Annotated in this window: 96 protein-coding genes, 2 tRNA genes and 1 other RNA gene (2 of these 99 cut by a window edge); 72 read left to right on the top strand and 27 right to left on the bottom strand. The window is 44.2% G+C overall.

Annotated features, from left to right (window positions below):
- Together AAFX28_RS21440 and AAFX28_RS21435 are read right to left on the bottom strand one after the other, a co-directional pair.
- On the bottom strand, positions 1-600 hold the 5' portion of the coding sequence (locus AAFX28_RS21440) for a peptidase U32 family protein (protein ID WP_408690577.1). Its footprint begins 414 nt before the window's first position; only the first 600 of its 1014 coding nucleotides appear in the window; its start codon is at positions 598-600; its stop codon lies off the left edge, out of view.
- A gap of 117 nt (positions 601-717) precedes the next feature.
- On the bottom strand, positions 718-2757 hold the full coding sequence (locus tag AAFX28_RS21435) for an EAL domain-containing protein (protein WP_408690576.1): 2040 nt from the start codon (positions 2755-2757) through the stop codon (positions 718-720).
- A gap of 196 nt (positions 2758-2953) precedes the next feature.
- Here AAFX28_RS21435 and AAFX28_RS21430 point away from each other — a divergent pair, with 196 nt between their 5' ends.
- The 10 genes from AAFX28_RS21430 (at position 2954) to truB (ending at position 11138) form a co-directional block, all read left to right on the top strand.
- Complete coding sequence (locus tag AAFX28_RS21430; RefSeq protein WP_408690575.1) at positions 2954-3481, top strand: SCP2 domain-containing protein; 528 nt, start codon at positions 2954-2956, stop codon at positions 3479-3481.
- Complete coding sequence (locus tag AAFX28_RS21425; protein WP_408690574.1) at positions 3465-3968, top strand: GNAT family N-acetyltransferase; 504 nt, start codon at positions 3465-3467, stop codon at positions 3966-3968. The genes AAFX28_RS21430 and AAFX28_RS21425 overlap by 17 nt, the downstream gene beginning before the upstream one ends.
- Positions 3969-4191: 223 nt before the next feature.
- Positions 4192-4524 carry a preprotein translocase subunit SecG gene (secG, locus tag AAFX28_RS21420; protein ID WP_049842940.1) on the top strand — a complete coding sequence of 111 codons (333 nt, stop codon included), beginning with the start codon at positions 4192-4194 and terminating at the stop codon, positions 4522-4524.
- A 32-nt stretch (positions 4525-4556) separates the two neighbouring features.
- Positions 4557-4640: transfer RNA gene (locus tag AAFX28_RS21415), tRNA-Leu, on the top strand.
- 56 nt (positions 4641-4696) lie between these two features.
- Positions 4697-4773, top strand: a tRNA-Met gene (locus AAFX28_RS21410).
- Between the two features lie 224 nt (positions 4774-4997).
- Positions 4998-5453: a ribosome maturation factor RimP gene (rimP, locus tag AAFX28_RS21405; protein WP_408690573.1), complete on the top strand. Its 456-nt coding sequence runs from the start codon at positions 4998-5000 to the stop codon at positions 5451-5453.
- Positions 5454-5477: 24 nt separating this feature from the next.
- On the top strand, positions 5478-6965 hold the full coding sequence (nusA, locus tag AAFX28_RS21400) for a transcription termination factor NusA (RefSeq protein ID WP_408690572.1): 1488 nt from the start codon (positions 5478-5480) through the stop codon (positions 6963-6965).
- Positions 6966-6987: 22 nt separating this feature from the next.
- Positions 6988-9672 (top strand): translation initiation factor IF-2, encoded by a 2685-nt coding sequence (gene infB, locus AAFX28_RS21395; RefSeq protein ID WP_408690571.1) that lies wholly within the window; start codon positions 6988-6990, stop codon positions 9670-9672.
- 114 nt (positions 9673-9786) lie between these two features.
- Positions 9787-10194: a 30S ribosome-binding factor RbfA gene (rbfA, locus tag AAFX28_RS21390; RefSeq protein WP_408690570.1), complete on the top strand. Its 408-nt coding sequence runs from the start codon at positions 9787-9789 to the stop codon at positions 10192-10194.
- The gene (gene truB / locus AAFX28_RS21385) at positions 10194-11138 is read left to right on the top strand and encodes a tRNA pseudouridine(55) synthase TruB (protein WP_408690569.1); all 945 of its coding nucleotides are present in this window, start codon (positions 10194-10196) and stop codon (positions 11136-11138) included. Before rbfA ends, truB begins: the two co-directional genes overlap by 1 nt.
- A 301-nt stretch (positions 11139-11439) precedes the next feature.
- On the opposite strand, the gene AAFX28_RS21380 is transcribed toward truB, so the two are convergent.
- From AAFX28_RS21380 to gltB (AAFX28_RS21360), 5 genes are all read right to left on the bottom strand, one after another.
- On the bottom strand, positions 11440-11868 hold the full coding sequence (locus AAFX28_RS21380) for a DUF1499 domain-containing protein (protein WP_408690568.1): 429 nt from the start codon (positions 11866-11868) through the stop codon (positions 11440-11442).
- A 103-nt stretch (positions 11869-11971) separates the two neighbouring features.
- Positions 11972-13384 carry an FAD-dependent oxidoreductase gene (locus AAFX28_RS21375; protein WP_408690567.1) on the bottom strand — a complete coding sequence of 471 codons (1413 nt, stop codon included), beginning with the start codon at positions 13382-13384 and terminating at the stop codon, positions 11972-11974.
- Positions 13385-13405: 21 nt separating this feature from the next.
- Positions 13406-17869, bottom strand: coding sequence for a glutamate synthase large subunit (gene gltB, locus AAFX28_RS21370; protein WP_408690566.1), 4464 nt, complete (start codon positions 17867-17869; stop codon positions 13406-13408).
- 431 nt (positions 17870-18300) lie between these two features.
- Complete coding sequence (locus tag AAFX28_RS21365; protein ID WP_408690565.1) at positions 18301-19770, bottom strand: glutamate synthase subunit beta; 1470 nt, start codon at positions 19768-19770, stop codon at positions 18301-18303.
- Complete coding sequence (gene gltB, locus AAFX28_RS21360; RefSeq protein WP_408690564.1) at positions 19770-24317, bottom strand: glutamate synthase large subunit; 4548 nt, start codon at positions 24315-24317, stop codon at positions 19770-19772. The genes AAFX28_RS21365 and gltB (AAFX28_RS21360) overlap by 1 nt, the downstream gene beginning before the upstream one ends.
- A gap of 536 nt (positions 24318-24853) precedes the next feature.
- Between gltB (AAFX28_RS21360) and AAFX28_RS21355 the strand changes: the two genes are divergently transcribed.
- The 4 genes from AAFX28_RS21355 to AAFX28_RS21340 all read left to right on the top strand — a co-directional run bounded on the left by AAFX28_RS21355 (position 24854) and on the right by AAFX28_RS21340 (position 30533).
- On the top strand, positions 24854-25801 hold the full coding sequence (locus tag AAFX28_RS21355; RefSeq protein ID WP_408690563.1) for a TIGR01212 family radical SAM protein: 948 nt from the start codon (positions 24854-24856) through the stop codon (positions 25799-25801).
- A gap of 62 nt (positions 25802-25863) precedes the next feature.
- Complete coding sequence (locus AAFX28_RS21350; protein ID WP_408690562.1) at positions 25864-27612, top strand: diguanylate cyclase domain-containing protein; 1749 nt, start codon at positions 25864-25866, stop codon at positions 27610-27612.
- Between the two features lie 121 nt (positions 27613-27733).
- Positions 27734-30085, top strand: a complete 2352-nt coding sequence (gene arcB, locus AAFX28_RS21345) for an aerobic respiration two-component sensor histidine kinase ArcB (protein WP_408690561.1) — start codon at positions 27734-27736, stop codon at positions 30083-30085.
- 1 nt (position 30086) lies between these two features.
- Positions 30087-30533: a hypothetical protein gene (locus tag AAFX28_RS21340; protein ID WP_408690560.1), complete on the top strand. Its 447-nt coding sequence runs from the start codon at positions 30087-30089 to the stop codon at positions 30531-30533.
- 74 nt (positions 30534-30607) lie between these two features.
- Here the strand turns inward: AAFX28_RS21340 and tolC are convergent, their stop codons facing one another.
- On the bottom strand, positions 30608-31918 hold the full coding sequence (tolC, locus tag AAFX28_RS21335) for an outer membrane channel protein TolC (protein ID WP_408690559.1): 1311 nt from the start codon (positions 31916-31918) through the stop codon (positions 30608-30610).
- A gap of 232 nt (positions 31919-32150) precedes the next feature.
- Here tolC and nudF point away from each other — a divergent pair, with 232 nt between their 5' ends.
- The 6 genes from nudF (at position 32151) to parC (ending at position 38990) form a co-directional block, all read left to right on the top strand.
- The gene (gene nudF, locus AAFX28_RS21330) at positions 32151-32786 is read left to right on the top strand and encodes an ADP-ribose diphosphatase (RefSeq protein ID WP_408690558.1); all 636 of its coding nucleotides are present in this window, start codon (positions 32151-32153) and stop codon (positions 32784-32786) included.
- Positions 32768-33208: a DUF1249 family protein gene (locus AAFX28_RS21325; protein ID WP_408690557.1), complete on the top strand. Its 441-nt coding sequence runs from the start codon at positions 32768-32770 to the stop codon at positions 33206-33208. The genes nudF and AAFX28_RS21325 overlap by 19 nt, the downstream gene beginning before the upstream one ends.
- 8 nt (positions 33209-33216) lie before the next feature.
- Positions 33217-34038, top strand: coding sequence for a 3',5'-cyclic-AMP phosphodiesterase (cpdA, locus tag AAFX28_RS21320; protein WP_408690556.1), 822 nt, complete (start codon positions 33217-33219; stop codon positions 34036-34038).
- A complete protein-coding gene (gene yqiA, locus AAFX28_RS21315) occupies positions 34038-34619 on the top strand; it encodes an esterase YqiA (protein WP_408690555.1) in 582 nt (193 codons plus the stop codon). Before cpdA ends, yqiA begins: the two co-directional genes overlap by 1 nt.
- A gap of 210 nt (positions 34620-34829) precedes the next feature.
- Positions 34830-36710 carry a DNA topoisomerase IV subunit B gene (parE, locus tag AAFX28_RS21310; protein ID WP_408690554.1) on the top strand — a complete coding sequence of 627 codons (1881 nt, stop codon included), beginning with the start codon at positions 34830-34832 and terminating at the stop codon, positions 36708-36710.
- A gap of 3 nt (positions 36711-36713) precedes the next feature.
- Entirely contained in the window at positions 36714-38990 is a 2277-nt protein-coding gene (gene parC, locus AAFX28_RS21305) for a DNA topoisomerase IV subunit A (RefSeq protein WP_408690553.1), read from the top strand.
- A 54-nt stretch (positions 38991-39044) separates the two neighbouring features.
- Here the strand turns inward: parC and degS are convergent, their stop codons facing one another.
- The 3 genes from degS to zapG form a co-directional block, all read right to left on the bottom strand.
- On the bottom strand, positions 39045-40109 hold the full coding sequence (gene degS, locus AAFX28_RS21300) for an outer membrane-stress sensor serine endopeptidase DegS (protein ID WP_408690552.1): 1065 nt from the start codon (positions 40107-40109) through the stop codon (positions 39045-39047).
- 131 nt (positions 40110-40240) lie between these two features.
- The gene (locus tag AAFX28_RS21295; protein WP_408690551.1) at positions 40241-41608 is read right to left on the bottom strand and encodes a DegQ family serine endoprotease; all 1368 of its coding nucleotides are present in this window, start codon (positions 41606-41608) and stop codon (positions 40241-40243) included.
- A 118-nt stretch (positions 41609-41726) separates the two neighbouring features.
- Positions 41727-42194, bottom strand: a complete 468-nt coding sequence (gene zapG / locus AAFX28_RS21290) for a Z-ring associated protein ZapG (protein ID WP_408690550.1) — start codon at positions 42192-42194, stop codon at positions 41727-41729.
- A gap of 152 nt (positions 42195-42346) precedes the next feature.
- Here zapG and zapE point away from each other — a divergent pair, with 152 nt between their 5' ends.
- The 8 genes from zapE (at position 42347) to sspB (ending at position 48699) form a co-directional block, all read left to right on the top strand.
- The gene (gene zapE, locus AAFX28_RS21285) at positions 42347-43453 is read left to right on the top strand and encodes a cell division protein ZapE (protein ID WP_408690921.1); all 1107 of its coding nucleotides are present in this window, start codon (positions 42347-42349) and stop codon (positions 43451-43453) included.
- Between the two features lie 245 nt (positions 43454-43698).
- On the top strand, positions 43699-44127 hold the full coding sequence (gene rplM / locus AAFX28_RS21280) for a 50S ribosomal protein L13 (RefSeq protein WP_004744972.1): 429 nt from the start codon (positions 43699-43701) through the stop codon (positions 44125-44127).
- Between the two features lie 15 nt (positions 44128-44142).
- Positions 44143-44535, top strand: coding sequence for a 30S ribosomal protein S9 (gene rpsI, locus AAFX28_RS21275; protein ID WP_004415472.1), 393 nt, complete (start codon positions 44143-44145; stop codon positions 44533-44535).
- Between the two features lie 326 nt (positions 44536-44861).
- Positions 44862-45455: a ubiquinol-cytochrome c reductase iron-sulfur subunit gene (gene petA / locus AAFX28_RS21270; RefSeq protein ID WP_408690549.1), complete on the top strand. Its 594-nt coding sequence runs from the start codon at positions 44862-44864 to the stop codon at positions 45453-45455.
- A complete protein-coding gene (locus AAFX28_RS21265) occupies positions 45455-46720 on the top strand; it encodes a cytochrome bc complex cytochrome b subunit (protein WP_069667137.1) in 1266 nt (421 codons plus the stop codon). The genes petA and AAFX28_RS21265 overlap by 1 nt, the downstream gene beginning before the upstream one ends.
- Positions 46717-47454, top strand: a complete 738-nt coding sequence (locus AAFX28_RS21260) for a cytochrome c1 (protein ID WP_408690548.1) — start codon at positions 46717-46719, stop codon at positions 47452-47454. Before AAFX28_RS21265 ends, AAFX28_RS21260 begins: the two co-directional genes overlap by 4 nt.
- A 97-nt stretch (positions 47455-47551) precedes the next feature.
- A complete protein-coding gene (gene sspA / locus AAFX28_RS21255; RefSeq protein WP_053440147.1) occupies positions 47552-48187 on the top strand; it encodes a stringent starvation protein SspA in 636 nt (211 codons plus the stop codon).
- A gap of 11 nt (positions 48188-48198) precedes the next feature.
- Positions 48199-48699, top strand: a complete 501-nt coding sequence (sspB, locus tag AAFX28_RS21250) for a ClpXP protease specificity-enhancing factor (protein ID WP_408690547.1) — start codon at positions 48199-48201, stop codon at positions 48697-48699.
- Between the two features lie 48 nt (positions 48700-48747).
- On the opposite strand, the gene AAFX28_RS21245 is transcribed toward sspB, so the two are convergent.
- From AAFX28_RS21245 to AAFX28_RS21230, 4 genes are read right to left on the bottom strand one after another with little or no spacing between them, the layout of a single operon-like run.
- Positions 48748-49326 carry a BON domain-containing protein gene (locus AAFX28_RS21245; protein ID WP_408690546.1) on the bottom strand — a complete coding sequence of 193 codons (579 nt, stop codon included), beginning with the start codon at positions 49324-49326 and terminating at the stop codon, positions 48748-48750.
- 3 nt (positions 49327-49329) lie between these two features.
- The gene (locus AAFX28_RS21240) at positions 49330-49920 is read right to left on the bottom strand and encodes a phosphoheptose isomerase (protein ID WP_004415461.1); all 591 of its coding nucleotides are present in this window, start codon (positions 49918-49920) and stop codon (positions 49330-49332) included.
- A 3-nt stretch (positions 49921-49923) separates the two neighbouring features.
- Positions 49924-50289 carry a YraN family protein gene (locus tag AAFX28_RS21235; protein WP_408690545.1) on the bottom strand — a complete coding sequence of 122 codons (366 nt, stop codon included), beginning with the start codon at positions 50287-50289 and terminating at the stop codon, positions 49924-49926.
- Positions 50276-52090 carry a penicillin-binding protein activator gene (locus tag AAFX28_RS21230; RefSeq protein WP_408690544.1) on the bottom strand — a complete coding sequence of 605 codons (1815 nt, stop codon included), beginning with the start codon at positions 52088-52090 and terminating at the stop codon, positions 50276-50278. The genes AAFX28_RS21235 and AAFX28_RS21230 overlap by 14 nt, the downstream gene beginning before the upstream one ends.
- 63 nt (positions 52091-52153) lie before the next feature.
- Between AAFX28_RS21230 and rsmI the strand changes: the two genes are divergently transcribed.
- The 16 genes from rsmI (at position 52154) to lpxC (ending at position 70270) form a co-directional block, all read left to right on the top strand.
- A complete protein-coding gene (gene rsmI / locus AAFX28_RS21225) occupies positions 52154-53017 on the top strand; it encodes a 16S rRNA (cytidine(1402)-2'-O)-methyltransferase (protein ID WP_408690543.1) in 864 nt (287 codons plus the stop codon).
- A gap of 146 nt (positions 53018-53163) precedes the next feature.
- Positions 53164-53595, top strand: an RNA gene (gene rnpB / locus AAFX28_RS21220) — RNase P RNA component class A.
- Between the two features lie 186 nt (positions 53596-53781).
- On the top strand, positions 53782-54732 hold the full coding sequence (gene rsmH, locus AAFX28_RS21215) for a 16S rRNA (cytosine(1402)-N(4))-methyltransferase RsmH (protein ID WP_408690542.1): 951 nt from the start codon (positions 53782-53784) through the stop codon (positions 54730-54732).
- A gap of 6 nt (positions 54733-54738) precedes the next feature.
- Positions 54739-55056, top strand: a complete 318-nt coding sequence (gene ftsL, locus AAFX28_RS21210) for a cell division protein FtsL (RefSeq protein WP_408690541.1) — start codon at positions 54739-54741, stop codon at positions 55054-55056.
- Positions 55053-56777 (top strand): penicillin-binding transpeptidase domain-containing protein, encoded by a 1725-nt coding sequence (locus AAFX28_RS21205; protein ID WP_408690540.1) that lies wholly within the window; start codon positions 55053-55055, stop codon positions 56775-56777. The genes ftsL and AAFX28_RS21205 overlap by 4 nt, the downstream gene beginning before the upstream one ends.
- Before the next feature lie 11 nt (positions 56778-56788).
- Positions 56789-58273 carry a UDP-N-acetylmuramoyl-L-alanyl-D-glutamate--2,6-diaminopimelate ligase gene (gene murE, locus AAFX28_RS21200; RefSeq protein WP_408690539.1) on the top strand — a complete coding sequence of 495 codons (1485 nt, stop codon included), beginning with the start codon at positions 56789-56791 and terminating at the stop codon, positions 58271-58273.
- The gene (gene murF / locus AAFX28_RS21195) at positions 58270-59628 is read left to right on the top strand and encodes a UDP-N-acetylmuramoyl-tripeptide--D-alanyl-D-alanine ligase (protein WP_408690538.1); all 1359 of its coding nucleotides are present in this window, start codon (positions 58270-58272) and stop codon (positions 59626-59628) included. The genes murE and murF overlap by 4 nt, the downstream gene beginning before the upstream one ends.
- The gene (mraY, locus tag AAFX28_RS21190; protein ID WP_408690537.1) at positions 59625-60707 is read left to right on the top strand and encodes a phospho-N-acetylmuramoyl-pentapeptide-transferase; all 1083 of its coding nucleotides are present in this window, start codon (positions 59625-59627) and stop codon (positions 60705-60707) included. The genes murF and mraY overlap by 4 nt, the downstream gene beginning before the upstream one ends.
- Positions 60708-60720: 13 nt before the next feature.
- A complete protein-coding gene (gene murD, locus AAFX28_RS21185; protein WP_408690536.1) occupies positions 60721-62043 on the top strand; it encodes a UDP-N-acetylmuramoyl-L-alanine--D-glutamate ligase in 1323 nt (440 codons plus the stop codon).
- Positions 62044-62056: 13 nt separating this feature from the next.
- A complete protein-coding gene (gene ftsW / locus AAFX28_RS21180) occupies positions 62057-63256 on the top strand; it encodes a cell division protein FtsW (protein WP_408690535.1) in 1200 nt (399 codons plus the stop codon).
- Complete coding sequence (gene murG, locus AAFX28_RS21175) at positions 63243-64304, top strand: undecaprenyldiphospho-muramoylpentapeptide beta-N-acetylglucosaminyltransferase (RefSeq protein ID WP_408690920.1); 1062 nt, start codon at positions 63243-63245, stop codon at positions 64302-64304. Before ftsW ends, murG begins: the two co-directional genes overlap by 14 nt.
- An 11-nt stretch (positions 64305-64315) precedes the next feature.
- Complete coding sequence (gene murC / locus AAFX28_RS21170) at positions 64316-65776, top strand: UDP-N-acetylmuramate--L-alanine ligase (protein WP_408690534.1); 1461 nt, start codon at positions 64316-64318, stop codon at positions 65774-65776.
- Between the two features lie 184 nt (positions 65777-65960).
- The gene (locus tag AAFX28_RS21165; protein WP_408690533.1) at positions 65961-66743 is read left to right on the top strand and encodes a cell division protein FtsQ/DivIB; all 783 of its coding nucleotides are present in this window, start codon (positions 65961-65963) and stop codon (positions 66741-66743) included.
- Positions 66736-67998, top strand: a complete 1263-nt coding sequence (gene ftsA, locus AAFX28_RS21160) for a cell division protein FtsA (RefSeq protein ID WP_408690532.1) — start codon at positions 66736-66738, stop codon at positions 67996-67998. Before AAFX28_RS21165 ends, ftsA begins: the two co-directional genes overlap by 8 nt.
- 30 nt (positions 67999-68028) lie before the next feature.
- Positions 68029-69255 carry a cell division protein FtsZ gene (gene ftsZ / locus AAFX28_RS21155; protein ID WP_394127525.1) on the top strand — a complete coding sequence of 409 codons (1227 nt, stop codon included), beginning with the start codon at positions 68029-68031 and terminating at the stop codon, positions 69253-69255.
- A gap of 97 nt (positions 69256-69352) precedes the next feature.
- Positions 69353-70270 carry a UDP-3-O-acyl-N-acetylglucosamine deacetylase gene (gene lpxC, locus AAFX28_RS21150; RefSeq protein WP_408690531.1) on the top strand — a complete coding sequence of 306 codons (918 nt, stop codon included), beginning with the start codon at positions 69353-69355 and terminating at the stop codon, positions 70268-70270.
- Between the two features lie 57 nt (positions 70271-70327).
- On the opposite strand, the gene AAFX28_RS21145 is transcribed toward lpxC, so the two are convergent.
- On the bottom strand, positions 70328-70783 hold the full coding sequence (locus AAFX28_RS21145) for a DUF721 domain-containing protein (RefSeq protein WP_408690530.1): 456 nt from the start codon (positions 70781-70783) through the stop codon (positions 70328-70330).
- Between the two features lie 349 nt (positions 70784-71132).
- On the opposite strand from AAFX28_RS21145, the gene secA reads away from it, so the two are divergent.
- The 6 genes from secA to AAFX28_RS21115 all read left to right on the top strand — a co-directional run bounded on the left by secA (position 71133) and on the right by AAFX28_RS21115 (position 81177).
- Positions 71133-73856, top strand: coding sequence for a preprotein translocase subunit SecA (secA, locus tag AAFX28_RS21140; RefSeq protein ID WP_408690529.1), 2724 nt, complete (start codon positions 71133-71135; stop codon positions 73854-73856).
- A 137-nt stretch (positions 73857-73993) separates the two neighbouring features.
- Positions 73994-74392, top strand: coding sequence for an 8-oxo-dGTP diphosphatase MutT (gene mutT / locus AAFX28_RS21135; RefSeq protein ID WP_408690528.1), 399 nt, complete (start codon positions 73994-73996; stop codon positions 74390-74392).
- 78 nt (positions 74393-74470) lie between these two features.
- On the top strand, positions 74471-75295 hold the full coding sequence (gene dapB / locus AAFX28_RS21130; RefSeq protein WP_408690527.1) for a 4-hydroxy-tetrahydrodipicolinate reductase: 825 nt from the start codon (positions 74471-74473) through the stop codon (positions 75293-75295).
- Positions 75296-75830: 535 nt separating this feature from the next.
- Positions 75831-76970 carry a glutamine-hydrolyzing carbamoyl-phosphate synthase small subunit gene (carA, locus tag AAFX28_RS21125; RefSeq protein WP_004744942.1) on the top strand — a complete coding sequence of 380 codons (1140 nt, stop codon included), beginning with the start codon at positions 75831-75833 and terminating at the stop codon, positions 76968-76970.
- A 16-nt stretch (positions 76971-76986) separates the two neighbouring features.
- A complete protein-coding gene (carB, locus tag AAFX28_RS21120; protein ID WP_408690526.1) occupies positions 76987-80217 on the top strand; it encodes a carbamoyl-phosphate synthase large subunit in 3231 nt (1076 codons plus the stop codon).
- A 180-nt stretch (positions 80218-80397) separates the two neighbouring features.
- Positions 80398-81177, top strand: coding sequence for a TSUP family transporter (locus tag AAFX28_RS21115; protein WP_408690525.1), 780 nt, complete (start codon positions 80398-80400; stop codon positions 81175-81177).
- Here AAFX28_RS21115 and AAFX28_RS21110 read toward each other — a convergent pair.
- Both AAFX28_RS21110 and grcA read right to left on the bottom strand, forming a co-directional pair.
- Positions 81113-81973: a LysR family transcriptional regulator gene (locus tag AAFX28_RS21110; protein WP_408690524.1), complete on the bottom strand. Its 861-nt coding sequence runs from the start codon at positions 81971-81973 to the stop codon at positions 81113-81115. The genes AAFX28_RS21115 and AAFX28_RS21110 overlap by 65 nt on opposite strands.
- 119 nt (positions 81974-82092) lie before the next feature.
- Complete coding sequence (gene grcA / locus AAFX28_RS21105; protein ID WP_053440121.1) at positions 82093-82470, bottom strand: autonomous glycyl radical cofactor GrcA; 378 nt, start codon at positions 82468-82470, stop codon at positions 82093-82095.
- 329 nt (positions 82471-82799) lie between these two features.
- Between grcA and nfo the strand changes: the two genes are divergently transcribed.
- From nfo to AAFX28_RS21090, 3 genes are all read left to right on the top strand, one after another.
- Positions 82800-83687, top strand: a complete 888-nt coding sequence (gene nfo, locus AAFX28_RS21100) for a deoxyribonuclease IV (protein ID WP_408690523.1) — start codon at positions 82800-82802, stop codon at positions 83685-83687.
- A gap of 229 nt (positions 83688-83916) precedes the next feature.
- Positions 83917-84603 carry a uracil-DNA glycosylase gene (ung, locus tag AAFX28_RS21095; RefSeq protein ID WP_408690522.1) on the top strand — a complete coding sequence of 229 codons (687 nt, stop codon included), beginning with the start codon at positions 83917-83919 and terminating at the stop codon, positions 84601-84603.
- A gap of 100 nt (positions 84604-84703) precedes the next feature.
- Complete coding sequence (locus AAFX28_RS21090; RefSeq protein WP_408690521.1) at positions 84704-85255, top strand: hemerythrin domain-containing protein; 552 nt, start codon at positions 84704-84706, stop codon at positions 85253-85255.
- Positions 85256-85290: 35 nt separating this feature from the next.
- Here the strand turns inward: AAFX28_RS21090 and AAFX28_RS21085 are convergent, their stop codons facing one another.
- Positions 85291-85473: a DUF3545 family protein gene (locus AAFX28_RS21085; RefSeq protein WP_408690520.1), complete on the bottom strand. Its 183-nt coding sequence runs from the start codon at positions 85471-85473 to the stop codon at positions 85291-85293.
- Positions 85474-86182: 709 nt separating this feature from the next.
- Between AAFX28_RS21085 and AAFX28_RS21080 the strand changes: the two genes are divergently transcribed.
- From AAFX28_RS21080 to AAFX28_RS21055, 6 genes are all read left to right on the top strand, one after another.
- A complete protein-coding gene (locus AAFX28_RS21080) occupies positions 86183-87613 on the top strand; it encodes an alanine/glycine:cation symporter family protein (protein ID WP_408690519.1) in 1431 nt (476 codons plus the stop codon).
- A gap of 924 nt (positions 87614-88537) precedes the next feature.
- The gene (locus tag AAFX28_RS21075; RefSeq protein ID WP_408690518.1) at positions 88538-89935 is read left to right on the top strand and encodes a cbb3-type cytochrome c oxidase subunit I; all 1398 of its coding nucleotides are present in this window, start codon (positions 88538-88540) and stop codon (positions 89933-89935) included.
- Positions 89936-89939: 4 nt separating this feature from the next.
- Entirely contained in the window at positions 89940-90557 is a 618-nt protein-coding gene (locus AAFX28_RS21070; RefSeq protein WP_408690517.1) for a cbb3-type cytochrome c oxidase subunit II, read from the top strand.
- Positions 90557-92023: a c-type cytochrome gene (locus AAFX28_RS21065; RefSeq protein ID WP_408690516.1), complete on the top strand. Its 1467-nt coding sequence runs from the start codon at positions 90557-90559 to the stop codon at positions 92021-92023. The genes AAFX28_RS21070 and AAFX28_RS21065 overlap by 1 nt, the downstream gene beginning before the upstream one ends.
- A 32-nt stretch (positions 92024-92055) precedes the next feature.
- Complete coding sequence (locus AAFX28_RS21060) at positions 92056-93309, top strand: molybdopterin-dependent oxidoreductase (protein ID WP_408690515.1); 1254 nt, start codon at positions 92056-92058, stop codon at positions 93307-93309.
- A 1-nt stretch (position 93310) separates the two neighbouring features.
- Positions 93311-93901, top strand: a complete 591-nt coding sequence (locus AAFX28_RS21055; protein ID WP_408690514.1) for a hypothetical protein — start codon at positions 93311-93313, stop codon at positions 93899-93901.
- 28 nt (positions 93902-93929) lie between these two features.
- Here AAFX28_RS21055 and AAFX28_RS21050 read toward each other — a convergent pair whose 3' ends face one another.
- Positions 93930-94061, bottom strand: a complete 132-nt coding sequence (locus AAFX28_RS21050; protein ID WP_408690513.1) for a hypothetical protein — start codon at positions 94059-94061, stop codon at positions 93930-93932.
- Between the two features lie 103 nt (positions 94062-94164).
- Here AAFX28_RS21050 and yaaA point away from each other — a divergent pair, with 103 nt between their 5' ends.
- The 8 genes from yaaA (at position 94165) to deoD (ending at position 102531) form a co-directional block, all read left to right on the top strand.
- Positions 94165-94938: a peroxide stress protein YaaA gene (gene yaaA / locus AAFX28_RS21045; RefSeq protein ID WP_408690512.1), complete on the top strand. Its 774-nt coding sequence runs from the start codon at positions 94165-94167 to the stop codon at positions 94936-94938.
- 18 nt (positions 94939-94956) lie between these two features.
- The gene (locus AAFX28_RS21040; protein WP_408690511.1) at positions 94957-95103 is read left to right on the top strand and encodes a DUF5363 family protein; all 147 of its coding nucleotides are present in this window, start codon (positions 94957-94959) and stop codon (positions 95101-95103) included.
- Complete coding sequence (locus tag AAFX28_RS21035) at positions 95103-95876, top strand: TatD family hydrolase (RefSeq protein WP_408690510.1); 774 nt, start codon at positions 95103-95105, stop codon at positions 95874-95876. Before AAFX28_RS21040 ends, AAFX28_RS21035 begins: the two co-directional genes overlap by 1 nt.
- 204 nt (positions 95877-96080) lie before the next feature.
- Positions 96081-97343 carry a NupC/NupG family nucleoside CNT transporter gene (locus AAFX28_RS21030; RefSeq protein ID WP_408690509.1) on the top strand — a complete coding sequence of 421 codons (1263 nt, stop codon included), beginning with the start codon at positions 96081-96083 and terminating at the stop codon, positions 97341-97343.
- A gap of 736 nt (positions 97344-98079) precedes the next feature.
- Positions 98080-98856: a deoxyribose-phosphate aldolase gene (gene deoC / locus AAFX28_RS21025; RefSeq protein WP_408690508.1), complete on the top strand. Its 777-nt coding sequence runs from the start codon at positions 98080-98082 to the stop codon at positions 98854-98856.
- A gap of 112 nt (positions 98857-98968) precedes the next feature.
- Entirely contained in the window at positions 98969-100297 is a 1329-nt protein-coding gene (gene deoA, locus AAFX28_RS21020; protein ID WP_408690507.1) for a thymidine phosphorylase, read from the top strand.
- Between the two features lie 204 nt (positions 100298-100501).
- Positions 100502-101722, top strand: coding sequence for a phosphopentomutase (locus AAFX28_RS21015; protein ID WP_408690506.1), 1221 nt, complete (start codon positions 100502-100504; stop codon positions 101720-101722).
- A gap of 89 nt (positions 101723-101811) precedes the next feature.
- Positions 101812-102531 carry a purine-nucleoside phosphorylase gene (gene deoD / locus AAFX28_RS21010; RefSeq protein WP_408690505.1) on the top strand — a complete coding sequence of 240 codons (720 nt, stop codon included), beginning with the start codon at positions 101812-101814 and terminating at the stop codon, positions 102529-102531.
- A 77-nt stretch (positions 102532-102608) separates the two neighbouring features.
- Here the strand turns inward: deoD and AAFX28_RS21005 are convergent, their stop codons facing one another.
- On the bottom strand, positions 102609-103217 hold the full coding sequence (locus AAFX28_RS21005) for a YtjB family periplasmic protein (RefSeq protein ID WP_408690504.1): 609 nt from the start codon (positions 103215-103217) through the stop codon (positions 102609-102611).
- Between the two features lie 104 nt (positions 103218-103321).
- Between AAFX28_RS21005 and serB the strand changes: the two genes are divergently transcribed.
- Entirely contained in the window at positions 103322-104302 is a 981-nt protein-coding gene (gene serB, locus AAFX28_RS21000) for a phosphoserine phosphatase (protein ID WP_408690503.1), read from the top strand.
- 56 nt (positions 104303-104358) lie between these two features.
- On the opposite strand, the gene AAFX28_RS20995 is transcribed toward serB, so the two are convergent.
- A complete protein-coding gene (locus AAFX28_RS20995; protein ID WP_408690502.1) occupies positions 104359-106704 on the bottom strand; it encodes a PilZ domain-containing protein in 2346 nt (781 codons plus the stop codon).
- Positions 106705-106854: 150 nt separating this feature from the next.
- Between AAFX28_RS20995 and radA the strand changes: the two genes are divergently transcribed.
- Positions 106855-108234, top strand: coding sequence for a DNA repair protein RadA (gene radA, locus AAFX28_RS20990; RefSeq protein WP_408690501.1), 1380 nt, complete (start codon positions 106855-106857; stop codon positions 108232-108234).
- A gap of 43 nt (positions 108235-108277) precedes the next feature.
- Here the strand turns inward: radA and csdA are convergent, their stop codons facing one another.
- From csdA to AAFX28_RS20970, 4 genes are all read right to left on the bottom strand, one after another.
- Positions 108278-109489 (bottom strand): cysteine desulfurase CsdA, encoded by a 1212-nt coding sequence (gene csdA, locus AAFX28_RS20985; protein WP_408690500.1) that lies wholly within the window; start codon positions 109487-109489, stop codon positions 108278-108280.
- Complete coding sequence (locus AAFX28_RS20980) at positions 109489-110088, bottom strand: DJ-1 family glyoxalase III (RefSeq protein ID WP_408690499.1); 600 nt, start codon at positions 110086-110088, stop codon at positions 109489-109491. The genes csdA and AAFX28_RS20980 overlap by 1 nt, the downstream gene beginning before the upstream one ends.
- A 2-nt stretch (positions 110089-110090) precedes the next feature.
- Complete coding sequence (panE, locus tag AAFX28_RS20975) at positions 110091-110975, bottom strand: 2-dehydropantoate 2-reductase (RefSeq protein WP_408690498.1); 885 nt, start codon at positions 110973-110975, stop codon at positions 110091-110093.
- 110 nt (positions 110976-111085) lie between these two features.
- Positions 111086-111967 carry an outer membrane protein OmpK gene (locus AAFX28_RS20970; protein WP_408690497.1) on the bottom strand — a complete coding sequence of 294 codons (882 nt, stop codon included), beginning with the start codon at positions 111965-111967 and terminating at the stop codon, positions 111086-111088.
- Between the two features lie 340 nt (positions 111968-112307).
- On the opposite strand from AAFX28_RS20970, the gene AAFX28_RS20965 reads away from it, so the two are divergent.
- The 3 genes from AAFX28_RS20965 (at position 112308) to AAFX28_RS20955 (ending at position 114181) form a co-directional block, all read left to right on the top strand.
- Positions 112308-112871: an LON peptidase substrate-binding domain-containing protein gene (locus tag AAFX28_RS20965; RefSeq protein ID WP_408690496.1), complete on the top strand. Its 564-nt coding sequence runs from the start codon at positions 112308-112310 to the stop codon at positions 112869-112871.
- A 66-nt stretch (positions 112872-112937) separates the two neighbouring features.
- A complete protein-coding gene (locus AAFX28_RS20960) occupies positions 112938-113522 on the top strand; it encodes a sigma-70 family RNA polymerase sigma factor (RefSeq protein WP_408690495.1) in 585 nt (194 codons plus the stop codon).
- Positions 113519-114181, top strand: coding sequence for a ChrR family anti-sigma-E factor (locus AAFX28_RS20955; RefSeq protein ID WP_408690494.1), 663 nt, complete (start codon positions 113519-113521; stop codon positions 114179-114181). Before AAFX28_RS20960 ends, AAFX28_RS20955 begins: the two co-directional genes overlap by 4 nt.
- A 52-nt stretch (positions 114182-114233) precedes the next feature.
- Here AAFX28_RS20955 and AAFX28_RS20950 read toward each other — a convergent pair whose 3' ends face one another.
- Positions 114234-115343, bottom strand: the 3' portion of a protein-coding gene (locus AAFX28_RS20950) for an AmpG family muropeptide MFS transporter (RefSeq protein WP_408690493.1). It continues 282 nt past the right edge of the window; only the last 1110 of its 1392 coding nucleotides appear in the window; its start codon lies beyond the right edge, outside the window; its stop codon occupies positions 114234-114236.

Below are 115343 nucleotides of genomic sequence, written 5' to 3'. Positions count from 1 at the left end.
ATATTTAGCTGGAGAACAAGCACCAACGGTATTTGGTGATTCTCCCGTCATGTATGAAGAAAGGTAGCAGCGACCTTCAGACATAATACACAGACTGCCAAACGCGAACACTTCAAGCTCAACATCACTGGTGATATTACGTGAGAGTTGTTTTACTTGATGAATAGACAATACACGTGGCAAAACAACACGTTTTACATTGAAGTTATTCTTATAAAAGTCGATCGCTGCGACATTGGTTGCAGAAGCTTGAACAGATAGGTGAAGCTCTAGTTCAGGATACTTGCGAGCGGCGTATTCAAGCACGGCTATGTCAGCAACAATCAGAGCATCTACACCGCTATGTGCTGCACGATCAACCGCTTCGGTCCAGCGTTCAAACCCATTTGGATGAGCAAAAGTATTCAATGCAACGTGAATTTTCTTGTTGTTGTCATGAACGTACTGAACGGCTTTTTCAAGCTTCTTACCAGTAAAGTTTAAACCAGCAAAGTGTCGTGCATTGGTGTCATCTTTAAAACCGATGTACACCGCATCTGCACCACAATCAATTGCAGTTTTTAAGGCAGGTAGGTTACCTGCAGGGCATAGGAGTTCCATTGCTCTACCAAGACTGTCTTCTTCTAAAATTGCTGAGCATTTTATGAAGAATTATGAATGGCAAATTTGATGTAAGGCAGGTTTGAGTGAGTTTCTAAGTTAAATACTCACTTGGAGTTAGTTTTTGTGGCGACGATTTTGTGCAAACAGCTCTTCAACCTCTTGTCGCGGCTGAGGGCGATAGAAGTGGAAGCCTTGAATTGAGTTACAGTTGAGGTTTGAAAGTAGAGTCGCTTGCTGTTGAGTCTCGACACCTTCCGCAACAACGGTCAGGTTAAGAGACTTACCAAGGTTGATGATGTTCTCGATAACCGTGATTTGCTTAGGCAGCGTATCAATGTCTGAAATGAATGCACGGTCTATCTTAAGCTCATCAATAGGGAATCTAGCTAAGTAGGAGAGTGACGAGTAGCCTGTACCAAAGTCATCAATCGACAAAGCAAAGCCGAGCTTTTTAATTGCGTTGAGCATTTGCAGAGTGTGCTCACTATCACTCATGACTGCACTTTCTGTTAGCTCGAATGTGATACAACTAGGGTCAAGCTCTGTCGTTCGAAGGAGCTTCTCCATGTAATCGATCAGTTTCGGGTTACCAAATTGTTCTGGTGACAAGTTGATCGCTACGCGGCCAGGTAAGATGCCTTGAAGCTTCCAGCGTTTTACCGTCGAAAAGACATCACGCATGACTACTCGACCTAGGTGTTCAATTAGGCCGGCCCGCTCTGCGACAGGAATGAATGCCCCTGGGCTGATGTAACCCTCAACTGGGTGCTTCCAACGGATCAGAGCTTCAGCGCCGTTAATACTGAAATCACGAGCGTTAACTTTAGGTTGATACCAAACTTCTAAACCATTTTGCTGCAGCGCTTTTTGCAGTTCAATCTCAAGCCAAAGACGCATACGCGCTTCTTTGTTCATCTGATCATTAAACTTAATCAGACGGTTACGGCCGCGATCTTTTGCTTCATACATTGCAGTGTCGGCATTTTGCAGCAGAATACGTGCATCATTGCCATCACCAGGGTAGGCGACACTACCGATTGAACAAGCAAGGCGCTTACTAAAATGGTGGAGGTCAAAAGGTTGGTTGATAAGAGAGATAATCCGCTCTGACAACATTTCTACCATTCGGTTGTTATCAGGTTCAGGCAGGATGATACCAAACTCATCTCCTCCTAAATGCCCTAGTACCGCATGTTGAGGTAAAAGGCGCTTAAGACGAGAAGAGACTTCTTTAATGACTTTGTCACCAATATGATGACCTAAAGAATCGTTAATGTTTTTAAAGTTATCGATATCGAGATAAAGCATGATGAGCGGTGTTTCATTGTGAATCAGTTGCTCAAGGCGCTTAGTAAAACCAAAACGATTATAAAGCCCAGTTAATGAATCTAGGTGTGCGTCTTCATGCTGCGTTGTCGACAAAGTAGTTTGGCCAGATTCAGCATCTTGAATCAAAACCAATTGAGAGTCGCTGCCTAGCACCATTGTTGAGTCAGCAAGCAATTGAACTTTACGTTCAAAGCCACATCTTGGTCCGGTTAGACAGGTTAAAGGTGTTTCACTTAGTTGCTCAACAAAAGAACTAGAAAAAACCGTTTTAGTTTTCTCATCGACAAACAGCCTAGATAAACTCTCACCCAGAATATCTTGCATGGACTCAAAACCGAGTAAACGCAGTGCGGCTGGGTTTGCTGAAATGATGCAATCATCTTCGAGAAGAAAAATGCCTTCAGGAAGGAGAGAAGTTAGGGTCGAGAACTTACCTTCTGACTCTTCTAGAGAGCGAACAAGGATCTGCTTTTCTGACGTATCGAGTGCGTGGAAAATGACGTGTTCGACCTTGCCATCATTATCGATCGGAGAGATATTGAAATGAAGGCTAGTCTCAAGACCAAGATCGCCCATGGTCATTTCAGCTTCAATAGACTCGCCCTTAAATGCTCGTTCGTAATAAGACTTAAGGTGATCATAGAACTGTTGCCCCATGATTTGGGTGTCGTTCATACCGATTAATTCGGTGGATGTTAAACCTGCGATATCACAATAGCGTCCGTTAACCATGGCATAGTTATGCTGGTTATCCAAGATGGCGAAAAAAAACGGACTATTGGCCGTTATTTTTGTAAACCAGTGCTGTAATTGTTGCGATAGCATCAAGTTTGTTCCGACTCTCCGACGAGTTACATATTCACAGTATAAGTGAATTTAAGCGATGTAATTACTATAACTGTCCTAGCTTCCAGTTTAAAGAGTTAAACCAGAGCGTCTATTTTTTGATAAATGACAGTAATTGGCAGTAAAACATACTCTATGATGGGGGACTTAGCTAACAAAGTAACGGATAATTCGCGTGATTAACAAGATTCGCACCCAACTAGTTCAAAATGCCGCATCAATTTTGCGATCTCCAGTCCACTTATTGCCTCAAACTGTACAAAAAAAAGCCTTGCTTGAAGGGCTAAAAACCGTTTTCAAAGAAGCACTTGAAGATGGAGATTTTGAGTTTTTAGAAGGTAAGTGGCTAAAAGTAGAAGTAAAAGATATGCAGCTCAGTTGGTTAATTAGCTACGAAAATGAGCAAATTATCGTAGCGGATCACGAAGTCAAAGAAGACGTGCTATTTAGCGGAAATCTAAATGACCTTGTCTTGATTGCGGGAAGAAAAGAAGATCCTGATACATTATTCTTCCAACGCCGCCTACGTATTGAAGGTGACACTGAGCTTGGACTTGAAGTGAAAAACCTCATGGACAGTGTTGACCTCGAATCTTTACCAAAAGCATTACAAACTCTTCTAAATCAACTAGCCGAATTTGTGCAAAAGGGCTTACAATCGCCTACGACACAAAAAGAGGTTGTAAATGCTTATTCGAACTGAAGCGCCAGCAGATATTCTGGCCATCGATAGATTACTCAAGTCTACCTTTGAGACAGAGGCAGAAGCGAACTTAGTCATGAAGCTAAGAGAGAATGGTCGTCGTACACTATCTCTTGTTGCATGTAATGATGAAGGGGAAGTTGTGGGCTATGTTTTGTTTAGTCCAGTGACCATCGAAAATAATGATCTTAATTGGCAAGGTTTGGCACCGTTGGCGGTACATGAAGATTATCGCAATCAAGGTATTGCCGCTGAACTTGTAAAAGAAGGCTTCTCTTCATTATTAGAGTTTGGCTACCCAGCTTGTGTGGTATTAGGCGATCCTGCTTATTATGGTCGCTTTGGTTTTGAGAGCAGCGCCAAGTTCAATATGCATTGCCAGTGGGAGGTGCCTGAAGGTGCATTCCAAGTTGTGGCACTTGCTGATGGTGAACTAGATGGTCACTCTGGCTTGATTGAGTATAGTCCTGAATTCTTAGAAATTTAGAGCCAATAAAAAGAGGGATGAAAGAAAAGTTATACTTTTGTCCTTTTTTTGACCGCTTAAGTCTAAGTGCGTGCTTTTTTGAAAAAATCTACTTGTCAGCGTAATCGTGTTTCGCTAGTATTGCTCGGCCTTCGATAAGGAGGTCGCTAGCCTTGTTCAAAAACACGATAAAAAGCGTTTTCGAGCGGCGCTGGCTCAACAATTTGGAACATAGGTGGAAATCATGTTTACAGTTCTACTTGTGATTTACCTGTTGGCAGCGGTTGGTGTAATCGGCCTAGTGTTGATTCAACAAGGTAAAGGCGCAGATATGGGAGCCTCATTCGGTGCAGGCGCATCAAACACAGTGTTTGGCGCAAGCGGCTCAGGTAACTTCCTAACCCGAATGACTGCAATTTTTGCAACAGTATTTTTCATCCTTAGCTTAGTGCTAGGCAATATGTCTACACACAAGACTGAATCTCAGTGGGTTGACCCTTCTCAAGGTCAAGTCATTCAGCAAGCTGACGATGCGAGCGAAATTCCAGCCCCTCAAGGCGACGAAATTCCTCAATAAGCTATTTTCTAGCTGAGAATATAGAATTAGCTGCCGAGATGGTGAAATTGGTAGACACGCTAGCATGAGGTGCTAGTGCCTTAGGTGTGAGGGTTCGAGTCCCTCTCTCGGCACCATTGATTTACAAACTTGTAAAACACCTTGGAGAGCGTATAATGCTCGACAAGTCGGACGCGGGGTGGAGCAGCTTGGTAGCTCGTCGGGCTCATAACCCGAAGGTCGTCGGTTCAAATCCGGCCCCCGCAACCAAATCCCTTTTCTTTTATAGATAGTGGATTCGGACAAGTTTGCGTAGTAGCAATACTACGAGTTAAGCGGCATAGATATCGTTTAACGTATCAGGGTCCAGCAACAAAAAACCCCGACTTTTCGGGGTTTTTTGTTATCTAAATTTCCTTAATTGGATTTTTGGAGCTTTGCTTGGAATTTAAATTGGGCTCTGAGCCCTTTTTTTGTTTCTGGAGTGGTTAAAAATGACTGGTTTAGAAAGACAACTTACTGAAATGCTTGAAGCTCCTGTAGCGGCATCAGGTTATGAGTTAGTTGGATTAGAATTTATTCGCGCAGGCGAGCATTCAACGTTACGTATCTTCATCGATCACGAGAACGGCATTAATGTCGAAGATTGTGCTGAAGTTAGCCGCCAAGTAAGTGCGGTTATGGACGTTGAAGATCCAATCACAGTGGCTTACAACCTTGAAGTGTCTTCACCAGGTTTAGAAAGACCACTTTTCAAAGCTGCACACTATGAACAGTTTATTGGTCACGAGGTAAGCATCGTTTTGAAGATGGCTGTTGGTAACCGTCGTAAGTGGAAAGGTGTTATCCACGCAGTCGATGGTGAGACAATCTCAGTTACTGTAGAAGGTAACACAGAAGAGTTTGTACTTAGCAACATCTCAAAAGCTAACCTGATCCCTAAATTTTAATTAAAGTCTTAGAGGCTATTTAAAATGAGTAAAGAAATTTTAGCGGTAGTAGAAGCGGTATCGAACGAAAAAGCGGTACCTCGTGAACGCATCTTTGAAGCCCTTGAAATTGCTCTAGCGACTTCTACAAAGAAGAAGCACGAAATGGAAATCGACGTACGCGTTGAAATCGACCGTAAAACAGGTGAGTTCGAAACTTTCCGTCGTTGGTTGATCGTTGAAGACGTTGAAAACCCAACTAAAGAGATCTCTCTTGAAGCAGCACAGTTTGAAGACGAAGCTCTTCAACTAGGTGATTTCGTTGAAGATGATATCGAATCAGTAACGTTTGACCGTATTACGACTCAAACAGCTAAGCAAGTAATCGTACAAAAAGTACGTGAAGCAGAGCGTGCTCAAATCGTAGAGCAGTTCATCGATAACGAAGGTGAGCTAGTTACTGGTGTTGTTAAGAAAGTAAACCGTGAGACGGTTGTTCTTGATCTAGGTAACAACGCTGAAGCAGTTATCCTACGTGATGACCAGCTTCCACGTGAAAACTTCCGTCCAGGTGACCGTGTTCGTGGTCTTCTGTACAAAGTTGCTCCTGAAGCTCGTGGTTTCCAACTATTCATCACTCGCTCTAAGCCAGAAATGTTAGCTGAGCTATTCCGTGTTGAAGTACCAGAAATCGCAGAAGAGATCATTGAGCTGAAAGGCGCTGCTCGCGATCCTGGTTCTCGCGCTAAAATCGCAGTGAAAACTAACGATAAACGTATCGACCCTGTTGGTGCGTGTGTTGGTATGCGTGGTGCACGTGTACAAGCAGTATCTGGTGAGCTTGGTGGCGAGCGTATCGATATCGTGCTTTGGGATGACAACCCAGCACAATTCGTAATTAACGCTATGGCGCCTGCAGACGTGGCTTCTATCATTGTTGATGAAGACGCAAATGCAATGGATATCGCTGTTGAAGCTGACAACCTAGCGCAAGCTATCGGCCGTAACGGTCAAAACGTACGCCTAGCGTCTCAACTAACTGGTTGGGAACTAAACGTAATGACAGTTGAAGATCTTCACAAGAAACACGCTGAAGAATCTCAAGCTGCAATTGAAAACTTCATGAAGCACCTAGACATCGAAGAAGACTTTGCTCAACTACTTGTTGAAGAAGGCTTCTCTACTCTAGAAGAAGTTGCTTACGTTCCTGTAAACGAGCTTCTTGAAGTTGATGGTCTAGATGAAGACCTAGTAGAAGAACTACGTAGTCGTGCTAAGAATGCACTAACAACTCTTGCGCTTGCACAAGAAGAGTCTTTCGAAGGTGTTGAACCTGCAGAAGACCTACTAGGCCTAGAAGGTCTAGAGCGTGAGATGGCATTCAAACTGGCAGCAAAAGGTGTGGCAACACTAGAAGACCTTGCTGATCAGGGTATTGACGATATTGAAGGTATCGAAGGTCTGACCGAAGAACGTGCGGGTGAGCTAATCATGGCTGCTCGTAACATTTGTTGGTTCGGCGAAGACGCATAATTTTCAGCAAGGAGGAAGCGGCATGACACAAATTACTGTTAAAGCACTGAGTGAAGAAATTGGAACTCCAGTGGACCGCTTATTAGAACAACTTGCTGACGCTGGTATGAAGAAAGCGAGTAGTGATCAAGTTTCTGACGATGAGAAGCAGAAGCTTTTGACTCACCTTAAGAAAGAGCACGGTGACACTTCAGGTGAGACTGAGCCAACTCGCTTAACTCTACAGCGTAAAACTCGCAGCACACTAAGCGTGAATGCAGGTGGCGGCAAGAGTAAGGATGTTCAAGTAGAAGTACGTAAGAAGCGAACTTATGTGAAGCGCAGCACTATCGAAGACGAAGCAAAACGTGAAGCTGAGGAAGCAGCAAAACGTGAAGCCGAAGAGCTTGCGAAACGTGAAGCTGAAGAGCAAGCGAAACGTGAAGCTGCAGAGAAAGCACAACGCGATGCCGAAGAGAAAGCGAAGCGAGAAGCGGATGCAAAACGCGAAGCTGAAGAAAAGGCAAAACGCGCACAAGCTGATAAGGCTAAGAAAGACATGAATGCAAAAAATGCAGAAGTGAATACTCAAGCGAAGAAAGAAGCTGACGAACTGAAACGTCGTCAGGAAGAAGAAGCACAGCGTAAAGCAGAGCAAGAAGCTGCGAAGCTTGTTGAAGAAGCTCGTAAACTTGCAGAAGAGAACGAAGCGCGCTGGACTGAAGCTGAGAAGAAAAAGAAAGAGTTAGAGAACTCTGACTACCACGTAACAACATCGACTTACGCTCGTGAAGCGGAAGATGCAGCTGACCGTAAAGAAGAAGGCGGCCGTCGTAAGAAGAAGAAAAAAGCTTCTAACGATGATCAGAACCGTGGTGGCCGTAACCAACGTGGTGGCAAAGGCCGCAACAAAGGTAAACTGGCTAAACCTACTTCAATGCAACAAGGCTTCGATAAGACTGCAACTGTAGCGAAAGCAGACGTTGTAATCGGTGAAACGATTGTTGTTTCAGAGCTTGCTAGCAAGATGTCTGTTAAAGGCACAGAAGTTATCAAAGTAATGATGAAGATGGGCGCAATGGCGACTATCAACCAAGTGATCGACCAAGAAACAGCGACTCTTGTTGCTGAAGAAATGGGTCACAAGGTTATCCTACGTAAAGAGAACGAGCTAGAAGAAGCGGTACTATCAGATCGTGATAACAACGCTGAAGCTGTTCCTCGTGCTCCAGTTGTTACTATCATGGGTCACGTTGACCATGGTAAGACATCGACTCTTGACTACATCCGTAAAGCACACGTTGCTTCAGGTGAAGCGGGCGGTATCACACAGCACATTGGTGCATACCACGTTGAAACTGAAAACGGCATGATCACTTTCCTTGATACTCCTGGACACGCAGCGTTTACTGCAATGCGTGCTCGTGGTGCTCAAGCGACAGATATCGTAGTTCTAGTTGTAGCAGCAGACGATGGCGTAATGCCACAAACAATCGAAGCAATCCAGCACGCGAAAGCGGCAGGTGTTCCTCTGATTGTTGCTGTAAACAAGATCGATAAAGAAGACGCGAACCCAGATAACGTTAAGAACGAACTAGCTCAGTACGACGTTATTCCTGAGGAGTGGGGCGGTGAGAACATGTTCGTTCACATCTCTGCGAAACAGGGTACAAACATCGAAGGTCTTCTAGAAACTATCCTTCTACAATCTGAAGTTCTTGAACTTACAGCTGTAGAAGAAGGCATGGCTTCTGGTGTTGTTGTTGAATCTCGCCTAGATAAAGGCCGTGGTCCAGTTGCAACTGTACTAGTTCAGTCTGGTACTCTAAACAAAGGCGATATCGTTCTTTGTGGTCAAGAGTACGGCCGTGTTCGTGCAATGCGCGACGAGAACGGTAAAGAAGTGACAACTGCAGGCCCATCTATCCCAGTTGAGATCCTAGGTCTTTCTGGCGTACCTGCTTCAGGTGATGAAGCAACAGTTGTACGTGATGAGCGTAAAGCACGTGAAGTAGCGAACTACCGTCAAGGTAAATTCCGTGAAGTGAAACTTGCACGTCAACAGAAAGCGAAACTTGAGAACATGTTCTCTAACATGGCTGCTGGTGAAGTTGCTGAGCTTAACGTTGTTCTTAAGGCTGACGTTCAAGGTTCTGTAGAGGCTATCGCAGACTCTCTACTTAAACTTTCAACTGACGAAGTTAAAGTGAACATCGTAGGTTCTGGTGTTGGTGGTATTACTGAAACTGATGCGGTACTAGCAGCAGCTTCTAACGCTATCATGCTTGGCTTTAACGTTCGTGCTGATGCGACTGCTCGTCGTACAGTTGAGAACGAAAACCTAGACCTACGCTACTACTCAATCATTTACCAATTGATTGACGAAGTTAAACAAGCAATGGGCGGTATGCTAGCTCCTGAATTCAAGCAAGAGATCATTGGTCTTGCTGAAGTACGTGACGTATTTAAGTCACCTAAGCTAGGCGCAATCGCTGGTTGTATGGTAACTGAAGGTCTAATCAAGCGTAACAACCCTATCCGTGTTCTACGTGATAACGTTGTTATTTACGAAGGTGAACTAGAGTCACTTCGTCGCTTTAAAGATGACGTTCAAGAAGTTAAGAACGGCTACGAATGTGGTATCGGCGTTAAGAACTACAATGATGTTCGCGTTGGTGACCAAATCGAAGTATTCGAAATCGTAGAAGTTAAACGTACTCTTGACTAATTGACTGTGATTGCTCGCTTAGTCATTGATGAATAAGCAGTAATTGGTTGTTGAATACGCCATGGGGGGCTGGAATTTATCCATCCCCCCATTCTTTCTAATAAGAGAAAAGATATGTCAAAAGAATTTAGCCGCACGCAGCGTGTTGCACAGCAGCTGCAAAAAGAACTTGCGATGATCCTTCAACGTGAAGTTCGTGATTCTCGCCTAGGTATGGTGACCATTTCAGATGTAGAAGTGTCACGAGATCTAGCTTACGCAAAAGTATTTGTGACTTTCCTATGCGTTGGTGAGCAAACGCCAGAATCTTGCCTAGAAGCATTACGTGAGCACGAAGTTCACATCCGTATGATGCTAGGTAAGCGTATTCGTCTTCGTCTAACACCTGAAGTTCGTTTCTACTACGACAATACTCTAGTTGAGGGTATGCGTATGTCGAACCTAGTTTCTGAAGTTGTAAGTGAAGATAAGCGTAAACTAAAAGATTCAGGTCGCGAAGAAGATCAGGCAGGTGAAGAGTAATGGCTCGTCGTCGTAAAGGTCGTCCAATTAATGGTGTTATCCTTTTGGATAAACCAACAGGCATTTCATCCAATGATGCACTGCAAAAAGTTAAACGTATCTATTTTGCAGAAAAAGCAGGTCATACCGGTGCTCTGGATCCCCTAGCGACGGGTATGCTGCCGATTTGTCTTGGTGAAGCAACGAAGTTTTCTCAATTTCTATTAGATTCAGACAAGCGTTACCGAGTAATCGCTAAGCTGGGTGAGCGTACCGATACATCAGATTCTGATGGTGAAGTGGTAGAGACTCGTCCGGTTGATGTGAATCTAGAGAAGCTTGAAGCTTGTATCGACAAATTTCGCGGTGAGTCAGACCAAGTACCTTCAATGTTTTCTGCATTGAAGTATCAAGGTAAGCCTCTTTACGAATACGCTCGCCAAGGTATCGAAGTACCACGTGAGTCTCGCAAGATTACTGTCTACGAAATCGTTCTTCACCGTTTTGAAGGCGATGAAGTTGAGATGGAAGTACATTGTTCAAAAGGTACTTACATCCGTACTATTGTTGATGATCTTGGTGAAATGCTAGGTTGTGGCGCACACGTGACGATGCTTCGTCGTACAGGTGTTGCAAAGTACCCATACGAGAAGATGGTGACGCTTGAACAGTTAAATGAACTGCTAGAGCAAGCACACCGTGATGAAGTGGCACCAAAAGAGCTACTTGATCCACTATTGCTACCAATGGATACCGCTGTAGAAGATTTACCTGAGGTGAATCTAAACGCTGAACTAACAAACTTAGTTCAACATGGTATGCCGGTACGGGTACTTGGTGCTCCGGAAGGAACTTTGCGTATGACTTCTGGCGAAGAAAAGCTGTTTATCGGTGTTGCTGAGCTCAACGATGACGGTAAAGTTGCTCCTAAACGCTTAGTGGTGTTCCGCGAAGAGACTGAATAAGCACTCAAAGAGTTGTTGACTATGAAATTTCGCCCTAGGCTCATAGGGTTTAAATTTTTGTCGCCTAGCGGGTACTCTAATTATTTTGAGTATATGCATTGAATAAAAAAACCGAAGCCAAGTGCTTCGGTTTTTTTATTTCTTCCAATTCTCAGCCAACGGAATAACCTGTACAGCTATTGCGTTCCAAGTCGCTTGAGGATAGCGTCGTCGTTGAAATTAGCGCTGAGCTATTTCTGCGCATACTTGACACAATAGCAGCACAGCCCATTCCATTTAAAGTAGCACTTTGAGTTACTAGTTACTTGATCAAGTTCGCTTCAGTGAGAGCTGTTCGTAGGGCGTCGGCACGTTTACGATTCACACCAAAGTCAGAGTAGCCGACTCTAGATTCCGATCGAACCAATAATTTATCCCCTTCGATTTTTAGTTCCAGATCATCGGTGAAACGCATTATCTTAGACGTACATTCAATACGTAAGTAACCTTCCTCTTTAACGGCTGTTTTCGCGCCTGGTAGTGTTAGTGCAGCAGCTTCAATCGAGTCAATATTTGCGTCTGTTGTGATAATAAACGGTGCAAGTTGGTACTTTTCACGATCATCTTGAGTGGAAACACAGTTAGGTTTATCACCACAAGGTGAGGCAGTACGATCTGTCATGGTTTGAACTCCTTGGCTACAGGCGGTTAAACCCAACATTGCGATGGAAAGGAGAGCGACTTTCTTCATGTTGAATCCCTATTTTTTATTGTGAGGTAATTATATGTAGAGAAAGAAAAAAGGATCCATAAATAGGACCCTTTTGTGATATTGATTGAGCATTAAGGCTGGATTACACCTCTAGGAAATCAAGGATTCCTTCTGCCGCTTTACGTCCTTCGTCGATTGCAGTAACGACAAGGTCTGAACCTCGAACTGCATCTCCACCAGCAAAGATTTTTTTATTACTGGTCTGGAACATAAATTCTTGATCGGAAGGTGCTTTAATTCGTCCCCATTGATCAAGTTCTACACCATATGGTTCTAGCCAAGCCATTTGATGAGGCTGGAAACCAAATGCCATGATTACCGTGTCGGCTTCAAGTACGTGCTCGCTACCTTGAACCGGTTCTGGGCGACGACGGCCAGCTTCATCTGGTTCACCAAGTGCTGTCTTAACCACCTTAACACCAGAGACATTACCAGAACTATCAACCTCAAGACCAAGGGGTTGTAGGTTGAACATAAAGTTAACCCCTTCTTCTTTGGCATTTTTTACTTCACGGCGGGAGCCAGGCATGTTGGCTTCATCACGGCGGTAGGCACAAATCACCTTATCTGCATTTTGGCGAATCGAAGTACGAACACAGTCCATAGCGGTATCACCACCACCTAGAACCACTACTTTTTTACCTTCCATATTGATGAATGGTTTGTCATCCTCTAGATCCATAACTTTGTAGGTATTGGAAATGAGGAAAGGTAGGGCGTCATAAACACCAGGGGCGTCTTCGTTCTCTAGCCCTGCGCGCATATTTTTGTAGGTACCAACACCAAGGAAAACAGCGTCATACTCATCAACAAGTTGCTGCATTTGTATGTCTTTACCTACTTCCGTATTGAGGCGGAATTCAACCCCCATTTCACTAAAGACTTTACGGCGATTTTCCATCACGCCTTTTTCTAATTTGAATGATGGAATACCGAAAGTGAGTAGCCCGCCAACTTCAGGGTAGCGATCAAACACCACAGGCTTAACGCCATTTCTGACGAGAATATCTGCTGCAGCTAAACCTGCTGGGCCTGCGCCAATAATGGCAACTTTTTTATCGGTCCATTCGACTTTCGACATGTCTGGTTTCCAACCCATTTCGAAAGCTTTGTCGGTAATATACTTTTCAATGTTACCAATAGTGACAGCGCCAAAGTCATCGTTCAGAGTACAAGAACCTTCACATAGGCGATCTTGTGGACAGACGCGACCACAGACTTCAGGAAGACTGTTGGTTTGGTGAGAAAGCTCGACTGCTTCGATAATACGTCCCTCATTGGCAAGCTTAAGCCATTGAGGAATATAGTTGTGTACTGGACACTTCCATTCACAGTATGGGTTACCACAATCTAAGCAACGATCAGCCTGAGCGGTTGCTTGTTGTTTAGTAAAGGGTTCATAAATTTCAACGAACTCGATCTTACGGATTTTAATGGGTTTCTTCGCAGGATCTACACGTTGTACGTCGATAAATTGATATACGTTCTGGCTCATGATCTATACATCCTCCATGACTTACTGGGCTTGAACGCGCAGTTCTGCAGCGCTGCGACTTTGGTGACCAAGAAGCGTGTTCAAATCGGCCGCTTTTGGTTTCACCAAGTAGAACTTTGGAATCCATTCATCAAAGTTCGCCAAAATATCTTCAGCGTGTACGGAGCCTGTTTCTTCTAAGTGCTCTGCAATTAAGCCTCGTAAATGTTCTTGGTGAATGTTCAAGTCGGATAGAGCAACGGCTTCTACAGATTCTTGATTCACTCGACCTTGGAAGTCATCATTTTTGTCTAACACATAAGCAAAGCCGCCAGTCATACCTGCACCGAAGTTAACTCCTGTTGCACCTAGGATTGCCACAATACCGCCAGTCATATACTCACATGCATTATCTCCAGCGCCTTCAATGACTGAAATCGTGCCAGAGTTACGCACTCCAAAACGCTCGCCTGCAGTACCTGCTGCGAAGAGCTTACCTCCGGTTGCACCGTATAGACATGTGTTACCAATAATAGTGGCTTCATTACACTTAAAGGCTGTACCTTGGTGAGGTTTAATGACGAGCTTGCCGCCAGCCATACCTTTACCTACATAGTCATTGGCATCACCGGTTAGATAAAGCTCAACACCTCCAGCGTTCCAAACACCGAATGACTGACCAGCAGTACCGTCTAAGTGCAATTTAATTGGGTTAGCTGCCATGCCTTGGTTGCCATAGCGTTGAGCAATCTCACCGGATAGGCGAGCACCAATAGAGCGGTCGGTATTAATAACGTTGTAGAAGAAGTCTGCAGACTGATTTGCTTCAACTGCTGCCAATGCGTCATCAATAATTTGCTGGTTCAACTCGGCTTTATCAAACGGAGCGTTAGGCTCTGTCCAATAAAGTGGGTGATCTTGTGGCGATACTGGAGCCTCTAAGATGTTAGAGAGATCGATTTTGCTTTGTTTGGCTGTCATGCCCTCTACGGTTTCTAACAGATCGGTTCGGCCAATCAGATCGGTTAGTTTCTCAACACCAAGCTCTGCAAGTAGCTCACGTACTTCATCGGCTAGACCAATAAAGTAGTTCATCACCATTTCTGGTAGACCTTTAAAGTACTCTTTACGTAGTGTGTCATCTTGTGTTGCAACGCCAGTCGCACAGTTATTTAAGTGACAGATACGTAGGAACTTACAGCCCATTGCCACCATAGGAGCAGTACCAAAGCCAAAGCTTTCAGCACCTAAGATAGCCGCTTTCACTACATCAAGACCTGTTTTGAGACCGCCATCAACTTGCAGGCGGATCTTATGGCGCAGGCCATTCGCGACTAGTGCTTGCTGAGTTTCAGCTAGACCTAGTTCCCAAGGGCTACCCGCATATTTTACCGAGGTTAATGGGCTAGCCGCGGTACCGCCATCATAGCCAGAGATAGTGATTAAGTCGGCATAAGCCTTTGCTACACCTGTCGCGATGGTGCCGACACCAGGTTCAGATACTAGCTTAACGGAGACAAGCGCCTTAGGGTTAACCTGTTTAAGATCGAAAATAAGTTGAGCCAAATCTTCGATTGAGTAAATATCGTGGTGCGGAGGTGGAGAAATCAGGGTAACCCCTTGTACGGAGTAGCGCAGTTTGGCGATTTCAGCGGTTACTTTGTGTCCAGGAAGCTGACCACCTTCACCCGGTTTTGCACCTTGAGCAACTTTTATCTGCAGCACATCGGCGTTAGTTAAGTAATGAGGCGTTACCCCAAAGCGACCGGATGCAATTTGCTTGATTCGTGAGTTACGTTCAGTGCCAAAACGACGTGGGTCTTCACCACCCTCACCTGAGTTTGAGTAACCACCTAAACGGTTCATCGCTGTTGCTAGAGCTTCATGCGCTTCAGGGCTTAATGCACCGATAGACATTGCGGCTGAATCAAAGCGTTTAAATAGCTCTGTACTCGGTTCAATCTTTTCAAGAGGTAGGGGAGAGTTTGACTTTTTCAGCTTCATTAAGTCACGCAACATCGCAGTAGGACGTTCATTTACCTGCTTAGCAAAGCTCTTATAGTCTGAAGAATCACCAGACTTCACGGCTTGTTGTAATGTACCTACGACATCTGGGTTATAGGCATGATACTCCCCACCATGAACGTATTTCAGTAGGCCACCATGTTCAATCGGTTTGCGTTTTGCCCAAGCCTTACGTGAAAGGTTATAAATATCTTGCTCGAAGTCTTCAAAGTTGGCGCCTTGGATACGAGTCGTTACGCCTTTAAAGCAAAGCTCGACAACATCTTGGCTAAGACCAACGGCTTCAAAAAGCTGAGAACAACGGTACGAGGCGACTGTCGAGATACCCATCTTCGACATGATCTTATAGAGGCCTTTGTTGATGCCATATTGGTAGTTTTGCATCACTTCACGATAGGTCTTTTCGATCGCACCATCATCAATGACTTTACCTAGTGCCTCGTAAGCAAGGTACGGATAAACCGCTGTGGCACCAAAGCCAAGTAGTACTGCAAATTGGTGAGGGTCACGAACTGTACCTGTTTCAGCAATGATGTTTGCGTCACAACGAAGATTCGCATCAATTAAGCGACTCTGAACCGCGCCCACTGCCATTGCAGCAGGAATAGGAAGCAGACCTTTTTTCAAATTTCGATCAGACAGAACGACTAAAACAGTACCACTTTGAACTACTTCTACTGCTTGTTCGCACAGATCTTGGATTGCTTTCTCAAGATCTTTTTCTTCAGGATCGTAGTTAATATCGATCACTGTACTGCGATAGTGTTCATCATTGAGCTGAAGTAGCTGCTGCATATCTGAATAAAGCAGAACCGGAGAGCCAAACGTCACACGGTGAGCATGTCCATCGGTCTCGCAAAAGACATTCATCTCTTGACCGATACTGGTTGCCAAAGACATAACATGTTTTTCGCGCAACGGGTCGATGGGTGGGTTGGTGACCTGAGCGAACTTCTGGCGGAAGTAATCAGTCACTAAACGTTCTTTAGAAGAAAGCACCGCCATTGGGGTATCGTCACCCATAGAACCGACAGCTTCTTGTCCCATATCACCAAGCACTCGTAGCACTTGATCGACCTCTTCGTTGCTCATCGCAAACTGCTTTTGGTAGGTCTTCAGTTGGTCGTCATCGAAACTGCGCTCACCAACTTTATCGTCGGGTAGTTCAGCAAACGGGGTTAGCTTGTGGACATTGTTTTCCATCCACTCACGATATGGATGACGGCCTTTTAGGTCATTATCGATTTCACTTGATTGCCAAAGTTTTCCGCGACGAGTATCGACAACGAGAAGCTCTCCGGGACCAACTCGGCCCTTTTCTGCCACTTCATCAGGTGCGTAATCCCAGATTCCGACTTCAGATGCAAGGGTGATAAGTTTATCTTTTGTGATGACATAACGTGCTGGACGCAGACCATTACGGTCAAGGTTACAAGCAGCGTAACGACCATCAGATAAAACGATACCGGCAGGGCCATCCCACGGTTCCATGTGTTTAGAGTTAAAGTCGTAGAAGGCACGCAGATCTGGATCCATATCTGGATGGTTCTGCCATGCTGGTGGTACAAGCATACGCATTGCTCTAAACACATCCATTCCGCCTGCTAGGAAGAGATCGAGCATATTATCTAAGCTGGAGGAATCTGAGCCAGTCTCATTCACGAATGGAGCTGCCGTTTTCAGATCGGGTAATAATGGCGAGGCAAACTTGTACGCGCGCGCTCTTGCCCACTGGCGGTTACCTTCAATGGTGTTGATCTCACCGTTATGTGCCAAATAGCGGAATGGTTGAGCTAATGGCCAACGGGGTTGCGTGTTAGTTGAGAAACGTTGGTGGAATAGACAGATCGCCGACTCCATACGCAGATCAGCAAGATCTAAGTAGAATCGAGGTAGATCTGCAGGCATACACAGGCCTTTATAAACCATTACCTGAGTCGACAGACTACAAATATAAAAGTCACTGTCGTCAGTGATTTGTTTTTCAATTCTACGACGAGCGATATATAGGCGTCGTTCAATATCGCGTTCACGCCAACCCGCAGGAGCTGAGATGAACACCTGTTGAATATTGGGTAGAGAGTCCGCTGCAATCGGGCCAAGAACTGCCGAGTTTGTTGGTACTTCACGCCAACCCGATACGGTTAAGGTTTCTTGTGCAAGTTCTTGGTTTATAACATCTTTAGCTTGCTTGGCTTTGATTGGATCTTGGTTAAAGAAAATCATACCAATGGCATATTGCTTGCCAAGGTTGAAGCCATTTTCTTCGGCTATTAAGCGTAGATATGAATCTGGTTTTTGCAGCAATAAGCCACAGCCATCACCGGTTTTTCCATCTGCTGCAATGCCGCCTCGATGGGTCATGCGGTCAAGTGCAGAAATAGCGGTACGTACCAATTTGTGGCTTGGTTCACCTTCCATGTGTGCAATCAAGCCAAATCCACAGTTGTCTTTTTCAAGACTAGGATCATATAGAGCCATTGCAATTCTCCCTTTGCTTCACCTGTCTTCCCGACAGAACTACCAACATTTAAAGGGTTGGTATATATGACTAACTATTCGTTCTAATTGTTATTATTTGTATAAATATGCACTAATTTCCGTTAGAACTATTAACAAATATTGAGAAAATAATTTTCATCGACTTCACAACGTATAGGTTATTATGAAAAAGGTCAAGTTCTTGGTGGAAAATCATGCCAATGTGCGATTTACCACTTAATACGCTGTAATTGTCTATATAATTCAGAAGCTTAAGGTTTCTAATGTTACAATTTTGCAACATTAAGTATTTTGAGAAAATAAAAAAGACCAGCACAATGTACTGGTCAAATGGAAAAGTTTGGAAGGAATGATTATGTAATCATTGCCACCCAGAATCTACTATATGAAGTAGTTAGGGTGGCTAGGTATTATGCAGATAGCATTAATGAGTCTGCTTTAGCTTCTAGGTTTGAGTTACCCATTAGGTAATCATCGATAGCGATTGCACATTCACGGCCTTCGTTAATACAACGAACAACCAATGATTGACCAGTACGCATATCACCCGCAGCAAATACACCTTTTTGGTTGGTAGCAAAACCTTCAGTTGCTACGTTACCACGCTCATCAAGTTTGATATCTAACTGAGCAAGTACGCCAGTTGGCTCTGGGTGCAGGAAACCCATTGCAAGAAATGCCATGTCACATGGGATTACTCGCTCCGAGTTTGCAACTTCTTCAAAGCCCGGACGTTCACCAGGTTTCGCATCTTGCCAAACGATATCAGCAATACGTAAACCAGTGACTTCACCTTTATCGTTACCGATGAACTCTTTAGTCAGGATGTTCCAATGACGATCACAACCTTCTTCGTGAGAAGTTGTTGTCTTCATGATCATTGGGTACTGAGGCCAAGGCATGTTTGCTGGGCGCTTCTCTGGTGGGATCGGCATGATCTCTACTTGAGTAACACTTGCTGCTTTATGACGGTTGGACGTACCAACACAGTCAGATCCAGTATCACCACCACCGATAACCACAACATGCTTGTCTTTCGCGTGAATCTCTTCACCCTTAAGATCCATGTCGTTTGCACGGCGGTTGTTTTGACCTAGGAATTCCATTGCGAAGTGAACGCCTTTCAGCTCACGACCTGGAACTGGTAGGTCACGTGGAACCGTTGACCCGCCAGTTAGCAGTACAACATCAAACTCTTGACGAAGCTGTTGTGCATTCACGTCAACACCAATGTGTTGGTTTACTTTGAACTCAACGCCCGCTTCAGCCATTAGGTTAATCTTACGATCAATCACGTCCATACCCAGTTTGAAATCTGGGATGCCGAAGCGCAGTAGACCGCCAACTTTCTCATCACGCTCAAATACCGTCACTGAGTGACCTGCACTATTTAGCTGTTCTGCCGCTGCAAGACCTGCAGGGCCCGAACCGATGATCGCAATAGTTTTACCTGTGCGAGAACGAGGTGTTTTTGGTTTTGCGTACCCTTCACGGTACGCAGTTTCTACAATCGTCTTCTCGATATTACAGATAGTGATTGGGTCTTGGTTGATACCCAGTACACATGCACTCTCACAAGGAGAAGGACATACTCGGCCTGTAAACTCTGGGAAGTTATTGGTTGAACTTAGAATGTTCCACGCTTCTTCCCAGCTATCGCGATAAACTGCATCGTTAAACTCAGGGATGATGTTACCAATCGGACAACCGCTGTGACAGAAAGGAACACCACAGTCCATACAACGAGAAGCCTGAGTATTGATCTTGTCACCAAACTCTTCGTTTAGAACGAATTCTTTGTTGTCTTCAATACGAACCGAAGGGTCGAGCTTCTTTGGAAGCTCGCGACCATGTTCTAAAAATCCAGTAGGCTTACCCATTATACTGCCTCCACTTCTTCCGTTTGTGCTTGCTCTGCTTCAGCCTTGCGCTTTTGAAGTACCGCTTTGTAATCACGCGGCATTACCTTAACCATGGTTTCTAGGCTTGCTTCAAAGTTGTCTAGGAAAGACTGAGCAACTTCACTTCCTGTGAATTGAACTTGCTTAGTTAGCATCTCTTTTAGTAGTTCGCGATCTTCTGCTTCGATTGGATCTAGGTCTACTAATTCAGGGTTTAGCTTGGTTTCGAAGTCGCCTGACTTATCCCAAACGTAAGCCACACCGCCACTCATACCAGCTGCAAAGTTGCGACCTGTTGAGCCAAGGATTACTGCGACACCGCCTGTCATGTATTCACAACCGTGGTCACCAACACCTTCTACGACTACTTTCGCGCCTGAGTTACGTACACAGAAACGCTCACCAGCCATACCGCGGATGTATGATTCACCTGAGGTTGCACCGTAGAAACATACGTTACCAACAACGATATTATCTTCAGCGACAATTGAAGATTTTGCGTCTGGGTAAAGTACTAGCGTACCGCCAGATAAACCTTTACCCCAGTAATCGTTCGCATCGCCTTCTACTTCGAACTTCACGCCCTTAGCTAGGAATGCACCGAATGATTGACCTGCTGAGCCGTTGAACTTCACGTTCATTGGTTGTGGTAGACCCGCGTCTTTGTAAACCTTAGAGATTTCGTTCGACAGCATGGTACCTGCAGAGCGGTCCGTATTGATGATAGGGAACTCAGCGTCAACTGCTTCACCTTTCTCAAGTGCTGGGATAGCCGCTTGAATCAACTTACGGTCTAGAACTTCTTCTAGGTTGTGGTTTTGCTGTGTTTGGTTGTAAACGCCATCTTCTTCACGAGCTTGCTCGATATGAAGAACAGGAGACAGATCTAGGTTTTTGTACTTCCAGTGGCCAATGTCATCACGAACTTTTAGTTTGTGTGATTGACCAACCATCTCATCGATAGTGCGGTAACCAAGCTCAGCCATCACTTCACGTAGGCCTTCAGCCATGTATTGGAAGAATGTCACTACGTCTTCTACGCGGCCATCGAAGCGCTCACGCAGAGTCTTGTTCTGAGTTGCGATACCGACAGGACAGGTGTTCTTATGACACTTACGCATCATGATACAACCTTCAACAACTAGCGCTGCTGTTGCTACACCCCATTCCTCAGCACCAAGTAGTGTTGCTACTGCAAGGTCGCGAGGCGTTTTCATCTGACCATCAGACTGAACAACGATACGGTTACGTAAACCATTTTTCAGAAGCGTTTGGTGCGTTTCCGCTAGACCAAGCTCCCAAGGCAGACCTGTGTGACGGATAGATGACATCGGAGATGCACCTGTACCACCATCGAAACCTGCAATTAGGACAACGTCAGCTTTCGCTTTCGCAACACCTGACGCGATCGTACCTACACCGGCTTCCGATACTAGCTTCACGTTGACGCGACCAGCACGGTTTGCGTTCTTCAAGTCGTAGATTAGCTGAGCTAAATCTTCGATTGAGTAGATATCGTGGTGTGGTGGTGGCGAGATTAGACCTACGCCTGGAGTCGAGTGGCGTGTTGCACCGATCCAGTCATCAACCTTATCACCTGGTAGCTGACCACCTTCACCTGGTTTTGCACCCTGAGCCATTTTGATCTGTAGCTCATCTGCGTTAGTTAGGTAGTAAGACGTTACACCGAAGCGGCCTGAAGCAACCTGTTTGATTGCAGAGCGTTCCCAATCGCCGTTTTCTTTACGCTCGAAACGAGTTGGATCTTCACCACCTTCACCAGAGTTTGATTTCGCGCCAATGCGGTTCATCGCAACAGCTAGTGTAGAGTGAGCCTCGTACGAGATAGAACCAAATGACATTGCACCTGTCGCGAAACGCTTGAGGATGTTTTCGATTGGTTCTACTTCTTCTAATGGGATCGAACCTGCTGGGTTCTTAACAAAGTCTAGCTGGCTACGTAGCGTTGCTGCGTTATCGCCTTGGTCGTCCACCGCTTTCGCGTATTTCTTGAACTGAGCGTAGTCTTTGTTACGAGTAGATTCTTGCAGTAGTGAAATAGTCTCAGGGTTAAACAGGTGTTTTTCACCACGCTGTTTCCACTGGTAAACGCCGCCTACATCAAGAACTTGTACTGGGATTTCACGAGTTGGGTAACCAATACGGTGACGCACAAGCACTTCTTTCGCGATATCGTCGATAGTTAGACCTTGGATACGTGAAACCGTACCAGTGAAGTACTTATCAACTACAGATTTGCTGATACCCAATGCTTCAAAGATCTGTGCGCCGTGGTAGGACTGCAGTGTTGAGATTCCCATCTTCGAGAAGATCTTCAGTAGACCACCGTTGATAGACTTACGGTAGTTCTCGAATAGCTCACGAATATCTGTGTTTGGATCCAGCTTCTTCGTACGCTGTAGCTCAACCATAGTTTCGATAACTAGGTATGGGTTAACTGCGTTTGCACCGTAACCAACTAATGTTGCAAAGTGGTGCGTTTCACGTGCGTCACCAGTTTCAACCACGATGTCACACTTCGCACGTAGACCTTTACGGATTAGGTGGTGGTGAACGGCGCCAACTGCAAGCATTGCTGGGATAGCTGCATGGTTAGAGTTAACAGCACGGTCAGTTAGAAGGATGATTGAGTAACCGTCGATTACTGCATCTTCTGCATACTGACAGATACGCTTAAGTGCACGCTCTAGCTTGCCTTCGTCTTCGCTTGCTTGGAATACGATGTCTAGCGTCTTCGCTTGAAGGTGCTCATTGTCGATAGCACGCAGTTTTTCTAGCTCAGAGTTAGAAAGAACTGGCGACTCAAGCTCTACTTTTTGACAGTGCTCTGGAGACTCAGCAAGTAGGTTCTGATCCTTACCTAGATAAGTGTTCAGAGACATAACCATGCGCTCACGAATTGGGTCGATTGGCGGGTTAGTTACCTGAGCAAATAGCTGTTTAAAGTAGTTTGATAGATGTTGTGACTGGTGCGACAGAATCGCTAGTGGCCAGTCGGCACCCATTGCAGAAAGTGGCTCTTTACCATCTTTCGCCATTGGTACAATGATTTCGTTTACTTCTTCTGAGCTCACACCGAATGCTTGCTGCTTGTGCAGTAGCTTCTCTGGTGAAGGCTGGCTGAATTCATTGCTCGCATCTGGCAGTTTTTTCAAGCTCAGTAGGTTTTCTTCAACCCACTTCTCGTAAGGTTGTGCTGATGCAATGCCATCTTTCACTTCTTCATCAGAGATGATGCGACCTTCTTCTAGATCTGCAACGAAGATACGGCCCGGTTGTAGACGACCGCGGAACTCAACGTTCTCTGGGGCAATTTCAACTACACCAGACTCAGAAGCCATCACTAGGAAATCATCTTTAGTCACTGTGTAGCGAGAAGGGCGGAGGCCGTTACGGTCAAGGGTTGCGCCAACTTGAACACCGTCTGTGAAACATACTGATGCAGGGCCATCCCACGGTTCCATAACGTTCGCGTGGTACTGGTAGAACGCGCGACGAGTTGGATCCATGTTTTTGTTTTCTTGCCATGCTTCAGGGAGCATCATCATCAATGCATGTGGCAGGCTGCGACCAGAAAGAACTAGGAGCTCAAGTGCCATATCGAAGTTAGATGAATCTGAGCTGCCTTCCTGACAAATCGGTAGAAGCATATCGATCTCTGCTTGAGTAAACAGGTCAGATTCGATGATTGCTTCACGGGCTTTCATCCAGTTCAGGTTACCACGAACTGTGTTGATTTCGCCGTTGTGAGCGATGTAACGGAAAGGCTGAGCTAGACGCCAGCGCGGGAATGTATTGGTAGAAAAACGAGAGTGAACAAGCGCAAGTGCACTCACCATCGTTGGATTCTGTAGATCTAGGAAGTATTGAGGTACTTGCTCTGTCGTTAGCTGACCTTTGTACACCACAGTCTTGTAAGACATAGAGTTGATGTAGAAGTCATCGCCAATGTTTGACACGCTTTCAAGACATACACGAACCGTGTAGTTACGTAGTACGTATAGTTTACGCTCTAGCTCTTCAGGTGTAGTACCAGGACCACCAGAGATAAATACATGCTCAAATTGAGGTTCAGTGCTTAGTGGGTCTGCACCAATCATTGAGTTATCGGTCGGAAGAACGCGATAGCCAATTACGTCTAGTTCAAGGCGCTTAGCATTGCGCTCAAGAATATCGCGACATTGAGCGCGTTTGTGCTCATCTTTAGGGAAAAGTACAACACCAACACCGTACTTTTCAAAAGAAGGCAGCTTGATACCAAGCTGAACAGCTTCTTCTAAAAGAAATTCGTGTGGTTTTTGCAGCAAGATACCGGCACCGTCACCCGAGCAAGGGTCACACCCTTGACCGCCACGGTGTTCCATGCGAGCAAGCATATCAAGTGCTTGCGTAATTACTTCGTGCGATTTGCGGTTTTTTAGGTGAGCAACAAAACCGATACCACAAGCGTCATGCTCCAACTCTGGAGTATATAGACCTTGTGAACTTTGCTCTCTATCTACCATGGATACATCCTTCCAGTTCAAATAGGCGCAATGAGGCTAGTCGGAAACTAGTTCTACGTCCTGTCCTTTATTTTTATGATTCGAAGTCGCCTAGGTTGGTGACTTTGATTCCATTCCGTATCTCGCAGGAAAAATATTGCGAGAAAAACAATCCTTGGTGTAATCCATTTTTTTTGTATCACAATCTAGTGATTTATATAGGTAGGAGTTGGAAAACACCGATGTTTTGCTGAGTTTCCATGTAATTGAAAATACAAAAAACAGCAAAATCTGTAAGTATCCTACAATTTAGTTAGGCGGAAATGCAATCAAAACTCGACCCTGTTGCCCACTTTTTTCGTAGTTTAAATGAATAATATGTTTAACTTTTGCTTAACATATCGCCTGTGACACGTTATTTCTGCATGTTTATTGACTTTGCTTAACTTATCGCCTGTTTGAAATCGTTACATTCCATGCTCGAAAATTTTTCAAAACTGTAATTTAATTACATTAATCTTAATGATATTCATTTCGATCTAGAAGAAAGAGTAAATATGCAACTTCACGAACTCGTCAACACCATCGGCCAAGACTTACAACGTCGGTACGGAGAAAAAGTCCATAAACTGACTCTGCACGGTGGTTTCAGTTGTCCAAACCGTGATGGAACAATAGGGCGGGGTGGATGTACGTTCTGTAATGTTGCGTCGTTTGCGGATGAAGAAGCGCAGATAAAAAGCATTCACGATCAATTGAAAGATCGCGCGGGAGAGATCGATCGCGCAAAGAGATACCTTGCATACTTTCAAGCTTACACCAGTACTTATGCTGAGGTACAAGTGTTGAAGAACATGTATGAAGAAGCATTAAAAGCGGCAGATATTGTCGGCTTATGCGTCGGTACTCGACCAGACTGTGTCCCTGATGCGGTGCTAGATCTATTATCCAGCTATGTTGAGCAAGGATATGAAATTTGGTTGGAGTTAGGGTTACAGACAGCAAACAACCAAACGCTCAAGCGCATTAACCGTGGTCATGACTTTGAATGCTATGCTGAGATCACTAAGCGAGCGCGCGCTTTGGGCATAAAAGTTTGTACTCATTTAATAGTCGGCTTACCTAAAGAGACGAGAGAAGACAACATTGCCACGATGCAACAGGTGCTGGAAGTCGGTACTGATGGTATTAAGTTGCATGGACTTCATATCGTTGAAGGCAGCACTATGGCTAAAGCTTGGAAAGCGGGCAAGCTAGAAGCACCTGAACTTGACGAGTATGTATCAACGGCAAGTGAACTCATTCGGATGACACCTCCTGAGGTGGTTTATCACCGAGTATCATCCGCTGCGAGAAGGCCGACACTTCTTGCCCCATTATGGTGTGAGAATAGGTGGTTAGCGATGACAGAAATCGGTCGAGCTTTGGACCGTGATGGAGCACAAGGCACGCTAATAAATCAACCGTTTATATATACAAAACCAATATTAAAGGCTGAATATTAAGCAATAAACTGATATCTTTTGTACCCTTACAATAGATATGTATTAAGAGTTTGAGTATTGGGATGGAACAAGTACTAGTTTGGTTGTGGGACACGACTCACGGGCATGGTTTTGATCTTGTTGTTATCTTACTCGCTATTGTTGCCACTGTTGCAATCTATGCTCGTAACCAGGCTCATCTGGCCGAGTTAGTGACGACAACCCCCAATGCTTTACTCTTAATTGATAGTAAAACTGGCGAGTTACTGCTTGCTAACTCAGTTGCTAGCCAAGTCTTAGGAGTACGCAGAGTAGGTAAGAACTACATGCTACCGGATTTGGTAACTGCTCAATTTCTTCTTACTACTGTCTCGCCTTTTTCTGGGCAAAGTTTTTCTTCTCATAAACTCAGTTGGCCTCTCTCTAAAACTCGTCGTATTGAGTTGGATGTTACTGGACGCAAGACTATTTATCGTCGTCGAACGGCTTGGCTTCTTTATTTTTCTGCTCATCAAGAAACCGATGAAGAGTTAAAGAAAGAAGTTGATTCATTAATGATGGTGAAAAGTGCTTTCGATAATTTATCTGAGCTTGTTTTTATCAAAGATAAAGAGGGGCAACTCATCTCTAGCAACCGAGCATTCCAGCGCTTTTGGCATAATCGTGAAGAGGAGGGGACTGCTGATATTCAGGGAGTGATTAAAGGTCGAGCGAGCAAAAGGCGATGGACGGTAACACCAGATGGCAGAAGCTGTTTACTGGAAAGCTATCAGAGTGTATTGCTCTCTTCTAGTGGTGAAAGAATCGGTACTTTGGGTATCAGTCATGATGTCACTGATTGGCACGATATGCAGAAAAGCCTACGTGATGAGATGGATAAACGTAAAGACACCGAGGTAGCGCTGGCTCAGCGTGATACGATTCTGCAGAACATTTTGGAGTCGAGCCCAGATTCAATCGGTATCTTTAACGAAAACATGGTCTATCAAGCGTGTAACCCGCCGTTTGTAAAAGCCCTTGGCATATCTGAGGTCGATGATCTTATCGGTAAGCGTCTGCAAGATGTAATTCCAAATGAATCGTATAGCCGCTTATCAGAGACGGACAACAAAGTGCTGCATGAGGGGAAATCTCTGCGCTATATCGATCGCGTCGTAAACAGCAATGGTCAGTTTATTTGGTATGACGTGGTGAAATCACCGTTTAGAGATCCCGCTTCTGGCACCAACGGTGTTCTTGTTATGGCGCGTGATGTTTCGGAGCGCTATTTAGCAGAGCAAAAACTGGAAGAGGCGAATCAAGAACTCGAAAGACTGAGCTTTATCGATAGCCTGACTCAAATTTCCAACCGTCGTCGTTTTGATGAACAGCTTGATACTTTGTGGCATGTCCACTCCCGAGAGCAACAGCCAATGACTGTGATGCTGTGTGATATTGACTTCTTCAAAGGCTTCAATGATTTTTATGGTCATCAACGCGGTGATGAAGCACTGATTAAAGTTGCAGAAGTATTTAAGCAAGTACTGCCTCGCTCAAGTGATTGTGTGGCTCGTTATGGTGGTGAAGAGTTTGCGTTTATTTTGCCTAATACAACGTCAGACGGTGCAATGAAAGTGGCTGAGCGTATCCATCAGGGGGTTGAAGAATTAGCGCTAGAGCATCAAACATCAGGGGTATCTAATGTTGTCACTGCCAGTATTGGTCTTGTTTCCTTGATCCCTCAACCGTTAGATACCAGTGAATCGATTGTCGCACTGGCTGATAGCGCCCTATACCAAGCTAAAGCGAATGGGCGTAACCAGACCTGTGTGCATCACACATCAGAAAATTAACCCGCTCCTAATTTGGATTCTTTTCGCCGTGACTGGTGAAAACAGGTAGTATGAGTGATAGTTGTCTAGGCAAGCCCTTGTTTAGATTACGATTGCTTTATACTACCTTTCGGAGCTCTTGATGAAGCCGATAAAAAACCTTGCCCAGTATTATGTCGACTTGCTAGTAAAGCTTGGCATCCTACGATTTTCTATTCTTCTCGCCCTTGCCCTTGTCGCCCTTGCCGTTGTGGTTCAGGTTGGCATTACTTTAGTGTTAAGTGGGCATGTGGATGATATTGATATTGTCCGTTCTGTCTTCTTTGGTTTGTTAATCACTCCATGGGCCGTTTACTTTCTTTCAGTTGTTGTTGATCAGCTAGAAGAATCACGCCAGCGCCTTTCCAAGCTGGTTTCGAAATTGAAGGACATGCGCTCGCGAGATCAAGAGCTCAACAACAAACTTCAACAGAATATTTCTAAGCTAAATCAAGAGATTGAAGAACGTATTAAAGCGGAAGAAGCCCGTGAAGAAGCGATGAAAGATCTTGAGAATGAGGTCTATCAGCGTGAAAAAACACAGGTTGAGTTGGCGGAACGTACCGCGTTGCTACGCTCTTTCATTGATGCTTCTCCTGACCTGATCTACTACCGCAATGCTGAAGGGGTATTCTCTGGCTGTAACCGTGCGATGGAAGAGTTGACCGGTAAGAAGGAAAGCCAATTAGTCGGCTTAACCCCATGGGATGTGTACAGCAAAGAAGTGGCTCAGCAAATAGTTGATACCGACCAAAAAGTATTCTCTGACAATCAGGCACTCACTTATGAACAGTGGTTAGAGTATCCGGATGGTCGTCGTAATTACTTTGAATTACGTAAGGTTCCTTTTTACAGCAAAGATGGTCGACACCTTGGGCTGGTCGGTTTTGGCCGTGATATTACTGAACGTAAACGCCATGAAGAATCGTTAGAAAAAGCGAGCAGGGATAAAACCACCTTTATCTCTACAATCAGTCATGAACTTCGCACACCACTCAATGGTATCGTGGGCTTAAGCCGAATGCTGCTTGATACGCAAATGACGCAAGAGCAGCGTAGCCACATGCAAACGATCAATGTTAGCGCGATTACACTTGGTAATATCTTCAACGATATCATTGATATGGATAAGTTTGATCGCCGCAAACTGGAGTTGTTCCCATCGCCATTGAACTTTGAAGAGTTTGTGGCTGAGATGGAAAGCATCTCGGCTCTTATGGCTTCGCAGAAAGGGCTACGTTTTGATCTTGAACGCTTGAGCGATTTGCCTACCGCGATTGAAGTTGATGCGACCCGTTTACGTCAGGTGCTTTGGAACCTTATCAGCAATGCGATGAAGTTTACTAAAGAGGGTGGTGTGGTGATGAGTGTGAGCTCTGAAGTGGATGAAGAATTTGCTCATATCACCATGGAGATTGAAGATAGTGGCATCGGTATTCCGGAAGCGGAACTAGAGAAGATCTTTGCCATGTATTACCAAGTTAAGTCAGGTAAAGATAACCTGCATGCTGTAGGTACCGGTATCGGTCTCGCAGTATCGAAGCAACTTATTAATATGATGGATGGGGATATCACGGTATCTAGTGAAGAAGGCTTTGGCAGTACGTTCACGGTTACAATACGCGTACCGCTTGCTGAAGTTGAAGTACCTCAAGCCGTAGCATCGGTGAAGTCTCAGGAGCTGAATATTTTCATGGTAGAAGATATCGAGCTAAATATTACCGTTGCTCGTTCTTTACTAGAAAGCATGGGCCATGAAGTGTCAGTTGCCATGAATGGTGCTGAAGCTATGGAGATGTTTGACCCTGAAATTTACGATCTGGTGTTCCTAGATATTCAGCTGCCAGATATGACAGGGTTTGATATAGCAGAGTATTTCCGCAGGACTTACTCTGATCTACCACCGCTGGTGGCATTAACAGCCAATGTATTGAAGAACAAGCAAGAGTATCTTGAAAAAGGTATGGATGATGCCATCAGCAAGCCACTTTCAGTGACAGCGGTGCAGGATGTATTAGCTAAGTTCACTCAAGGTGAGCGAGAAGACGTAGTTCCTCAACAAGAACATGTTGAAGTGATCCCTGAAGGGGGAGAAATATATTCAACGCTACTCGATCTAGAAATGCTGGAGTCGTATGTCAGCATTGTTGGTCCTCAGCCAGTGTTAGATAGCATTCAAATGTTTGAAGACATGATGCCTGATTACCTGCAGGTGTTGGATTCCAATATGGTTGCAAGGCACCAAGAAGGCATTGTTTCTGAAGCCCATAAGATCAAAGGTGCTGCGGGGTCAATTGGCTTGAAACATATTCAAAGTGTAGCCCAGAAAGCTCAATCACCAGATTTACCCGCTTGGTGGGAAAATATTGATGATTGGGTTGAAGAAATGAAAAATGAGTATGAAAATGATATTCAAATACTCAAAGAATGGCTAAATAACAACAAAGGTAAATAAGATGAAAAAAGTAGCATTAGTTTCGCTCGGTGTCGCTTTGTTGGCTGGTTGTGCAACTCAGCAAGTTGGTTGGGACCAAGATAATCAGGCAGTGATTGCAGAAACAGAAGTGACGCTAAAGAGTAACCTTTGGTTGAACAAAATGCCGACTATTGGTGAAGTGCAAGACAACACTTTACATGGTGCTCTATATATTGAATCAGAATCAACGCTGCCAGCCGAGTTGGACGTAGAAAGTATCTCAATTCAGCAGGGTGACGAAACATGGATGATTGATGGCGATCTATTAGAGCTACGTACTCATAGTCCGAATCAGTGGGAAGTCGTATTTGTGTGGCAGTTCCCAGTTGACCCAAATCAGCCTGTCAATGTGGCTCTATTACTCAACAGTAATGATAAGGTTGATTGGTTAGTTGAGAAAAATGTGAAGATTGATACTGTTTACTGATATTCATACCAATGACTTGATACAAAAAAGGCTGACTCCAATGGGGTCAGCCTTTTTCTTATAGAACAATCGGATTACTTACTTGCCGTTTTTAGGCCTGCGTTAATATCCAAAATATCTTGCTCGCTTAGCGTACCGACTGCTTGACGAAGCTGAAGTACACTTAGGATGTAATCGTAACGTGCGTTAGATAGGCTCTTGTTCGCATCATATAGACGACGAGTCGAGTCTAGTACGTCAACGATAGTACGAGTACCTACATCAAAACCAGCTTCTGTTGCTTCAAGTGCAGATTGTGCTGAAACTACAGTCTGTTCGTAAGCGCGTAATGCACCGATAGAAGCACTGATGTTGTTATTGAATGCACGAACGTCTTTTACAACGCTGCGGTAGGTTGCTTCTAGATCTTGGCTCGCTGCAACGTAGTTGAACTCAGCTTGCTTCGTTAGCGAGGTAGTTGCACCACCAGTGTAGAGTGGAACATCAAGTTGGATTCCAACGTTAAAATTATCGGTTTCAACATCACCAGAATCAGCACTAGTGTCTGTGAGATTGTACCCACCTTTTAAGTTCAGCGTTGGTAGGTGGCCAGAACTAGCATTAGAAATATCGTCTTTAGCGATATCTTGTTTGATTCGAGCAGCAAGTAGGCTTAGGTTTTTCTGTTGTGCTTCTTCCACTAACGCATCAATAGCAGTTGATGTTTTACTTGCAGAGAAACGATCAGTGTCTAGAACGTCTAGGTTAGAGTGCTCTTGGCCTGTGATCTCACGTAGGCCTTCGTAGCTATTGACCAGGCTGTTTTGTGCTAGTACTTCATCTGCTAGTACTGCATCGTATTGAGCTTGTGCATCATGTACGTCAGTAATCGCTGATAGACCTACTTCAAAACGCTGCTTTGTCTGCTCTAGCTGACGGCCAACAGCGGCTTTCTCTGCTTGAACAAATTCAAGGTTGTCTTGGGCACGCAATACATCAAAGTATGCTGTTGAAACACGTAAAATCAGCGCTTGTTGCGTCGCAGCAAATGATGCGTCTGATTGGCGCGCAGTTTTTTCAGATGTATCTAGAGTAATCCAGCTAGAGCGGTCATATAGCTCTTGTGTGAAATTAATACCTGCATTCCACCCATCGCTATCGTTGCTTACGCTGTTTCTGTCCCCGCGATTGATATCGTAACCTGCAGTCAATCCAATTGTTGGAAGTAAAGATGCTCTACTTGATGTCACTGCTTCAAATGCGGCATCACGCTGAGCAGCTGCGCTTAGAAGCGTCGGGTCGTTTTCTTTCGCCTGGTTATAAATGTCTGCCAGTGTATCGGCGAAAGCGTTTGTGCTTAGGCCGCCAAGTGCTGCACTGATAAATAGTGGAAGCAGTTTTTTCATAGGTCCTATTCCTGCCAAAATATGAAAAAGTTTTCTCATCAAGAGTTTAACTCAATTGATGGTAAATCACTCGAAACTTTGCAAAGTTTTACACTTAACTATCCACTTGTGCAATAAAAATAATTCATCAATTTAACTAGAACTATAAAAATTGTATAAAAAGTTGAGCCATGCCCTTGGAAGTTAAGCTTTTGTCTGAGTAAACTATAAGATTCACTCAGAGAGGTGCCAAATGCAACAGTCTGACAATCAACATCAACAGTTTACTCCCGAAGATGTGGAAATTATCTCAAAAGAAACACTGTTTCAGGGTTTTTTTAGAATGATTAAGTATCGCTTTAGACATAAATTGTTTGAAGGCGGTTGGAGTGAGCCCATTGAACGCGAAATGTTTGAGCGTGGTCATGCTGCTGCAATGCTCCCTTATGACCCTATTACTGATCAAGTTGTCATTATTGAACAAATCCGAGTTGGGGCGTTAGAACATGAAAAACCATGGCAGCTTGAAATTGTTGCAGGCATGATTGACCGTGATGAAGTCGTAGAAGATGTCGTGCGCCGAGAAGCGGTCGAAGAAGCAGGAATCGAAGTTGGACAACTTGAGAAAGTAACCTCTTATTATCCTTCTTCAGGTGGGTGCTCGGAAAAGCTAGATGTTTATGTTGGCCAAGTCGATGCAAGCACAGCGCATGGCGTTCATGGTTTAGACTATGAAGGGGAGGATATTCGTGTCCACGTTATGTCTCGCCAACAAGCCTATCAGTGGGTTGTAGATGGAAAATTTGAAAATGGTGCCTCTATTATTGCTTTGCAATGGTTAGAGCTTAATCATCAACGTTTGAAAGAAGAATGGAACAAGTCGCTTTAAAGAAACCGTATCATGTTGATTTATCAGATTTGATGCGGACATACGAAACAAATTATGCCAAGTTAAACGCTTTGTTGCCTAATCAGCCGAGTGTCGATGACGTACGCTGCTATCAAGCTGCAAATATGACGTACCAAATCCAAGTGGTTGAAGTCACAAAGTACACAACTTTGGTCGATATTTGTCAAAGTGATGACGTTCCAGTATTTCCATTGCCGACGATGTCTGTCAGGCTTTATCACGATGCTCGTGTAGCAGAAGTGTGTAGCTGCGACCATCTGAAACGAGTCAATGCCCGATACGATTATCCAAACGAAAAAATGCTACAGCAAGATGAAAAGGTCCAGCTCAACCGCTTTCTAGGTGATTGGCTTTCATTTTGTTTAAGACAGGGTATTAGTCGCACCCCATTGAATATTTAGGTTTTGTTTTGAAAGTAACATCTATTTCATCAGGTCAAGACAGCATTAAGCTGCTGCAAATCACTGACACTCATTTGTTTGAGCCAGTGGATGGCAGCTTGCTAAGTGTCAAAACATTAGACAGTTTTCATGCTGTTGTTGACGCTATTGCTGATAGTGGTGCGAGTTATGACGCTATGTTATCGACTGGTGATATATCCCAAGACCATAGCGCTGTTTCTTACCAACACTTCGAGAAAGGCATAGAGAAGTTAGAATTGTCATGCTTTTGGCTTCCAGGAAACCATGATTTCAAGCCAAGCATGCACTCAGTGCTGCCATCTACTCAAATTCAGCAAGTTGAACACGTGTTACTTGGTGACCATTGGCAAATGGTGCTGCTAGATTCACAAGTTGTTGGTGTACCGCATGGTTTTTTAAGCGACGATCAACTTGCTATGCTGGACGAAAAGCTTACCGCATACCCAGAACGCAATACATTAGTCTTGCTTCACCATCACCCTATACTGGTTGGCAGTCGCTGGTTGGATCAACACACGCTGAAAGAAGCGGATAACTTTTGGAACCTAGTCGCTAAACATAACAATGTCAAAGCGGTTGTATGTGGTCATGTTCACCAAGACATGAACGTGATGCACAACGGAGTCCAAGTGATGGCTACACCATCGACCTGTGTTCAGTTTAAGCCAAATTCGGATGACTTTGCGCTCGACACATTGTCTCCAGGCTGGCGAGAGTTGGAGCTACACAACGATGGTTCAGTTTCCACACAGGTGAAGCGCTTAAAACCAGGCAGTTTTCAACCAGACTTTAATTCAGCAGGCTATTAATGAAACCGTCACTACTTCTTTATATCCACGGCTTTAACAGCTCACCTTTGTCGCATAAGGCTAACGTAATGAAAGCCTACTGTGAGTCACAGAGACCTGATATAAAGGTGGTGATTCCTCGTTTACCCTGTTTCCCTCAACAAGCCGCAGATTTGCTTTTAGATATCGTCAATCAATATAAAGATGACTACCAAATAGGGTTAGTAGGCAGCTCCCTTGGTGGGTATATGTCGATGTGGTTGAATGCTCAGTTTGGGTATAAAGCGGTTGTTGTTAACCCAGCAGTAAAGCCTTATGAATTGTTAGTCGATTTTCTTGGTGAGCAGGAGAATCCGTACACCAATGAAAAGTATCTGTTGGAAGCCAAACATATCGATGAACTAAAAGCGATAGATACGCCTTCAATCAAATCTCCGAGTGACTTTTGGTTGTTGCAACAAGTTGAAGATGAAGTTCTCGATTACCGTCAAGCCGTGACACATTTTTCCGGTGCTAGACAATCAGTAGAAGAAGGGGGTGATCATAGCTTTGTTGACTTCGAACGTTACCCTGCACAAATCATCGAATTCTTACAACTCTGACTCTCATTGAGGGAAGAGTCATAATTTTACTTGTTACTTACTTATCTCTCTTGACATAATTAGGTCTGTTCCAGACTATGTTTCTCCTGTGCTAAGCAGGATATAAAGCGATTAGGAATTAGTCGCACTCTCGATGTACATAATCATTGAGCATGTTTTCACCTACCTGTTTAGCTACTCCATTTATTCTTTATAAAGATATTCCGTATTATGACTGAACAATATAATGCGAAAGACCTTTCGGTTCTTGAAGGTCTTGACCCAGTACGACATCGTCCTGGCATGTATACCGAGACAGAGCGTCCAAACCATCTTGCACAAGAGGTTATTGATAACTCGGTCGATGAAGCACTTGCTGGGCATGCAAAAAAGATCAAAGTCATTCTCCATGCTGACCAATCACTAGAAGTGATCGATGATGGTCGAGGCATGCCGGTTGATATTCACCCTGAGAAAGGTATCTCAGGTGTCGAACTTATTATGACCAAGCTACACGCTGGTGGTAAGTTCTCGAACGACAACTATAAGTTTTCTGGCGGTCTACACGGCGTAGGTATTTCAGTAGTAAATGCGCTCTCAAAGCGTGTTGAAGTGACGGTAAGACGTGGCGGCGAAATACATGAGATTGCTTTTGAAAACGGCAATGCAGTCACACAGCTTACGGTGACTGGTACATGTGGTCACCGCAATACAGGTACTTCTGTACATTTCTGGCCAGACGCAAAATACTTCGATAGCTACAAATTCTCTGCATTGCGTTTGGTGAACAACCTGCGCGCAAAAGCCGTTCTTTGTCCTGGTTTAGAGATTACCTTCAGCGACAAAGTGAACAACGAAGAACATAAATGGTTCTACGAAGATGGCCTAAAAGATTACCTTTCTGAAGGTGTTAAAGGCTACGAAGTTCTTCCAGCAGAACCTTATATTGGTGAATTTACCGCTGATACAGAAATGGCAACATGGGCCGTGATTTGGCAGCCAGAAGGCGGCGAAATGATCACAGAAAGTTACGTCAACTTAGTACCAACTAAGCAAGGTGGTACACACGTTAACGGTCTGCGCCAAGGTTTGCTTGATGCAATGCGTGAGTTCTGTGAATTCCGTAACTTGCTTCCGCGTGGCGTTAAGTTAACTGGCGACGATATCTTTGACCGCTGTTCTTATGTTCTATCAGTGAAGATGCAAGACCCTCAGTTTGCAGGTCAAACGAAAGAACGTCTTTCATCGCGTCAAACTGCGGCATTTGTATCAGGTGTTGTAAAAGATGCCTTCAGCCTATGGTTGAATGAAAAACCTCAGCTTGCAGAACAACTGGCTGAAGTTTGTATTGCCAATGCTCACCGTCGTATGCGCGCAAGTAAGAAAGTTGTACGTAAGAAGGTTGCATCAGGCCCTGCATTACCAGGTAAGTTGACCGATTGTTCAGTTCAAGACCTAAATCGAACAGAAATCTTCTTTGTCGAGGGTGACTCGGCAGGCGGCTCAGCAAAACAAGCTCGTGATCGTGAGTTCCAAGCGGTAATGCCACTGCGCGGTAAGATCTTGAACACGTGGGAAGTGTCTGCTGACCAAGTACTTGCCTCTCAAGAAGTGCATGATATCTCCGTTGCACTTGGTATTGACCCTGACAATGACAATCTAGAAGGTCTTCGCTACGGTAAAATTTGTATTCTTGCCGATGCGGACTCGGATGGTCTTCATATTGCGACTCTACTTTGTGCATTATTTACTCGTCATTTCCGCGCGTTAGTGGAAGCGGGTCATATCTATGTTGCAATGCCGCCTCTCTATCGTATCGACTGTGGCAAAGAAGTGTTCTATGCCTTAGATGATGATGAGAAAGAGGGCATCTTAGAGCGTCTATCGAAGAAAAAAGCCAAAATCAACGTGCAGCGATTCAAAGGTTTGGGTGAGATGAACCCACTTCAGCTGCGTGAAACAACCATGGATCCAAATACTCGTCGTCTGGTTCAGCTAACCATTGATGATAATGAGCAGACCATGGAAATGATGGATATGTTGCTAGGTAAGAAGCGTGCGGATGACCGCCGTCACTGGCTGCAATCTAACGGTGATATGGCAGAGGTTTAATGAATGTCTACTGAGATTACATACGATGGCGTTGAACAATTGCCGATGCGCAAGTTCACCGAGGACGCTTATCTAAATTACTCAATGTACGTAATTATGGACCGTGCGTTGCCATACATTGGCGATGGTTTGAAGCCGGTTCAACGACGTATTATTTACGCAATGTCGGAGCTTGGTCTCTCGGCAGCAGCAAAATATAAGAAATCAGCGCGTACCGTTGGTGACGTGTTAGGTAAATACCATCCACACGGCGATTCAGCGTGTTATGAAGCGATGGTATTAATGGCTCAACCATTCTCTTACCGTTACCCACTAGTGGACGGTCAAGGTAACTGGGGTGCGCCAGACGATCCTAAATCTTTCGCTGCGATGCGTTATACCGAAGCAAAACTTTCTAAGTTTGCCGAGGTTCTGCTTGGTGAACTTGGCCAAGGTACGGTTGAATGGCAACCTAACTTTGATGGCACAATGAAAGAGCCGCAAATGTTACCAGCGCGTCTACCACATATTCTTCTGAATGGTGTGACAGGTATCGCTGTTGGTATGGCTACGGATATTCCGCCTCACAATGTACGTGAAGTTGCTGATGCAGCGATTCACTTAATCGATCATCCAAAAGCAGAGCTGCCGGATGTGATGAACTTTGTGCAAGGTCCAGATTACCCGACTGAAGCAGAAATTATCTCTCCGAAAGCGGATCTTGAGAAGATCTATCGTACTGGTCGCGGCAGTATCAAGATGCGTGCGGTATGGCATAAAGAAGGCTCAGATATTGTTATCACTTCTTTGCCACATCAAGTTTCTGGTGCGAAATTGCTAGAACAGATAGCCAACCAAATGCGAGCGAAAAAGCTGCCGATGGTTGATGATCTTCGTGATGAATCGGATCACGAGAACCCAACACGTATCGTTGTAGTCCCTCGTTCAAATCGAATCGACTGTGATCAATTGATGAACCACCTGTTCGCGTCAACGGATTTAGAGAAAAACTTCCGTGTAAACCTGAATATGATTGGTCTCGATAACCGTCCACAAGTGAAAGGCTTAGTACAGATTCTTTCGGAGTGGATTGAGTTCCGTCGCACTACAGTTCGCCGTCGTTTACAACACCGCCTTGATAAAGTGATGGCGCGTTTGCACATCCTTGAAGGTTTGTTAGTTGCATATCTCAACCTTGATGAAGTAATTGACATTATCCGTACCGAAGACGATCCTAAATCCGTCCTGATGGAACGCTTTGGTATCACTGAAATTCAAGCTGATGCAATTCTAGATACCAAACTTCGTCACCTAGCGAAGCTAGAAGAGATGAAGATCCGTGGCGAGCAAGATGAGCTTGAGAAAGAGCGTGAAAAGCTAGAGAAGCTTCTTGGCTCTGAGCGTCGTATGAACACCTTGCTGAAGAAAGAGATCCAAGCCGATGCAGACAAGTATGGTGATGATCGTCGTTCTCCACTCGTTGAACGTGCAGAAGCAAAAGCGCTGACTGAGCGTGACCTAGTACCAAGTGAACCAATCACAGTTGTACTTTCTGAAAAAGGCTGGATTCGTCATGCGAAAGGGCATGATGTTGACGCAGAAGGCTTGAACTACAAGTCGGGTGATAAATTCCTTGCTTGTGCACGTGGTAAGAGTAACCAACAGGCTGTGTTCTTGGGGAATGATGGTCGAAGTTACTCACTAGAGTCGCATTCGTTACCATCGGCACGTAGCCAAGGTGAGCCAATTACTGGCCGCTTGAACATCAACGCAGGGACGAACATTCGTCATGTTGTGATGGGTGAAGAAGAACAACTATGGCTTGTAGGTTCAGATGCTGGTTATGGCTTTGTTTGTAAGGGCAGCGATTTACTGTCTAAGAACAAGAGCGGTAAGGCGTTGGTAACACTACCTGCAAACTCAGAAGTGATTTCACCGCAGACTATTAGTAACTTGGATACTGATGAAATTCTAACGATTACTAACCAAGGTCGAATGCTGCTGTTCCCAATTAAGGATCTGCCGCAACTTGGTAAGGGTAAAGGTAACAAGATCATCAATATTCCAGCTGCAAAAGCTAAAGAGCGTGAAGAATATGTTTCTCACCTAATCTCTTTGCCGCAGGGAAGCTCAGTCACCCTATATGCGGGTAAGCGTAAGCTAGGCTTGAAAACGTCAGACCTAGAGAACTTCCGCGGCGAACGTGGACGTCGTGGTGGTTTACTACCAAGAGGTCTTCAGCGAGTCACACGTATTGAGATAGAGTCAGGGGAAAGCTCAGACTCAGATGCTCAAGAGTAACAATGAAAAAACCCATGCTAAGGCATGGGTTTTTACTTTTATATTGGGAGAGATTTATTCTCGGGTGTCTTCTTCAATAGTGACAGGTATAGTTATCTCTTTACCCTTACGCAGAACCAACACATCGACGACAGTTCCTGGGCGTAGCTCGGTGACAATATCCATAACGCTTTGGCGTCCATTAATTTTCTGACCATCAATTTTTAAGATAATGTCTTGAGCTTCAAAACCAGCGTCAGCAGCCGGACCATTGGGATCTACCCCTAACACCACAATTCCACCTAGATGTTCGTTGCCGAGTAATCTGGAAGTAACAGAATTGATATCTTGTCCATCGATACCAATGTACCCACGAATGACACGACCATCAGCAATAATTTTCTGCATGATTTTGTTAGCAAGAGCATAAGGAATCGCAAAAGAAATTCCATAAGTCTCAAGCTCGGTTGCTTGCTGGAAAGAGGCAGTATTGATACCGACCAGCTCACCACGAGTGTTAACCAGTGCACCGCCAGAGTTACCTTCGTTGATAGCTGCGTCAGTTTGAATGAACGCTTGATGGCCATCTGCACTGATCGAGGAGCGTCCTGTTGCGGAAATAATGCCAAATGTGGTGGTTTGACCTAAGTTGTATGGGTTACCAATCGCTAGAACGACATCACCCACTTTCGGAGAATAACTAGGATTAAGTGGGATAACTGGTAGGTTATCTCCATCTACACGCAATACCGCAATATCTGTACGACGGTCTTTACCGACCAACTGTGCAGCAGCAACTCGGCCATCTTGCAGCGCCACGATAATCTGATCTGCTTGAGCTACTACATGATAATTCGTGATGATGTAGCCTTTTTCACTGACGATAACTCCTGAGCCTAGCCCTTGAGTCAGAAGTTTAGAGCGGTCATTCTCAGTGTATTTGCGGCTGTAGATATTAACCACTGCTGGTGCAGCTTTTCTGACGGCTTGATTAAATGAAATTTGAGATAAGCTATCGACGCTGCGATCTTCAGGAACAGTTTGGGGAAGAATATTCGTGCGTAGAGATGGAACGGCGATCAGCAACAGAGCAGCTGTCGCCAGGCCTAAACCAACAGAACGCAACATAAATTGCAGCATGCTTTCCTCGTCAACGGTTAGAAAATAGATAAGTTGGTGAAGAATAGCACTAGATGAGAAAATAATAAAAGGACAGCAGCTTATGCTACTGTCCTTTCAAGTCTATCTCGCATTTTGTATCGGTATAAACGTTAGCGAATGACTAGGTAAATGCTGCGATCATCACGTTGAATGTTCAGTGCGAGTACACCCGACTGCTTTTCGACGATTTTTCTGAAATCAGCAAGATTTTTTACTCTTTGGCGATTGACGCCAATGATGATGTCACCTTTTTGTAGCTGATAAGCTTCAGCGCTTGAGCCCGCTTCTATCGATGAGACTTTAACACCTTGCACTTTATCCGCTGCATTCGTATTGGTTAGCTGGGCGCCTGATAATCCCTCATGCAGTTTATCAGCCGTCGTTTTCACATCAGCTTGCTCACCTAATGTGACGTCGTAAGACTTCTCTTTACCATCACGAATAATACCTAAGGTGACCTTTTTACCTGCACCTAGCGTGGCCACTTTAGCGCGTAGTTCACTAAATGAGTTAATCGCTTTGCCGTTGACCGAGACGATAACGTCACCTGCCTCTAAGCCGGCTTTGTCTGCGGCACTATCAGGAACAACTTGGCTGACGAACGCCCCTTTGCTTGATTCATAGCCTAATGCTTCTGCAAGCTCAGAGGTGATTTCTCCACCCTGGACGCCAAGCATACCGCGCTTAACTTCACCAAACTCAAGAATTTGGTCAGTTAAGTTAGTCATCATATTGGATGGGATAGCAAAGCCGATACCTACGTTACCGCCATTCGGACCCAAAATCGCAGTGTTGATACCAATCAACTCGCCATTTAAGTTCACCAGTGCACCACCAGAGTTACCGCTGTTGATTGCTGCATCGGTTTGAATGAAGTTCTCGAAGTTTTCTAGGTTTAGTCCGCTACGTCCCAACGCTGAAACGATACCAGAAGTCACTGTTTGACCAAGACCGAATGGGTTACCAATGGCAACGGTGAAATCACCCACACGTAATTTGTCCGAATCGGCGATTTTAATCTCAGTCAGATTCTTCGCTTTTTCCAGTTTTAGTAGCGCAACGTCAGACATTTGGTCGCCACCTACCAACTCTGCGCTGTATTCGCGACCATCATGCAGTTTTACACGGATCTTTTCTGCGCCATTGATAACGTGGTAGTTGGTGACGATATGACCTTTTTTAGCGTCAATGATCACGCCTGAACCCAGTCCTCTGAATGGACGTTCCTGCAATTGCTCTGCAGGGAAATCTGGGCCAAAAAAGAAGCGGAACTGTTCTGGGATATGCTGTTTAGATACTTGAGTCCCTTCAACTGAAATACTGACAACCGCTGGGGTAACTCGTTCGAGCATCGGCGCTAAGCTCGGCAACTGCTCGCCATCAACCGAGAAAGGTAGTGCAGCGGTCGCTTGAATGGGGGTGATGACTGAACTTAGGCTTAAGGATAGGACTGTTAATGCAAGCAAAGGTTTTTTCATCGAATACTCCTAGTTGATTCAGGGCATAACTCTTAAATTTGTACAAAAAATAAGAAATCAATGGCCGCTTCTAGGAGTATGACTCAAAAACCTTTGTAAAGTTCATCAGAGAAAACAGTTAAGACGCTTTTGCTGATACCACGTCTTGTGAATCTAAGATCTCTTTCTTCTCTTCTTTTAGTAAGCCAGTAGAGCCTGAAGCGTAGTCTTTTGGTGCTTCATTTATCGACTGGATATCAGCTGATGTTTCAGAACCATCACTGTTAGAGTTCGTTTCTGCTTGCTGGCTAATTTTCTTAACGAACGGATTGTCTTGCTCTGGAATGTTAGGCAACAGCTCCGTAGACGTTTTCGCCATGTGTTGGTAAAGCTTAGTGTATTCTTTACCTAATGAGTCCAGCATTTCTGCAGACTGAGCAAAGTGATCCGCAAGATCTTGTTTCTGTTGCTCTAATTCAAACTTTGCGCTTTCTAAATCTTTTTGGACACTTTTTTGTTTCTTATATCCAGGTGTAGTCAAACGAGAAATCAAAACACCTAAAACCGTACCGACAAGCAAACCAACGAGGGCGTACATCCAAGGCATAATAGCTCCTTATCATTGTTATTTAACATGTTTTTTACTGGTTAGTTACACATGTTCTACTCACATGGTACTATGAGAACCTTAGCCAATAAAGAAAAATGCATGTGCTCTACATAGCAGTTTCACAGTCTTCTTCATTAGGTAGCGAAGCGATGACGCCATTAGAAATTTATAACAAAGACATAAAAGAACATGGTTTTCAAAAAGATGCTGCTCAATTAACAGCAGTCTCTGCTCTGGATAAGCTTTATCACGAATTTCTCGAATACTTAAATACGCCCTTAGAAAAACCGACTGGCTGGAGAAGCTGGTTTGGAAAACAATCGCCAGTGTTACCTACTGCGCCTCAAGGTTTGTATTTTTGGGGAGGAGTCGGGCGAGGAAAAACCTATTTGGTTGATACCTTTTTTGACGCCTTGCCAACAGAAAAGAAAATGCGGGTTCACTTTCACCGCTTTATGTACCGAGTCCACGATGAGTTAAATGCGCTCGGTGACGTAAATGATCCCCTAGAGTTGGTTGCTGATAAATTTAAATCAGAAACGGAGATTATCTGTTTTGATGAATTTTTCGTTTCGGATATTACTGATGCGATGATTTTAGGCACCTTGTTCCAAGCGTTATTCAAGCGGGGGGTGATTTTGGTTGCCACTTCCAATATTCCACCGGAAGACTTGTATCGCAATGGATTGCAGCGAGCACGCTTCCTACCTGCTATCGCTTTGATTCAAGAAAACTGTCATGTGTTGAATGTTGATAGTGGCATCGACTACCGACTAAGAACATTAGAACAAGCTGAGATTTATCATTACCCGCTTGATGAGCAGGCGAGTAAAAACTTAGCGCATTATTACGAGCAGTTGGTTGGAGAGGGTAAACGCGGAGCTGACAGCATTGATATCAATCATCGTCAAATTGAAGTGATTCAAGCATCTGAAGATGTATTGCATGCTACGTTTGAACAATTGTGTCAGTCTGCGCGTAGCCAAAATGACTATATCGAGATGTCACGCCTTTACCACACAGTATTGCTTGCAGATGTAAAACAAATGCACAGCACTATTGACGATGCAGCACGACGTTTTATTGCATTAGTGGATGAATTTTATGAGCGTAATGTAAAACTGATTATTTCATCGGAAGTGGCATTAGAAGACCTCTATGCTGGTGGTCAACTCGATTTTGAGTTTAAGCGTTGTCAGTCTCGATTAATTGAAATGCAAAGTCATGATTATTTAGCGAAAGAGCATTTGGCGTAAATATCTCGCCAAGCCAGAGCAGGATTGAAAAAAAATGAATTTTTTCTGTGAAAAGAGGTGATTTTTTCTACTGACTTCTCTATAATCCTGCGACCCACCGTTACTGCAGACCTTATTATCGAAGGTATTTCGACATAACGGGTCGAGAGTGCCAACCACTCGAAGGGGTGTTGACTGGACTCTTAGTCAGTGGGAGCGAAAGCTCCTTAAGTGTAAATTTAATTATTGAACGGGTTATTATTAGCATGAAAACTTTCGTTGCTAAACCAGAAACTGTAAAACGCGACTGGTACGTTGTAGACGCTGAAGGTAAAACTCTTGGCCGTCTAGCAAGTGAAATTGCATCTCGCCTACGTGGCAAACACAAAGCTGAATACACTCCACACTGTGACACTGGTGATTACATCATCGTTGTTAACGCGGAGAAAGTTACTGTAACTGGTAACAAGGCTAAAGGTAAGATTTACTACCGTCACACTGAATTCCCTGGCGGCCTAAAATCAATCAGCTTCGAGAAGCTAATTGATCGCAAGCCAGAGATGGCTCTTGAACTAGCAGTTAAAGGTATGCTACCACGTGGTCCTCTTGGCCGTGCTATGTACCGTAAGCTGAAAGTTTACGCTGGCGCTGAGCACAACCATGTTGCTCAACAACCACAAGTACTAGACATCTAATCGGGGATTTCGAAAATGGCAGATAATCAATACTACGGTACTGGCCGTCGCAAAAGCTCAGCTGCACGCGTTTTTGTTAAACCAGGCAGCGGCAACATCGTAATCAACAAGCGTAGCCTTGATGAGTACTTTGGTCGTCCAACTTCTCGCATGGTTGTTAAACAGCCTCTAGAGCTAGTTGAACTAACTGAGAAACTAGACCTATACGTTACTGTTAAAGGTGGCGGTATTTCAGGTCAAGCAGGTGCGATCCGTCACGGCATCACACGTGCTCTAATGGAATACGATGAGTCTCTACGTCCTACTCTACGTGCAGCTGGTTACGTTACTCGTGACGCTCGTTGCGTTGAACGTAAGAAAGTTGGTCTACGTAAAGCACGTCGTCGTCCACAGTTCTCTAAGCGTTAATTTCCTCTTATTGGAAATTGGGCTTCCAGAGTTTCTGGAAACTGTATCAAAAGCTCGGCTTATGCCGGGCTTTTTGTTTTTCTACCCCTAAAAAACACCTTCCCGACACATACTTAGTGTTTGAGTTATCCTACTTACTCTCCTTTTGTGACCTCACTGGCGATTCGCCTCACAAATGTTACAAAAAGGTAGCTTTATCTTGTCAAAAAGTAGGGTTTTATTTATCATTTGCCGTCAAATAAATACAACTAAATTCGTATTTTGTTAGCCATGCTCTTTAAGCGGAATAACAATAATCCACAAGGAGCAAATGGGAGAATGTTTGGATGAGCAATGCGCCTTTAAATAACGGTCGCAGACGTTTCTTAACTGCTACAACAGCTGTTGTTGGTGGTCTAGGAGCAGCTGCAGTCGCCGTTCCTTTTATTAAATCTTGGAACCCAAGTGAAAAAGCCAAAGCTGCGGGTGCCCCTGTTGAAGTTGATATCGGTAAACTTGAAGAAGGGCAAATGGTTCGTGTCGAGTGGCGTGGTAAACCTGTATGGGTTGTACGCCGTGCACAAGCTGTTGTAGACGGGCTTAAAGCAATCGATGGTCAACTACGTGACCCTTCATCAGGAGAAGAACAACAACCGACTTACGCTCAGAATGCTTACCGCTCAATTAAGCCAGAGTACTTTGTCGCTGTTGGTATTTGTACACACCTTGGTTGTTCTCCAACCTATCTGCCTGACAGTTTTAATGAACAAGTTCAAGGTGTGAAGTCAGGTTTCTTCTGTCCATGTCATGGTTCTAAATTCGACATGGCAGGTCGTGTATTCCAGGGCGTTCCTGCGCCACTGAACCTAGTTGTTCCACAACACATGTACTTAAGCGATACGAAAATCCTTATCGGTGTTGACGAAGAAGGGGAGGCATAATGCAAGCTCTACTTGATTGGGTAGAAAAACGCATACCCGCAATGAATGCGTACAAGAAGCACCTTTCTGAGTACCCGATGCCAAAGAACTTTAACTTTTGGTATCTATTTGGCTCGCTAGCGATGCTTGTATTGGTTAACCAGATCCTAACGGGTATTTGGCTAACTATGAACTACGTACCATCAGGTGATGGTGCATTCGCTTCAATCGAATACATCATGCGTGATGTGGAATATGGTTGGTTACTGCGCTACATGCACTCGACAGGGGCTTCTGCGTTCTTCGTAGTCGTTTATCTGCACATGTTCCGTGGTCTAATCTATGGTTCTTACCAGAAACCTCGTGAACTACTGTGGATCTTCGGTATGCTTATCTTCCTAGTGTTAATGGCTGAAGCGTTCATGGGCTACCTGCTTCCATGGGGCCAAATGTCTTACTGGGGCGCACAGGTAATCATTTCTCTGTTCGGTGCTATTCCTGTTATCGGTGATGACCTAACACTTTGGATTCGTGGTGATTACGTTATCTCTGGTGCAACACTGAACCGTTTCTTTGCTCTGCACGTTATCGCACTACCAATTGTACTTCTGCTGCTTATCGTACTTCACGTACTAGCGCTGCATGAAGTGGGTTCAAACAACCCAGACGGTATCGAAACTAAGCTTCCTAAAGGCACAATGGGCGACGATTACAAAACTCAGTTCCCATTCCACAAGGATTACACTAAGAAATACGACATCATCGATTCTATTCCTTTCCACCCGTATGGGACTGTGAAAGATATGGTAGGTGTTGCTGGTTTCCTATTCTTCTTCTGTTACGTGCTGTTCTTTAACCCAGAGATGGGTGGGTACTTCCTTGAGCCGCCTAACTTTGAAGCTGCAAACCCATTGAAGACACCTGAGCACATCGCTCCTGTATGGTACTTCACTCCGTTCTACGCGATTCTTCGTGCGGTTCCGGACAAGCTACTAGGTGTTATCGCGATGGGTGCATCGATTGCGGTTCTATTCGTTCTACCTTGGCTAGACCGTTGTCGCGTACGTTCTTACCGCTACCGCAGTAAGTTCCATTTATTCAATATCATCCAGTTCACGATCAGCTTTATTGCATTGGGTATCCTTGGTGCGCTACCAGCGACACCAACATACACGCTGCTAGCTCAGATCTTCAGCTTAGCTTACTTCATGTTCTTCGTACTACTGTACTTCTACAGTAAGAACGAAGCGACTAAGCCACTACCAGAAAGGGTGACATTCAAATGAAAAAATGGATTGTAATTTTATTTGCAATGCTGCCTTCATTGGCAATGGCAGCGGGTGCGAACGTACCACTTGATAAAGCAAACAATGACCTGAGTGATCAAGCGTCACTACAGAACGGTGCGAAACTGTTTATGAACTACTGTTTCGCTTGTCACTCAACTCAGTACCAACGTTACGAGCGTGTTGCTCGTGACATTGGCATCCCAGTTGACTTGCTAAAAGAAAACTTAATCTTCGATCCAGAAGCAAAAGTGGGCGACTTGATGGAAAACGCTATTCCAGACAAGTCTGCAGCGAAATGGTTTGGTGCTCCACCGCCAGATCTAACGTTGGTAGCTCGCGTTCGTGGTACAGATTGGTTGTACACATACCTACGTTCTTTCTATGAGGACCCAAGCCGTCCATTTGGCGTAAACAACATTGTTTTCCCAAGTGTAGGTATGCCTCATGTACTAGAAGAGCTTCAAGGTATTCCTAAGCCAATTTTCGCAACAGAAATGGTCGATGGTAAAGAAGTGACAAAGGTTGTTGGCACTGAGTCAGATGGTACTGGTGAGCTAAACAGCGAAGAGTACGATGATGCAGTTCGTGATCTAGTGAACTTCCTTGAGTACTCAGGTGACCCAGTTAAGCTAGAGCGTCATGCACTAGGTTGGTGGGTAATGGGCTTCTTAGTAATCTTCACTATTGTTGTTGTACTACTGAAGAAAGAGTATTGGCGTGATGTGCACTAATTGTGCTATCATACTGTGCTAATTCCCAATTTTTGAACTTAACAATGGAGGCTTAGCCTCCATTGTTTTTATATTTGTAAGTGTGCTGGAGGGCTCCATGGCTGTAGCTGCCAATAAACGTTCTGTGATGACTCTATTCTCAAGTGCATCTGATATGTATAGCCATCAGGTACGTATTGTTCTAGCGGAGAAAGGTGTAAGTGTTGAAGTCGAACTAGTAGATGAAGCAAATCTACCGGCTGAACTTATTGAGCTTAACCCGTACAAGACAGTTCCAACATTAGTTGACCGTGAGCTAGCGCTTTACGATTCAAAGATCATTATGGAATACCTAGATGAGCGTTTCCCTCATCCACCGTTGATGCCTGTATACCCTGTTGCTCGTGGTAACAGTCGTCTAATGATCTACCGTATCGAGAAAAACTGGTACACGCTTGCTGAAAAAGTAGTGAAAGGCAATGCTGAAGAAGCAGAAGCGGCGCGTAATAAACTACGTAACGACCTTCTAACTCTTGGCCCTGTATTCGCTGAATACGAATACTTCATGAGCGAAGAATTCAGCCTAATCGATTGTTACTTAGCACCATTACTATGGCGTCTGCCACAGCTTGGTATTGAGCTAGTGGGCCCAGGCTCTAAAGAGCTTAAAGTTTACATGAACCGCGTATTCGAACGTGATTCATTCCTAGCTTCTCTAACAGAAGCTGAGCGTGAAATGCGTCTAACTCGTTAATCGGCGAGAAGATGGATATTGCAAACATGACACCACGCCGACCATATATGCTTCGAGCATTTTATGACTGGCTGGTGGACAATGACTTGACGCCACACTTGGTTGTGGCAGCAGACCTTCCTGGAGTACGTGTACCCCTTGAGTTTGTTCAAGATGGTCAAATTATTCTGAATATCGCACCTAGAGCGGTGGGAAATTTAGAATTAGGTAATGAAGCGATCACTTTTAGTGCTCGCTTTAGTGGTCGCCCACATTCAGTTATCGTTCCTCTTTATGCTGTTCAAGCGATTTATGCGCGTGAAAATGGCGCTGGCACTATGTTTGAGCCAGAAGATGCATATATGGGTGAATATGAGGAAGAGGGTATCTTCGAAGAAGAAGTGACAGCAGAAGAGTCAACCTTATCTGTTGCTGCTGAGTCTGAAGAACTAGAATCTTCTGAAGTAACCAGCGATGGCGATGATGAGCCACCAAGACCAAAAGGCCGACCAAGTCTAAGAGTCGTTAAATAAAAAAAGCAGCGTCTACGCTGCTTTTTTTTGTATCTGTTAATTGGTTATTTAGCTTTCACTCTCACCAGAGTGAAATGCTCGAACTACTTGTTTCACGCCAGATATGTTTCGTGCAATGTCGGTTGCAATCTCAGCGTGCTGATCTGATACATAGCCTAGTAAGAACACTTCTCTATCTTCGGTGATAACTTTAATCTTTACACCGTTCAGCTCAGAGTTCGCTAACAATGCTGATTTTACTTTAGTGGTAATCCAACTATCGTGGCTAATCTCACCCATAGAAAGTGGAGCTTTTTCTCTGAGTTGGTTATGAACGTTCTTCACACCCTTGATCTTGCGTGTCTGTGACTCTAAATCACGTTTTAAAGCGTCTGTACCTGCTTGCCCCATCAGCACGACCGTACCGTTGTATGAACTCGCAGTGACGCGTGCATTTCCACGAAATGGTGCTTTGTTACCTATGCCGGCAACTTCAAACTCGATGTTGTTGTCGTTCCAAATCTCTTGTGTCGTTCTAGGATCGATAACAATACTTGCAGTGGTTGCCGCTCCCGCAACAAACAAACCAGCACAGCCTGTTGTTGATAGGATAAAGAGGGACAACAAAAACGCTTTAATAGAATGCATAGATTACTCTTCGTGAGCTGGGAACAATACTTGGTCGATAAGATCGCATAAGCAGTGTAGTGTCACCATATGAACTTCATGAATTCTTGCAGTTCTGTGAGAAGGAATACGGATTTCTACATCGTGCTCCCCTAGCAAGCCTGCCATTTCACCACCATCTTTACCGGTTAAAGCAATGATGGTCATATCACGAGTCACCGCTGCTTCCATTGCTTTGATGATGTTTTTGCTGTTACCGCTGGTAGAGATGGCGAGCAAAATATCACCAGGTTGACCAAATGCACGCACTTGTTTAGAAAAGATTTCTTCATAGTGATAGTCATTTGCAACAGCCGTCAGCGTCGTGTTATCAGCAGTCAGAGCCATACCCGGTAAGCTTGGGCGTTCAGTTTCAAAACGATTAAGAAGGCAAGAAACAAATTGTTGAGCGTTTGAAGATGAACCACCATTTCCACAACAAAGGATCTTATTACCGTTAAGCAGGCTTGCGACCATTGCTTGAGCTGCATGGGTAATTGCATCCGGAAGAGCCTCTGCTGCGGCGATTTGGATTTGAATACTTTCTGTAAAGCTGTCTTTAATGCTATCTAGCATTGTTTATCCTTGAGTTATTGCGTTTTTAATCCACTCAATTTGTGCTCCATCTTGATGGATAGCAACCAAATCAAAGCGAAAGTCAGTTGAATAGACGGACAAGCCATTTTTCATTAGCCACACATTGGCAGCTTTGATAAGCCTTTGGATTTTAGAACGAGTTACGGTCTCTGCAGCATGGCCAAAAGCTTGGCTTTTTCGGTAGCGCACCTCAACGAAAACAATGCTGCTTTTGTCGCGCATGACGAGGTCGAGTTCGCCTCCTTTAGCAAGGAAGTTTCTCTCAATTAGAGACAAGCCGCAACTGATAAGGTGTTTTTCAGCTACGGCTTCATAGTGCTGGCCTTTAGCGCGCTTAGTTTTTAGCACCGTGTTCGGCCCAGCTAATCTCACGTTGAACGACACAGTTCTCATCGATGCTCAGAACACCAGTGTTGCCGTCAACAGTGTAGTCACTCACCACTTTCATTTGCGGTAAATGCTCCATTAGGCGGTAAGCATCCATACCGAGAGCTTGTAGTCGTTTCTCTGCATTTGAGTCTTTAGGCCATAACTGATCCATTTGTGCTTCTAAAGAGGCTTCTGGATGGATAAGTAATGGAATGTCACTGTACATAACACCTGACAAGTCTTCGTATTGGTGACGACCACTATTGCTGCGAGAGTTCGAGTACAGTTTTGGTGGTACTGTATCAGGGTTAATCGCTACCTCAATAAAAGGCTTAATCAGTGTTAGCTCTGAGCTGTTTGCGACAATGTAAACTGAGTCAATATCGCGACGGCTACGAGGTTGGCTTTCTAATGGAATATCTAATAGAGATTCCATCTGTGCGATGTTTTGCTGGCTCGCTTGGAGGCCAAATACGCTATTAATATCGCGCTGAAGTTGGCGTTTGTCACCAAATAAGCTCACGGCAACTTTGTGGTCACTGTACTTTTGCCACTCTTGATCGAACGCTTCTACAACACGACTTCCTAGTCTGCCTTTCGGTGCCAAGATTAACGGATATTTGTAGCCTTTTTCCACCAAGTGTTTAGCCGCTTGAGCCACTTCTTGTTCTGGAGAAAGCGCTAAGTAACAAACGTTAGTGCCTGGTTTGATTTCATCAGGGATATTAAGCGCGAGTGCTGACAACTTACTGTTTGATTCGGCTAATGCTTCTTGCAATTGTTCAATGTTGTCTTTGACTAGAGGACCAACAATAGAATCGATTTGCTTATCACTTAAGGCAAGTTTGATCTCTTCAGCTGATTTTGCATTCGTATCGACAACGGTCAACGTAGCATTTTCATCCCGTTCAGTGTCATTCATCATCTCAAGAATAAATCCGTCACGGATCAACTGAGCTTGTTTAGCAAATTTGCCTGACAGTGGCAGTAGTAATGCTGTATTTACTGGCTTAGTCATTTCTAGTGCCAAAATATCTAATACACTTTGCGGCGTGTAGAGAGCTGCTGGGTGATTAGGATTAGCAGCGAGCCATTGTTCGATCTGACTTTGAAGCTCAGGCAGATTGTTTGCTAGTGACTTTGTATAACCAGACAACTCTAGCCAGCCTAACCATACTGAGTTGTTTTCTTGCTGACGGTACGCTTCTAGTTGAAGTGCTGAACGTGCGCTCAAATTAGCCCAGATCTCTTGAGCAATAGCAGGTTGATCAACTCTAGACGCGTACTGACTACCAAGAGACAGCTCTTTTGCTGCGTTATAGCTATCACCCATGTTAGTGAACAGGGATGCTCTTAGTTGGTGGTAGGTTTTCCATTGATCATTCGCAAGTTGCCATGAAGGGCGGAAGTTCAGTAGGTCGAGAGCCTCTTCAGGTTTCTCTTGCGCGATAAGCAGTTCTGCACGGGCAAGTTGCCACTCCGCTTGTTGCATGTCTGTGAGTGACTGGCGTGCTAGGCGTTTAATCAAGAGTTCAGCCTGAGGAAAATCCTGATTATCAACGGACGCTTTCAGAGCCATGATTAACCAATCATTTTGCAGGCTGCCTTTACTGCTGTCCGCACGCATTAGATAAGTCTGAATAGATTGATTCGGGTCTAAGGTAATATCGACACTTTGTGGTGCCTTAGGGGCAGAAGAACACGCTGCCAAAGCGACAGCAAGTGCTACAGGAGTCAATAAGCGTGTTACACTGAGACGCTTGTGGTTATTCTTGGCCATGAGTTCTTTATTAATTCCGTATAAAATTGTGTCTATATTAATCGTTGAAGTGATGGTAAACAAATGACAGATAACAAAACCTTACCAACAGAGGTTCCAACTCTCTATATCGTACCTACGCCAATTGGCAACTTAGGTGATATTACTCAACGAGCGATAGAAGTTCTATCTACAGTCGATCTTATTGCTGCTGAAGATACACGACATACTGGTAAGTTATTGTCTCACTTCTGTATTCAGACTAAAACCTTTGCTCTCCATGATCATAACGAACAACAAAAAGCGCAAGTTTTAGTCGACAAATTGCTAGCGGGGAACTCAATTGCGTTGGTTTCTGATGCAGGTACCCCATTAATTAGTGATCCAGGATACCATCTTGTCAATCAATGTCGTCAAGCAGGCGTCAGAGTTGTGCCACTACCAGGAGCTTGTGCGGTGATCACTGCGCTGAGTGCTTCAGGTTTGCCATCTGATCGCTTTAGTTTCGAAGGCTTCCTTCCTGCTAAGAGCAAAGGACGCAAAGATAAGTTTTTGGAAATCGCCAAAGCAGAGCGTACCTGTGTGTTCTATGAATCTCCGCATCGAATTTTAGACTCTCTAGACGATATGCTGGAAATCTTAGGGGCGGAACGTGAAGTAGTTCTTGCTCGTGAGTTAACCAAAACGTTTGAAACCATTCAAGGTATGCCACTAGGAGAGCTTATTGAGTGGGTGAAGTCTGATCCAAACCAGCAACGCGGGGAGATGGCATTATTGATCCATGGCTATCGCGCTGCAGTTGACGATACTTTGCCTGAAGAAGTCACGCGTACTCTGACTATTTTGACCAAAGAGTTGCCACTTAAGAAAGCGGCAGCGATGACAGCTGAGATCTACAACTTGAAGAAAAATGCCCTCTATAAGTGGGGGTTGGAGAATTTGGGTTAAACAATTGTAATAGGGAATGATAAATTGGGCTCTGTTCATCTTGAAGAGTCGTCTGTTGACCAACTTATAACCATTCAACCCTCCGTTTTCAGCAAATCTGTGATCTCGCTAGACACTGGTCTCTGAACTCTATACAATCCGCCCTCGGAGTTGACTGGGTAATCGCTGCTCTGTTGATGTCCTTCGGGAGACTGACGTTGAGGTCCTTTTAGGAGACTGACGTTGACGTCCTTCGGGAGACTGACAGGGGGGAGGAACGTCCGGGCTCCATAGAGCAGGGTGCCAGGTAACGCCTGGGGGGCGCGAGCCCACGACAAGTGCAGCAGAGAGAAAACCGCCGATGGCCCGTAAGGGAACAGGTAAGGGTGAAAGGGTGCGGTAAGAGCGCACCGTGCGTCTGGTAACAGTGCGTAGCAAGGTAAACTCCACCCGGAGCAAGACCAAATAGGCCTCCACATTGCGTTGCTCGCGTAAGGAGGCGGGTAGGTTGCTCGAGCCTGTGAGTGATTGCAGGCCTAGACGAATGGTTACCGCCGCGTAAGCGGAGACAGAACCCGGCGTATGTGTCAACTCCACCTATTCGAGACCCATCATAACTTTATTGTTATGATGGGTTTTTTGCTTTTTATTGACCTAATTTATTTTCTAACGATTAAACTTGGCGCAAAATCACGTGTTCTCTCACGCTAGAGGTGGCGATAAGCCGCTAAATCAGTACACTGGAGAATCTGAATCCGTCAATGCGTCAGCAACATGAGATAACTATGACCGAAGCATTTAAACACATATCCGTACTTTTACATGAATCTATCGACGGCTTAGCGATTAAACCTGATGGTATCTATATAGACGGAACGTTCGGTCGTGGTGGTCATAGCCGCACGATTCTATCTAAATTGGGTGAAAATGGCCGCCTGTACAGCATTGACCGTGATCCTCAAGCAATCGCAGAAGCGGGTAAAATCGATGACCCTCGCTTTACTATTATTCATGGCCCTTTCTCTGGTATGGCGCAATACGCTGCTGAGTATGGCTTAGTGGGTAAAGTGGATGGTGTACTACTGGATTTAGGTGTGTCATCACCTCAATTGGATGACGCAGAGCGTGGCTTTAGCTTTATGAAAGATGGCCCGCTAGATATGCGTATGGATCCAACCTCTGGTATTCCAGTATCGCAGTGGTTGATGGAAGCTGACCTTGACGATATCACTTGGGTTATTCGTGAATTTGGCGAAGATAAGCACGCGCGCCGTATTGCTAAAGCGATTGTGGCTTACCGTGAAAACGAAGAAAACGAGCCGCTAACTCGTACAGGTCAGTTAGCCAAGCTTATTTCTGACGCTGCGCCAAAAAGCTTTAAAGAGAAAAAGCACCCAGCGACACGTTCATTCCAAGCTTTCCGTATTTACATCAACAGCGAGTTAGAAGAGATCGATACCGCTTTGAAAGGTGCCGCGAGCATTTTGTCACCAGAAGGGCGTCTCTCTGTAATTAGTTTCCACTCGCTAGAAGACCGCATGGTGAAGCGCTTTATCCGTAAAGAGAGCAAAGGCCCTGAGGTTCCTCATGGTATCCCAATGACAGAAGACCAAATCAAAGCACTGGGCAGCGCAAACTTAAAACCAGTGGGTAAAGCGATCAAACCATCGAAACAAGAAGTTGAAGAGAACACTCGTTCTCGCAGTTCTGTTCTGCGTATTGCTGAGAAACTGTAATCAACAATGAGTAAGTCGTCTCCCAACCTTGCTAAATTGATTGCGCTCGACCTATTTGGTGTCGGGCGCGTCCCACTAGTGCTACTTGTGCTGATTTTTGCAAGTGCAATGGGGGTTGTTTTTACGACTCATCATACCCGTCAGGCGATCACCGAAAAAGACCAAGCGATGGTCGAACGAGAACGGCTAGACAACGAATGGCGAAACTTACTGTTAGAAGAAACTGCTTTGGCTGAACATAGTCGAGTTCAAGCCGTTGCGAAAAAGGAACTGGAAATGAAACGTCCAGATTCAGACAAAGAAGTCATCATTAATCTCCCATGAGCAAAAAAGTAAAACCTGCAGAAACTAAATCTGAAGAACAGCCAACAACTCTCATCCGTTGGCGTTTCTATATTGTCCTGTTTTTTGTGTTCTGTGCGTTTGCCGCATTGTGTGGCCGTATTGCTTATATCCAAATTATCGAGCCTGATAACCTTATTAAACAAGGTGATATGCGTTCGATTCGTGCCAAAACGCTGCACTCTGCGCGTGGCATTATTTCCGATCGTAATGGCGAGCCTTTAGCAGTTAGTGTACCGGTTGAAGCGGTTTGGGCTGACCCTGCCACTATTTTTAAAGACGGTGGTCTTGAAGATATTAACCGTTGGTACGCACTGGCGGATGTTCTAGGACTAAAGCGCCAAGGTATGATTGATAAAATAAATCGCAACAAGAGTAAGCGATTTATCTACCTGCAGCGTCAGGTTAGCCCTGCTATGGCACATTACATTCGTGAGTTGAAACTATCAGGGGTTGGCCTAAAAGCAGAATCAAGACGTTACTATCCAGCTGGTGAAGTTAGTGCTCACTTAGTAGGGGTGACAGGTATTGATGGTCACGGTCTTGAAGGCGTTGAGCGTAGTTATGATAAGTGGCTAACAGGCGAAGCAGGGAAGCGCATTATTCGTAAAGATCGCTATGGACGAGTAGTCGAAAATATCTCTTTAGAAGAGCGTGAGGAAGGAAAGCCGCTTGAGTTGACGATCGATCAACGAATTCAAGCGATTGCTTATCGTGCGATCAAGCAGGCCGTCGCTGACTTCCGTGCGACTTCAGGATCGGCGGTAATTCTAGATGTAAAAACCGGTGCGGTATTAGCGATGGTCAACGCACCATCTTACAACCCTAATAATCGTTCCGATCTTCAATCAGCCAAAATGAGAAACCGCGTTATTACCGATGCGTTTGAGCCCGGCTCGACGGTTAAACCTTTTGTGGTATTAGCTGCACTTGAGAACGGTGTCGCGGATGATGACACAGTTATCGATACGGGTAACGGTATCATGCAGATTGGTGGTAGCCGAGTCCGTGATACCTCTAAAGTTGGCAAGGCCGACCTTACAACTATCCTGAAAAAATCGAGTAACATTGGTGTTGCGAAGCTGGCGTTAGATATGCCGCTTGAAGCTTTATTGGGAATGTATAGTTCTGTGGGGTTTGGTGAAGTATCTGGCTTAAACTTAGTCGGTGAAACACAGGGTATTTTCCCGAATCGCCGCCGCTGGTCCAAATTTGAAATCGCGACCCTTTCGTTTGGTTATGGCTTGACGATTACACCTCTTCAACTTGCTCATGCTTATGCAACATTAGGCAACTTAGGTGAGTATCAACCTATTCATATTATCGAAAATAATCAGCAGAACTTCGCGAAGCAGGTCATTGATCATGATAACGCGCGTAAAGTTCTTGATATGCTCGAAACGGTTACCCAACCGGGCGGTACAGCAACTAAAGCGGCAGTACCAGGGTATCGAGTAGCGGCCAAAACGGGTACTTCGCGTAAAGCGATCGCTGGTGGCTATGGCGATGAGTACTTCGCTTATACCGCAGGTGTTGCTCCTGCGAGCGACCCAAGAGTTGCACTGGTTGTCGTAGTTAATGAACCGCAAGGGGACAACTACTATGGTGGTTCAGTTGCTGGTCCGGTATTTTCGGAAATATTGAAAGGTACGCTGCAGATTCTAAATGTGGCGCCTGATGAAAATCGATTTAAACAAGATTAAGTGAGTTTACTATGTCCAAGGAACTGACCTTAGCAGAGCTGCTCTCTCCATGGCAGGATATGTCTGCCGACAAAAGCGCTAATATCATTGTTCAACGACTTGAACTGGATAGTCGTAAAGTGGTTTCTGGGACGACTTTTGTGGCGATAAAAGGCCATGCGGTGGATGGACGTCGTTTTATTACTGCGGCGATTGAAAGCGGCGCCAATGCTGTTATTGCAGAAGCTTGTGAACAGCATCAGTCCGGCACCGTGGAATTCATCAGTGACATTCCAGTGGTTTATATTCGTGAACTGGGTCATCACTTGTCTGCACTCGCCAGCCGTCTATATCCTCTAGATGCTCATAAAGTCATTGGCGTTACTGGTACAAATGGTAAAACTACTATCACTCAGTTGATTGCTCAATGGTTGGAGTTGGTAGGTAAAAAAGCAGCGGTTATGGGAACCACAGGCAATGGCTTTTTAGATGATCTACAGCCAGCAGCGAATACCACTGGTAGTGCGATAGAAATTCAACAAACCCTTTCTCTATTAGAGCAACAGTCAGCCGAGTTTACCGCTTTGGAAGTCTCTTCCCATGGTCTTGTCCAGGGGCGAGTTAAGGCGATTGAATTCGAAGTCGGCGTGTTTTCTAACTTAAGTCGTGATCATCTTGATTACCACGGCACAATGGAAGAATACGCCGAAGCTAAATTCAGCTTATTCAGTGAGCACAAGTGTCACAACGCTGTGATTAATATTGATGACCCAGTTGGTCGTCTTTGGATCGAGCGCCTAGATAATGCGATTGCTGTCTCTCTTAAGCCGACAACGACAGAACGTGCAGTATGGGCAAAAAGTGTTGCCTATTCAGAGTCGGGTATCACGCTCTCCATTGATGGTATGTTTGGCGCTGGTGATTGCGTCGTGCCTCTCATTGGTGAATTCAACGCAAGCAACGTCTTACTGGCGATGACAACCTTGCTCTCCCTTGGTATTGATAAACAGTTGCTGCTAGAAACAGCAAGTTCGTTAAAGCCGGTACTTGGTCGAATGGAGCTATTTACAGGCAGTAACAAAGCCAAGGTTGTTGTTGATTACGCCCATACGCCAGATGCTCTTGAAAAAGCACTGAATGCTTTACGTGTTCATTGCCAAGGTCAACTTTGGGCTATTTTCGGTTGTGGCGGCGATCGTGATAAAGGTAAACGCCCAATGATGGCTGCGATTGGTGAAAGCTTAGCTGACCGAGTTATTTTGACTGATGATAATCCTCGTAGTGAGTCGCCGGCAGAAATAGTAAAAGATATGCTTGTTGGTATGAATCAGCCTGATAGCGCTGTGGTGGAACATAATCGTTTTGATGCACTGAAGTTTGCACTTACTAACAGTCACGCCGATGACATCATCTTGCTTGCTGGTAAAGGGCACGAGGATTATCAAGTTATGGCCAACGAAACGATTCATTACTCAGACCGTGAGTCTGCAATACAGTTGTTGGAGCAAAAAGCATGATCACATTAATGTTGAGCCAAATTGCAGAGGCACTAGAAGCGGAATTAATTGGTCGTGATATGGCGATCTCTTCTGTTTCAACAGACACTCGCTCAATTGAGCAAGGTGCTCTATTTGTTGCTTTAGTTGGTGAGCGTTTTGATGCTCATGATTTTACCCACCAAGCTGTCGAGGCAGGAGCAGGAGCGCTGTTGGTTAGCAAGCCTGTGAGTGGTGATGTGCCTCAGCTGTTAGTTAAAGATACCAAAGTGGCGCTGGGACAATTGGGCGCACTAGTTCATCAAACCTGCTTAACCCCAACGGTGGCGATTACAGGAAGCTGTGGCAAAACCACCGTGAAAGAAATGATCGCTAGTATCATGGAGCAAAAGGGGCAGGTACTGTTTACGGCAGGCAACTTCAATAATGAAATTGGTGTTCCTTTAACGTTGCTTCGTTCTACACCTGAAGATGATGTTGCTGTGATTGAACTAGGTGCGAACCATATTGGTGAAATCGCGTACACAACTCGCTTGGTACAACCGGATGTTGCTTTAGTGAATAACGTTGCCGCTGCTCACCTTGAGGGCTTTGGTTCGATGGATGGCGTTAAGCAAGCGAAAGGCGAGATCTATCAAGGTTTGAAACCGGGTTCTGTTGCGGTTGTAAACTTAGACAGCAACGGCGGTGACTTTTGGCAAGAAGTACTGGCGGATAAAGTTGTAAAAACGCTCTCACTGAAAGACTCAGGTGCAGATTTTACAGCGACTGATATTGAGTTGAATGAAATTGGTGAAGCAAGCTTCACTCTGAATACGCCGCAAGGCTCTATTGCAGTAATGTTAGGCATTATTGGTCAACATAATGTGGCCAATGCATTAGCAGCGACGGCACTGGCGTTAGAGTTAGGGGCCAGCCTTGAAATGATTCAAACAGGTCTCGCTTCTTTGAATAAAGTAAAAGGGCGTGTTGAACTGATCGAACTTAACCATCAAATTAAGTTAATTGACGACAGTTATAATGCGAGTGTTCCAGCGATGAAGGCTGCGGCGGATCTACTTGCAGGGTTCAGCGGCGTTCGTTGGTTAATTTTAGGCAATATGGCTGAGTTAGGTGATGAAAGTCTTGCACTTCACCGTCAAGTCGGACAACATGCTGCCCCATTCAAATTTGAATATGTGCTTACATTTGGCGCTGATGCTAAGGCGATCAGTGAAGAGTGTGATGGCCTTCATTTTGAAGACCATCAGAGCATGATTGATTTTATTAAACAGCAGATTGAACAGCACCAAGAGCCTCAAACTTTATTGGTTAAAGGGGCAAATAGTGCTGGAATGAGCAAAGTTGCTACTGCTGTCAAGGAGATGTATACATGATTATTTGGCTCGCGGAGCTGCTACAGCCATATTTTTCATTCTTCCGTTTATTCGAATACCTATCTTTTCGAGCGATTGTTAGTGTTCTAACTGCACTTGGTATTTCGTTATGGATGGGGCCAATCATGATCCGTCGTTTGCAATTACTGCAAATTGGTCAGGTTGTTCGTAACGAAGGTCCAGAATCCCACTTTAGCAAACGCGGCACCCCAACCATGGGCGGGATTATGATCCTAACTGCGATTGTCACCACTGTTTTACTCTGGACAGATCTATCTAACCCTTATGTGTGGGCCGTGTTGGCTGTGTTACTCGGTTATGGAGCTGTTGGCTTTGTCGACGACTACCGTAAAGTGGTGCGCAAGAATACTGATGGTCTCATTGCACGCTGGAAGTACTTTTGGCAGTCTGCGATCGCATTTGTTGTCGCTTTTGCGTTGTATGCTCATGGTAAAGATACTGCAGCGACTCAGTTAGTGGTTCCATTCTTTAAAGACATCATGCCTCAGCTAGGCCTGCTCTACATTGTCCTCACTTATTTTGTGATCGTGGGTACGAGTAATGCAGTTAACTTAACCGACGGTCTAGATGGTCTTGCGATCATGCCAACCGTATTGGTTTCAGCTGGTTTTGCCGCGATCGCTTGGGCAACAGGTAATGTTCAGTTCGCGAACTACCTGCATATTCCTTATATTCCTCAAGCATCTGAACTGGTAGTTGTTTGTACTGCTATTGTTGGTGCTGGCTTAGGCTTCTTGTGGTTTAACACTTACCCAGCACAAGTGTTTATGGGCGATGTGGGCTCATTGGCACTTGGTGGTGCTCTGGGTACGATTGCCGTGTTAGTTCGTCAAGAATTTGTGTTGGTGATTATGGGCGGTGTTTTCGTAATGGAAACTTTGTCGGTAATTCTTCAAGTTGGGTCATACAAACTACGTGGTCAACGTATCTTCCGTATGGCACCAATTCACCACCATTACGAATTGAAAGGCTGGCCAGAGCCGCGCGTTATTGTACGTTTTTGGATCATCTCTATTGTTCTTGTGCTTGTTGGTCTAGCGACACTGAAAGTTCGATAAGGAAATCTCACCCATGACAATGGAACGCTGGAAAAACGTTGAAAAAGTCGTCGTTGTAGGGCTCGGTATTACCGGGCTTTCGGTGGTTAAACACTTACAATCATTACCTAAGTCGCTCCACATTAGTGTTATTGATACTCGTGAATGTCCTCCTGGCAGTGAAGAGTTAACGGATGATGTTGAGCTTCATTCTGGCAGTTGGAATCTTGACTGGCTGCTTGAGGCTGATCTTGTGGTTGCGAACCCAGGCATTGCTTTGGCTACGCCTGAAATTCAACAAGTACTTCAAGCCAACATTCCCGTTGTAGGTGATATTGAGCTATTTGCATGGCAGGTTGATAAGCCTGTTATCGCGATTACGGGTTCAAATGGAAAAAGCACAGTGACTGATTGGACTGGTTATGTTGCTAAGGCAGCAGGTTTGACAGTCGGCGTGGGTGGCAACATCGGTGTGCCTGCACTTGATCTTCTTGAACTTGACGCTGATTTGTATGTACTTGAACTATCCAGTTTTCAACTTGAAACAACCTCTTCTTTGAAGCCTAAAGCGGCTGCGTTCTTAAATCTCTCTGAAGATCATATGGATCGCTATGAAGGGATGGCCGATTATCGTCAGGCGAAATTACGTATCTTTGAAAATGCCGAAGTGTGTGTAGTTAATGCCGATGATAAAGCGACTTACCCAGATAGTGAGCTCAATATCGTTGAGTTTGGCTTGCTCGAACAGGCTCAATACTATTTGCAGATCGAAGATGACGTCGAGTACTTATCTATTGCAAAGCGCAAAGTGTGTCCAGTGCGGGAGTTATCACTCGTTGGCCGTCACAATGTCGCAAATGCGTTAGTTGTATTAGCATTGCTAACTGAGTCTGGGGTTGATGTTAGCGCGGGTTTAGAAGCGCTGAAGTCTTACAATGGTTTGACACATCGATGCCAAGTTGTTGCAGATAATCAAGGTGTTAAATGGGTCAATGACTCTAAAGCAACCAATGTAGCAAGTACGATGGCGGCGCTAGCAGGCTTAGAGTTAGAGGGCAAACTGTACCTACTTGTTGGTGGCGTTGGTAAAGGTGCTGATTTTTCAGAATTGAAACCAGTCTTAAGTAAGTTGAATGTCCAACTTTGTTGCTTTGGCGAAGATGGCGATGAGTTTATGTCACTGCACCCTAGTGCTAAATCTTTTGTGGGCATGAAAGAGATCGTGGAATGGGTTTCTCCGAAGGTTGCTTCTGGAGACATGGTATTACTATCTCCTGCATGTGCGAGCTTCGATCAGTTCAAGAACTTTATGGCCCGTGGTGATGCCTTCACTGAGCTAGCAAAAATCTATTCTTAATTGTTAGGGAACTATGCAGATACGAGACGTTTTCAGCAGTATTAAGCGTTGGGTGACAAGTGCATCACCTGAGGTCTTATATGATCGCCAGCTAGTCTGGATATCACTCGGTTTGATGTTAACTGGGTTAGTGATGGTTACGTCTGCTTCGTTCCCAATCAGTTCTCGCCTTACGGATCAGCCTTTCCACTTTATGTTCCGTCACGCTGTTTTCCTAGTGTTAGCGATTATTGCTTCGTCCGTTATTTTACAAGTTCCTATGAAGCGTTGGCTTCAATACAGTACTTGGTTATTGCTGATATCGATTTTTTTGCTGGTGGTCGTGCTTGTTGCTGGTAAGTCAGTTAACGGTGCGTCCCGCTGGATACCTTTGGGTCTATTTAACCTTCAACCAGCCGAAGTTGCTAAGTTATCGCTGTTTATTTTTATGTCAGGTTACCTTGTGCGTAAAAGTGAAGAGGTGCGTTCGAGCTTCTTTGGTGGATTCATTAAACCCATTATTGTTTTTGCCACACTCGCAAGTTTACTGTTAATGCAGCCCGATTTAGGTACCGTTGTCGTGATGCTGGTGACGCTATTTGGCATGCTGTTCATAGCGGGGGCTAAGCTGACTCAATTCCTTGCTTTGATGGTTGTTGGTTTGATGTCGGTGGCAACACTTATCTATATTGAACCTTACCGTATGCGCCGAGTGACCTCTTTTCTCGACCCATGGGAAGATCCATTCGGTAGCGGTTATCAGCTAACTCAATCCTTGATGGCATTTGGCCGTGGTGAATGGTTTGGTCAAGGGTTAGGTAACTCAATTCAAAAACTTGAATATTTACCAGAAGCACACACTGACTTTGTGTTTGCAGTACTGGCTGAAGAGTTAGGTTTTGTGGGCGTTGTCCTAGTATTGATATTGATATTTAGTTTGGTACTCAAAGCTATATATATTGGACGAAAAGCATTTGAACATGAGCAGCTGTTTGGCGGCTACCTCGCCTTTGGCATTGGTATTTGGTTTGCGTTTCAAACGCTAGTTAACGTCGGTGCAGCAGCTGGTATGGTACCGACGAAGGGCTTAACGCTACCGTTAATCAGTTATGGTGGTTCAAGTTTGATCGTCATGGCTGTAGCCGTTTCGATTCTCCTACGCATTGATCATGAATGTCGCTTAGTGGCTGCTGATAGTATTGAACAACAGTTAGATAATGATGAAAAAGAATAAAAGATTAATGGTGATGGCCGGAGGTACTGGTGGTCACGTTTTTCCTGGGCTTGCTGTGGCAAAGCAGCTGCAATCTCAGGGATGGGAAATCCGTTGGTTAGGCACTGCCGATCGTATGGAAGCGGATCTTGTTCCTAAACATGGTATTGAAATCGACTTTATCAAAGTAAAAGGTCTACGAGGTCAAGGTATTGGTCGACTAATTAAAGCACCATTCCAAATCATCAATGCAATTATGCAAGCGAAAGCGCATATGAAGCGTTGGCAGCCTGATGCAGTCCTTGGTATGGGCGGTTACGTAAGTGGTCCAGGAGGCATTGCGGCTTGGTTACTTGGTATTCCAGTAGTACTTCATGAACAAAACGCGGTCGCTGGGTTAACTAATCAATGGCTATCTAAGGTCGCGAAAAAGGTGTTTCAGGCATTCCCGGGCGCTTTCCCAACTGCGCCAGTGGTCGGCAACCCAGTACGTGAAGACGTAGCCGCTATTGCTGATCCTAACGAGAGAATGGCTCAGCGAGAGGGTAATATTCGTATTCTAGTCATGGGCGGTAGCCAAGGCGCACGAATTTTGAATCAGACGTTACCAGAAGTAATGTCTAAACTTGGTGAGGGTTATGAAATCCGTCATCAAGCAGGTAAGAATAGCCAACAAGAAGTCGAGCAAGCTTATCAGAATCATCAAGTTGAACAGGCTGAAGTGACTGAGTTTATTGATGATGTTTCAGAAGCCTATGCTTGGGCTGATTTACTTGTGTGTCGTTCAGGCGCTTTAACCGTCTCTGAGGTTTCGGCTGCTGGCGTTGGCGCGATTTTTATCCCATTTATGCACAAAGACAGACAACAAGCATTGAACGCTGACCATTTGGTCGAATGCGGTGCAGCTAAAATGATAGAGCAGCCTGAGCTAAGCGTGGATAAGCTGGTTTCTGAGATTCAAAGTATGGATCGTGAAACTCTTACTTCCATGGCAACCAAAGCAAAAGCGGCAGCGAAGTTAGACGCAGATAAAGTGGTAGCCGAAGCCATTATCGCGTTGACGGAATAACGAGAAGATTCATGACAGTTCAACATACTCAAGATTTAGCTCAGATCCGAGCAATGGTGCCAGAAATGCGCCGAGTTAAATGCATCCACTTCATTGGTATTGGTGGGGCAGGCATGAGTGGTATTGCCGAGGTGCTACTCAACGAAGGTTATCAGATCTCGGGTTCAGATATTGCTGAGAACCCAGTTACAGAGCGACTTGCAGAAAAGGGAGCAACAATTTTTATCGGCCACGCTGAAGAGAACGTTGCTAAAGCAAGCGTAGTGGTAGTTTCAACTGCGATTAATGAAGAGAACCCAGAAATTATTGCAGCGCGTGCCGCGCGCATTCCAGTTGTACGCCGTGCAGAAATGCTTGCGGAGCTAATGCGTTTTCGTCACGGTATCGCGGTAGCAGGGACTCACGGTAAAACAACGACAACGGCTTTAGTGACTCAGATTTATTCTGAAGCAGGTTTAGATCCAACTTTTGTTAATGGTGGCTTAGTTAAAAGTGCAGGCACAAATGCACGTTTAGGTTCAAGCCGTATCCTGATTGCAGAAGCTGATGAAAGTGATGCTTCGTTCCTGCACCTACAACCAATGGTAAGTATCGTTACCAATATCGAAGCTGATCATATGGACACCTATGGCGGTGACTTTGAAACGCTTAAGCAGACGTTTATCGATTTTCTGCACAACTTACCTTTTTACGGTCAAGCGATCGTTTGTGTTGATGATCCTGTTGTTCGCGAACTCATTCCAAAGATTAGCCGTCAGGTAATTACCTATGGTTTCTCGGACGATGCAGATGTTCGCATTGCCAACTACCGTCAAGATGGCCAACAAGGTAAGTTTACTGTAATTCGCCAAGGTAAAGCTGACTTGGATATCACCCTGAACATTCCAGGCCGTCACAATGCGTTGAACGCTTCAGCAGCGATTGCCGTGGCAACAGAAGATGATATTTCTGATGAAGCTATTTTAAACGCAATGGCTGGTACACAAGGTACTGGTCGTCGCTTTGATCATCTAGGTGAGTTCGATACAGGGAACGGCCTTGCAATGTTGGTGGACGATTATGGCCATCACCCAACAGAAGTTGATGTGACGATTCAGGCGGCACGAAATGGTTGGGAAGAGAAACGTCTTGTAATGATATTCCAGCCACACCGTTATAGCCGTACTCGCGATTTATATGATGATTTCGCGAATGTATTAGAGCAAGTCGACGTTTTGATTATGCTTGATGTCTACTCGGCAGGTGAAAAGCCAATCGCAGGAGCGGATGGGCGAGCATTATGTAGGACTATTCGCAGTCGCGGTAAGTTAGATCCGATTTTTGTCCCAGAAAGCAAGGCGTTACCTTCAGTTCTCGCTAATGTTTTACAAGACGGTGACTTAGTACTAACTCAAGGTGCTGGTGATGTTGGTAAAGTCGCTAAACAACTCGCTGCTTTTGAGTTAAATATCGATAAAATGAGCCAAGCTTAGTAAGAAACATCGAATTTTAAGTATTTGCTGCACTTATTGTATTTAAAGTAGCAATTTCTCACTTTCAATGTTTGATACTTTCTTTGACCCCAGTATAATCCGAAGGTTAAAGTAGGTGCTTTTGTCTCTATAAACGAATTGGGTTAGGGAAAGATAAGCGAGCTAATAGCAAGGACTATGGACTTTGATTAAAAGTGCTTTTAATGAAGGCCGTCGTTTAACCTCTGCGCCACTAGTAAAAGAACATGCCCTCGGAGGCAGTTTTTTGCTGGTGGTCTTGTTGTTAATAGGCTCTCTCCTCTACTCTACGATTTCTTGGATGTGGGATGACCAACGTCTACCATTATCGAAAATCGTACTCCAAGGTGAACTGCATTATGTTACCGCGCGCGATGTTCAACGAGCGTTTGCTCAGTTAGAACATGTCGGAACATTCATGTCACAAGACATTGATATACTACAAAGTATGGCAGAATCAATTCCTTGGGTTTCTCATGCTTCAATTCGCAAACAGTGGCCAGATACCGTAAAAGTCTTTTTGACTGAACATCACGCTGAAGCAATCTGGAATGGAAATGCTCTGCTTAACGATTTCGGTCAAGTTTTCGATGGTGATATCGGCCAACTGGAAGAAGATCGTGTAAAACTGTATGGGCCTCTTGATACAAGCAGCGAAGTGCTGCAAGTATGGCGAGATATTAGCCCTAAGTTTGAAGCATTGAATTTAACGATCACTTCACTGGTTCTTAATGAGCGTAGGGCTTGGCAAATCATTCTCGATAACGGAATTCGCCTAGAGCTAGGCAAAGAATCTTTAGAAGAGCGTATTGAGCGCTTTATATCGCTCTACGAGAATTTGGGTAGTGAAGCCGAAAGGGTGAGCTACATTGACCTCAGGTATGATACGGGGGCCTCTATTGGATGGTTCCCTGAGCAAGAGTTAGAACAAGAGAATACAGATGACTAAGACCGCTGATGACAACATTATTGTTGGTCTTGATATAGGCACTGCTACCGTATCAGCTCTGGTAGGCGAAGTATTGCCTGATGGTCAAATCAATATTATTGGCGCAGGCAGTAGTCCTTCTCGAGGGATGGACAAAGGTGGTGTTAACGACCTTGAATCGGTAGTGAAATCGGTTCAACGTGCTGTTGACCAAGCTGAATTAATGGCAGAGTGCCAGATCAGCAATGTATTTATCTCGCTTTCGGGCAAACACATTGCTAGCCGTATTGAAAAAGGCATGGGAACGATATCGGATGAGGAAGTCTCTCAAGAAGATATGGACCGTGCTATTCATACTGCAAAATCTATTAAAATTGGTGACGAGCAACGCATTCTCCACGTTATTCCACAAGAATTTACGATTGATTACCAAGAAGGGATCAAAAACCCGCTAGGTTTATCAGGAGTACGTATGGAAGTCAGCGTGCACCTTATTTCTTGCCATAACGATATGGCTAGAAATATCATAAAGGCAGTAGAGCGCTGTGGCTTAAGAGTCGAGCACCTTGTTTACTCCGGTTTAGCGGCAAGTAATGCTGTTATTACTGAAGATGAGCGTGAACTAGGTGTTTGTGTGGTTGATATCGGCGCTGGTACGATGGATGTTTCCATTTGGACCGGTGGTGCGCTACGCCATACAGAGGTATTTTCATACGCAGGTAATGCCGTTACCAGTGATATCGCTTTTGCTTTCGGTACGCCAGTGAGCGATGCGGAAGAGATTAAAGTGAAGTATGGCTGTGCTCTAAGTGAGCTAGTCAGCAAAGATGACACGGTTAACGTTCCAAGCGTTGGTGGTCGACCATCACGCAGTTTACAAAGACAAACTTTGTCTGAAGTAATCGAGCCTCGTTATACTGAGCTTATGGGACTGGTTAACCAAACTATCGACAACGTTCAGGAGAAACTGCGCGAGGAGGGGATAAAACACCACCTAGCAGCAGGTGTGGTGCTCACTGGTGGAGCAGCACAAATGGACGGAGTGGTAGAGTGTGCGGAACGTGTATTCCGCAACCAAGTACGAGTTGGCAAGCCTCTAGAGGTGAGCGGCTTAACAGATTACGTAAAAGAGCCGTATCATTCGACGGCTGTTGGTTTACTTCATTATGCAAGAGATGCCCAAATAAGCGATGATACTGAATATAACGAGCCTTCTCGTCCTTCAGTAACAAGTTTGTTGGATCGCGTGCGTAATTGGATACAAAAAGAGTTTTAACCTGAGCAGCAGGAAAAACGGAGATAACACATGTTTGAACCGATGATGGAAATGTCTGACGATGCAGTAATCAAAGTCGTTGGAGTTGGTGGCGGTGGTGGTAACGCCGTTGAACACATGGTGCGTGAGTCCATCGAAGGTGTTGAGTTCATTAGTATTAACACTGATGCTCAGGCGCTTCGTAAAACCAGTGTGAATAGTGTTATTCAGATTGGTGGTGATATGACTAAAGGTCTGGGTGCTGGTGCGAATCCTCAAGTAGGACGTGACGCAGCTCTCGAAGATCGCGATCGTATTAAAGAAGAGCTCAACGGTGCCGATATGGTATTTATCGCAGCTGGTATGGGCGGTGGTACTGGTACAGGTGCAGCTCCGGTAATTGCAGAAGTAGCAAAAGAGCTAGGTATTCTGACAGTTGCTGTTGTAACTAAGCCATTTAGCTTTGAAGGTAAAAAGCGTTTAGCTTTTGCTGAGCAAGGTATTGAAGAGCTTTCTAAACATGTGGATTCGTTAATTACGATTCCAAATGAAAAGCTACTGAAAGTACTTGGCCGAGGCATCACTCTACTAGAAGCTTTTGCTAGTGCGAATGACGTATTAAAGAATGCAGTACAAGGTATTGCGGAACTGATTACTCGTCCTGGCATGATCAACGTCGACTTTGCGGATGTTCGCACAGTGATGTCGGAAATGGGTCATGCAATGATGGGTAGCGGTGTTGCGAAAGGCGAAGATCGCGCTGAAGAAGCGGCAGAGATGGCAATCTCAAGCCCACTTCTAGAAGACATCGATCTTGCAGGCGCTCGTGGTGTCCTAGTAAACATCACAGCTGGCCTAGATATGCGTCTAGATGAGTTTGAAACTGTAGGTAACACAGTTAAAGCATTCGCATCAGACAACGCAACAGTAGTAATCGGTACTTCATTAGACCCAGATATGGCTGATGAAATCCGCGTGACTGTTGTCGCAACAGGTATTGGTAACGAGAAGAAACCTGATATCACTTTAGTTGCGGGCGGCAAGGCAAAAGTAGCACCAGTTGCTCAGCCTCAAACTCAACCACAAACGGCTCCTGCACAGCAGACTGTCAATAAAGTGGAAGAAAAGCCGGCACCAACTTTGCAAGAGAAACCACAGGTTACTCCTCAGCCAACGACAACACCATCAGGTTCTGGTGCAGGTCAAAGTGCAGCACCAAAACCTGAGAAAGAAGGCTACTTGGATATTCCAGCGTTCTTACGTCGTCAAGCTGACTAAAAATACTACAATTTGACACTGTTCGATTTTGTGGTAGCATGCACGGTCAATATCGTTTATTGACCGTGATTTGTAGCATATTTACTGAGGCAAGCAGATGATCAGACAACGTACTCTGAAAGAAATGGTGAAAACAACTGGTGTGGGTCTCCACTCTGGTCGTAAAGTCACGCTTACTCTTCGCCCAGCAGCTGCAAACACAGGTATCGTGTACCGTCGCACCGACGTAAATCCACCGGTAGATTTCCCCGCTGACCCTGAATCAGTTCGTGACACTATGCTGTGTACAGCATTAGTTAACGATGCAGGTGTGCGTATTTCTACGGTAGAGCACCTTAATGCTGCGCTTGCAGGTATGGGAATCGACAACATTGTTGTTGAAGTTGACGCTCCAGAAATTCCAATTATGGATGGTAGTGCAAGCCCGTTTGTATTCTTACTACAACAAGCAGGTATTGAAGAGCAAAACGCAGCAAAACGTTTCATTCGCATTAAAAAACCAGTTCGTTTTGAAGATGGTGATAAGTGGGCTGAATTCGTTCCATTTAACGGTTTCCGTATGGATTTCGAAATTGAGTTTAATCACCCTGCGATTGATTCAGACGAACAGCACCTACTGTTTGACTTCTCTTCACAAGGCTTTGTGAAAGAGATTTCTCGTGCACGTACTTTCGGTTTCATGCGTGATATCGAATACCTACAATCACAAAACCTAGTTTTGGGTGGTAGTTTTGACAACGCGATTGTTCTTGATGAGTACCGTATTCTAAATGAAGAAGGTTTACGATTTGAGAATGAGTTTGTTACTCACAAGGTACTAGATGCAATTGGTGACCTTTACATGTGTGGTCATCCAATCATTGGTGAGTTCCGTGCATTCAAATCAGGCCACGGCTTGAATAACCAACTACTTCGTTCAGTTCTTGCTGACCAAGAAGCTTGGGAATGGGTAACATTCGAAGAAGAAGCGACATCTCCAGTTGCATTCGCAGAGCCAAGTATGGTTCTAGCGTAAAAAGAATCTTAAAAAAGCCAGACGAAAGTCTGGCTTTTTTTATGCCTGAAAGATTAGTTAATCATCTCTTTTCGCCAGCTTTGCTAAGCTTTCTAGTCGAGCTTTCACTTTGGGCGAAGCACCGGAAGCAATCATTTCAAGATACTGAGCCGCCGTTTCAGAAATAGGATCGCGAGGCTTACTCTGCTGGTCTTTTTCTTTCTCTACTCGATAGAGATCAGGGTTGATCTGAACAGAGACTGCGATCAATCGTGCGAAGCCTTTTGATCTTAACTGGTTTAAGATATTTAAACGCTCATAATCGATCTTCATTTTGATGCTAGCGCTTGCCACCTCAAGGATCAATTGACCATCTCGAATGTTTGCCACTCGGCAATGTTGTTCCGTCCCGCGTGGCAAGATCGTTTTTAATTCACTATTGATCATCATGATCTCTTTAGCGTGTTGCTGAAGTTGAGATAATCTCGAATCTGCAATAATGTCATCGCCAAGAGTTGGGCGGTGGTCTCTCATAATCTGCCTCACATAAAACGGACCTCTCTAGTTTAGTGAATGCATGCGTTCGAAGATAGATAAATCGCCTTTTTCCTTCCCTCTGTTCTACCTTTAGCGAGCAAACAAGCACCATATAACGGTAAAAAATAAAGAGTGGTTCAAACAAATCACTATGTTATTGGTTGTTAGAGACAAAATTTCATAAACTAAGCGCCACTTAAAGTAACACAAGCCTTGAAATCTATAGTTCTCATCACAATATCTGAGGAAAGTGATTTATCTCAGTATCCTAAGTTAAAAACTGTTAGAGACTGAAGGCATTAAAAGTAGATCGGGCCCGATCTAAGTAAAGAGAGATTCATAGCAAATGATTACTAAGCTACTGACAAAGGTAATTGGCAGTCGCAATGACCGAACACTGCGCCGCCTGAGAAAGATTGTAAAAGAGATTAATAACTACGAGCCGACCTTTGAAGCACTTTCTGATGAAGAATTGAAAGCTAAAACTGTTGAGTTCCGTCAACGCTTAGACCAAGGTGAAACGCTAGACAAGCTACTACCAGAAGCATTTGCGACTGTACGTGAAGCATCTAAACGTGTTTACGGTATGCGCCATTTTGATGTGCAGCTTATCGGTGGCATGGTCTTAAACGCTGGTCAAATCGCAGAGATGCGTACTGGTGAAGGTAAAACCTTAACAGCAACCCTACCGGCTTACTTAAACGCGCTAAAAGGTGCGGTTCACGTAGTAACTGTGAACGACTACCTTGCAAAGCGTGACGCGGAAACCAACCGTGTTCTATTCGAATTCCTAGGTATGACAGTGGGCATTAACGTGCCAAACATGCCTCCACAAGAGAAGAAAGAAGCGTACCAAGCCGATATTCTTTACGGTACAAACAACGAGTTTGGCTTTGACTACCTACGTGACAACATGGCTTTCCGTGCGGAAGACCGTGTACAACGTGAACGTTACTTTGCTATTGTCGATGAGGTGGATTCAATCCTAATCGATGAAGCTCGTACACCGCTTATCATTTCAGGTCCAGCTGAAGACAGTTCTGATCTTTACACACGAATCAACACACTGATTCCTCATCTAGAGCTTCAAGATAAAGAAGATTCAGAAGAGTACCGTGGTGAAGGTCACTACACTATGGATGAAAAATCCAAACAGGTTCACCTGACTGAAAATGGTCAAGAATTTGTTGAAGAGTTGATGATTAAGAACGGCCTGATGGAAGAAGGTGATACGCTTTACTCTCCAGCTAATATCAGTCTGTTACACCACGTAAACGCTGCACTTCGTGCTCATGTTCTGTTTGAAAAGAACGTTGACTACATCGTTAACGAAGAAGGCGAAGTGGTTATCGTTGATGAACACACCGGTCGTACTATGCCAGGTCGTCGTTGGTCTGAAGGTCTTCACCAAGCGGTAGAAGCGAAAGAAGGCGTTAAAATTCAAAACGAGAACCAGACACTAGCGTCTATCACGTTCCAGAACTTCTTCCGTCTATACGAGAAACTGTCAGGCATGACAGGTACCGCAGATACTGAAGCATTCGAATTCCAGTCGATCTACGGTCTAGAAACAGTCGTAATTCCAACTAACAAGCCAATGATTCGTAACGATATGCCGGATGTGGTTTATCGTACAGAAACTGACAAGTTCAACGCGATTATTGAAGATATCAAAGATCGTGTTGCTAAAGGTCAGCCGACGCTTGTTGGTACAGTATCTATCGAGAAATCAGAGCTTCTTTCAAATGCTCTGAAGAAGGCGAAGATCAAGCACAACGTACTTAACGCTAAGTTCCACGAGAAAGAAGCGGAAATCGTTGCTGGTGCAGGTACTCCTGGTGCGGTAACTATCGCAACTAACATGGCAGGTCGTGGTACCGATATCGTGTTAGGTGGCAGCTGGCAATCAAAGGTTGAAGCGTTAAGCAATCCAACACCAGAGCAGATCGCAGAAATTAAGGCAGAGTGGAAGAAAGTTCACGACGCAGTACTTGAAGCGGGTGGTCTCCATATTATTGGTACTGAGCGTCATGAATCACGTCGTATCGATAACCAGCTACGTGGTCGTTCTGGTCGTCAAGGTGATGCAGGTTCTTCACGTTTCTACCTATCAATGGAAGACTCACTTCTACGTATCTTTACTTCAGATCGTATGGCGAGCCTAATCCAAAGTGGTATGGAAGAAGGTGAAGCAATTGAATCTAAGATGCTGTCACGCTCAATCGAAAAAGCTCAGCGTAAAGTTGAAGGTCGTAACTTCGATATTCGTAAGCAGCTACTTGAGTACGATGATGTTGCCAATGACCAGCGTAAAGTCGTTTACGAACTACGTGATGAGCTAATGAGCGCTGAAGACATCAGCGAAATGATTGAGCAAAACCGTGAGGATGTTCTATCAGCTGTGATTGATGAGTACATTCCGCCACAATCTCTAGAAGATATGTGGGATGTGGAAGGTCTACAAGAGCGCCTGAAGAATGACTTTGATATTGATGCGCCAGTAAAACAGTGGCTTGAAGAAGACGACAAGCTTTACGAAGAAGCCCTACGCGAGAAAATCCTTGAAACAGCGGTTGCTGTCTACAAAGAGAAAGAAACAGTCGTTGGCGAACAAGTGCTGCGTAACTTCGAGAAATCAGTAATGTTGCAAACGCTAGATACGCTTTGGAAAGAGCACCTAGCGGCAATGGATCATCTACGTCAAGGTATCCATCTACGTGGTTATGCTCAGAAGAACCCGAAACAAGAGTACAAGCGTGAATCGTTTGAGCTGTTTGAAGGTCTACTTGATGCACTGAAAACTGATGTGATTACGATCTTGTCAAAAGTTCGTGTACAGCAGCAAGAAGAAGTTGAACGTATGGAAGCTCAACGTCAAGCGCAAGCTGAAGAAGCTGCTCGTCGAGCTCAAGCTCAACATGCATCAGCGGAAAACCCACTGTCTGACGATGAAGAATCTGAAGATGCTCACCAACCAATGGTACGTGAAGAGCGTAAAGTTGGTCGTAACGAGCCTTGCCCATGTGGTAGTGGTAAAAAGTACAAGCAATGCCACGGTCAGATTAACTAATTTGGCACTGATATATAAATAATGAAGAGTCGCTTAGGCGGCTCTTTTTGTATGTGAACTCAGTTGTTCCTCCTTCTTGAGGATGACGTAATTCATGATTGAGTTGGCTATAAAGGTTATAGAAAGGAACACCATCAATGAAAAGAATCCACATCGTAGCGGCCATTATCTTTAATCAAGATAAGTCGCAAATCTTCATCACTAAGCGTCCTGACGATAAGCACAAAGGCGGTTTTTGGGAATTTCCTGGTGGTAAAGTTGAAGCGGGAGAAACAATTGAGCAAGCGATGCTTCGTGAGCTAGAAGAAGAAATCGGCATTACGACAACTGAGCAAGCTTTGTTCGAGCATTTGGAATTCGATTACCCGGACAAATCCCTGAAATTTGATTTTATTACTGTGACACAGTTTGATGGTCAGCCATATGGTAGAGAAGGGCAGCAAGGAGAGTGGGTTGATGTCGCTAAGCTGGCAGAGTATGCCTTTCCTGAAGCAAACGTGCCAATTCTAGAGCGAGTAATAAAAGAGTTCGCTTAAGCGCTAGCCACTGATGACGAATGTTGTTAGTTTATTGAGATAGATTGGAATAACTGCAAATACGCAGGACGAAAAAGAATGGAGAACAGCGCAATGGTAAGAATTGCAGTTGCGGGTGCGGCAGGCCGTATGGGACGCAACCTAGTCAAAGCGACGTACAATAATGAAGAAGCATCAGTTGCAGCCGGATCTGAACGCCCTGAATCGTCACTCGTTGGCGTAGATTTAGGTGAGTTATGTGGTGAAGGCAAATTTGATGTTGTTGTTACTGACGATCTTGCCAAAGACATTGAACAGTTTGATGTGATTATTGATTTCACAGCGCCAGTCAGCACTTTGGCAAACCTAGAGTTATGTCGCCAACACGGTAAAAGTATCGTGATTGGTACAACGGGTTTTTCTGATGAAGAACGTGCTCATATCGATCTCGTCTCGAAAGAAGTACCAGTTGTAATGGCTCCGAACTATTCCGTGGGTGTAAACCTTGTCTTTAAGCTGCTAGAAAAAGCAGCGAAAGTGATGGGTGATTATTGCGATGTAGAGATTGTTGAAGCTCACCACCGTCATAAAGTAGATGCTCCATCTGGTACCGCTATTGGTATGGGTGAAGCGATCGCAGGTGCTATGGGTAATCAGTTAAATGATGTCGCTGTTTATGCGCGTGAAGGAATTACTGGAGAGCGTACAAAAGACGAAATTGGTTTTGCGACAATTCGTGCTGGTGACATTATCGGTGAACATACTGCAATGTTTGCTGATATCGGTGAGCGTGTAGAGATTACTCATAAAGCGACTGATCGTATGACTTTTGCCAATGGTGCAGTTAAAGCGGCAGTATGGTTGAAATCTAAACCAGCTGGCTTTTATACAATGACCGATGTGTTGGGGCTTAACGACCTATAAAATGAATATTAGTCTAGTTTCTTAACATCGATAAATGGTGTTAAAAACATAGAATAGATAATTATGCGCTGGGCTTGCCCGGCGTTTTTTGTATTTGCCCTTGTAGGCGAAACAGTGAAATAGATATAGAACAGCAATTAGATAGTGAGTTTAGTGTTTCTTTTGGTTGTTTGGTTTTGTTTTTGTGGTGAGGCGGCTAAAAATCTATCTTGAAAATGCTGTTGCATCGTTTGCGTAGAAAAAATGGAAAAAAGTGTGATCTTGGGTTTGCTAGAATTCCTCTGTTTCATAAATGATTAATCATAACTCAATTAAAACACCACTAAACTTGGGTTTTTAGCGCTCTAAAACGATTTTTTGTTTTAATGCCCCTAAATATTAAATTTATTTTTGAGACAATATTGACAGGTCTCATCTACATCACTAGAATACCGCCAATTTGTCTAATTTCCATAAACACGCACTTTTGAGTGTTGCAGGAAGGTAGATTTGCAAATTAAATCAATTTTAATGCATTTTTATTCTGGAGGTTGTCTTGAGTAAGTCAGCACTGCTAGTCCTAGAAGATGGGACAGTATTCCACGGTGAATCCATTGGCGCAGATGGTTCTGCTGTCGGTGAAGTCGTTTTTAACACCTCGATGACGGGGTACCAAGAAATCCTCACTGATCCTTCCTATTCTCAACAAATCGTTACTCTTACTTACCCTCACATTGGCAACACCGGAACCAATTCCGAAGACGAAGAATCTTCTTCAATTCATGCACAAGGCCTTGTGATTCGCGACCTTCCTCTTATCGCTTCTAACTTCCGTAACGAACAATCTCTTTCTGACTACCTTAAATCGCAAAATATCGTCGGCATTGCTGATATCGATACGCGTAAGCTTACGCGCATTCTGCGTGAGAAAGGTGCGCAGAACGGTTGTATCGTTGCAGGCAACAACCTAGACGAGGCTCTAGCGCTAGCTAAAGCGAAAGAATTCCCTGGCCTAAAAGGTATGGACCTTGCGAAAGAAGTTACAACAAAAGAAGCGTATCAATGGAAGCAAGGTTCGTGGACGCTCGAGGGTGGCCTTCCTGAAGCGAAAGACGACAGCGAATTGCCATATCACGTTGTTGCCTACGACTTCGGTGCAAAACGCAACATCCTGCGTATGCTTGTTGACCGCGGCTGCCGCCTAACGGTTGTTCCTGCTGAAACTTCAGCAGAAGAAGTATTGGCTCTTAATCCAGACGGTGTTTTCTTATCAAACGGCCCTGGCGACCCAGAACCATGTACTTACGCGATTGAAGCAACAAAAGTATTCCTAGAAAAAGGCCTACCAATTTTCGGTATCTGTCTTGGTCACCAAATCCTAGCTCTTGCTTCTGGTGCACAGACAGTGAAGATGAAGTTTGGTCACCACGGTGCTAACCACCCAGTTAAAGACCTTGATCGTAACGTTGTGATGATTACTTCTCAGAACCACGGTTTTGCTGCAGATGAAGCAACACTACCTGAGAATCTACGTGCAACTCACGTATCGCTATTTGATGGCTCACTGCAAGGTATCCACCGTACAGACAAGCCAGCGTTTAGCTTCCAAGGTCACCCAGAAGCGAGCCCAGGTCCAGAAGACGCGGCACCGCTATTTGACCACTTTATCGAACTCATTAAACAACACAGCGCTTAATTCGGAGTAGTAGAGAATGCCAAAACGTACTGACTTAAAAAGTATTCTAATTCTAGGTGCAGGCCCGATTGTAATCGGTCAGGCATGTGAGTTTGACTACTCTGGTGCTCAAGCATGTAAAGCACTGCGTGAAGAGGGTTACCGAGTTATCCTTGTAAACTCAAACCCAGCAACCATCATGACTGACCCAGACATGGCGGATGCAACGTACATTGAACCAATTCAGTGGGAAGTTGTTCGTAAGATCATTGAAAAAGAGCGTCCAGATGCAGTACTACCAACAATGGGTGGTCAGACAGCTCTTAACTGTGCACTAGACCTAGAAAAGCACGGCGTACTTGAAGAGTTCGGCGTAGAGATGATTGGTGCAACAGCGGACGCTATCGATAAAGCAGAAGACCGCTCTCGTTTTGATAAAGCGATGAAATCTATCGGCCTTGAGTGTCCCCGTGCTGATACTGCGAAAACAATGGAAGAAGCTTACGCTGTACTGGATATGGTTGGCTTCCCATGTATCATTCGCCCTTCATTTACTATGGGTGGTACTGGTGGTGGTATCGCTTATAACAAAGAAGAGTTCGAAGAGATCTGTCGCCGCGGTTTAGACCTTTCTCCAACGAACGAACTTCTAATCGATGAGTCATTAATCGGTTGGAAAGAGTACGAGATGGAAGTGGTCCGCGACAAAGCGGATAACTGTATCATCGTATGTGCGATTGAAAACTTTGACCCAATGGGTATTCACACTGGTGACTCAATCACGGTTGCACCGGCACAGACACTAACGGATAAGGAATACCAGCTAATGCGTAATGCATCTCTAGCGGTACTTCGTGAAATCGGTGTTGAGACTGGTGGTTCAAACGTACAGTTTGGTATTAACCCGAAAGATGGCCGTATGGTTATCATCGAGATGAACCCACGTGTATCTCGTTCTTCTGCTCTAGCGTCTAAAGCAACAGGTTTCCCAATCGCTAAGATTGCCGCGAAACTGGCTGTTGGCTTTACACTTGACGAGCTACAAAACGACATCACTGGCGGTGCAACTCCAGCATCATTCGAACCAACAATCGACTACGTAGTAACTAAGATTCCTCGTTTTAACTTCGAGAAATTTGCAGGCGCTAACGACCGTCTTACTACTCAGATGAAGTCAGTTGGTGAGGTTATGGCGATTGGTCGTAACCAACAAGAATCTCTACAAAAAGCACTTCGTGGTCTAGAAGTTGGCGCGACTGGCTTTGATGAAATGGTTGACCTAGATGCGCCAGACGCTCTAACTACAATTCGTCACGAGCTAAAAGAAGCGGGCGCTGAGCGTATTTGGTACATCGCAGATGCATTCCGTGCAGGTATGTCTGTAGACGGTGTATTCAACCTAACGCAAATTGACCGTTGGTTCCTAGTTCAAATTGAAGACTTAGTGAAACTTGAGCAAGAGCTTAAAGCGAAAGGTTTTGCTGGCCTGAACAAAGAAGAGCTAACGAAACTTAAGCGTAAAGGTTTCGCGGATGCTCGCCTATCTAAGATTCTAGGTGTTTCTGAAAGCGAAATCCGTCGTCTACGTGACCAATACGATATCCACCCAGTTTACAAGCGTGTTGATACCTGTGCGGCTGAGTTCTCTTCTGATACTGCTTACATGTACTCATCATACGATGACGAGTGTGAAGCGAACCCAACTGACAAAGACAAGATCATGATTCTTGGCGGCGGTCCAAACCGTATCGGCCAAGGTATTGAATTTGACTACTGTTGTGTACACGCATCACTAGCACTACGTGAAGATGGCTACGAGACTATCATGGTTAACTGTAACCCTGAGACTGTTTCAACAGATTACGATACTTCAGACCGTCTGTACTTCGAACCAGTAACACTGGAAGACGTACTAGCAATTGCGCGCGTTGAGAAGCCTAAAGGCGTTATTGTTCAGTACGGTGGTCAAACGCCACTTAAACTGGCTCGTGCTCTTGAAGCAGCAGGTGTGCCAATCATCGGTACTAGCCCAGATGCAATCGACCGTGCAGAAGACCGTGAGCGTTTCCAAGTTGCGGTTGACCGTCTAGGCCTACTTCAGCCAGAGAACGCGACAGTAACAACAATGGAACAAGCGGTAGAGAAAGCTCGCGAAATTGGTTACCCATTAGTTGTACGTCCTTCTTACGTACTGGGTGGTCGTGCGATGGAAATCGTGTACGACGAGCAAGATTTACGTCGTTACTTCAACGAAGCAGTCAGCGTATCGAACGAATCTCCAGTTCTTCTTGATAGCTTCCTAGACGACGCTGTTGAGGTAGATATTGATGCAATCTGTGATGGTGAGCGCGTAGTAATTGGCGGTATCATGGAGCACATCGAGCAAGCGGGTGTTCACTCGGGTGACTCAGCATGTTCTCTTCCTGCATACACGCTAAGCCAAGAAATCCAAGACGTAATGCGTGAGCAAGTTGAAAAGCTAGCTTTCGAGTTGGGTGTTCGTGGTCTGATGAATACGCAGTTTGCGGTTAAGAACAACAACGTATACCTAATCGAGGTGAACCCTCGTGCAGCGCGTACGGTACCGTTCGTATCGAAAGCAACAGGTGCACCAATCGCTAAGATTGCGGCACGTGTAATGGCGGGTCAATCTCTAGAAGCTCAAGGCTTTACCAAAGAAATTATCCCACCATATTACTCTGTGAAAGAAGTTGTACTACCGTTCAACAAGTTCCCTGGTGTTGACCCACTGTTAGGCCCAGAAATGCGCTCAACAGGTGAAGTTATGGGTGTCGGTGCAACGTTCGCAGAAGCTTACGCGAAAGCAGAACTAGGTTGTGGCAAGGTTTACCCAGAGGGCGGCCGAGCACTACTTTCTGTACGTGAAGGTGATAAAGAGCGCGTTGTAGACCTAGCATCTAAGCTTTCTAAGCTTGGCTACCAGCTAGATGCAACTCACGGTACTGCGGTTATTCTAGGTGAAGCGGGCATCAACCCACGTCTAGTTAACAAGGTACATGAAGGTCGTCCACACATTCTTGACCGTATCAAGAACAATGAGTACACCTACATCGTTAACACTGCTGCAGGTCGTCAGGCTATCGAAGATTCGAAAGTACTACGTCGTGGCGCGCTAGCTGAGAAAGTGAACTACACGACAACGCTAAATGCAGCGTTTGCAGCGTCTATGGCTCACACAGCTGACGCATGTGCATCAGTGACATCAGTTCAAGAGCTACACGCTAAAGTAGCTGAGAACGAAGCGTAATAAAAATCAGTAGGCTCGCAACAGAGCCTATATGACAACCTCATTGCCCGCTCTTTTGAGTGGGCTTTTTTATTTTTTAATTATTGAAAAATAGGAATAGGTTTAAATCTAATCTTTCGTTAAAAGAATGGTTAACTTGATGGTATTTTGTACTCAGAGACTTAAAAATTATTGATAGAAATGGAACTCACATTAGAAATTCTCACCATCCTGTTCTTTGTTGCTACTGTCGCGGGCTTTATTGATGCTATGGCTGGCGGCGGAGGCTTATTAACCTTACCTGCGTTACTTGCTGCTGGTGTACCGCCGACACAGGCATTGGCGACCAATAAACTACAAAGCTCGTTTGGGAGCTTTTCAGCCAGTTGGTATTTTGTGCGAAATGGCATCGTTAGTATTAAAGAGATGCGCTTGGCGATCGCCTGTACCTTTATCGGTTCTGCAGTCGGAGCTGAAGCGGTGCAGTATATTGATGCTGGCGTATTAACGAGTCTTATCCCGTTATTATTAGTCGCTATTTCGCTCTATTTCTTAATGATGCCGAAAACTAGGGAACAATCAGGTAAGGCCAAAATCTCTGAAGCTATGTTTGCTTTTAGTGTCGGTGGTGGCGTTGGTTTTTATGATGGTTTCTTTGGCCCAGGGACTGGTTCGATCTTCACCGTCTGTTTCGTTGTACTTGGTCATTTCTCACTGGTCGATGCGACTGCTCGTACAAAAGTGCTCAACTTTACTTCTAATATCGCCGCGCTACTGTTTTTCATTCTGGCCGGTTTACCTATCTGGGAACTAGGTCTAGTGATGGCTGTAGGTGGTTTTATCGGGGCTCAGCTTGGTGCTAAGGTTGTGGTGAGTAAAGGGCAAAAGTGGATTCGCCCTTTGGTGATTACGATGTCTATGCTAATGGCGCTGAAGCTACTTTGGGAACAGCATCAGCAATGGCTGTTATCACTGTTTTGATTCTAGGGTTCTGATACGAAGACGCTCGACAACAGATATTAATTGGACGATATAAAGGTGTGAGTTGTCTAAAGTGCGAACAATACTTGGACTCAATTTTCATCGCTTTAATTACCGAGATTGGAACAAGCGCAGGGGCAATTCCTGCTATAGCTAACTGCGCCGCTGCAGAGTAGGAATCCATTTGCATGATTGGGGTGATGCCTAACTCAGTTAAAATATCGATTTGATAGCTATTCGCTGGGTTGTTTAGGTCGTTGGTGATAATCGTTTTTGGTAAAGCTTGGAGCTGGCGATCAAATACGATATAGAATGGTTCATCAAGTAAGTGAAATTGCAGTAGGTTATTTTGCTTAGTAAGGTGACCTGCGCAAACACCAATATGGGCTTTACCTGATTCAACATGTTCAACGATTCTTGGTGTGTGATTGGTAGTTAAAGTAAGGTAAGGATCTGATTTAAAGTGATCACCAATGATCGGTGAAAGGTAACCAGCTACTAAAGTTTCTGAGCAATCTAGGCGAATAATCGTTTGATCAGCCATAGTTTGCTGCTCATAAATGAGTCCTCTTAACTCATTAAATGTTGGCCCGATCGTAGTGATCAAATTGATCGCATCTTGCGTCAACTGCACGTTGCGTCCATCAGGTACTATGAGCTTTTTACCTAACTTCTTTTCGAGATTAGCGATGCGCTTACTTACCGCCGATTGACTGATATAGAGTAAGCTTCCTGTGCGGCTCATGGTTTTTGCTTTACTTAAGACAAGTAAGGTCTCAATGCCTTCCAATAGCATATGGTTCACTCTAGAGGGTAACTAATGAGGCTAATGTATCAAATAGAGTGTGAAATGAGGTATAGCTGAATACAAAAAAGGCGCTCAATGAGCGCCTTTTAAAATTTCTAAACTGAGAATTATAGAGACTCAGTGAAAGTACGTGCGATAACGTCGCGTTGCTGTTCAGTTGTCAGAGAGTTGAAACGAACTGCGTAGCCAGAAACACGGATAGTTAGCTGAGGGTAGTTCTCTGGGTGTGCAACTGCATCTTCTAGAGTTTCACGCTTAAGAACGTTAACGTTTAGGTGCTGACCACCTTCGATGCGTGGAGCAGTTTCGATTGCTACTTCGCGGCTTTCGTAGTCACCTAGATCGTTGATTGCGATTACTTGATCAGCTTCAAAACCAGAGTTAGCAGCTACACAACGAGCTTCGTTCTTCTCGCTATCTAGAAGCCAGATAGAGTTTAGTAGGTCATCATTTGCTGCTTTAGTGATTTGAATACCTTGGATCATTACTATCTCCTAGTCCACTTACGTGGTTAATTGGTGTTAATTTTCGATTTTTATTGAGCTACGTATTATATAGCGAATATCCCTTATGATAATATTGATTTAAGTCAAAAAACAACCAAAAACATTGTTTTTATGATGGTTATTTTCTTGTTCTAAATCAATAAAATCTTTGAAAACAATATAGTTACAATATATTTGATAGTATAAAAAATATTTAATAACTCATTTTGTTGTAAATTTACTACAAAATGAGTTCGAAGTTTGAGCTCCATCTTTTAAATGATTGTTTTTGGAGCGCCATACTGAAAGTGATAGGTGATTAAATAACAATGATAAAAAAAGCAACAGGCAACAAGTATATAGGTGCCCATGTATCAGCCGCAGGCGGAGTCGACCAAGCGCCTTTACGTGCGAGAGAAATTGGTGCAAACGCATTTGCGCTGTTTACTAAGAACCAACGTCAATGGGTAGCAAAACCTTTAGAGGCGAGCACAATCAGTGCCTTTAAAGCCAACTGCAAAATGCTGGGTTTCAGCAGTGAACAAATCCTTCCTCATGATTCTTATTTAATCAATCTAGGTGCGCCGGAAGAAGAGAAGTTAGAAAAGTCGCGTGCGGCTTTTATTGATGAGATGGAGCGTTGCAATTTACTGGGCCTTACTCTGCTTAATTTTCATCCTGGGAGTCATTTAAAGAAGATTTCTGAGAAAGAGTGTTTAGCGAGAATCGCAGAATCGATCAACTTGGCTCACCAAGCTGTGCCAAATGTCATTGCTGTGATCGAAAATACAGCTGGACAGGGGACAAACCTAGGTTGGCGTTTTGAGCATCTTGCCGAGATCATTGCGCAAGTTGAGGATAAATCTCGTGTTGGTGTGTGTATTGATACCTGTCACACCTTTGCTGCGGGATACGATTTACGAACGATTGAAGCTTGTGAAGCAACGTTTGCAGAGTTCGATCGCGTGGTAGGGATGCAATATTTAAGAGCAATGCACATCAATGATTCAAAAATTGCCTTGGGTGGCAAAGTCGATAGACACCATGCACTAGGTAAAGGCGAAATGGGTTGGGACTGTTTTGAGTACATCTCGAAAGATCCTAGGTTTGATGGTATCCCATTGATCCTTGAGACTATTGAGCCAGATCTTTGGCCTAAAGAAATCGAAACCATGCGCAAGTTTCATCTAGACGCTCAAGCTGAATTAGACGCTTAATTAAAATGTGGCATCAATCTTTCATAGCTATCAATGAAGCAGCAACAAGAGGATGCCACTATGCCTTTTTCTTTCTCACACGTATCAACTCGTCCTGCGCGTTTACCTATGCCTAATCGTCATATTACCGGACAAGGTCACTACCGGACGCCACAAAAACACTAACTCCTTTGTTCCTTCTACTATTTTTGCGACAATTGAAACGCATATATAGTAGAAGGAATAGATCATGAACACGTCACTTACATGGCATGATGTTATTGGTGTAGAGAAGCAGCAAGAGTACTTTCAGCAGACACTCACGTTTGTCGAAGCAGAACGAGCTGCGGGAAAGGTTGTCTTTCCTCCGGCAAAAGATGTTTTCAATGCATTCAAAGCGACAGAGTTTTCTGATGTGAAGGTCGTGATCATTGGTCAAGATCCTTACCATGGCCCTAATCAAGCTCATGGGCTATGTTTTTCTGTCTTACCGGGTGTTAAAACGCCACCTTCATTAGTCAATATGTATAAAGAGTTAGCTCAAGATATAGAAGGCTTTGAAATCCCACCTCACGGCTATCTACAAAGTTGGGCTGAACAAGGCGTTTTATTACTCAATACCGTATTGACGGTAGAACAAGGTAAAGCGCATTCTCACGCGAAGAGCGGTTGGGAAACTTTTACTGACAGAGTGATAGAGGCAGTAAATCAGCACCAATCAGGTATCGTCTTTTTACTATGGGGAGCGCATGCTCAAAAGAAAGGACGTTTTATTGATAGGAATAAGCACCACGTTCTTTCAGGGCCTCATCCATCACCACTTTCAGCACATCGTGGTTTTTTCGGTTGTCGTCATTTTTCTCAAACTAACACCATTCTTGCTCAGCAAGGACAAAGCCCAATCCAATGGCAGTTGCCTATGCAAGTAGAAGTGTGAGTTGTTGCTGATAGTACTTGCTTAAAATTCGAACAAGATCAAATCGTCATCATAGATACTCTAATACACTTATAAAAAGTAGGTGTTAAGGAGAGACACTATGATGATTGAAAGAATCAAGCGCGAACACGGCTATATGATACGAATGTTAGCGATATTGAGGCACAAGTTGTCGGTGCTCAAGGATGAGCGGAACGTTAACTATTCAGTATTGAGGGAGATCGTTGATTATCTCGCCAATCATTCAGAGAAAGTCCATCACCCTAAAGAAGACATTCTCTACCATCACTATTTGTCTCATTATGGGCATAGTAAAGAGATCGATAACCTAGAGTTAGAGCACCAAGCCCTTTCTGAAAAAACTCATGGTTTTCTTAATGTTGTTGATATGGTGCTGCAGGATGCAGTGGTGCCACAAGATCTCTTTATTGAGCAACTTGAAGCTTTCCTCGATGCACAGAAAGATCACTTAGAGCTGGAAGAGAAGCGGATCTTTCCGCATTTAGTCGCTACCTTCACTACACAAGACTGGCAAGCGGTTGAGGAGCAGTGGAATGTGTGTGAAGACGATCCGGTTTTTGGTTCTACCATCGCCGAACAATATCAACAGATTGCTGAACGTCTTCATCAAAATGCCCATGAGGCCAATTAAAAGCGAAAAAGAGGCGTGATGCCTCTTTTTAGTATTTAATATTCAACTGCGTTTAAATCATCAAAGCCGATATCCATATCCATCAACTCTTTTTGCAAGCGTTGGCGATCTTTAATTGCTTCAATCTCTCGCCATTTGCGTTTCACGGGTTTTGAGCGCGTTGCTCTTCCTTTAGGTAAGTCCTGTTCGAAAATTTCGTCAAAGTTTAAGCCTTCCATAAGCTACCTCTTTTATGATTTGACATCCCTCTAAGTGGGGCATGTTTTTAATACCATATCTAAAACTAACCTAACTTTGATTCGTTTCTCATTTGTTACGTTTCAATGAAGTTTTTACGTATATTGTGCGAGGGAGTCACAAAAAAGCGAGAGCCTTTCGCTGCTTTTTTAAGCATTTGATTCGACGAAAACGATTAAATTGACGGAACGTGTATGTTAATTCCTTGTATGTTTTTTGACCTTAGGTGTAGATAGTTAATTAGGTTCATATAAAATTAAAGCATGGGGCGTCTTTTTACGGGTTGGTGTTTTTTATACTCTGTTTGATGCCTTATAGAGCAAGGCATTGTGGTTTGAAAGCGGCAGAGTCGTTTCTAATTGGCAAGATTTAACTGATGTTGAAGATGCTTTAACTAAGTGTTTTGTTTTTGTTTTCTCTATGTGTGGTTGGCTGTTAATTGATGGTGACTATCTAGTGAAAAATAACATTGAAGTGATATTAATTGCATATTGATTTTTGTCTTTCTTCACTGCATTATCCGCCCGTCAAAAAATACGCTGATACGTAAAATGGAAGCATGAGGCGAGTTTTACAGATCTAAACTGCACAATATAACAATACCAACACTAAGCAATCTTGACACTTAGTAGGGCAGTTAGATGGAAGGCTTGGAAGCAAAGATTGGCGAAAACTCAATATGAGGATGTTATGACAGACTTAATCAACTTAATGAATGACCTGCTTTGGGGTTCTATTCTTGTTTATCTTTTAGTCGGTGTTGGAATCTACTTTACAGTCCGTTTGGGCTTTATCCAATTCCGTCACTTTGGCCACATGTTCTCAGTATTAAAGAACAGCCGTAAAGCAGACAAAGCTGGTATCTCTTCTTTCCAAGCACTTTGTACTAGTCTAGCTGCACGTGTAGGTACTGGTAACATGGCGGGCGTAGCCGTTGCACTTACTGCGGGTGGTCCTGGCGCTATTTTCTGGATGTGGCTGATTGCTATGCTAGGTATGGCAACGTCGTTCGCAGAAAGTACGCTAGCACAGCTTTACAAAACAAAAGACGATGATGGCAACTACCGTGGTGGTCCAGCTTACTATATGGAAAAAGGCCTAGGTATGCGCTGGATGGGCGTACTGTTCTCAGTATTCCTAATTATCGCATTCGGTCTAGTATTCAACGCTGTACAAGCTAACTCTATCGCAAACGCAATGCATAACGCATTCGGTTGGGAAGACACTTACGTTGGTGTTGTAGTCGTACTGCTTTCTTCTGTTGTTATCTTTGGTGGTATCAAGCGTATTGCACGCGTGGCTGAACTTGTGGTTCCAATCATGGCTCTGGCTTACCTTGTACTAGCGCTATTTGTAATGGTAATGAACCTAGAGAAGCTACCAGCGGTACTTGAGCTTATCTTCAAGAGTGCGTTCGGCCTGCAAGAAGCAGCGGCTGGTGGTCTTGGTTATGCAATCGCGCAGGCTATGATCAACGGTATTAAGCGTGGTCTATTCTCGAACGAAGCAGGTATGGGTTCTGCGCCTAACGCGGCGGCATCAGCGACACCATACCCACCACACCCAGCATCACAAGGTTACGTACAGATGCTAGGTGTATTCATGGATACTATCGTTATCTGTTCAGCGACAGTGGCTATCATCCTTATGTCGGGTGAATACGTACCACACGGTGAAGTAACAGGTATCGAGCTAACCCAGAGTGCTCTAAGCTCTCAAGTTGGTGAGTGGGGTGGCATCTTCGTCGCAATCGCAATTTTCTTCTTTGCGTTTACGTCGATCATTGCAAACTACTCTTACGCTGAAACAAACCTTATCTTCCTTGAGCACAACCACAAAGCTGGCTTAGGTATCTTCCGTATCGTAGTACTAGGTATGGTTATGTTTGGTGCAGTAGCATCACTACCAGTAGTTTGGGCGCTTGCTGATGTGTCTATGGGTCTAATGGCGATTGTTAACTTGGTAGCGATTCTTCTACTATCAGGCATCGTTATTAAGCTTGCGAAAGATTACAACCGCCAGCTAAGTGAAGGTAAAGTGCCAACGTTTGATTCGAATGACTTCCCTGAGCTGAAATCTCAGCTTGAAGACGGGATCTGGGATCAGAGCAAAAAAGATTAGTCGAACGTTTATAAATAACGTCTACTAAAACGATTTAAAAAGCCATGCAGTCAATGCATGGCTTTTTTTTACCTCGAGTTAATTAATTCTGCTCGTAGATAGGTGAGCAATTTAATGGCCGGTAAAGTTAATATTGCCCTGCAAGGAGGAACTTGATCGGACGCATCTATCCAAGCTTTGAGCCTTCTTAGCGATGACCACAACTGTGACTGCCTCTGTTGATATCGCTCTTCTCTGGGCTTGTCTTTTATCTCTTGTTCGACGCGATAACGTTTCTGAAACCACGTGATTGCGCGTTGGAGTTAGTTAGCTTCACATCCGTTTTCTCATACGCCTCGTATCCATCGATATGGAGGTACTCCACGTAAAAACTGCCCCTATAGAGACGAAGAGTCAATATCCAAAGCGAAGCAATTGATAAGAAACAGTTACAAGAAAGCATTCGTTTTGTAATTCTGAATGGCTGTTCAATATTAGTTGATATCTCCAGTAATCATATTTTTGATAGGATCGCCGTGTTTCTAAGGTGTAAGTGACAATGAAATAATTCATCTTTCACGAGTTCTAATGTTAGTAAAAATTACCGTTAAGTAATTAGATGGAAATAAATAAAGAAACTGCGATCTTGGCGGTTACTCCATCAATTGTCGTAGTGCCATATCTAAACCTCTTACAAAATAGATTATTGGAAGCAATATAACTAAGTATTAATACATCGTGGCTCTGTCCTTATTAATCATTTGAGATTGTCCTAGGTCTTTTAAAAAGGATTAGGGCGTCATTGAAAATAGTAAATTAACGTTACTTTAAACCAAGCTTTAGTTACTTGTCGGGTGAAGGTTTTTAAAGCAGTCAGCAAATTACATTAAAACTAATCGATAAAGATAAAATTATGTCAGACTCAATTATTACCGGGGAAATGTTATGAATTTCAACGAAGAAGAAAAAATAACTCGGTTCTTTGTTTTTGCTGCTTTGGGGTGGGCGATCATTGGTATGCTCGTTGGCCTAGTTGCAGCGGCTCAACTGTACGCACCGGAGCTCAACTTTGCGAATGAGTACTTAAACTTCGGTAAAATTCGTCCTATTCATACCAATGTGGTCATATTCGGTATGGTATGTAACTTCTTGATGGGGTTATCTCTCTATATTCTCTGTAAGTCATCATCTGTTAATTTAGCTTACAGAGGGCTAGCTTTGGTCTTATTTTGGGGATGGCAGATAATTTTACTCGTTGGTATTGTCACACTATCAATGGGTTATACTTCCACTAAAGAATATGCTGAAATGGAATGGCCATTAGATATAGGTATAGTAATTCTTTGGCTAATTTTTGCTTTTGTTTTTTTTACGACGCTAAGTAAAAGAAAAGTTAAGCACATATTTGTATCAAACTGGTTTAGTGGCGCCGTTATTATTGTTATTGCACTGATATTTGTAGTAAATAATCTTGCAATGCCGTTATATGCGTTTAAATCTTATTCTATTTTCTCTGGTGTCAGTGATTCTCTTGTTCAATGGTGGTGGGGGCATAATGCGGTAGGTTTCCTTCTTACAGCCGTATTTGTGGGTACCAATTACTATTTCATTCCAAAGGTTGTAGATAGACCTATTTATTCTTACCGATTATCCCTAATCACTTTTTGGGGTTTGATTGGATTCTATACATGGGCTGGTACTCATCACCTAGTCTACACATCAGTACCATCATGGATACAAAACGTTGGGGTTGTAATGTCATTGCTGTTGTGGCTGCCATCATGGGCGGGCGCATTTAACGCGTGGATGACGGCAACATCAAACAAAGAAGCGTGGAAAACAAATCCGATCGTCTGGTTCTTCATGTCTTCAATTATTTATTACGCTTTGGCTACTTTCGAAGGTCCGTTAATGGCAATTCGTTGGTTTAACCAAATTGCACACAGTACGAGTTGGGTTATAGGTCACGTACATTCTGGTGCATTAGGTTGGGTCGGCATGACTGTTATTGCCACCTTGTACTACCTGGTACCAAGGCTACTGAATAAACAACTGTTCTCTTACCGTCTCGTTAAGGTTCACTTTGTATTAGCTCACCTTGGTGTGTTGTTCTACATCGTTTCTTTGTGGATTGGCGGAATTGGTCAGGGAAGTATGTGGTTAGCACTTACTGATTATGGTTCGCTTGCTTACACCTTCTCTCAAGTGTTGGATTTCATTAAACCTTACATGCTAGGCCGCACAATCGGTGGAGGACTGTATGTTTTGGGAATGTTGGTAATGGCGTACAACCTATACATGACATCAAGATCACAAATCGAACTGATAGAGCAAAAGGCGTAGTGATATGGAAAACTCAATATCTAAATCTTTATTCGCGTTCATTACGATTACAACGATCGTCGTTATGTTTTCCTTTTTTGTGTGGGTTTTTCCGAGCTTTTTCTATACCAACGAATTAGCTAAAAAGACAATAGCGCAACCCTATACGGCATTGGAGCTAGCAGGGCGTGATGTATACATGGCTCAAGGGTGTGTGTCTTGTCATACCCAGATGGTTCGAAACATTGAAGCTGAAAGAAAGCGTTACGGCCGACCAAATGAAATGGAAGACGATGTCTATGAGTTCACTTTCCTCTGGAGCTCTCAGCGTACTGGACCTGATTTAACCAATATAGGGTTGAAGTACACGCCTGACTGGCATAAACAGCACCTCATTAACCCGCAATCAGTCGTGCCAAATTCGATTATGCCGCAATACCCTTGGCTGTTTGAAAAACCATTGGACCCAGATCATGTAGTAGCGGCGATGGAAACAATGAAAAAATTGGGCGTACCTTATTCCGATAATCAAATTGCTAAAGCCACAAATGAAGTGAAAGACAAAACAGAAGGAGATGCGTTGGTGTCATATCTGATGAGTTTAGGGGTCGATACGCATAATGACGTTGGAGGACTGCAGTAATGGAATGGAGTCAAACGTTATCAACAATTTTATCGATCATCTTCTTCTTCATCATGATTGCGGTTATTTATGCGCAGTTTCGTAAACGTAAAAGTGCGGATAAAGATAAAACGCTAGAAGAGTTCGATGGAATCATCGAGAAAGACGCACCGATACCTAGAATTCTATTTGTCGGCTACTTTCTAGGCTTTGCTGGAGCCATTGTCTATGTGTTGCTATTTCCTGGTTTTGCGACTTGGGGAGGTTTTCTAGATTGGCAACCTAAAGACGATGCGTATGTAGGTTCTCCTGTCAATTTGGATGCAAAGATAGACAGTTTGGTGGTAGGTAAAACAGACAAACAAGTATTTGAATCATTGATTGCTCAAGAAGATATCGTGAGCAACGGTAAAGCACTGTTTGGAGAAAACTGTGGCGCGTGTCATGGCCGCTCGGGAGATGGTCAACATAACTTCCCAGTGCTTTCAGATGATGATTGGCTATATGGTGGCTCTCCGATGGATATCTACACAACGATACATAATGGTCGCGAGGGGCGCATGCCAGCGTGGCGTGATGTGCTTACGGAAGATGAAATCGATTCGCTTACCGATTACGTGTCTAACTTAAATAGCGATAACTTTGTCGTCAATGAGAGTTTCGATAACAACTGTAGTTCTTGTCATGGTGAAGATGCGAAAGGAAATCAGGGCGTAGGCGCTCCAAATCTTACTGATAACGTATGGCTGCATGGCGGAAGTAAAGAAGACATTAGAAAGAACATTACTCAGGGTATTAACAACCAAATGCCTGACTTTGGTGAGAGATTGACTCGCAATCAAATTATGTCTTTGACTACCTACATCATGTCGCTGCAGACCGATGCTGAAACACAGATCGCAAGCGATGAAGACGACAGCTATTTGTTATCTAGAAACGAGAAGCCTCTGCCTTCAAGCGTGTCAGCATGTACAAGTTGCCATGGTAAAGAGGGTAATAGCGTTGTACCTGGAGCACCTAATTTAGCCGGTCTGAAATTTGAGTACATTTATAATCAAATCCATTTGTTTGACAACGGAAACAGAGACAACGCAACAATGAAGAGTATGGTTACCCATCTTAGCGCTCAAGATAGAGTATTGGTTGCCAAATACTATGCATCGTTAACTCCTCCAGAGTTAGAAAATCACCACCCTGAGATTCCGGCTGATGGTGTAATAAGCGATCCGACTGAGCGAATGATCTATCAAGGTGATTGGAAAAGAGCCATTCCAGCTTGTACGACTTGTCATGGTGAGAAATTAGAAGGTAGTGCTTCATTCCCTAGGCTTGCGGGGCAGTCTTCGGAGTACTTGGTTGAGCAGTTCAACAACTGGCGCTCAGGCGCTAGAAAAGGTGACCAAGGTGAGATGATGTATAACGTCGCTAAAAAACTGTCATCTAAAGAAATTGAAGACCTCTCAAATTATCTATCAGAGCTGAAATAGCAACCGTGAATTAGCGTAGGAGATGAATTAGCATGAAAATGAATAAACTGCGAAGAGAGGTTGTAAAAGCCTGTGGGTTGCTGTCACTAACCTCGACTTCATTTGCATCAATAGCAAAGACATTTGTAGAAAACGGAGTTCAATACTCTGATGGTGAGGGCGTTACTTTTGCCGCGGGTCCGAAACCGATATTAAATTCTTTTCCACAAAAGAAAGACATGGTGATTGTTCATACAAGGCCACCACATTTAGAAACACCATTTGAAGTTTTTAATGATGGCTTACTGACGCCGAATGATAGGTTCTTCGTTCGATATCACTTAGCGGATTTTCCAACATTTATTGATACGGATACTTATACAATCAAAATTTCTGGCTTGGTTGATAAGGAAATCAACTTGAGTTTGGCCGAACTCAAATCTATAGAAGGACAGCAAGAAATCATTGCGGTCCAGCAATGTACCGGTAATAGCCGAGGTTACTCTTCTCCTAGAGTATTTGGTGCTCAGTTGGGCAATGGTGCAATGGGCAACGCGAAGTTTAAAGGCGTTCCTCTGAAAAATGTTTTAGCGAAAGCTGGTATCAAACCAGAAGCGACGAGTGTTGTTATTGATGGTATTGATAAACCTGTTCGTTCAACCACGCCAGACTTTTTGAAATCGCTTCCGCTACAACATGTAGATACTGGTGAACCAATGTTGGTTTGGGAAATGAACGGAGAGCCTTTGCCATTTCTGAATGGGTTCCCAGTCAAGTTGATTGTACCGGGCTGGTTCGCGACATACTGGGTCAAACATGTCACTCATTTGGAATTGATTGAAGGCGAATTTGATACGTTCGATTCGTTCTTTATGTCGGAAGGTTACCGACTACCTGACAACGACTCCAAGAGCGAAACCCCTGATAATCGTGCGACCAAAACGAAGCCTGTAACCACATTTCCTATCCGAAGTTTCATAACGAGTGTATTGAATGGTGATTCAGTCGAAGCAGGTAAAGAGATCACTTTAAAAGGGATCGCATTCGACAGCGGAAGCGGTATTAAGAAAGTCGAAGTTTCTTTTGATGGTGGCCGAAAGTGGAATAGTACAACCCTAGGTCGGGATCTAGGCCGATTTTCTTATCGAGGGTGGTCGTTAACACATACTTTCAATGAGAAAGGAAGGACGTTACTTATGGTTAGAGCGGTCGCGAATAGTGGTGAAAAGCAGCCTACAAAAGCGACTTGGAACCATGGTGGCTACAATCGGAATGTCATTGAACGAACGGATATTAAGGTGGTCTAGTATGAAAATTCTAATTGGCCTTTGTTTGTTGTTCAGTGCATTTGCTCATGCTGAATTTAACTCTATCACGCTTCCTGCCGATACGACGAAGTTGAAGCCGTCGGATTTACCTGGGTATGAGTTAGCAAGATCTAAATGTCATCTTTGTCATTCGATGGATTATGTATTTTATCAGCCTCCACGTAAGAACTTGGATGAATGGATCAATGAGATGATTAAGATGAGAAATGCTTACGGGGCTCCGATTAGCGTTGATGAAGCGAAATACATCGCTGCATATCTTGCGGTATCTTATGGCACTGCAAAAGAAGATGATCCTGAAATCGCAGCGCTTACCAAGTCATACAATCGTAAAGAAGTTTATAAGTATCAAAACCTAGATGTGAAAGAGCTTATGGATATGAACGAGTGCATTGTTTGCGATGTTGACGACAAAGCATTGTTGGAGGTTAAGCGTGAGTACGAAGGAAAACCTAACGCTGTTGATAGACTCGGCCATGCTATAAAGACTGGTAAGGTGAATGGCCATGCACCATCATTTAATCGAAATGAGTCAGAGGCAATTGCCGAATATATCCTTAATTTAGAATAAAGATTTGGACAAATTCTGGTGAAGCTGGTTATACGATGTCGTTTGGTCGTATAACCAGATTTTGTTTGTAGTTAGTGTAAATCGAGTTGTACTGGCCAGGTTCAACCGGATATGTTTTAAGACCGCCATCTTGTCTTTCACGCTTAGTCAGATCATGCATCGCATTTCAACTTAGAGATTTCTAGCTTTTTATCTAACTTTATGTCGAGTGTGTTTTTTTGTACCCTAAACTCAATAAAACAAAATATGGATAGAGTTAAGTCATGTTAATTGTCGTTTCTCCAGCGAAAACCCTAGATTATGAATCGCCACTGGCCACTGAAAAGTTCACCCAGCCAGATTTAGTCGAGTATTCAAAACAACTGATCGACGTTTGTCGAAAGCTGACACCTGCGGATGTCGCGAGCCTAATGAAGGTGAGTGATAAGATTGCTGACCTAAACGTGGGCCGTTTTCAAGAGTGGAGTGAAGAGTTCACGGTTGATAACTCGCGCCAAGCAATTTTAGCGTTCAAAGGTGATGTTTACACCGGTCTAGATGCGCAATCTTTGTCTGAAGATGACTTTAACTACGCACAACAGCATCTACGTATGTTATCTGGCCTATACGGGCTATTGAAGCCGCTTGATCTTATGCAGCCATACCGTCTAGAGATGGGGACTAAGCTTGCCAATGAGAAAGGTACTAACTTGTATCAGTTCTGGGGCAATGTAATTACCGATAAGCTCAATGAAGCTATTGTTGCTCAGGGCGACAATGTGCTAATTAACTTGGCTTCTAATGAATACTTCAAAGCGGTAAAACCAAAAGCTCTGGATGCACAAGTAATTACTCCGGTCTTTAAAGATTGCAAGAATGGTCAATATAAAGTGATCAGCTTCTACGCTAAGAAGGCTCGTGGCATGATGGCGCGTTACATTATTGAAAACCGTATTTCGAGCGTTGCTGACCTGACTAAGTTTGATACTGCTGGCTACTACTTCGTTGAGGAAGAGTCTACACCGACAGAATTGGTCTTTAAGCGCGAAGAGCAGTAAACGAAAAGGAGAGTCGGGATGCTCAATTGGTTTAAACGAGCACTAGCTAAGTATGATGCGTGGTGTCAGTCTATGGGGCTTACACCAGAAAACAAACGCAGTTGTGTTCCTTATCGAGCAGAGCCTAACCGACAAATAAAAAGTAACGATAAGGCGCAAAATTAATGCGCCTTTTTGATACACATTGCCATTTTGATTTTGAGCCTTATCAAGACGATTTTAATCAACATTTAGATCAAGCAAAGCAGCAATCGGTTGTGCGTTTTTTACTTCCGGCTATTGGTCCTGAAAATTGGCACGTGATCTCCTCGCTATCTCAGCAACATACCGAGATATATTACTCACTCGGTATGCATCCTTATTTCCTCACCTCCACAGACGAAATCTATCTAAATGAGCTAAACCATTTACTGGAATCGAGAGAAGCTAAATGTGTCGCCATCGGTGAATGTGGCTTGGATGGTATGATTGACGTAGATATGGAACTACAAGAACGTATCTTCATTGCCCAGGTGAAACTTGCAACATCTTTCCAACTTCCGCTCATTTTACATTGTCGAAAAACGCACAATCGCATGATCCAAATATTGAAGCAGCAAAGATTCAAATTTGGTGGTGTTTTGCACGGCTTTTCTGGCAGTTATCAGCAGGCAATGCAGTTCATAGAGCTTGGCTTTTACATTGGAGTCGGCGGTGTTATTACCTACCCAAGAGCCAATAAAACTAGGCAAGCCATCACTCAGCTACCTATCGAAAAATTAGTTTTAGAGACGGATTCACCTGACATGCCACTAAACGGCCATCAGGGCAAGCCCAATCACCCCAAGATGATAGGTGAAATTTTGTCCTGTATCGCATCTCTTAAAGGAATGCCAAGGCAAACGATTGCTGAAATCGTTTGGAAAAATAGCAATTCAGCGTTCTGTATTTGTGAATAAATTCTAAATAAATTGTTTGATTGATGATTGTAATTGAAGTGAAAGGTGATCTTGTTCACGTAAATGAGTGAACAGACCATGAATCTTATTAGAAACTGTGAGGGTGGCATTACTTTATCATTGGCCGGATGAGTATAATTGCCCCCGCTTTTGAGCTCCATTTTGTAACACGCCAACAAATAACATATAAGGAAGTCATAAACTATGAGCCTGTTTATGAGCCTAGTCGGTATGGCAGTATTGCTAGGAATTGCATTACTACTGTCTGATAACCGCAAAGCTATCAATCTAAGAACTGTGGGTGGCGCATTTGCTATCCAATTCATCATCGGTGGTTTCGTTCTTTACGTACCATGGGGTCGTGACCTTCTAGCTGGTTTCTCAGCGGGTGTACAGAACGTAATCGACTACGGTAAAGACGGTACTGGTTTCCTATTCGGCAGCCTAGTTAACTTCTCAGTTGACGGTATCGGTTTCATCTTTGCATTCCAAGTACTACCAACGCTAATCTTCTTCTCTGCGCTTATCTCTGTACTTTACTACATTGGTGTTATGCAATGGGTTATCAAGATTCTTGGTGGTGGCCTACAGAAAGCACTAGGTACTTCACGTGCCGAGTCTATGTCTGCAGCAGCTAACATTTTCGTAGGTCAAACTGAAGCACCTCTAGTGGTTCGTCCGTTTGTTCCTAAAATGACTCAATCTGAGCTGTTTGCGGTAATGTGTGGTGGTCTAGCGTCAGTTGCTGGTGGTGTACTAGCAGGTTACGCATCTATGGGTGTACCTCTAGAGTACCTTGTAGCAGCATCATTCATGGCAGCACCAGGTGGTCTACTATTCGCTAAAATCATCAAACCAGAAGTTGACACTCCAGACGAAGACCTGGACGGCAACATCGATGGTGGTGATGACAAACCAGCTAACGTTATCGACGCAGCAGCAGGCGGCGCATCAGTTGGTCTACAACTAGCACTTAACGTTGGTGCAATGCTACTAGCATTCGTTGGTCTAATCGCACTAGTTAACGGCATCCTAGGTGGCGTTGGTGGTTGGTTCGGTATGGAAAACCTAACTCTAGAACTAATTCTAGGTTGGATGTTCGCGCCGCTAGCATTCCTAATCGGTGTTCCATGGGCTGAAGCAACATTCGCTGGTTCTTTCATCGGTCAAAAACTAGTTGTAAACGAATTCGTAGCTTACCTAAACTTCGTACCTTACGTTGGTGATGCAGCACAAGTTGTTCCAGCAACAGGTGCAGTAATGTCTGAGAAGACTCAAGCAATCATCGCATTCGCTCTATGTGGTTTCGCAAACCTTTCTTCTATCGCGATTCTACTAGGTGGCCTAGGTAGTCTTGCTCCAAACCGTCGTCACGACATCGCTCGTATGGGTGTTAAAGCGGTTTGTGCTGGTACACTATCTAACCTAATGGCGGCGACAATCGCTGGCTTCTTCCTATCTTTCTAATTAAGTAGATAGATTATATAGACGCCGTTTTACAAAGCCCCGTAGTTGCATAGCTTGCTATGTACTACGGGGCTTTTTCGTTTTTTCTTTCGTCGTCATTTACCCGCTAACGGCGTTAACTGCGAATATTCGCCCCAATCATTTAGTGAAACTAAACTCATGGGGACTCATATTCTTGTTGCCTTGTTAGCGAACAAATGACTTAGAAAGAAGCGCGCCCAATTAACAGTTGGGGGTATTGGATTCAAAGCGATTGCTTAGTGAGAAGATTGAGCAAACGTTAAACAGAGTCTTTTTTGAGATACAAACCGTTTGCGCTCTATGAGCCACTACAGATTTTCGATAAATATCTATAATGTATAGTTGTAAGAAGTAGGGTAACGCTTAGCAATAAAGCGCTGCAACGTTGGATCGGATGATACAACGGCTTACTTATATACATTCGGATGAATGAAAATGTTTTTCGCTAGCGATAATTAATACAAGGAGTATGATTGACGCTGGCAGCAACGAGAGTTGCTAGGGCAATAGCCCTTATACGTTAGACACCGCAATCGAAGATTGTTGTGCCATAGACCAAACTGGTACTGTGCGGTGACAAGGATAGCAATTAGGGGTTAATTCGCTGTTTACCCCTGAGTCTTCAAGGAACCAAGTCCGTTCATTAATGACTACATCGCCAACTTGGATAATCGAGTTGTGCAGTAAAATTTTTGAATATTGATCGGAGATAGAAATGAGCGATTTAAAAGCAGCAGCACTACGTGCACTTAAACTAATGGACCTAACTACGCTGAATGATGACGACACTGACGCGAAAGTTATTTCACTATGTCATGACGCAAAATCAGCAGTAGGTAACACAGCTGCAATTTGTATTTACCCTCGCTTTATTCCTATTGCTAAGAAGACACTTCGTGAGCAAGGTACGCCAGAAGTTCGCATCGCAACTGTAACTAACTTCCCACACGGTAACGACGACATTGAGATCGCAGTTGCTGAGACAAAAGCGGCAGTAGCTTACGGTGCAGATGAAGTAGACGTAGTATTCCCTTACCGTGCTCTAATGGCAGGTAACGAAGAGGTTGGCTTCGAGCTAGTTAAGCAATGTAAAGAAGCGTGTGGTGACATCCTTCTTAAAGTGATCATCGAAACAGGTGAACTAAAAGAAGAAGCACTAATTAAGAAAGCTTCTGAAATCTGTATCAAAGCAGGTGCAGATTTCATTAAGACTTCAACTGGTAAAGTGCCAGTAAACGCAACTCCAGAATACGCACGTATGATGCTAGAAGTGATTCGTGATATGGGTGTTGCTGAAACAGTTGGTTTCAAACCAGCAGGTGGTGTTCGTACTGCAGAAGACGCAGCAGCGTACCTTGCAATGGCTGATGAAATCCTAGGTGATAACTGGGTTGATGCTCGTCACTACCGTTTCGGTGCGTCAAGCCTGCTAACTAACCTACTTAATACATTAGAAGTGACAGACGAGACTGCTGATCCAGCAGCATACTAATTCTCTCGTTCGAGAGTAAATAAAACAAAGTCTGTTTGGTGGAGTAGCAAGCCGCTGCTCCACATTACCTCTTTACCTTACAACCTTGCTGCTCAAAGCATGGGAGGATCTAATGTACTTACCTCAAGAAATTATTCGTAAAAAACGTGACGGCGAAGTTCTAACTGCCGACGAAATTAACTTCTTCATTCAAGGTGTTGCAAAGAATACAGTATCTGAAGGTCAGATCGCTGCATTTGCAATGGCTATCTTTTTCAATGAAATGACGATGCCTGAGCGTATCGCACTGACTTGTGCAATGCGTGACTCTGGTATGGTAATTGATTGGAGCCACAAAGAGTTTGGCGGCCCAATTGTTGATAAGCATTCAACTGGTGGTGTAGGTGATGTAACTTCACTAATGCTTGGTCCAATGGTGGCAGCATGTGGCGGTTTTGTTCCTATGATCTCTGGTCGTGGTCTTGGCCATACAGGCGGTACGCTAGATAAACTTGAGTCTATTCCAGGCTACAACATCACACCGACTAATGAAGTGTTTGGTGATGTAACCAAAGACGCTGGCGTAGCAATTATTGGTCAAACGGGCGACTTAGCGCCTGCTGACAAGCGTGTATACGCTACTCGTGATATCACAGCGACGGTAGATAACATTTCGCTAATCACAGCTTCGATCCTATCTAAAAAACTAGCAGCGGGCCTTGAGTCGCTAGTAATGGATGTAAAAGTAGGTTCTGGTGCATTTATGCCAACTTACGAAGCATCAGAAGAGTTAGCGAAATCAATTGTTGCGGTAGCAAACGGTGCCGGTACTAAGACGACTGCAATCCTAACCGATATGAACCAAGTGCTGGCTTCATCTGCAGGTAACGCAGTAGAAGTTCGTGAAGCGGTTCAGTTCCTAACAGGTGAATATCGTAACCCTCGTCTACTTGAAGTAACGATGGCGTCATGTGCAGAAATGTTGGTATTGGCAAAACTTGCTGATAGCACAGAAGATGCGCGTGCGAAGCTGATGGAAGTGCTGGATAACGGTAAAGCGGCACAGTGCTTTGGCAAGATGGTGGCAGGTCTTGGCGGCCCAGTAGATTTCGTTGAAAACTACGATAACTACCTAGAAAAAGCGGAAATCATCAAGCCAGTATTTGCTGATGAGCCTGGTGTTGTTTCAGCAATGGACACGCGTGCAATTGGTATGGCGGTTGTTGCTATGGGCGGTGGTCGCCGCGTTGCAACTGACGTAATCGACTACGCAGTAGGCTTTGATGGCTTTATTCGTTTGGGTGAACAAGCGTCTAATGATAAGCCTCTAGCCGTAATTCATGCACGCACAGAGCAGCAGTGGCAAGAAGCAGCTGACGCATTGAAGGCAGCTATTACAATTGGCGGCGAATACACGCCAACGCCTGAGGTGTATCGTCAGATTCGCGCGGAAGACCTTTAAACTCTTCATATTTGAACTTGCAGCGGCGTTAACTGCGCTCGCTCACCGGAACGCCGGCCGCCCCTGTCACATAGACGAGCTATGCTCAGGGGATTCGCTTGCTTGTTGCCTAGCTGCAAGTCCAACTATCTTGAGTAGAATTACTATTATTATTAGATTGGCCGATTGAGCATTTGTCTCTCGGCCGGTCAAAGGAAGAGAGCAATGAAAAGAGCATTTATTTTAGTTTTAGATTCATTTGGTATCGGCGCAACAGCTGATGCGAAAGATTTTGGTGATGTGGGTTCTGACACTCTAGGCCATATCGCAGAGCAGTGTGATAAAGGTTTAGCAGATAATGCTGATCGTAGCGGCGCGCTAAAACTACCTAACCTATCTAAACTTGGTCTAGCAATGGCGCACAAAGAGTCGACAGGCGCTTTTGCCCCGGGTCTTGATGCAGACGCTGAAATCATCGGTGCTTACGGTCACGCGGCTGAGCTCTCTTCTGGTAAAGATACTCCGTCAGGTCACTGGGAAATCGCAGGCGTACCTGTACTGTTCGACTGGGGTTACTTTACTGATAAAACAAACAGCTTCCCTAAAGAGCTTACAGATCGCATTCTTGAGCGTGCAGGCCTTGATGGATACCTAGGTAACTGCCACGCATCGGGTACTCAAGTTCTTGATGACCTAGGTGAAGAGCATATGAAGACTGGCCAACCAATCTTCTACACTTCTGCAGACTCTGTATTCCAAATTGCATGTCATGAAGAAACATTTGGCCTAGACCGCCTGCTAGAGCTTTGCCAAATTGCACGTGAAGAGCTAGAAGACTACAACATTGGTCGTGTTATCGCGCGTCCATTCATTGGCCCAGGTAAAGGCCAATTTGAGCGTACGGGTAACCGTCGTGATCTATCCGTTGAACCGCCTTCAGCGACAATTCTTCAGAAGCTTGTTGAAGAGAAAAATGGTGAAGTTCACTCGATTGGTAAGATCTCTGATATTTACGCGGGCTGTGGTATCACTAAGAAGACCAAAGCAACGGGCATCCCAGCACTATTTGAAGCAACAAAAGACGCAATCAAAGAAGCCGGTGACAACACTATCGTATTTACCAACTTTGTAGATTTCGACTCAGCGTACGGACACCGTCGTGATGTTGCTGGCTACGCTGCAGCATTAGAATACTTTGATGGCCGCATCCATGAAGTAATGGAGCTGATGGAAGAAGACGATGTTCTTATCCTAACGGCTGACCATGGTTGTGATCCAACTTGGCCTGGTACGGACCACACACGTGAGCACATCCCAGTGATTGTTTACGGTGCTAAAGTTCCAGCTGGCTCTCTAGGCCTTCGTGATACGTTTGCTGATATTGGCCAAACGCTAGCAAGCCACTTTGGTACATCACCAATGGATTACGGTAAAAACTTCCTGTAATTCACATAAGTTATTATCAATAGAGGGCATGTCCCTCTATTGTTTTGTTTGCTTAAACTTAACCTAGTTTAATAAAAGGAAATTGAATCATGGCAACTCCACATATCAACGCAGAAATGGGTGCATTCGCAGATGTTGTTTTAATGCCGGGTGACCCACTACGAGCTAAATACATTGCAGAAACGTTCCTGGAAGATGTTGTACAGGTATGTGACGTACGTAATATGTACGGCTTCACGGGCACTTACAAAGGCCGTAAGGTATCTGTAATGGGCCATGGTATGGGTATCCCATCATGTTCTATTTACGCAACTGAGTTAATTAAAGACTTTGGTGTGAAGAAGATCATTCGTGTAGGTAGCTGTGGCGCGGTAAACGAAGATATTAAAGTTCGTGACGTAGTAATCGGCATGGGCGCTTGTACTGACTCTAAAGTTAACCGCATTCGCTTTAAAGGTCATGACTTTGCTGCAATTGCTGACTACAAAATGGTACGTGCAGCAGAAGACGCAGCGAAAGCTCGTGGTATTGAAGTTAAAGTGGGCAACCTATTCTCTGCTGAGTTGTTCTACACACCAGATCCAGAAATGTTCGATGTGATGGACAAGTACGGTATTGTCGGTGTTGAAATGGAAGCAGCAGGTATCTACGGCGTTTGTGCTGAATACGGTGCAAAAGCATTAACTATTTGTACTGTTTCTGACCACATTAAGACTGGCGAGCAAACAACATCTGATGAGCGTCAAACCACGTTCAACGATATGATGATCATCGCGTTGGATTCAGTTCTTCTTGGTGATGAAGAATAATATTGAGCCATTCTAAAGAGTGAAGACTAAGAAAAAAGGGTTGATGCCAAGCATCAACCCTTTTTGTTTTTTGGTATTTACGACATATCTTTTAGTAGCAAATTTTCGCCTTTACGTTTGTTCGGCTTACGGCGAATGATCAGAGTAAGAAGTAAACCTGCGATAAAACTCATTCCAACCATGGTGTACATGTAGCGGTCACTTTTCCGGTAGTAGTGGTCTGAAAATGCCGTCAATTTACCTGTTTCAAAGGTAATACGCATAAAGCCAATCACGGTACCATCTTTTAAGACGGGCTCAATGAGTTGCTGCTTGCCAATACGTGCAGTCTGAAGAGGAGTATCAAGCCCAAGCATTTCACGTACTGACTTCGCTTGATTACTAGCGGCGAGTTTCACACCTTCCGCATCATAAACCGTCGCATCAACAACCAAGTTATCTTTCGCCAATTGGTTGGTTAGTTTCAATAAACGCTCTTGGTCTTGAGTCACTATCATATCACTGGCGGACAAAGAAGCCTGAGAGATAAGAATGCCCGTTAGTGTTTCTAATTGGTTTGCTTGAATCTGCTCATTACCCTTGGTGATCTTGACGCTATTGATACCAATAGTCGCGACCATAGCAATCAAAAAAATCGTTGCTAATACTTTCAATGCGATACGAAAAGAAAATAGAGATGAGTCCATTTTTCACCCAAATAAAGGATAATTATACTTTAGAGCATATTGAGACTTGCACAGGTAAATTGCAATAGGTTAACGTGTTGAGAGATTTTTTAGGAATGATTGACATGGACTCGTTAAAGCCCCTTTCTATACGTAAACATACCCCTTTAATTACTCGCCTCCCGGAAACCCGCCTCGCGACTCAGTTTGATAAAGCGAAAGCTGGTTGGGTTGTCTTTGGTCATTATCTTTGCCCAAGTAAGTTTGAAGATATCGACTTCTTTGTTGGTTATTACAATGCAGTTGTCGATACTTGGAAGGTTGGTGAGTATGAAGTCGCTTTGATGGCGGGTGAGCTAACCGAGCAGCACGAAGAGATATTGCAAGCTCTTGAGCTCGATTACTCGCCTCTTCATGATATGCCAGATCTGACCAAGCCTGGTTTGATCGTTTTGGATATGGACTCAACGGCGATCCAAATTGAGTGTATCGATGAAATCGCCAAACTGGCTGGCGTTGGTGACGAAGTATCAGAGGTGACGGAACGTGCAATGCAAGGGGAACTCGACTTTGAGCAAAGCCTGCGCCAACGTGTTGGTAAATTAGCCGGAGCTGACGAAAGTATTTTAAGTGCGGTGCGTGAGCAGTTACCTTTTATGCCGGATCTTCCTGAGCTGATTGGAACTTTAAAACAATATGGTTGGAAGACGGCCATTGCATCTGGTGGTTTTACTTACTTCTCTGATTACTTACAAGAGCAACTTGGTCTAGATCATGCTCAATCTAATCAGCTTGAAATTGTCGATGGAAAGCTTACAGGCAAGGTGCTGGGTGATGTTGTTTCTGCACAAACGAAAGCTGAGATCTTGGAGCAGTTAGCTGAGCAATATGAAATTGAACCGCATAATACCATTGCAGTTGGTGATGGTGCTAATGACTTAGTGATGATGGATGCAGCTGGTCTAGGTATCGCGTATCACGCTAAACCAAAAGTAGAACAGCAGGCAAAAAGTGCCGTTCGCTACGTTGGACTCGGTGGTATTATCTGTATTCTATCGGCAATGTTGGTTAAGCAGAAACGAGTAAGCTTTAAACCACAACCATAGACTTATCTTCGATAAAAAAGCGAGGCCATAGCCTCGCTTTTTTATGTTATTAAATCCTACTTTGTCAGTTCTAAGCGAATTAAGACTTCTTCGGTGATATCGGTCAGTTCACCATACCCGACAATGTTGTTAATCTCTTTTTCTAGGCTGCGTGCTTGATGCATGCTGATTTGTGTCAGTTCCTCTAAGTCCTTTCGAACCAGTGCCGTTATTGGATCAAAGACAGGGGCACCACAGATTCGGATTGCGTAAAACTCTCCCATTAACTGCGCCCGCTTAATAAAAGCAATTCGCTCTTTGACGTTTTCAAACTCGCTCGTTAGTTTGGATTCAACGGACTGAATGCGAGTTCCAAACTTATTAGCGCTAAGGTATAGCTCATGATACTGAGGCTCTGCACCTTCAATGCGCTTCATAGGCTGTGCGAGTAATGTATTAGTATGGCCTTTGTAGATTGGTCCTAGTGAAAAGTTTGGCCCTTCACCTAGTTTTGCCAAAATCGCTAAATAGGAGTTGAGTGGATAATTAACGCCAATGGCTTTTGGACGAAGGCTATTGCCCTTTTTCTCGATGTAGAGAGGAGAGCTGACCATCTTATCGAGTAAAATATCATGCAAACTTTCTAAAAGTTCATTACTTGGCAGTAACTCTTTTTTCGCAATCAACTTATCTTGGTTGTGATCGATTAAGCGACCAAAGAAGCTGATGGTCCGCATTATCTGACTCGACTCTTCAATGGCAAACTGCAATCGTTTACCACTAGGACTGATTCGAATTACCTCATAAGGGACTTCGCTCAATGGTAGGTTCTTGTCATAGAGTTGAAGTTCTTTGAAGTTAATGAAGCACGCTTCACCAGCCTTGAGAGTACTTGGAGAGGCTAGAGCAACATTAGCACCATGCTTCGAAATATCTATGGTTGTTCCTTCTATCTCTACGCCGTTAGACCCAGTTAAAACTAAAGGAGATTTGAACTGATATCTTGGTTCACGACGACGGGATTGCGCATCGAAATAGATACATGCAGGATTTGTTGTTGGGTTACGAGCATGCCTGAACTGGTTTAGTTCGTTTGCAGCTAAGCGAGGCTTGTCCGTAAGCAAGTAATCATGGCGGCTGTTTTCATCAGAGATTTCTTGCAAAATACCGCAGTGAGTTAGCGTTTCTGCCTCTAAGTCTAACTCACTGTAATGCTGTGATAATTCTTTCTTTTCGTCCGGGGAAAGTTCGAATACAGAAAGTCGAAACGCTTTCCAACTCTCTTTTTTTGCACCAACATGCCAGAACAGTTGGCGTAGTTCACGAGACGCTTCAGGCATCATCATCGAAAAGAATAGGCTTTTATCTTTATGTTGATGAGTAAACGAATAGATGACGTTACTACTGCCTTTTACCCCTTCAGCGGTTAGTTGAGACATTCGCTTTTGATGGAATAGACTGCTCAAGGTTTGCTGATTTCTTTCGTCGTGCCAGTATTGCCAGATCGGACGATTGTTTTCTGTCATCAGTACCAGTTTTAGCTCATTACCGCTAAAAAACACTGGCAGATTACACGTATGCTTTAAGTATGTGTGTTCAAAGCCACGAGCACGAGCTCGAATTATCTTATCTTGGTTATCATGACGGGCTTTTTGTACATCGTTTTGTAGCAGACGCTCAATGACGACCTCAACAAGGTTCGATGTATCGAGTTTGAGTAGACGCAAGAATTTTACAGCGTCGTTTTCATACGATTCATCAATTCCAACAATACGATAAGGGACAGAGTGTTCAATTCCCTCAACATCTAATGATTTCGCAAGTTCGACGAAGGTAACATCAACCACTTCCCCTAATTTGTAATCGAATGCAGAGGGGGCTTTGAATTTTGCGCCAGAAGGGGATACGTCAACCGTCAACGCATTTACAATTTGGTTGTTGGCGAGTTTGATTTCTATTTGAGAAGAAATTTTTAAACGGTTTTCTTTACGTTTAAGATCGTAGCCGAGTGTGATTGCCTCGACATCTAAACCATTTGGGTTGGCAGCAACCTCAGTTCCAATTGGCTTGCCTCGTTTCTGCATAACGCGGAAGTTATTGTGAGTATTGACCAATGCTTCCCATACGCCTTCAGTATAGCCGCCAAACTTGCGCGTATTCTTGTGGTAGGCGTTAAAGGCAACATCATCAAGCCAGTGCTTTAAACCGTCTAGGTCGTATGCTCGGCACTCTCCTTTCACTCTACCGCGGAGATCAATCGGCTTGGTGCAAGGGGCCATCACTCGATTGAGTTCCATCTTGACCAAGATTTTAGTCGATGGTGGCTCGCCCTCTGTCATTTGGTTGAGAAGGAGTTCGAAGTCCTGTGCGTGGTATGCTGGAATTAATCGCTCTGCTAAAGAGAGTATTTCTGGCTGCTGCATATTTTTTTGTTAGAGTATTCCTTACTCTTGATATCGGCCTTGATATTAAGATCTTTAGTGATATGTTACTGCGAATCAAGTTTCTATGTGAGATAAGCGGCTGAGGGTGCAGTTTATGTCACAAATACCAATTTAATTACCTGAGGTTACATGGCAAAAGCGAAAAGAGCATACGTATGTAATGATTGCGGTGCGGACTTTCCGCGTTGGCAGGGGCAATGCAACGCGTGTGGTGCATGGAATACAATAAGCGAAGTGAGATTAGCTGCATCTCCAGCAGCTGCTCGAAATGAGCGTTTAACGGGTTATGCGGGCAATTCTGGCGAAACTCAGGTTCAGACTTTATCTGAAATAGACTTGCAAGAAGTGCCGCGCTTTACCAGTGGCTTCAAAGAGTTTGACCGTGTGCTCGGCGGCGGTGTTGTTCCGGGAGCTGCAATATTAATTGGTGGTAACCCTGGTGCAGGTAAGTCAACGTTGTTGCTTCAAACAATGTGTTACCTTGCGTCTCAAATGCCGACGCTCTACGTGACTGGTGAGGAGTCCTTACAACAGGTTGCGATGCGTGCATCTCGGTTGGGTTTACCGAAAGAGAACTTAAAAATGCTGTCGGAAACCAACGTCGATCGAATTTGCCAGATAGCTGAAAAAGAGCAGCCGAAGATCATGGTGATCGACTCTATTCAGGTAATGCACGTTGCCGATGTTCAATCGTCACCGGGCAGTGTGGCTCAAGTGCGTGAATCAGCCACCGCGCTCACCCGCTACGCTAAACAAAACAATGTTTCTGTCTTTATCGTCGGCCATGTGACCAAAGATGGAACACTCGCTGGTCCTAAAGTACTTGAGCACATCATTGACTGTTCTGTATTGCTTGATGGCGGTACAGATAACCGATTTAGAACCATGCGTAGTCACAAGAACCGTTTTGGTGCGGTGAATGAGCTAGGTGTGTTTGCGATGACTGGACAAGGCCTGAAAGAAGTCAGTAACCCTTCAGCGATCTTTTTATCTCGTGGTGAAGAGGAAACGTCGGGCAGCTCTGTTATGGTAGTCTGGGAAGGAACGCGCCCACTATTGGTTGAGATTCAGGCTTTGGTTGATTACTCACAATTGGCAAATCCACGTCGCGTCGCGGTGGGCCTTGAACAAAACCGTTTATCTTTGCTACTGGCTGTATTGCATAAACATGGTGGCCTACAAATGGCTGACCAAGATGTGTTTGTAAATGTTGTTGGTGGTGTAAAAGTAACGGAAACCAGTGCCGACTTAGCACTAGTGATGGCGTTATTGTCGAGTTTTCGTGACCGAGCTCTGCCAAAAGATGTGGTGGTGTTTGGCGAAGTGGGCCTTGCGGGTGAAATCCGCCCTGTACCAAGTGGTCAAGAGCGCCTAAATGAAGCGTTTAAACATGGCTTTAAGAAAGCAATTGTTCCTGCAGCGAATATGCCTAAAGGTGGTATTCCTGGCATGCAAATTCACGGAGTGAAGAAGCTTTCAGAGGCGATTGAAGCGTTTGATGAGCTTTAATTAAGAATTAAAAAGGTCGGCATTCTGCCGACCTTTTTTGCATTTATAACATATCTACGGCCTTCTCGACCGCCGCAATAAATCTGTCTACATCTTCCATAGTGTTGTAGATGGCGAAGGAAGCTCTTACTGTTCCTCTGACATTCAAGGCATCCATAAGAGGATGAGCACAATGATGTCCTGCTCGAACGGCAATACCTTGTTGATCAAGTAGGGTAGCAATATCTTGATGATGCACCCCTTCCATAACAAACGATAAGACTGAAGAGCCTTTTTGATAGCCTAACACTTCAATGTCTTCCAGCGCATTGAGTCGCGCGTAGGCATCGCTCACCAATTGATGAATATGTGCTTCGACTGCTTGCTGGTCAAAGTTTTGGTACCAATTTATCGCCGTTTCTAATGCAAGAGCGCCAGCAACATTGGGTGTACCCGCTTCAAATTTTCCGGGTAACTGGCTGAACGTCGTCCCTTCAAATGAAACTTTCTCAACCATCTTGCCACCGCCATGCCATGGTGGCATTGATTCAAGTAGTTCGAGCTTGCCATAAAGTACGCCGATACCAGCTGGTGCGTAAAGTTTATGTCCAGAAAAAACGTAAAAGTCGGCGTTTAGCGACTGCACATTTACTTGTTCATGAACAATGCCTTGAGCACCATCGACAACCACAACAGAGCCAGCTTGGTGGGCAAGTGCAATAACGTCTTCAATAGGTTGACGTGTTCCCGTCACATTGGTGATATGTGCTAATGCGACAATCTTTGTTTTCTCCGAAAGGAGAGATTTAAAAGCTTCTAAATCAAACTGGCACTCAGTTGTCATCGGAACTTTGACGACTTTCGCTCCTGTTTGCTCTGCAACAATTTGCCACGGGACAATATTCGCGTGATGCTCCATCTCACTAATCAAAATTTCGTCACCCGCTTTGAGTGTATTCCTAGCGTAAGTTTGGGCGATAAGGTTTAACGCTTCCGTTGCTCCACGAGTCCAAACGATCTCTTTGCTTGAAGCTGCCCCTAAATAACGAGCCACGGTTTCACGTGCCGATTCAAATTGGCTAGTGGCTTTCGCCGTTAAGCTATGACTTCCACGGTGTACGTTGGCGTTCTGATGACTGTAGTATTCTGAGATAGTATCGATAACACAACGGGGTTTCTGTGTTGTTGCTGCACTGTCCAAATATACTAGTCGTTGGTCATTTACTTGTTGTAGCAGGGCTGGAAATTGTTCAACAACCTCTTGAACGTTAAGCATTACTCGTCACCCAGTTTATGGTATTGCAATGTAGGGATGGTCACCATTGGTTCAGCGACTGTCCAAGCGTGTGCTTTACCTGATAAGTTGATAATGATTTCCATGGCAAATTCTAGTGCGGTCCCAGGGCCTTGGCTGGTTAATACATTATGGTTAATGTCATAAGTAACACGTTTAACACGCCATTTCTTTGGGTTGATGTGGCTTTCAAAACTTGGGTGGCAGGTCATTAGTGCATCAGCATATAGGCCGTGGTGAGCAAGTACTAAAGCAGGAGCTGCACAGATCGCTGCGACTAGTTTGCCCTCATACATTTGCTGACGAACAATCTCGACCAAGATTGTGCTATCTCTGAAGGTTTCAGCGCCTTCAACACCACCGGGTAAGATCACTGCGTCAAACTCGTCATCGGCAATATTGACCAGTTTGCAATCAGCCGTCAATACCACACCACGTGAAGCTTTCATTGTTAACTGGCCATCGAAGTCGGCACTGGCGACAACGGTTTCATAACCTGCTCGTACCATCATATCGATGATCGTAATAGCTTCCATTTCTTCTGTGCCAGGAGCAATAGGGACGAGGACTTTTTTTGTCATGGTTAATTCCAACCTTGTTCGATGTTTTTTACTGCATTAAATAACGACAGATTCATTGGTGTTGCGATGTTGTGGCTTTGGGCTTTCTTTATCAAATACCCAGTAATAAAGTCTATCTCGCTTTGACGTTGATGAACAATATCTTGCTGCATAGAAGATAGGTTCTTAGCCGTTGCCTCAATAACCGTTTTTACCGATTGCGTCAGTTGCGCTTCACTGATGTGAATACCTTCAGCTTGAATGGTCAAGCTCACCTCTTGTATCACGTCACTCAATTGCGACTGAAATTCAGGCTGTGCAAGTTCGCCATTGGTGATTTGGTGGATTGCAGTCAGAGGGTTAATCGCACAGTTGATCGCCAGTTTATTCCAAAGCGCAGTGAGAATTGTAGGGTTCCATATCACTTCAGGAAGTGCATGTTGAAACACGTCAGCTAAGAAATCACAGCGTTTTCCTGCAGAGTTATATCCACCGAGTTCTGTGTTACCCAAACCGGTATGTAAAACGTTCTGAGGAGACTTTCGATACGCGCCATGAGTGGTGGTCGCAAGCACTAAAGGGTTATCAACGAACAGAGCAGAGACTATTTCAGCGGTGCCCATCCCGTTATGCATTAAGACAATAATCGTCTCTTTATTGATTAACGGTTGTAGCTCAGATAAGGCAGCTTTAACTTGTGGAGCTTTTAGAGTGACAAGCAATAGGTCGGCATTTTGAATGGCTTGTTCTGACTGGTTAGCGAATTCGGTTGTAGGGAGTTCATCTCTTTGGATTGAAATCGGTGACTGTGGGTGGCGAGACCAAACAGAAACGGAATGACCAGCATTATTCAGATAGGATGCCCACAAGGAGCCGATTGCACCAGGACCAAGAACGACAATATTCATACGATAGAAAGTCAGAGGGTTTGGTGAGGATCATAAGGGTATATAGAGATAAAGCCAATAAAAATGGCACCTGAAGGTGCCATTTGAAAGTCGTTTTCTTACCGGTTCGATTAGAACTTGTAAGTTGCTGCGATGTAGTGAGCAACACCTGAAGTCTTACCGGCAACGCCACCGTCTGCTAGACCATAAACGTCATTGTATAGTTTTAGACCGTAACCAAGAGCAAATTGGTCGTTGTGCCAGTATAGGCCGTTGTACATTGCACCGCCGTTCGAAGAATTGATTTGCGTACCGCCCGCTGCTGCTGGAAGGTAAGTCTTGTCAATGCCGAACTCGTAATCCAAGTAACCTTGGTAAGTGATGAACGAACCATTTTCGAAGAAGTAGAAAGGTTTGAACCAGTTAAGAGACACTTGGTAACCATTCCAATCTTTTGCATTCATGTCGTACTTTGCGTAAGCGTTCACGCCTACTTTGCCGAACCATGGCACCATTACGTCAGAACCCACACCGGTGTAGATGTTGTAAGTCGGCTTGTCAGCTTTCATTACGTTACCATCAGCATCAATCATCGGTTGGCCGTTTTCCATGTACGTGTATTCACCACCACCGTTAATTACGATTTGGTTTGCGAAGTACAGCTCTTGAACAGGGCCGAAAGACAGGTCTTTACCAGTCAATCCGTCTAGAGACATACGAGGGTTAATCTTAGCGAAAATACGGTCTGAACCACTCTTGTCACTGCCATCGTTGTTTAATACGTTAAAGAAGTCGATGTAGCCGTATAGGTCGAAAATACCAGAGCGACCACCAAACTCCATTTCGATGTAATCGTGTGATGATTCACCAGGTAGTTCATCGAAGGCACCCATTACGTTGAACTGGAACCATTTGTAGTCGTTTTTATGAGTATCGCCGTCGGTGTAATCAGCTGCCATTACAGGCGCAGACATTGCTGCTACAACACCAAGAGCTAAAAGTGATTTACGCATAGTGGAACTCTCTATGTTTAATTAACTATTCATTGGATATTTGTTTTGTTGCACAATCTTTGTTGTGCTCTATGGGTGCGAATAATAGCGATAAATTTCTCAAAAACCATCTGCAACAGATGTAAAAAAACATAAAACAGGTGATCAAGATCTCATTAACAAGTTAAAAATTGCAATGTAACGGAACTAACTGCACGTTGCACAAAAACTGATTCGGGTATCGATTACGTAAGCGTTTGCCTATATTTTTATGTCTATCATGTATTCAACAGATACAGTGAATGATCTTTGAGAGGGTAAGTGACGTAAATGTTATTAAATTGATCAAAAGAGAACGTTTATGTCGGAAGTAATGCTTTTTCCTTTAAGCTCAATGGTACTGCCCGAAGGGAAAATGCGCTTAAGGATTTTCGAACCAAGGTATAAAAGGCTAGTTTCAAATGCGATGAAACGCGATGGTACGTTTGGTGTTTGCCTTTTCGACCGCAACAATCAGTCGAAGCCGCTTTCAACGGTTGGAACGCTGGCTAAAATTATTGACTTTGATTTACTGGAAGATGGGTTACTCGGAATTTCAATCACCGGGCTGAGCAAATTTAAGATAGAGAATGTAAGAGTTGAGCACGACGGGCTAAGATTCGCACGAGTAGAGACTTTACCTTGCTGGGAAGTTGAAAACTTGGAAGAAACAGACGAGAGTTTAAGCCGGGATCTCGTGAGAGTTTATCAGCAGTTTCCAGATGTAGGGGCCATGTATGAACAGAAGTTTTTTGATGATGCTGCTTGGGTAAGCCAGCGTTGGCTCGAATTATTGCCAGTCAGCAACGTCCAATTTGACGAACTGACCTTGCAGATAGATTGCCGTGCAGCAGTAAGCTTTATTAAACAGACACTCGAAAAATAATACTAAAGTGATCGATATACTTATTCATACGTAGTTAATGAAAAAGGTGAGGAAAAGGCTATCAAAATGGAGAATTTAGATACCCAATCTTTTTCGAAAGAAGAATGGAAAGCGTGCATGGATAAAGTTAAGCAAAGGGATAAAAGCTCTTTTGCCATAGTATTCATGCACTTTTCTCCACGTCTCAAGCAGTTTGCTGTTCGTCACATGGGCAATGAGCAGGTGGCGATGGAGATAGTTCAAGATGCTCTTGCTATTGTGTGGCAGAAAAGCGCGCTTTTTGACGCGTCTAAGAGTTCGCTTTCAACTTGGATTTACACAATTGCCCGCAATCTCTGCTATGACATGTTAAGAAAGCAAAAAGGGCGCGATTGTCACCTTCATTCAGAAGATATTTGGCCCAATGATTATTGCCCACCAGATTTGGTTGAGCACTACTCCCCTGAAACGGATAGACTCAAACAGCAAGTGATTAAGTATCTAGATATATTACCCGAAGCCCAAAGAGAGGTTGTAAAAGCAGTTTATCTAGAAGAACTGCCTCACCAACAGGTGGCTGATATGTTTGATATCCCTCTTGGTACGGTTAAGTCACGTTTGCGTTTAGCGGTAGAGAAGTTACGCGACACAATAGAGGCGGATAAATTATGAGTTACCATCCAGAAACATCTATTTTAAAAGCGTATGCAGAAGGAATGCTCGATGATGTCACCGCTTTTACAATTGCAACGCACCTTGAGACTTGCCCCAAGTGCAAATCATTAGTGAGTTCTTTTGAAGAGCAGTGTGGTGAAGAGCTTGCAAGTACGTCAGAAGTTACTCAAGAGAGTTTTGATACTATGCTTGCCAATATACTCGATCTAGAACCGAGTAACGAGCCATTCAGGCCAGCACGAAAACCAAGTTTTGTTGAAGTAAACGGGAAGTCATTTAGATTACCGCTTTCCTTATCACGCTTTAGAGATAACATCAGTGAGTGGAAAAGTTATGGAGGCAAAGTCTTCAGCGCTTCGATAGAGCTTTCAGGCCAAGCCAGAGTCAACCTAATGTATATATCAGAGGGAGTTACTATCCCTCAACATACACACAAAGGACTTGAGTCGACGTTAGTTTTACATGGCAGCTTTAGTGATGAGGATGGTGAGTATCAAGTTGGTGACTACTTACTAAAAGATGCATCTGTCAAACACTCTCCATTTACTAAGCAAAATGAAGATTGTCTATGTCTAACGGTATTAACTGAGCCGATGATATTTACCCAAGGGGTCGCTAGAGTCTTCAACCTGTTTGGAAAAGGCATGTACCCTTAAGTAAGATGGTTAAAAGTAAAAAGGCTTGGTGTTTGACACCAAGCCTTTTTGTTTATTTAGAGGTTATCTCTTCTTGTGCTGCTTCTTCACTATCTCGCTTTCTTGCTTTGTCTAAAAGATCAGTAAAGTAATGACGCAGAGAGTAAAGCATGATTAAGCTTGGAATTACCATTAAAGAAGTAATGACGAAGAATAGTGACCAATCATTCAGGAAGTCAGCCATTTCACCACTAAATGATGCCAGTGTAGTTCGGCCAAAGTTACCCAATGATGCGAGTAACGCATATTGAGTGGCGGAGAAAGCTTGTCCGGTAAGAACGGTCAAGAAGGAAACAAACGCAACCGTTGAGAATGCGGTTGTGAAATTATCAACAATGATTGTTGCTAGGAATAGGTGTTCATTAGGGCCAACTTTCGCAATCCAAGCAAACATCAGATTACTTGCTGCCATGGCAATACCACCGATCATTAGGCCTCGAACAATACCGAACTTCACGTTGAACATGCTGCCTACAAGCGTGAAGAAGATGGTCGCGCCCCAGCCAATTAGCTTAGAGTAGTATCCAATCTGCTCGTTGCTAAATCCGACTTCTTTGTAGAAGGTGATCGACATGCGGCCTAAGAATGCCTCGCCAATCTTAAATAGGAAAACAAACAGTAAAAGCGTTACCGCAACTTGAACACCGTTACGTTTGAAGAAATCGAGGAATGGTTCGATCACAGTAACACTAAACCATGCGACGATTTTTGATTGTACGATTTTGCTGTGTCGAGCTTCTGCTTGGCTTTGAAGTGCTTCTCGATTGGTCTTCGGTTCACCGACCAGTAGAGTGAAGATCATTAATATACCGACAATAAAGGCCATACCGTAGTAGACGCCGTTCCAACCAATCGCATCAGCATTAATGAAAGCGAGGTAGCCAGGCAGGGAATAACCCGTCCACCAACCGATGACCGCCATTGCAGATGCTTGAGGTAATTTAGAAGATTCAGATTTAGGGAAAGTATCGATACGGAATGCATCAATAGCAATATCTTGAGTCGCTGAAGCGATAGCAATACCTAACGCGAGCATTGAAGTGAACATCAAGTTCTTCGAAGGATCTACCCCTGCAATAAATAGCGTGCTGACAAGCACTAAAGATTGGCATAAGAAAATCCA

Source organism: Vibrio sp. TBV020 (genome assembly GCF_046056895.1).
Taxonomy (GTDB): domain Bacteria; phylum Pseudomonadota; class Gammaproteobacteria; order Enterobacterales; family Vibrionaceae; genus Vibrio.
This window is presented reverse-complemented; position numbering and strand designations above follow the sequence as displayed.

What these genes read in the sequence shown, in the direction of transcription:
- AAFX28_RS21435 (WP_408690576.1), bottom strand. Translation starts at nt 2,757, where the DNA reads ATGCTATCGCAACAATTACAGCACTGGTTTACAAAAATAACGGCCAAT.
- AAFX28_RS21425 (WP_408690574.1), top strand. Translation starts at nt 3,465, where the DNA reads ATGCTTATTCGAACTGAAGCGCCAGCAGATATTCTGGCCATCGATAGA.
- secG (WP_049842940.1), top strand. Translation starts at nt 4,192, where the DNA reads ATGTTTACAGTTCTACTTGTGATTTACCTGTTGGCAGCGGTTGGTGTA.
- rimP (WP_408690573.1), top strand. Translation starts at nt 4,998, where the DNA reads ATGACTGGTTTAGAAAGACAACTTACTGAAATGCTTGAAGCTCCTGTA.
- nusA (WP_408690572.1), top strand. Translation starts at nt 5,478, where the DNA reads ATGAGTAAAGAAATTTTAGCGGTAGTAGAAGCGGTATCGAACGAAAAA.
- infB (WP_408690571.1), top strand. Translation starts at nt 6,988, where the DNA reads ATGACACAAATTACTGTTAAAGCACTGAGTGAAGAAATTGGAACTCCA.
- rbfA (WP_408690570.1), top strand. Translation starts at nt 9,787, where the DNA reads ATGTCAAAAGAATTTAGCCGCACGCAGCGTGTTGCACAGCAGCTGCAA.
- truB (WP_408690569.1), top strand. Translation starts at nt 10,194, where the DNA reads ATGGCTCGTCGTCGTAAAGGTCGTCCAATTAATGGTGTTATCCTTTTG.
- AAFX28_RS21380 (WP_408690568.1), bottom strand. Translation starts at nt 11,868, where the DNA reads ATGAAGAAAGTCGCTCTCCTTTCCATCGCAATGTTGGGTTTAACCGCC.
- AAFX28_RS21375 (WP_408690567.1), bottom strand. Translation starts at nt 13,384, where the DNA reads ATGAGCCAGAACGTATATCAATTTATCGACGTACAACGTGTAGATCCT.
- gltB (WP_408690566.1), bottom strand. Translation starts at nt 17,869, where the DNA reads ATGGCTCTATATGATCCTAGTCTTGAAAAAGACAACTGTGGATTTGGC.
- AAFX28_RS21365 (WP_408690565.1), bottom strand. Translation starts at nt 19,770, where the DNA reads ATGGGTAAGCCTACTGGATTTTTAGAACATGGTCGCGAGCTTCCAAAG.
- gltB (WP_408690564.1), bottom strand. Translation starts at nt 24,317, where the DNA reads ATGGTAGATAGAGAGCAAAGTTCACAAGGTCTATATACTCCAGAGTTG.
- AAFX28_RS21355 (WP_408690563.1), top strand. Translation starts at nt 24,854, where the DNA reads ATGCAACTTCACGAACTCGTCAACACCATCGGCCAAGACTTACAACGT.
- AAFX28_RS21350 (WP_408690562.1), top strand. Translation starts at nt 25,864, where the DNA reads ATGGAACAAGTACTAGTTTGGTTGTGGGACACGACTCACGGGCATGGT.
- arcB (WP_408690561.1), top strand. Translation starts at nt 27,734, where the DNA reads ATGAAGCCGATAAAAAACCTTGCCCAGTATTATGTCGACTTGCTAGTA.
- AAFX28_RS21340 (WP_408690560.1), top strand. Translation starts at nt 30,087, where the DNA reads ATGAAAAAAGTAGCATTAGTTTCGCTCGGTGTCGCTTTGTTGGCTGGT.
- tolC (WP_408690559.1), bottom strand. Translation starts at nt 31,918, where the DNA reads ATGAAAAAACTGCTTCCACTATTTATCAGTGCAGCACTTGGCGGCCTA.
- nudF (WP_408690558.1), top strand. Translation starts at nt 32,151, where the DNA reads ATGCAACAGTCTGACAATCAACATCAACAGTTTACTCCCGAAGATGTG.
- AAFX28_RS21325 (WP_408690557.1), top strand. Translation starts at nt 32,768, where the DNA reads ATGGAACAAGTCGCTTTAAAGAAACCGTATCATGTTGATTTATCAGAT.
- yqiA (WP_408690555.1), top strand. Translation starts at nt 34,038, where the DNA reads ATGAAACCGTCACTACTTCTTTATATCCACGGCTTTAACAGCTCACCT.
- parE (WP_408690554.1), top strand. Translation starts at nt 34,830, where the DNA reads ATGACTGAACAATATAATGCGAAAGACCTTTCGGTTCTTGAAGGTCTT.
- parC (WP_408690553.1), top strand. Translation starts at nt 36,714, where the DNA reads ATGTCTACTGAGATTACATACGATGGCGTTGAACAATTGCCGATGCGC.
- degS (WP_408690552.1), bottom strand. Translation starts at nt 40,109, where the DNA reads ATGCTGCAATTTATGTTGCGTTCTGTTGGTTTAGGCCTGGCGACAGCT.
- AAFX28_RS21295 (WP_408690551.1), bottom strand. Translation starts at nt 41,608, where the DNA reads ATGAAAAAACCTTTGCTTGCATTAACAGTCCTATCCTTAAGCCTAAGT.
- zapG (WP_408690550.1), bottom strand. Translation starts at nt 42,194, where the DNA reads ATGCCTTGGATGTACGCCCTCGTTGGTTTGCTTGTCGGTACGGTTTTA.
- zapE (WP_408690921.1), top strand. Translation starts at nt 42,347, where the DNA reads ATGACGCCATTAGAAATTTATAACAAAGACATAAAAGAACATGGTTTT.
- rplM (WP_004744972.1), top strand. Translation starts at nt 43,699, where the DNA reads ATGAAAACTTTCGTTGCTAAACCAGAAACTGTAAAACGCGACTGGTAC.
- rpsI (WP_004415472.1), top strand. Translation starts at nt 44,143, where the DNA reads ATGGCAGATAATCAATACTACGGTACTGGCCGTCGCAAAAGCTCAGCT.
- petA (WP_408690549.1), top strand. Translation starts at nt 44,862, where the DNA reads ATGAGCAATGCGCCTTTAAATAACGGTCGCAGACGTTTCTTAACTGCT.
- AAFX28_RS21265 (WP_069667137.1), top strand. Translation starts at nt 45,455, where the DNA reads ATGCAAGCTCTACTTGATTGGGTAGAAAAACGCATACCCGCAATGAAT.
- AAFX28_RS21260 (WP_408690548.1), top strand. Translation starts at nt 46,717, where the DNA reads ATGAAAAAATGGATTGTAATTTTATTTGCAATGCTGCCTTCATTGGCA.
- sspA (WP_053440147.1), top strand. Translation starts at nt 47,552, where the DNA reads ATGGCTGTAGCTGCCAATAAACGTTCTGTGATGACTCTATTCTCAAGT.
- sspB (WP_408690547.1), top strand. Translation starts at nt 48,199, where the DNA reads ATGGATATTGCAAACATGACACCACGCCGACCATATATGCTTCGAGCA.
- AAFX28_RS21245 (WP_408690546.1), bottom strand. Translation starts at nt 49,326, where the DNA reads ATGCATTCTATTAAAGCGTTTTTGTTGTCCCTCTTTATCCTATCAACA.
- AAFX28_RS21240 (WP_004415461.1), bottom strand. Translation starts at nt 49,920, where the DNA reads ATGCTAGATAGCATTAAAGACAGCTTTACAGAAAGTATTCAAATCCAA.
- AAFX28_RS21230 (WP_408690544.1), bottom strand. Translation starts at nt 52,090, where the DNA reads ATGGCCAAGAATAACCACAAGCGTCTCAGTGTAACACGCTTATTGACT.
- rsmI (WP_408690543.1), top strand. Translation starts at nt 52,154, where the DNA reads ATGACAGATAACAAAACCTTACCAACAGAGGTTCCAACTCTCTATATC.
- rsmH (WP_408690542.1), top strand. Translation starts at nt 53,782, where the DNA reads ATGACCGAAGCATTTAAACACATATCCGTACTTTTACATGAATCTATC.
- ftsL (WP_408690541.1), top strand. Translation starts at nt 54,739, where the DNA reads ATGAGTAAGTCGTCTCCCAACCTTGCTAAATTGATTGCGCTCGACCTA.
- AAFX28_RS21205 (WP_408690540.1), top strand. Translation starts at nt 55,053, where the DNA reads ATGAGCAAAAAAGTAAAACCTGCAGAAACTAAATCTGAAGAACAGCCA.
- murE (WP_408690539.1), top strand. Translation starts at nt 56,789, where the DNA reads ATGTCCAAGGAACTGACCTTAGCAGAGCTGCTCTCTCCATGGCAGGAT.
- murF (WP_408690538.1), top strand. Translation starts at nt 58,270, where the DNA reads ATGATCACATTAATGTTGAGCCAAATTGCAGAGGCACTAGAAGCGGAA.
- mraY (WP_408690537.1), top strand. Translation starts at nt 59,625, where the DNA reads ATGATTATTTGGCTCGCGGAGCTGCTACAGCCATATTTTTCATTCTTC.
- murD (WP_408690536.1), top strand. Translation starts at nt 60,721, where the DNA reads ATGACAATGGAACGCTGGAAAAACGTTGAAAAAGTCGTCGTTGTAGGG.
- ftsW (WP_408690535.1), top strand. Translation starts at nt 62,057, where the DNA reads ATGCAGATACGAGACGTTTTCAGCAGTATTAAGCGTTGGGTGACAAGT.
- murG (WP_408690920.1), top strand. Translation starts at nt 63,243, where the DNA reads ATGAAAAAGAATAAAAGATTAATGGTGATGGCCGGAGGTACTGGTGGT.
- murC (WP_408690534.1), top strand. Translation starts at nt 64,316, where the DNA reads ATGACAGTTCAACATACTCAAGATTTAGCTCAGATCCGAGCAATGGTG.
- ftsA (WP_408690532.1), top strand. Translation starts at nt 66,736, where the DNA reads ATGACTAAGACCGCTGATGACAACATTATTGTTGGTCTTGATATAGGC.
- ftsZ (WP_394127525.1), top strand. Translation starts at nt 68,029, where the DNA reads ATGTTTGAACCGATGATGGAAATGTCTGACGATGCAGTAATCAAAGTC.
- lpxC (WP_408690531.1), top strand. Translation starts at nt 69,353, where the DNA reads ATGATCAGACAACGTACTCTGAAAGAAATGGTGAAAACAACTGGTGTG.
- AAFX28_RS21145 (WP_408690530.1), bottom strand. Translation starts at nt 70,783, where the DNA reads ATGAGAGACCACCGCCCAACTCTTGGCGATGACATTATTGCAGATTCG.
- secA (WP_408690529.1), top strand. Translation starts at nt 71,133, where the DNA reads ATGATTACTAAGCTACTGACAAAGGTAATTGGCAGTCGCAATGACCGA.
- mutT (WP_408690528.1), top strand. Translation starts at nt 73,994, where the DNA reads ATGAAAAGAATCCACATCGTAGCGGCCATTATCTTTAATCAAGATAAG.
- dapB (WP_408690527.1), top strand. Translation starts at nt 74,471, where the DNA reads ATGGAGAACAGCGCAATGGTAAGAATTGCAGTTGCGGGTGCGGCAGGC.
- carB (WP_408690526.1), top strand. Translation starts at nt 76,987, where the DNA reads ATGCCAAAACGTACTGACTTAAAAAGTATTCTAATTCTAGGTGCAGGC.
- AAFX28_RS21115 (WP_408690525.1), top strand. Translation starts at nt 80,398, where the DNA reads ATGGAACTCACATTAGAAATTCTCACCATCCTGTTCTTTGTTGCTACT.
- AAFX28_RS21110 (WP_408690524.1), bottom strand. Translation starts at nt 81,973, where the DNA reads ATGCTATTGGAAGGCATTGAGACCTTACTTGTCTTAAGTAAAGCAAAA.
- grcA (WP_053440121.1), bottom strand. Translation starts at nt 82,470, where the DNA reads ATGATCCAAGGTATTCAAATCACTAAAGCAGCAAATGATGACCTACTA.
- nfo (WP_408690523.1), top strand. Translation starts at nt 82,800, where the DNA reads ATGATAAAAAAAGCAACAGGCAACAAGTATATAGGTGCCCATGTATCA.
- ung (WP_408690522.1), top strand. Translation starts at nt 83,917, where the DNA reads ATGAACACGTCACTTACATGGCATGATGTTATTGGTGTAGAGAAGCAG.
- AAFX28_RS21090 (WP_408690521.1), top strand. Translation starts at nt 84,704, where the DNA reads ATGATGATTGAAAGAATCAAGCGCGAACACGGCTATATGATACGAATG.
- AAFX28_RS21085 (WP_408690520.1), bottom strand. Translation starts at nt 85,473, where the DNA reads ATGGAAGGCTTAAACTTTGACGAAATTTTCGAACAGGACTTACCTAAA.
- AAFX28_RS21080 (WP_408690519.1), top strand. Translation starts at nt 86,183, where the DNA reads ATGACAGACTTAATCAACTTAATGAATGACCTGCTTTGGGGTTCTATT.
- AAFX28_RS21075 (WP_408690518.1), top strand. Translation starts at nt 88,538, where the DNA reads ATGAATTTCAACGAAGAAGAAAAAATAACTCGGTTCTTTGTTTTTGCT.
- AAFX28_RS21070 (WP_408690517.1), top strand. Translation starts at nt 89,940, where the DNA reads ATGGAAAACTCAATATCTAAATCTTTATTCGCGTTCATTACGATTACA.
- AAFX28_RS21065 (WP_408690516.1), top strand. Translation starts at nt 90,557, where the DNA reads ATGGAATGGAGTCAAACGTTATCAACAATTTTATCGATCATCTTCTTC.
- AAFX28_RS21060 (WP_408690515.1), top strand. Translation starts at nt 92,056, where the DNA reads ATGAAAATGAATAAACTGCGAAGAGAGGTTGTAAAAGCCTGTGGGTTG.
- AAFX28_RS21055 (WP_408690514.1), top strand. Translation starts at nt 93,311, where the DNA reads ATGAAAATTCTAATTGGCCTTTGTTTGTTGTTCAGTGCATTTGCTCAT.
- AAFX28_RS21050 (WP_408690513.1), bottom strand. Translation starts at nt 94,061, where the DNA reads ATGCATGATCTGACTAAGCGTGAAAGACAAGATGGCGGTCTTAAAACA.
- yaaA (WP_408690512.1), top strand. Translation starts at nt 94,165, where the DNA reads ATGTTAATTGTCGTTTCTCCAGCGAAAACCCTAGATTATGAATCGCCA.
- AAFX28_RS21040 (WP_408690511.1), top strand. Translation starts at nt 94,957, where the DNA reads ATGCTCAATTGGTTTAAACGAGCACTAGCTAAGTATGATGCGTGGTGT.
- AAFX28_RS21035 (WP_408690510.1), top strand. Translation starts at nt 95,103, where the DNA reads ATGCGCCTTTTTGATACACATTGCCATTTTGATTTTGAGCCTTATCAA.
- AAFX28_RS21030 (WP_408690509.1), top strand. Translation starts at nt 96,081, where the DNA reads ATGAGCCTGTTTATGAGCCTAGTCGGTATGGCAGTATTGCTAGGAATT.
- deoC (WP_408690508.1), top strand. Translation starts at nt 98,080, where the DNA reads ATGAGCGATTTAAAAGCAGCAGCACTACGTGCACTTAAACTAATGGAC.
- deoA (WP_408690507.1), top strand. Translation starts at nt 98,969, where the DNA reads ATGTACTTACCTCAAGAAATTATTCGTAAAAAACGTGACGGCGAAGTT.
- AAFX28_RS21015 (WP_408690506.1), top strand. Translation starts at nt 100,502, where the DNA reads ATGAAAAGAGCATTTATTTTAGTTTTAGATTCATTTGGTATCGGCGCA.
- deoD (WP_408690505.1), top strand. Translation starts at nt 101,812, where the DNA reads ATGGCAACTCCACATATCAACGCAGAAATGGGTGCATTCGCAGATGTT.
- AAFX28_RS21005 (WP_408690504.1), bottom strand. Translation starts at nt 103,217, where the DNA reads ATGGACTCATCTCTATTTTCTTTTCGTATCGCATTGAAAGTATTAGCA.
- serB (WP_408690503.1), top strand. Translation starts at nt 103,322, where the DNA reads ATGGACTCGTTAAAGCCCCTTTCTATACGTAAACATACCCCTTTAATT.
- AAFX28_RS20995 (WP_408690502.1), bottom strand. Translation starts at nt 106,704, where the DNA reads ATGCAGCAGCCAGAAATACTCTCTTTAGCAGAGCGATTAATTCCAGCA.
- radA (WP_408690501.1), top strand. Translation starts at nt 106,855, where the DNA reads ATGGCAAAAGCGAAAAGAGCATACGTATGTAATGATTGCGGTGCGGAC.
- csdA (WP_408690500.1), bottom strand. Translation starts at nt 109,489, where the DNA reads ATGCTTAACGTTCAAGAGGTTGTTGAACAATTTCCAGCCCTGCTACAA.
- AAFX28_RS20980 (WP_408690499.1), bottom strand. Translation starts at nt 110,088, where the DNA reads ATGACAAAAAAAGTCCTCGTCCCTATTGCTCCTGGCACAGAAGAAATG.
- panE (WP_408690498.1), bottom strand. Translation starts at nt 110,975, where the DNA reads ATGAATATTGTCGTTCTTGGTCCTGGTGCAATCGGCTCCTTGTGGGCA.
- AAFX28_RS20970 (WP_408690497.1), bottom strand. Translation starts at nt 111,967, where the DNA reads ATGCGTAAATCACTTTTAGCTCTTGGTGTTGTAGCAGCAATGTCTGCG.
- AAFX28_RS20965 (WP_408690496.1), top strand. Translation starts at nt 112,308, where the DNA reads ATGTCGGAAGTAATGCTTTTTCCTTTAAGCTCAATGGTACTGCCCGAA.
- AAFX28_RS20960 (WP_408690495.1), top strand. Translation starts at nt 112,938, where the DNA reads ATGGAGAATTTAGATACCCAATCTTTTTCGAAAGAAGAATGGAAAGCG.
- AAFX28_RS20955 (WP_408690494.1), top strand. Translation starts at nt 113,519, where the DNA reads ATGAGTTACCATCCAGAAACATCTATTTTAAAAGCGTATGCAGAAGGA.